A 105,497-nucleotide genomic window follows, 5' to 3' on the forward strand; every position below is an offset into this window, starting at 1 on the left:
ATTATTTCAAATTATTTTAAAATTTCCACTAATGAAAACATATTCCCTTTATAAGTAAATTTTTGTTATACTATACTCTATGGATAATGTCAAATATTTTTGTGAGGTGTTTTATGAAGAAAAACGTTTTTAAAGTTTTTTTATTTCAGTCTTTAGGACTGTTAGTTGGATCTATTTTTATGAGTGTGGGAATAAATATGTTTTTTAAACCCTATACAATTGCACCCGGAGGACTTAGCGGTCTTTCATTAGTATTAGGAAAACTTACAGGCCTTCCTATTCCTGTTGTAATGCTTGCTATAGGTATTCCTTTAGTAATATTTTCAATTAAGATATTAGGAATTAAAGATTCTATAAAAACACTTATTGGAATGACTGTATTTTCTATAATATTAGGTATTACATCATCTTTATCCAACTTTGACATAACAAAAGATGTCCTATTATGTTCTATATCAGGTGCCCTATGTCTTGGTGTCGGCCTTGGTATAGTCCTTAAAATGGATGCTTCTACAGGAGGAACAGATCTTATTGCACTTATGCTAAATAGAGCTTTTCCAAATATTCCTCTTGCAAAGTTTATGATTATATTAGATGGTATGGTTGTTATATCTGCTGGTTTTGCTAGTAAAAATTTAGAAACAGCTCTTTACTCAGGGGTAGCACTTTACATCGTAGTTAAAATAGTTGATGCTATTGTTTCTGGTCTTAACTACTCAAAAGCATTCATGATTATATCTAATCAGTCTGATATTTTAAGAGATGGAATAACTAAAGAACTTGATAGAGGTGTAACTTTCCTTCAAGGTAAAGGAGGCTATACTAATGAAGATAAAAATGTTTTATTAGTAGTTGTTTCTAAAAAACAAGAAGTTCATCTAAAAAAAGTAATAAAAAATATAGACCCATCAGCATTCATAATCGTTAGTGATGTTCATGAAGTATTAGGTGAAGGATTTAAATCAATAGCATAGTAACATTCTCCTCTTAAAATCATAATTTACTTATATATGATTTTAGGAGGATTTTTTATGTCTAATGCTAATTATGGAGACTTAATATGTTCAGATCATGGATTGTATAAGCATTTTGGCATATATATAAATGATGATTGCGTTATACATTATGATGGAAAAATCGATGACAAGTTTTTACGTAAAATGTGTATTAGAAAAACTACTATGGATAGATTTTTAGCCGGTAATGAAAGCTTTAAGGTTTGTAAGTTTAAAAATAATTTTACAGAACCTTTTGAAGTTGTAAAAAGAGCTAATTCACGTATTGGAGAACAAAATTTCAATATAATTTTTAATAACTGTGAGCATTTTGGTCATTGGTGCCAAACCGGAGTTAGCAAATCTAACCAAGTTGATTTTATAGTTTTAATTATAATTTTCATTATCTTATTAAATTACTCTTTATATCTATAAAGAGTTTTTTTATTAATAAATTTACTTATTTTTACTTTATTTATATAAATTGCAATTTATATTGCAGATAAAATAAACAGATATACAATATAATTAAAATAACTTTTTAAACTTAATTTTTTCAATATCACTTCAAATTTAATCTTAAAAATAACTTCTTAGATTGTCACCACTTAAACTTATTGTCGTTATCACAGAATTTTTCTTTTTATTTTATCTTTATAACTACGCACTGAAAAAATTCTTTGATATATATTAAGCATATTTAATTCAAAATAGTATGCAAAATAAAAATACCAAGGGGGTTGTGTTGTATTGGAGTTATTAACAAAAATTGTAGAATCTGTAAATGGTGTTTTGTGGGATAAGAATATTTTGCTATTCTTGCTTGTAGGAACAGGTGTATGGTACACATTCCAATTAAAATTCATTCAAATTAGAGGTTTTGGAGAAGGTTTTAGAAGAACTTTTGGTGGATTATTTAAAAAAGGTGAAAAAGCTGATAAAGATGGAATGTCTCAATTTCAATCATTAGCAACTGCAATAGCTGCTCAAGTAGGTACTGGTAACTTAGCAGGTGCCGCTACTGCAATAGCTGTTGGAGGTCCTGGTGCAATATTTTGGATGTGGGTTAGTGCATTTTTCGGTATGGCAACAATTTACGCTGAAGCAACAATGGCTCAAAAATATAAAAAAATAGGTGAAGACGGCACAGTAACAGGTGGACCAGTTTACTACATAGAAGCAGCATTCAAAGGCAAATTCGGTAAAGTCCTGGCTAGTTTTTTTGCTATATTTATTATATTAGCCTTAGGCTTTATGGGAAATGCAGTTCAATCTAATTCTATAGCAGATGCTTTTAAGACAGCATTTGGGATAAATCCGCTTATTATAGGTATTGTACTAGCTTTAATATCAATAGCAGTATTCTCTGGTGGAATAAGTAGAATAGCAAAGGTTACAGAAACAATAGTTCCAATTATGGCATTATTTTATATTATAGGAGCTTTAATTGTCATATTAGTTAATTTCAAAAATATTCCTTTAGCATTTGAAGAGATATTTGTAGGAGCTTTTGCACCTCAATCAATAGCAGGTGGTGTTATAGGAGCTACTATTCAAAAAGCTATGAGTAAAGGTGTAGCACGTGGATTATTCTCTAACGAAGCTGGTATGGGATCTACTCCTCATGCTCATGCAGTTGCAAAAGTTGACTATCCTTCAGAACAAGGATTTGTTGCTATGATGGGAGTATTTATAGATACTTTTGTTATATTAAACCTAACCGCTTTAGTTATAATTACAACACGCTCTGTTACTCCAGATGCTTCTCTTATAGGAACTGCTCTTACTCAAGCAGGATTTTCATCAGTGTTTGGTAAGTTTGGAGATATATTTATAGCTATTTGTATGTTCTTCTTCGCATTCTCTACTATAATCGGATGGTACTTCTTCGGAGAAGCTAATATCAAATATCTATTTGGTACAAAAGCAGTTAAAATTTATGGATTACTTGTAGCTGTTTGTGTATTACTTGGTACATTAGGTGAAGTATCAATAGTGTGGACAATGTCTGATATGTTCAATGGATTAATGGTTATTCCTAACTTAATTGGTTTATTAGCTCTTACTGGAGTTGTTAAGTCTGTTCATAGCGATTATATCCGTATAAATGGTGGAATTAGTAGTAAAAATAAAAAGAAAAAACCTACCGCATAGGTTTATATAATAAAAAGCACTCTATTTAAAGAGTGCTTTTTTTAATTCATTAACAAATATATACAAACTACCATAATATATAAGGACAACATATACGGGAGGTATATTATGAAATATTTTATTAGAGTAGAAAAAAATGTAAGGTTATTTGTTAATGGGTCATTCTATGGGTGGTTCAATATGCTCACGATACATGGCTAAATTTAATGGTTACGGAGTATCTAAACTCTGCTTGCTTAGTGCTGCCGTTCCTAGATGGACCAAATCTATTAGTTGGCCATATGGATATACTATAGATCAAGTAAACAGTATTATAGATAATTTTAAAAATGATAGCCCTCAGGCAATAAGAACTACATCTGAATCATTTTTCTATAAATTTACTAATCAAGGAATATTAGACTGGTTTTTTGACATGTGTTTAGAAGCTGCTGGGTGGTCTAGTATAAATTCACTATATGCACTTAGAGATGAAGAACTATTTAATGATTTATCTAAGATAAAAGTACCTACTCTAATATTTCATGGTGTACATGACACCGTGTGTCCATATTCTTTTGCTGAATATATGAGGGATACAATAGAAAATGCTACTCTAGTTTCTTTGGCTGATGGAGGTCATGGAGCTTTTTATGAATGCAAAGATGATATAAATAAATCTCTTGAAGCTTTTTTAAATATTGATTAATTTTAAATATAGACTGACTAATATTCCAATAAGAATAATTTACACTCACATGGAAATCATAATCATATACTAAATTTTAAAAGGAGAATAAGATTATGGTTTTTCCAACTTCATTTCCAAAGCAACATCAAGATTGCCAACCTGGGTTTGAGTATAAAATGGCACCAAGTCCTATATATGACAGTCCCTTATATAATAAACCAAACGATAGGTTAAAAGATAAAGTAGCTATTATTAGTGGTGGAGATAGCGGAATAGGAAGAGCTGTTTCTATTGCTTTTGCAAAATCAGGATGTGACATAAGTATAATATACTATAACGAAGATGATGATGCTATGTTCACAAAGAAAAAGGTTGAAGATGAGGGTCGAAAATGCCTTTTAATTAAAGGTGACATACAAGAAAGCAAGTTTTGTAAAGAAGCTGTAGATGCTACTTTAAAAGAATATAAAAAAATAAATATATTAATAAATAATTCAGCAGTACAATACACACAACAAAACTTAACTGACATAGATGATGAGCAATTTGATAAAACTTTTAAAACTAATGTCTATGGAGCATTTTATCTAACAAAAGCTGTACTGCCTCATTTACAATGTGGTGATAGTGTAATAAATACAACATCTGTAGTTGCATATCATGGACATGAAACACTATTAGACTACTCTATGACTAAAGGAGCATTAACAACATTCACTAGATCTTTATCTATGCAACTAGCAACAAAAGGAATACGAGTTAATGCAGTAGCTCCAGGACCTATATGGACTCCATTGATACCTTCAAGTTTTTCTGAACAAGAGGTTGCAAAATTCGGTAGTAATAACCCAATGAAAAGAGCTGGTCAACCACTAGAGTGTTCTGGTGCTTATGTATTTTTAGCCAGTGAAGACGCATCTTTTATAACTGGTCAAACTATACATGTAAACGGTGGAGAAATAGTAAATGGATAGTTGTAATAATTTTTAAATATAAAAAACACTCAATCTATAAATTATAGATTGAGTGTTTTTATTAATTTAAAATTAAATTATTTTTGCATCTCCGTACATTGCTTTTGTATTTCTTTATTATCTAAAAATTCATCAAGAATAGTTTTTCTATCTATTATTCTATTTGCAAGAGTTTATGTCATCTCTTGTTGATGATAGTTAAATATTAATACTCTGAGCATTTTCATACCTTTTTGTATATTAATCCATATATACTACTATATTTCCAATAAAAAATAAGTGCTATAGTCAGGTTATTATAGCACTTATTTTTTAGAATAAATTCTATATTTTATTTTAAATCTATTTATAGATATAATTCACATTGTATTAAAACGTTAAACGCATATCATACCATACTGCATCACCATGTGTTGATTCAGATATACCTTCATTTTTAAATCCAAATTTTTCATAATAATGAAGTAATTTATCTTTACATGTAAGCACTAATCCTTTACGACCTTGATTTTTAGCATCTGAAATAACCTTACTAATTATTTTTTCTGCACAACCTTGTCTACGATACTCTGGTATAGTATTTACACCAAAAATCATTTGCCACTGACCATTTTCATTGTGTAGGCTAGCATCCTCAAACATCTCATCTCGTAGAATTGATTCATCTGTAACCATACCATTTACAAATCCAATAACTTTATTATTATCTTCTAAAAGCCAAAAATGACTAGGATATACACTTAATCTTTTTCTGAAATCATTTTCTGAAGCTGCTTCTGCTTCAGGAAAGCATCTTGATTCAACCTCAGTGATTACTTGTAAATCTTCTATAGTTGCATTTCTTATATTCACTATTGTTGCCCCCTTTTATTTTTTATACCTAATTCTAAATTTTTATTTATAATCTAAACAATAATTTAGAATTAGTTTAACAACTAAATAATAATTCGTCAATGCATATTTTATTTAATCAATAATTCAGTATATTGATTCATAATTTTATAAAACTTATATAATGTACAATTAAATTACTTCTTTGCATCTCCGTACATTTCTTTTAATTGCTTTTGTATTTCTTTATTATCTAAATACTCATCAAGAGTAGTTTTTCTACACATTATTCCCTTAGAAGTTATAAATTCTAAGTGTAATATGCAAGAAATAAAGACCAGCAAAATTTGCTGGTCTTGTTTCACAGTACATAAATAATATAGATTAGACAAATCTTAATTATTTAATTACTATATAACCTTATGAGTATTTAATCGCTCCTAGTTACATGCTAAGAAGCTTTTCCTCTATATATTCCTTAAATGGTTTTCCTGCTATTGTTACTGGCCCTTCCCCAAATAAATCTACTGTAATATTAAAGAAATTGATTATTAATTTATTTTCATCAATATAATATTCATCCATATGTCCTGGAATAAATATTACCTCATATTCTTCCTTACTTAATTTATCTTCCATATCATCTAAGTTAAGCTGCTTTACTGGTGCTATCATCATATTTGTAAATTCCAAATCTTCAAGCATCCACATATGTTTGTTCCAGTATCTACTTTCCTTTTTTGTTGGTTTATTCAGAAGCTCTCTGTTTGAAATTGCAGAAAGTACCTTTCTTACAGATTCCTTTGTAAATTCTTCATCATATAGATATTTCATATCCGGTTGGTCCGATAGTCCTATAAAAAATGAATCTGCTATCTTTTCCTTTTGATGTACTGAATCCCAAATATAAAGCATCATTCTAAAATTTCACTTTTAATTACAATTTTAGCCAAGTTAAATCCCCCTTTTTCTTTAAATATATTTTTATCTGCGAACTACTCTCCACTTAAATTAACCTTCAGTTTCTATTCCCAGTAGCCCCCCTAATTGGCTTGTGAATATAAACAACTCTGGTTGAATATTTTACAGTTTTGAAAGTTCTACCATATTACCAGTATATCACAGAATCAAGAATATTACCTCTTTCTATAATTTCTTAACCCATATTATACCATAATTTTACATTAATTCTAAAAAAATACCTCCTATATTTGAAAAAGTAGAACATAGACGTTCTTCATATTATCGAATATAAAAGGTATTCCAAAATCTATATTATTAAGTTTTAATACTATCTAATAAGCATTAAGCGCCTTTAAATAATCATCAGCAATTATTTCTTTGCATCTCCGTACATTTCTTTTAATTGCTTTTGTATTTCTTTATTATCTAAATACTCATCAAGAGTAGTTTTTCTATCCATTATTCCGTTAGGAGTTATCTCTATTATTCTATTTGCAAGAGTTTGTATCATCTCTTGGTCATGAGAGTTAAATACTAATACTCCTGAGAACTTCTCTAAACCTTTATTTACAGAAGTTATACTCTCTAAGTCTAAGTGGTTAGTTGGATCATCTAATACTAAAACGTTAGCGTTTGATACCATTAACTTATATAGTACTCAACTTTAAATATTATATATTTAATATTCTATCTAACTTAAGCCTTTATGTTAGCCTAACTTATTATTATACATTTTCATTTTAATTTGTAACATTAAGTATTGTATTCACTTAATAATGCATCTATTGAACATATAAGTTCTTCACCTTTTTCTGTAATAGTATTCATATATTCTACAGTTATACATCCAAAGGATTTAAAAATATCAATTAAATTATAAAATCCTAGCAATTCATTTTTAAAATCTATATTATCCATATAACCTAACATATGTCTATACTGTTTCCAATAATCTTCTTTTAATAAATCCTTCATATTTTCTTTTTCCAAATCTAAACTTTCTTCTGTTTCATCCAAAGTTTTTTTCATAATATCTAATTTAGTTAAATTATCATATATCTCACTTTTTAAAGTTACAAGTACCATCTTTTCTTTTTTTGTTTCTTGTAAATCTATAATTTCTTTTTGATACTTCAGTTGTTTCTTTAATGAACTTGATGTAACTCCCCAAGTTATAATTCCTCCCATTATAGAACCTACTAATGCACCAGCAAGAGTTGATAGTAAAGTTGAATTTTCAACAGTATTCATTATATTTGTAATATCCATAATTTACCCACCTCAATTTAATTGCTAGTTTCTATTATAGATTGTATTAATGGTATCAATAGTTGCATACCTTTGTAACTTTTATCGCCCACCCAAGATAACACTTTTCTAGCCTTTTCTTTTTTATCAGTAGGTGCTGTTTCTTCATTATATATAATTTCTAGTTCCTTTATTTTCTCTAATAATTCATCTCTATCCTCTATATCTTTATCTTTTAAAAGTTGTTCTCTAGCATATTCAAACTTATTTTCTATATTGTTATCTATATCTACTGTTGTTGCAACTTCTTGCATTTGTGTTTGTGTCGCAAAAATATTTATTGCTTGTTTGCTATATGTAATCGTGTTTATATTTTCTTTAAGAAGCTCTATTTGTCTTTCTAATCCATTTATACTATTTTCATATATACTTATTCTTTCTTTATAATTTGCTATTTCTTTTCTATATTTTTCATCTTCTGCTCTATCTAGCATATAACGCCTATGCTTATCTAGTAATCTCATTATCATATACAGACTTTCTTCATCACATTTGTTGTATACGAAATTTGGAAACTCTATATCATCCCCATAATATCCAATCATTTCCATACAAGTATTGGCTATTTCATTCATATCATACCTATATATCAGTTCATCTTCATCCAAATCTCCATAATTACCGTCATATACATCCTTGCATTTTTTTATATCTTCTTCAATTTGTTCTATATAGTATTTCATAGTAGCCCCCTTATACTAATTAATATCCATATTATACCATTTAAATGCAAAATAAAAAAGAATACACTCGTAAGTGCATCCTTCTTCTAATAGATATGGTTTACTTCTCAATTTATTTTATTAGCCTCGTCCGTGAAGTTTCACCACCAATGCTATTGTAAGCTACTAAGGAAGGGACACAACTCACCCATCCTATTTTTCAGGAAGTTTCAAAAACGAAAAATTTAATTACTTAAATCAAAATCACTTCATAAAGAACTGATTTATATTAGGATAATATATTAAATGTTACAAGTTATTAACCTTATTTACATTTTTATTTTTTAAAATTAATTTGTATCCGTAGAAATGATTAACAAACCATTCCATAAACATTAATATTAGATGCACTCTCACCAAAGTTATAATTATTAGCGTTATATCCTTAACTGTCTAATTATAAATCTACTTACCTTTTCTTTTAGTTCTTATTTATTAATATCTATCTTTATTAAACTTTGCAAACTCTTTAATGTTAATAGCTTTTATGTTATCTAGTTTTGTACTATCACAAATATGATTATTAAAGATTTTAAGTGAATTGCTCTAACTCCTAATAGTTTCTTTACTACTATCTCTTCTGTCTATTTCAAGTAAAAATTCTTCAATCGCATCTTTCAATTGCATAAAAAAAGCACCTCCTGTGTTAGATAGTATTAAAAGTTAACATATAACTTTTAATACTATCTAATTACACATTAAGTGCCTTTAAATAATCATCAGCAATTATTTCTTTGCATCTCCGTACATTTCTTTTAATTGCTTTTGTATTTCTTTATTATCTAAATACTCATCAAGAGTAGTTTTTCTATCCATTATTCCGTTAGGAGTTATCTCTATTATTCTATTTGCAAGAGTTTGTATCATCTCTTGGTCATGAGAGTTAAATACTAATACTCCTGAGAACTTCTCTAAACCTTTATTTACAGAAGTTATACTCTCTAAGTCTAAGTGGTTAGTTGGATCATCTAATACTAAAACGTTAGCGTTTGATAACATTAACTTAGATAACATACATCTAACTTTTTCTCCTCCAGATAAAACTTGAGCTTCTTTTAAAGCTTCTTCTCCAGAGAATAACATTCTACCTAAGAATCCTCTTATGAAACTTTCACTCTTTTCTTCAGAGTATTGTCTTAACCAGTCAACTAATGAGTATTCTACACCATCAAAGTATTTATTGTGGTTTTTAGGAAGGTAACTTTGAGAAGTTGTTACTCCCCATTTGAAATCTCCACTATCAGCTGTATCTTCACCCATTATTATGTTGAATAATGTAGTTATAGCTATCTCATCTCCTAAGAATGCTACTTTATCTTCTCTATCTAATCTGAAAGATACGTTGTCTAATACTTTAACTCCATCTACAGTCTTAGTTAAGTTGTTTACTTCTAAAACTTCGTTTCCTATTTCTCTTTCAGGAGTAAATCCTACATAAGGATATCTTCTTCTTGATGGTTGTATATCTTCTACTTCTAATTTATCTAATTGTTTCTTTCTAGAAGTTGCTTGCTTAGCTTTAGAAGCATTTGAACTGAATCTTGCGATGAACTCTTTTAATTGAGCTATTTTTTCTTCAGCTTTTTTATTTTGATCTTTAGCTAATTGTAATGCTAATTGGCTTGACTCATACCAGAAGTCATAGTTACCAACATACATTTGTATTTTACCAAAGTCAACGTCAACTATGTTTGTACATATTTGGTTTAAGAAGTGTCTATCATGTGATACAACTATAACTATAGAATCTTCTAAATCCATTATAAAGTTATTTAACCAGTTTATTGATTGGAAGTCTAAGTGGTTTGTAGGTTCGTCCATTATTAGTATTTCTGGCTTACCAAATAAAGCTTGAGCTAATAATACCTTAACTTTATCTCCACCTGTTAATTCCTTCATTTGCTTGTAATGAACATCTTTAGTTATACCAAGACCCATTAATAATTTTTCTGCATTAGTTTCTGCATCCCATCCATCAAGTTCAGCAAACTCACCTTCAAGTTCAGCAGCTTTTATACCATCTTCTTCTGAGAAGTCTGCCTTCATGTATAATTCATCTTTTTCTTTCATTATTTCGTATAGTCTAGCATGTCCCATTATAACAACATCTAAAACTGTGTTTTCTTCGTATTTGAAGTGGTCCTGTCTAAGAACTGACATTCTTTCTTTTTCAGTTATAGATACATTTCCAGTATTTGCTTCTATATCACCAGCTAATATTTTAAGGAAAGTTGATTTTCCTGCACCATTAGCTCCTATTATCCCGTAACAATTTCCTTTAGTGAATTTTAAGTTAACATCTTTGAATAACTCTTTATCACCAAATCTAAGTCCTACATTAGTAACTTGTAACATTCGCATATTTCCTTTCTACTACTAAAATTTATAAAATTTTACAACTCTTCTAATGATATAACAAAATTGTAACTTAGTCAACTCTATAGAATCAATAAGTTTATTCTGTATAAGTTGAAATTACACAAAAAATATAGAAAGGTATCTATTTAAGATCCCTTTCTATGTTTTATATCTATTTAGCAAAGTTACAAGCAGGATATGTACATATATCGCAGCTCATGCAAAGACCTCCATGCCCATATCTTGCTATATCTTCTTTTGTTAATTTCTCATCTATTAAAATTCTCGGTAATACAACATCTAAAACAGTAGTTTTCGCATACATAGCGCACCCTGGTATACCAAGAATCGCTGTGTCTTTTTTATAACTTAATAAAAACATAGCCCCAGGAAGTATCGGTGAACCATATGTTACAATCTCAGCTCCAGACATTTTTATAGCTGCCGGAGTTAAGTCATCTGGGTCTACACTCATTCCCCCTGTGCAAAGTATAATATCTGCACCCTGGTTTAAAAAGTTATCTATTGCATCTTTAATCATTTCCGTGTTATCTGGACAAACTATCTGTCCTAATACTTCGCATCCATAAGAATCCATTTTATCTTTCATTATAGGTCCAAATTTATCTACAATTCTCTTATAATAAACTTCATTACCTGTAGTTACTATTCCTACTTTCTTATTCTTAAATGGAACAACTTTTATTAATTTATCGTCGCCTACAACAAGTTTAGCTTTTTCTAACTTCTCTTGTTCTACCATTAAAGGTATAACTCTTGTTCCTGCAACCTTAATCCCTTTGTGTACTTTGTAATTATTGTGTAAAGTTGACATCATTATATCATCAATACAGTTTAGCTTAAACAGTCTTTCAATATCTATTTTCAAAAGACCATCAACTGTAGATATAAAGTCTATTTTTCCTTCTTTGATTTCACTGAATTCTAAATTTTCGCCTGCAGTTAAATCTTTTAAGAATATAGCTCCATCATTTTCATGCACCATGCCTTCAACATTTTCAAATACATATAGATGATCTTTCCCCAATGATAAAAGTTTTTCTATGTCTTCTTCTTTTACTATATGTCCTTTTTTAAATGCTCTTCCCTTAAATTCACCTGGTATTATTTGTGTTATATCATGACATAACACATGTCCTATGGCATCAACTGTTTTTATTTGTTTCATATACCCTCCCCTAGTTGCCTTTTAAGTTTTTTAAGTTTTCATAATCTAATTTTGTATCCACATCTAAAAGTGTGTATTTACTTACATTTACATACTTTATTTTATCATATTCATTAATAACTTTTTTACCTTTTTCATCATTTTTTAAACTCAATAAATTATTCTTTAAACACGCTGGAAATATAACTGGGTTCCCAGTTTTATTATCATATCTTGGTATAACTATATATTCTTTTTTTCTTTCAAATTCATTAATAAGTTCTTTTAGATCATCATTGTTTATTAATGGCTGATCTCCTACAAAAAACATATATCCATCGTATTTACCACTATTTCTTATCCCTAACTTTATAGATTCACTTTGACCTATCTGCGCATTATCATTTAATACAAATTTAAATTGATATTTGTTTGCAATTTTTAAAACTTCTTCATACTGACTGACCACTATAACTTCTTTAAAGTCACATTTTTTTAAAGCTTCAAATGTATTTTCTATTATTGTCTTTCCATTGAAATCCATTAATAATTTATTTTCTCCCATTCGTCTTGAAAATCCAGAGGCCATTACTATAGCACTAATCATATTAACCTTCCTTATAGAAGTTTTTGATTAAACTTCCATATATTATTTTTATACTTTCATCTTCTTTCTTTATCATACTAATAAGCTTATCAGCTAATTTTTCCCTTTTTTCATTATCTACTTTATTTATAAATAATATTTTTTCTCCAATTGAATTTTTAAATAATCCATTTCTATTTAGAACTATGTTTTTAAGATTCTCTAAAGTAATTCTGCTTTCTACTTCTCCACAAATTTTTAAAAATTCATCTAATCTATGTATATATTTATTACTTATATACATATCGTATGCAGTTATATCTAAAACGCCAATATTTTTAGTTGTTTTAGGATGAACTAAAGGCTCATCATATCTCCATCCCTTTAACTTTTTTCTTTTGGATCCATCACCTTCAATCAAACTTATATCAAACTTATTTATAAATTCATCTAGTTTTTCATAGTTTAATCCAACTACTTTATTTTCTTCATTTATATATTTACCACAAAGAGTAATACCTTTATCCAAGATAAAGGTATTACTCTTATCAGTTAGTATAATATTGTTATAGTCACTTGATTTTGGAATATATATTTTTGTTGTCGTAGTTAGTAAAACACTATGTTCACTAGAGAGTTGTTTACTTAGATAAGTTATCAAAGATGTTTTGCCTCCAGCTCCAACAACTGTTATAACGTCATTTACCTTTATCTCTAGTAATTGTTCTAGCATACTTACCTCCAAATTTATATATTATCTACTGCATTTTTTAATCTTTCTAAAGCTTCTTTAACAGTAGATATCGGGCACCCTATATTCATTCTCATAAATCCACTGCCACCTTTTCCAAAAGCTGTTCCAGTACTTAGTGCTAATTTAGCTTTTTCAAGGAAAAATCTTTCTAATTCTTCATCCGATAATCCCAATTCTCTACAGTCTAACCAAGTTAAAAATGTTCCTTCTTGCTTTATTACTTTAATTTTAGGTACATTTTCATTTACAAATTTTAATACATAATTGTAGTTACTTTCTATATATTCAAGCAACTCTTCAAGCCATGTTTCTCCTTTGTTATATGCTGCAATTAAAGCCTCCGCACCTAAAACATTAGGAGTTGTGCTGAATAGTTCTTTATATCTGCTTCTTAATTTTTCATCAGTTATAATAGCATTTGAAACATACAACCCAGCTAAGTTAAACGTTTTACTAGGAGCTGTTAAAGTTACTATATTATCTTTATAATAAGGTGCTACTGTTGTCAATGAAGTATGTTTGTATCCTTTAAATACTAGATCTGAATGTATTTCATCACTTATTATAAAAACTTTATAACTTTCACATATTTCTACTATTCTTTCTAGTTCTTCTTTAGTCCATACTCTTCCGATTGGATTATGAGGATTGCATAATATAAGAACTTTAACGCCTGTAGATATTTTATTTTCAAACTCATCAAAATCTATTTCATATCTATTGTTTTTTATAAATAATTCACTTTGAACTACATCACATTTATTTTCATTTAACACTCTAAAAAATGAATGGTAAACAGGAGATTGAACTAATACCTTATCATTTTCTTTTATTAAAATTTTCAGTAAGAAGTTTATAGCAGTTACTACTCCTGGAGTATATACTACATCTTCCACATTTATATCTACATTATGTCTATTTCTCATCCATTTTACAACAGATTCATAATAACCATTAACTGTATCATATCCTAAATTTCCTGTAGATAGTTTATTTTGTAATGCTTTAGTTATTTCATCACAATTTTTAAAATCCATATCTGCAATCCACATAGGAATTATGTCATCTTCATTTGTATTGAAATTTTCTTTGTATTTATCATATTTAACAGCGTTTGTTCCAAGTCTATTTACTCCCTCATTAAAACTATCTCTATACATACTCATCCCTCCCTAAATTTTATTTTACATATTTTAAATTTTATATTAATCCTATAAGTTTTTCAAGTTTCATAAGAGTTTATATCTTATTTTATACTTAATTTAAAGCATTTTTTCTCTTTGAAAATTTATAGATTAAATAAATGTATAGTATATCAAAGAATTGAATTAAAGCTATTATAAATAATTCAGTAGTTATTGATGGTAACATATTAGTAAATTTTAAAATAGCAATAGTCAATGTTCCCATCCATTTAAATATAGCTATATAGATAGACTGTCCTGAAGTATTGCCTCTATTCAAAAGCATACTTACAAACAATATAGACATGATTAAGTTTTGTATATTTGCAATAAACCCTGATGTCTGAGTTATATCATTATTAAATAATATTGAAAAATCATTCACAGATAAAATCATAAATAATATCGAACAAGCTAAAATAAGTACAGTAAAAATATATAGTGATTTTTTACTTATAATACCTATATATTTCCTAGATTTATATCCATATTTGAAAAAAGTATATAATATTATTAAATCAAGTAAAACCAAGTTAAAAATATTATTTTGGCAAAAACTAAATCTCCTGGAGGATATATAAAGCTAAAAGTAAACTCCCAAGCTAAATTAAGACTTAGTGCAAATAAAGGCATTCCATAAGTTTTATCTTTAAAACTTTTATGTATTATCAAAATATAAGCTATACTCCAAAATACTCCACACAAAACTTGTAAACATAATTCAAATTTCAAATTTTCACCCCTATATTAAATCTATTAAATAAATTTGTATATATAACTATTACAATTACCTATAATTAATAAATTGTAAATCATTATAAAAATCAAAAAGGCCTATACATTTAGTATAGGCCTTTTTTTGCATTTATTTATTATCTATCTAATTTTAGGTAAGCTTCTAATCCTTCTTTTAATATCTTAGCTGCTTTTGATAAGTCTTCTTTATTTAATATATAAGCAAGTCTTATCTCGTCAACTCCAAGACCTTTAGTTTTATAGAATCCTTCAGCAGGACAAGGCATTACTGTCTCTCCATCGATTTCAAAATCGCTTAGCATCCATTTAACAAAATCATCAGCGCTCTTAACTGGTAACTTAGCTACTATATAGAATGCTCCTGTTGGCTTTTTACATATAACACCAGGAACCTTTACAAGTTCATTGTATAAAACATCTCTTCTTTCTCTATACTCTTCATTTACTTCTGTTAAGTAAGAATTTGGAGTTTTGTAAAGTTCTACTGCTCCAATTTGTTCTAATGTAGGAACTGATAATCTAGCTTGACAAAGCTTTAATATTTCACCCATAAATTCTTTGTTTTTAGAAGCTAAAGAACCTATTCTAGATCCACATGCACTATATCTTTTAGATACACTATCTACTATTATAACTCTATCTTCTACTTCTTTAACATTTCCTAAACTAGTGTAGTCTCCCTCATATACAAACTCTCTATAGACTTCATCTGCTATTATCCATAAATCATGTTCTCTAGCTATATCAGATATCATGTTTATTTCTTCTTTAGTGTAAACTACTCCACTTGGGTTTCCTGGGTTTGAGAATAATATAGCACGAGTGTTTCCATCTATCTTAGATACGATTTCCTCTTTAGAAGGTAAGTGGAATCCGTTTTCAGCAAAAGTAGTTATTGGCTTGATTTCAACTCCAACTGCATTTGCAAAACTATTATAGTTTGAATAGAATGGTTCAGGTACTAATATGTTCTCTCCTTCATTACATATAGTTAACATTGTAAAGAATAAAGCTTCACTACCACCGTTTAATATTAATATATCTTCTAAATCAAAGTTTATATCATATTCTCTGTAGTATTTTTGTATAGCTTCTCTAAGTTCATGTAAACCTTCTGATAAAGCATACTCTAAAACTTCTTCTTTGTTGTTAGCTATTGCTTCGAAAAAGTTTTCCGGAGTTTTAATATCTGGTTGCCCTATATTTAAATGATATACTTTTTTCCCTTGTTTTTTAGCTTGTGCTGCATAAGTTAATAGCTCCATTATAGTTGAAGCTTCTACTGATTTTATTCTTGAAGAAAATTTCATATTTTTGCCTCCTAATTGTCCCTTTAATTGTATTGATGTATGTGGTATACAATATTTCTTCTTTACCCATATTCTAACATATTAAAACAAATTAGTTAAACGTTTTTTTCAGATATTAAAAAGTTATTATTTTCTGTATTTTAAGTAAATTTCATAAACTATTGAAAATTACTCAATCTAAGTATATATTATTTACATAAGTTGTGAAAACAATTACATAAAATTTAATATTTAGGAGGGCATTTATGACAAACTTAGTTAATGCTAAATGGTTAAAAGAAAATTTAAATAATGAAAACCTAGTTATTGTCGATTGCAGATTTGACTTAATGGATAAAGAATATGGTAAAAAAGTTATGAAAAAATCATATAAAAGGTGCAGTTAGAATTGACCTAGAAACTGAATTATCTAGTAAAGTTCAAGAACACGGAGGTAGACATCCACTTCCTACTGTGGACGAATTAAAAAGTACTTTTGAAAACTTAGGCATAAATAATGATTCAGTAGTTGTTTGCTATGATGAAGGAGATTTAGCTGGGCCATCTAGACTATGGTGGACTTTAAAGTATCTAGGTCATGATAAGGTATATGTTTTAGACGGTGGAATAAATGCATTCATTGAAATTGGCGGAGATACTAATAATGAAGTTCCTACAGTTTCTAAAAATGGAGAGTTTGTAGTTGATATAAATGATTCAATGAGAGTTGATATGAACTATGTAAAAGAAAGATTGTATAAAGATGGCGTTGCTATAATAGACTCTAGAGAACATAAAAGATACTTAGGTGAATTTGAACCTGTAGATAGAAAAGCTGGTCATATTCCTAGTGCGATGAATTATTTCTGGATGGATATATTAGAAAAAAATGGTGATAGCGTAAATATAAAATCTGTAGAAGATTTAAAAAAACATTTTGAAAAGTTAAATAAATTTGACGAAGTAATAGTTTATTGCGGATCTGGTATAACTGCTTGTCCTAACAGTTTAGCACTTAGCGAAAGCGGAATAAAGCATAAAGTTTACTCTGGAAGTTTTAGTGATTGGGTAAGCTATGATGATAATGATGTAAATACTACAGTTCAATAATAAAAATAAAAAGGATGTTTCAATTTTTATTGAAATCATCCTTTTTATTTTTATTTATACATTTTTAACAAGTTCTCTTTGAGCTTCTTTTTTATCCATGTATTCATTTAATCTTTTTTCTGCTATAACTTTTATCTCATCAAAACTCATTTTATTTTCCTTATTTTTAACTATCTCCATCCCAATTTCAAGCAACTCTTTATCCGTAAATTTACTTTGTATGTACTCCTCTATTCTTGGTATATCTTTAGGCTCTATATCTTTGTATACTTGTGTCATAGCTATTAAGCTATTAACTAAATTAAAATCTGTTACTAAACTTAGTTTGCTTAAGTCTAAATTTTTCATACATATCCCCCATTTTCTTATTGATAATACTATTATAACACATCATTAACACAATTTTCTTAATATTGCATATTTTAATTATTTAGATTTAGATAAAAATTTTGTAGCAAAATCTACACAGTCTCTCTGAGGCATCAATTTACAATTTGCATTTCCTATTTTATAGTTTATAACCTTGTGATTATTTTCAAAAACTTCTCCAATATATCCAAAACAATCAGAATCTACTTCTAAATCTTCGAATTCTTTCCATACTCTCATTCCATTTTCTAGTATAGGCGCTCCTGATATGAATGTTTCTCTGCAATTACTTCTATACTCACTTAAATGAAATGATGTATTATTTTCATAAGGAACCCCTAAAAGTAGAATATATCCGTCTAAATCATAAACTCTAGCTAATGGTGATTCTTCTGATAGTCCATATTCTAAACTATGGTTATTTGTTATAAATTCTTTATCTTTTCCATAAGCACTAAATGATACTTGTGGATGATTACTTCTTGTTACCCCTTCATAACTTATAAAGGTTTGTGCTATTATTCCCATTCCTCTACATGGAGTTGTTAATTTGTTAAAAGCAGGCATTTCATTTTTTATTATTTCATGCCAACTTTCAGGAACAGGTGGATTACACCAATATATTGGGTCAGAATAGTCTCCAGTATGACTAGGCATAACTATATTGCCATTTTCTCCTACAGCCTCTAAAAGAGCGTCTATAACAGATATAGGGCCTCCACAAACCCATCCAATCGAACTTAGAGATGAGTGCACTATAATAGTCATCCCTTCTTTAACTCCCATAGCTTTTAGATCTTTAAGTAAACTTGTTTTTGTATTAATTTTTACACTTGATTTAATTATATTCTCTTCATTACTCATAATATCCCTCATTTAATTTTTCAATTTATTATAAATTCGATAAAAATAATTTCAAACCTTTTAATATATAGTTAATTTTATATAATCAATAAAAAATTCGCTTCGCTCATGTCGCCAACGACTTCGTCCGTTGCTCAAAATATCATTTTTTACTTTCACCAAAACATTTATATAGCTATGTTACATAAGTTATCCACAAAACTTAGTTAAGTAAAATTTCCTTAAGCGTAAAAAAGTTAGGATAATTATCCTAACTTTTATTTATTCATTTCCATAAATACCTTCTCAGGTGTTATAGGAAGCGTATTAACTCTAACTCCACAAGCATTATATACAGATTCTTGTATAGCTGGTAGAGGTGTGTTTATAACAACTTCTCCTACTGATTTCGCTCCAAATGGCCCTGTTGGTTCATTTGTCTCTACAAAATCTACAATGACATTTCCAACATCACATCTAGCAGGTATTTTGTATTGCATAAATGTATTTGTATCCATATGTCCGTCATCCGTATGTCTAACTTCTTCAAACATAGCCATTCCTATACCTTGAACTATACCACCTTCAACTTGTATCTTTGCTAAGTTTTTATTTATAACAGTTCCGCAATCCACAACAGCAACATAATCAACAACTTCATATTTACCTGTTTCTAAATCCATCTCTGTTTCAACAAACCCAGCTATAAATGGAGGAGGTGATACTTCACTACCATGAGATGCATAGCCTACTAACTGTTCTTTTTCTGGTCCAACTGTAAAGTCAACCGCTATATCAAATACTGATATTCTATTGTGCTCACTATATACATACTCACCGTCAAATTCAGTGTATTCTTTGTCTATTCCAAGTCTCTTAGCCCCTATATCTATTATCTTGTCACGAAGTATGTTGGAAGCTTTAACAACAGCCATTCCTGTGACATAAGTTGTAGATGATGCATAAGACCCCGGATCATATGGTACTACATCAGTATCAGCTGATATAACATTAATTTTATCCATTGTAGTTTCTAATATTTCACATGCCATTTGTGCTAAAATAGTGTCACTTCCAGTTCCCATATCTGTAGACCCTACCATTAATGTGTAATTGCCATCATCATTTAATTTTATTTCCACACTAGCTGTATCAATACCTGCTATACCTGATCCTTGCATAGTAAGTCCCATTCCAACACTTCTAACTTTTCCATTTTCTAATTTTTTCGAAGGATATTTTTCATCCCATTTTATAAGTTCTTTACCTTTATTTATACATTTTACTAAATCTACACTATTTAAAGTTTTATCATAAGCAAAGCTAGTTTCGCCTTCTTTTACTATATTTTTAAGTCTTATTTCTGTAGGATCCATATTTAATTTATGTGCTAACATGTTTATAGTTGACTCTACTGCAAAACACCCTTGTGTAGCCCCATACCCTCTAAGTGCTCCAGCTGGCATTTTATTTGTATATACTACATTTCCTTTGAACCTAGATGCTGTAAGCTTATTGTACATAGGCATAGTTTTTTCTCCTACTAGCCCAAAAGTTGTTGAAGCGTGTTCTCCGTATGCTCCCGTATCTGATAAAGCATCTATATCTATAACTTTTATTATTCCCTCTTTTGTTGCTCCAATTTTTACATCTAGCTTCATTGCATGTCTACTTGTAGAACAGTTAAATGTTTCTTTTCTATCATAAATTATTTTTGCAGGTTTTCCTGTTTTCAACGTTACAATTGCAGAGAATATTTCAACACAAGCAGTTTGTTTTCCTCCAAATCCTCCACCTATTCTAGGTTTTATAACTCTTATTTTACTTGAAGGTATATTCAATGCTCTTGATAAGTGTCTTCTTACATGAAACGGAATTTGTGTAGAACTTACTACAACTAATCTACCTGTATGGTCTAAGTAGTTGTATGCTCTATACGTTTCCATCATTGCATGAGCTTGAGCTTGTGTATAATATGTTTCTTCGATTACAACATCACACTTTTCAAGTTCTTCTTCTATATTTCCCTTTTCATACAAATGTTTTGATACTATATTTCTTTCTCTTTCCATACCTATGTCAAAATTGCAGTGTCTGTCTTCATCATGAACTAACATTTCATTATCAATCGCATCTTCCATGTCTATTATAGGCTTTAAAATTTCATATTCAACTTTTATCATTTTCATAGCTTTTAATGCAGTTTTTTCATCTATAGCTGCAATTATAGCTACTTCATCACCAACATATCTAACTGTATCTTCAAGTATCAATCTATCATATGGTGATGGTTCTGGGTATGATTGTCCAGCTAGTGTAAATCTATTGTTAGGTACATCTTTATAAGTTAATACACACTCTACACCATCAACCATTAAAGCCCTAGACGTATCAATATTTTTTATCTTTGCATAAGCATGAGGACTTCTTAAAATTTTAACAACTAGTGCATCTTTTGCTGCTAAATCATCAGTATATACAGGCTTACCTGTAGCTATAGACATTCCATCTATTTTATGTATTCCTTTTCCGACTATTTTCATCATTTATTTTACCCCCAGATAACTTTTGATTGCTCTTAATTGTCCCATGTATCCTGTGCATCTGCATAAATTACCAGTTAAATAGTGTATTATCTCCTCTTCTGTAGGATTACTTAATTCTTCCTTCATAGCTATAACTGTCATTATAAATCCAGGAGAGCAGAATCCACATTGTTCTGCACCTTCGCTAACTAATATTTTTGCAAATTCACTAGCTTCTTTTTCTAAGCCTTCTATAGTTATAATTTCTTTATTTAATGCTCTAACTGTTAAAGTTGCACACGATAATGTAGGTCTTTTATTTATCCATACAGAGCAAAGCCCGCAACATCCTGTGTCACATCCTCTTTTAACACTTAAATTTCCTAATTTTCTTAAGCTATCTACTAAATATTCTTCTGGCTCTATATCAACTTTTCTCTTTTTCCCATTTACATTAAGTTCTACTAACATTTTGTAACCTCCATGATTGCTCTTTTGACTAATACTTTACTTATTTGTTCTCTATATTCTTTAGATGCTCTCATATTTGTTCCAAATTCAATATCATTTTTTATTAAATCTATAGCTTTTTCTATATTTTCATCATTTAATTGATTATTAGATAAAAATTGACTAGCTTCTATAGCTACTTTTGCTCTTTGAGGTCTTGCGCCTATACATATCTTAAATTCATTATCTAATTTAGATACAGATACATTTAGTATTGGATAATCACTTTTAGCATTTCTCATAGACTTATAAACTGAATTTTTATTATTTTTATTTATATATATTTTAGTTAATATGTCTTTTTCATAATTCTTATTTAAAAACTCATCTAAGCTTAATCTTCCGCCTTTAAACGTATCCACCTCTGTATCTAAACAAAGAAGGGCTACTATTAAATCAGAAAATCCATATTTTGAAAATACGCTACCTCCAACTGTAACTACATTTCTAAATTGAACCCCTATTATATCTCTAACTGAATCAGTTAATATTTTAAAATTATTTTTTATAATATCGCTAGTTTCTAAGCTTCTTAAAGTCGTCATAGCTCCAATTTCTATAAAGTTATCATCTTCTTTTATATAATCTAAATCAAGGTTGGAAAGTTCAATTCCTGTACCTATTCTTTTTTCCCCATTCTTAGAAATGCTGTACCTCCAAGAATTTGATTATTTTTCCTCTTAGTCAATATTGAGTATGCTTCTTCTAATGTGTTTGGCTGTACTATATCAGTAAGTGTAAACATACTGTTCCTCCCTCTTTAATTATGCAAGTTATTTTATTAATCTATATAATTTTTTTAATTATATCACACTTTATTGTTTTACTTTTATTAAAATAATTTAATTATTCCTTAAATTTAGGTATAAAAATCCATTAAATTTTTATACCTAAATTAACCTAATAGTAAATTATATGTTATTCTTCTTCTAATAATCCTAATTTTCCAGCTATATATTTAGTTGTACTTCCCTGAATTATCAAAGTTATAAGTATTGTCATAAATACAATTGATGAAATAATTTCATAACCAGGTATTTTCATAGTTGTAATTATACCGCAAAGAGCAGCTGGAATTACTCCCGTTTCTCTTACCCACATCATAAAAAGAATTTCATTTCTAGACCATTTAGCTTTTTTATCACATATTGTGCATATAAGTACACTTATTGGTCTTGCTATAAAAATAAGTCCTACAACAACAAGTAATGACGGTAATAAATATTTCATTAAAACATGTAAATTAACTTGGCTTCCTAAAATTATAAATATCATCATTCTACATACTGTTCCTAAAGTTTCTACAACATTTAAATCAGTATCGTATGACCTTTGAGTTAACCAAATTTTAAAATTTTTCTTATTTCCATTTATAATTCCCACTATGAAACATGCCATATATCCACTCCCACCTAGTTTAGTAGCCAGTTCATACGAGATTATAACTGATAAAATAGATACTATAGGTGCAAAGTCCCTTAGCACACCATAAGGCTTATCACTTATTAATTTTAATAGCAAAATTCCAGTAATTAAGCCTACTGTAACTCCAAGAATAATCATTATGATTAAATTATAAATATTTTCTTCAAACGAAAATTTTCCTGATAAAATTATAGTAATTACTGCTGATGTTAAAATAGCTCCTGTTGCATCATTAAATGCGGACTCACTTATTACAGTTTGTTTTACCTTATCTTTAATCCTTACACTATTAAAAATCGGCACCAATGTTGCAGGATCTGTAGATGCTATTATAGCTCCTGCAAGTAATGCTGAAATTGAGCTTATTTCAAATGATAATCCAATTATTTCTTTCATTATAAATGCTGATATTAAAATACCTAGTGTTGATAATAGTAATACCGTAGCTTTAACATTTTTTAAAACTTTCAAACTTATTTCTTTTCCACCTAAGTACAGTATAAATGCTGATCCAAATGTTAAAATCAATTGATTTTCAATTTGATATGAACTTATATCAATAAACTTAAAAAATGATGGACCAATAATTATCCCAGCAATCAAAAATAATACAACATCAGGAATATTAATTTGCTCACTTAATTTGCTACATAATATCCCAGTTATAGCAACTATAGCAAATATTATTAGTAAATTATTACTAGCTATTGTTTGAATTGATGTTTCCATAAAAAACCTCCTAAAATTTATTTCTAATTAAATAATATGAAATAATTTTTAGGAGGTTCACTTGTTTTAATTTTACTAATCTTAAATTTATGAAGCTTGTGTACTTGAATTCCCAACTTCTATTTTATTGTTTACCTCTGATTCTTCTTTCGGCAATACCATATTTAAAAATATAGCTATTATAGCAACTACTATAAGTCCTGAATCTCCAAATATTAATTGTATAGGCTCTGGCATTTGAGATAAAACACCTGGAACTAATGTTAATCCTACTCCAAGCCCTAATGCAACTGCAACTATTGTACTATTTCTATTATTTAAAGGTTCTGATGTTATAAGTTTTATTCCACTTACTGCAATCATCGCAAACATCATTACACTAGCTCCTCCTAATACACTAGCTGGCATTAAAGATATTAATGCTCCAAATTTAGGGAAGATAGCTGCTAATATTAAAAAAACAGCCCCTATTCCAACTACGTTTCTATTTATGACTTTTGTCATCGCTATAAGACCTACATTTTGTCCAAATGAAGTAGTTGGCATGGAGTTAAATAAAGCTGCAATAACACTTCCAAATCCATCTGCCATAACTCCACCTGATATTTCCTCATCTGTAGCGTCACGCCCTACACCTGAATGTGTAATAGCTGTTATATCCCCAACAGTTTCAACTCCAGAAACTATAAACATACATACAAATGCAAATATTGCATCTATATGGAATTCAAATCCAAATTGTAATGGCATAGGAATAGAAATCAGTGCCATGTTTGAAATTTGAGAAAAATCTATTTTACCCATTGGTATAGCTACTATATATCCTACTATAAGTCCTATTAAAATCGAAGCTATACTAGTTATTCCTTTAGTGTATTGCTTACAAAATAAAACAGTTACTAATACTATACTTCCTAATAATAAATTTGATAGTGATCCAAAATCACTTGCCCCTATTCCACCTGCAAAATAGTTAATACCTGTCGGAAGTAATGAAATCCCAATTGCTAAAACTACAGTCCCTGTAACTACCGGAGGGAAAAACTTTCTTATTTTACTTATATATGTACCAAATACAATTTCAATTAAACTACCAGCTAAACATGCTCCTAAAACACCTTCATACCCATATTTAGCTCCTACTGCTGTTGCAACAGAAACAAACCCAAAGCTCGTTCCCATAACTATAGGTAATTTAGCTCCAAATGGTCCTATTTTATAACACTGAACTAATGTTACTAATCCAGACACTAACATTGCACATTGAACTAATATAGTTTTATCATCAAGGCTTAATCCTAATGCTCCTGAAATAATAATTAATGGAGTAACATTTCCTACAAACATTGCAAGTACATGTTGAAGTCCTAATGGTATGGCCTCTTTAAGTTTAGGTCTTCCATTTAACTGATAAATTACTGAATTTTTTTCATTCATAAAAATTTTCTCCCCCTTAATATTCGGTATATTATAATCCAAATCAGATTTAATATTCGTGTTTATATTTTGATTATATCAGATTCGAAAGTTTTATCAACCTAAAATCCGAATTTTTATTATTTTTTTTAAAAAAATAGTACGTATTTCTAACTATAAAATAATTATTATAATTTCTAGCATTAAAAGATAGTAATAAATAATAAAAAAGCTTATGTATTAAATACATAAGCTTTTTTATTATTTATTACTATCTTTATGATCCTTATCTTTTTCATGTTTTTCATCACTTGTATTGTTCTTACTTATTATGTCATTCATAGATAAACTTGTATTTAATATCTCTTTTGTGTATTGTAAAGCATTTTCATATTGTCCATTTTTAAATCTATTTTCAGTCATATGCTTCACTCCTTAAGATTATTTTAGCATGGAGGGAAAAAATTTTTATTTGCTAATCTATTCCCTAATATATCAGCTATTTTTTTATTGTGAGAAATTTCTTCAGCGATTTCCTCTTTGTTATTATTCTCTTTTAATAATTCTTTAATTTCTTTATTGTTATCTAAGTTATTTTTATCTTTACTAGTATTTTTTTGTTAGACATAATATTACCTTCCTTTTATATCGTTTAATACTAGAATGTCCATATAGCATTTATTTTAAACTTATAATTTTTTCTATAAAAAAAAGAAAAAAGAAAAGTATAAATACTTTTCTTTTTCAGTAAATTTAATATAAATCTTCTTTATCATCGTTTTTTGACTTTTTATCGTCATATAAATAGTAAATACCTAAAGTAATAATACAAATTACTAAACTCCACAATATAACTGATATAAACATCCATGTCACCTCTAATGTTGTGGTTCACTATTTATATATAATATTATTTTTTATGAATTAATGTTACTACTAGTTTCATTTTTTCTTATTTTTTTCATTTTATAATGGTATCTAATTGTAAAAATTCCACAAAATAATAATACAAAATAATATATAAATATTCCATATAAAAATACAGAATACCCTAATAATTCTTTAGGAATTACATCTTTAAATATAGTAAAAAATGCAATTTCATTAGCTCCTACATTTCCAGGTGTTGGAACAGGAGATACTGCCATGTATAAAAAAGCCTGTAACGTTAACATATGTGCATATGACTGAGAATTCAAACTTAATGATTTGTATATACAATAAGCTATACTAAAATACAAAGTCAATTGAACTATCGTAAAAAGTAAACATTTTATTAATGACTTTTTATCATTTAAAAATAACTTAATTGAATAATTATACTCATCAATAAATTCATTTACGCTTTCTTGTTTATCTTCTAGTTTTTTAAATATTTTTATCTTTTTTAGTATGTTTAGTGCTATGTTTATTATTTTCTTAGTTTTTTAGGACTATATATTATTAAAATACCAAAGCTCAATGCAAATATATTCATAATCATACCAGTTGCAACTAATATAACTATAGAGTTTAGCTCTCTTTCTAAGTAGATATAATGATTAAACAATAATATCCCACAATATAGTGTAACTACAGTTTGAAATATAACAGTCTTATTCGCTATAACTGCAGTAGCTTTACTTACAGGAACCTTAGATTTTGTCAAAGCATAAATTTGCATCGGTTGGCTTCCAGAAGCCAAAGGAGTTACCAAGTTATAATACAAACCCATTGTTCCTATGTTAAATCCTAAAGACTTAACTTTTGTTTTATGAATTGAATTTAATATTATATTCAAAATATGTGCTTCTAATATTATATACATTATTATGCATAAAAATCCTAATGCTATATATTTTAAATTTATAATTTTGATAATTTTAGATAAAACATTTATGTTTAGAGTCGTACACACTAAATATGTAGTCAGTATAATTAAAAATAATAAAAAGGTATATTGCAATATATCTTTTTGTCTTTTAGTTAATATGTCCATAATATTTCTCCTAATTGATTTTAGCCATCCTTTTATAAGTATACTATTTTTCATTTTTATTTCAATAGTTTTAACTTTTCACATAAAAATAAGAGTAGAATATCTACTCTTATTTTATTATCTATTTAATTTTTTCAGCAGGTTTATATTCTACACCTTTAGTGTCAACCCTTATACTTTCTATAACTATATTTTTCTTAGGCTTTTCCTTAGAATCTACAGGCACATTATTTATTTTATCTACAACATCCATTCCTTTTATTACTTTCCCAAAAGCTGCATACTGCTTGTCTAAGTTTTTTGCATCTTTTGTAACTATGAAAAATTGACTTCCAGCTGAATCTGGTTGTTGGCTTCTAGCCATAGATAGTACACCTTTTTCGTGTTTTATATCATTTTTAAATCCATTGTCATCAAATTCTCCTTTTATAGAGTATCCAGGTCCTCCTGTGCCACTACCTTCTGGATCTCCACCTTGTATAACAAAATCTTTTACTACTCTATGGAAAATAAGCCCATCATAAAACTTATTGTTAGCAAGTTCTATAAAGTTATTAACTGTATTCGGAGCTAAGTGTGGGTATAGTTCCGCTTCTATAGTTCCATAATCTTTAACTTTTATAGTTGCTATTGGTAGCTCTTTTGGTGGATCAATTGGTTTGTTTGTATATTCTTTTTCTGATTCACTTTTTTTAGAACATCCAATCATTAGTCCTAAAGATAATACTGATACTAATAATATTATTTTTCTAGTTAATTTTTTCATCTACATCCCCCTTTATATTTTTATTAAGCTCACTATATAATCAAACAATTTGTTTATAGGATTAAAAATAAAATCATATATATAATTTACAAAATCTCCTGACAATAAAATCATTATTAATATAGGACTTATTATTATTTCAAAATTAGAAAATAAGCTAATATTCCAATTTGGTATAAAATATATTACTATAACGATTAAATATATATGAAATACATATATATTCATAGTATTTTTACCATATTTACTATACCAAAATTTTCTATTTGGAACTACATTTATAATACCTATACTAAGTATTATAGATCCTAAATAAAGCAAGCTTCTTCCTATTAATCCTTGTACCATATTTAATTGATTGGTCTTATATGCATATGAGTTATATAAGAACTTATAACCTACTACATCATACTTAGATATGTATATAGCAATTAAAATAAAAACTATTACTATGAAATAACCAATTCCTTTACTCATATTGCTTATTTTATTAAGTTTCATTGAATCTGTATAGTATCCCATCAGAAAAAACGGTAAAAACGCTATAGTTCTAGATATAGATAAAAAATTTTGTCCCATGCTATCAATGCCAATTAACAATCCTAGCGCAAAACTTATAGGAATTATCCATTTTATTTTTGTTAAATATTTAATGGATATCCTCCAAAAAATAAACTCAATAAATACCATAATGTCCATCCAGGGTAAAATATAGAAAACATATTTTCACCTGTAACTATATAAGCTCCAATGTACCAAATTATATCAAAGAAAATATATGGTATTAAAAGTTTCTTAACCAAAATTAAATTTGATTTAACACCTTTTTTAGATAGATATCCAGATATAAATATAAATAAAGGCATATGAAATATATATATATACATATACATACTTTTTAATGTATCATCTTGATTTATATAATATTCTATTGTATGCCCGAACACAACTGCAAACATTAAAATAACTTTAAGATTATCAATTAAGTAATCTCTTTTTTCAATATTGCTATCTTTTCCCAATTTATGATCCTCTTTTCATTAGTTTAAGAAGTCTAAAATAACCTTTGAATCTTTTTTCCCATTTCCCCTTACTATATTCAGTATATTACTATGATACATATTATCTAAAATAATTAATTTTGCTAATTTTGATCTATTAATCTTATTCAATTTATCAACGAAACTCATCGAACATTCAGGATTTATCAATGAGTCTAACTTTCCATGTATACAAAGTACCGGTATATCTTCATTTCCTTTTATCAAGTTAATAGGGTTTACTTTATCTATATTTTGTCCCTTTGCATAATTTTTAATAATTGATTTTGCATATTTTCTAGTACAGGACCTAAAGTTTAGTACTCCAGATATAGATATGAATTTTTTAAATATATGTTTGTCTATTCCATACTTTTCATGGAAGTAATCATTGAAAACTAAGTTAGCCGCTAGTTCTCCTCCTGCTGAATATCCCATGACATAAACTTTATTCCTATCACCCATAACCTTTTCATTGCTTAGGAAATGTTTAAATCCATTAAAAATATCATCTATCTGAGTTGGATATGTAAATTTAGGAACAAGTCTATATGAAATTAATACTACATTAAATCCCTTTTTATTAAAATATTTACCTATATAAGAATATCGCTTTGGACTTCCATGCCACCAGCTTCCACCATGAACAAAAAATATTATTGGACTTTTGTCATCAAAATTAAAAAACTTATAATATTGTCTTTTATGATTTCCATAATTAGTATCATAACTTTGTATGTTAGAATCTTTAATATTTGCAGTCACAATGTTATATACCAAAGGAACTTTAAGCATGTTTTCTTTTAGTCTGTTTTTGTTCATGTAATTTCTCTCCTAATCTCTTTTATTTAGAAGTACCTCAATAAAAGCTTATTGAGGTACTTCTAATTATTTATTCATATATGTTATTATATCTAAAGATTGTATAATTTCAATATCTGGTACATCCCCAATTAAATAAATCGTGTAAATTTTATTGTTCTTTAATTCAATTTTTTTACTTATTCTTATTCTATCATAGTTTCCTTCCGATTCCACATTGCTTTCTTCTATAGCAAAATCATATACTCCTACAGGAACTTCTGCATAATTAGTTCTTTTGCCAAAAGGAATCTCATCTATCATTTTCACCCCGTTTACCGTTAAGTCTATCGGCTCCGTAGTAGGCGATAAATGTGCTATTCTAAACTTTGCACTGGAATCACAAATCTTTTCATTTGGATCTTCAAAAACTGCAAGTAGCATAAGCTTTGGCATTATACCGGTTATAACTAAAGTCCCTACATTCCCACCTGCTATAGTTAACTCTTGTTCTAGTATTAACTTTTCATCGTTTCCACATTCATATACTTTGACCGTATAATCCCCAGGAAATGTCGGTGTATATGGAACAAATTCTCTGTACCTAACATCAGAAAATACAAGTACGTCATTAATATATACATCAATTTTATCGCTATTTGCCGTAGCATTAAAAACTCTTATATATGATGCATCATTATTAACTCTTATTTTCATACATACCTCCCCCTTTAAGATAAAACATAATTTATTATATGTCTTTTATACGACATATGATACTTCAACAAATAGTGTTTATTTTTTATTACCTGGGTAATAAAACCATTGTAATCACTAGCGTCAAGGCGTTTTTTATCTTATTTTATCATATCGATGTAAGCTTTTATATTTCATTTTGTCATCTATTGTTATATTTACATTTAAAATAAAAATTCAGCATCACTCGTGTCGTCATTAAGTTTCCCATTTATATAAAAAATTTCTATTTCCCAATACAAAATCACTTTATTCTCATATATTTTATTGCTTATTGTATTTTTCTTGATATATCTTTTGTAAGCGTAAAAAAACTTCTACAAATTTATACTTTGTAGAAGTTTAATATATAATATATTAATTTTTCCTATTTAGCATCTTTATTTATTGATATTACTCTACTTTTTTTCTCACTGACTTTCGGTTTTTTCTCGCATTCTTTACAACCTCTCAGCTTTTTCATAAAGTTATCTAACATTTCAACTATATTGTATTTATTTGCTAGTTCAAAATTTTTGCAATATCTGGCTTTAAAGAATATTTCGTCTGGTATCCCAGTTTTATATATGTCACATATTGGTTTTCCATTTTTAAATTGTACAAAATTCTTACTTTTTAGAGTATGCTTGCACTTATGACATTTTCTAGTTTTTAATCTCCCCATATTCTCCCCCCTAAGCAAAGCTTTTCTTTTGCTTTATTTATATTTTACCATAAATTTCAAAATTTATATACTTCTGTAAGATATTTATTTAACATAATTTTAATCTTGCTATATTTATTAAGTTCAAACTAACAAAATACTTTTTTAATATTTATTGATTAGTTATTTTATTGTTCTGCTTTATCCAATTTATAGTATCGTTTATAACTTCATCTTTATTAATTTCATTTAGCATCTCATGTCTTCCCCCACTATACAATTTGAACTCAACATTTTCTATGCCCACTTTTTTATAATTTTCATACAACTTAATTATACCTTTCCCAAATTTGCCAACAGGGTCTTTATCTCCTGCAAATATATATATAGGCAATTTAGAATTTATTTTCCCCAAATTATTTATATTTCTAATTTCTTTAAATAACTTAAATAAATCATAAAAATATCCATTGCTAAAAACCACTCCACAATATTCATTTTCTATATATTTTTCAACTTCTTTAAAATCTCTGCTAAGCCAATCAAATTCTGATTTATTTGGTTTAAACTTTTTATTAAATCCTCCAAAAGCTAGTTTATCTATTAAACAAGCCTTTTTTTCTCTTCCTTGTATTTTACTCATAACTTCAGCAACTAAGAAACCTAAATCAACTTCTATTCCATACAATCCATTTGTTCCAGAAAGTATTACTCCGTCTATATCTTCACTATAATCGATTATATACTTTTGAGCTGCAAATGATCCCATGCTATGACTAAATAAAAATATAGGTAATCCATTATTTTCAGTTTTTATGATTTTGGTTAATTTATTTAAATCTTTTACTATACAATGTATGCCGTCCTTTTGTGCAAGTATACCTATTGTATTTATATTTTTTGCACTTTTACCATGTCCTCTATGATCATTTATATATACTATGTACCCATTATCGGTCAAGCAATTTGCAAATCTTTTATATCTGCTAGCTTCTTCTGCCATTCCATGGGAAATTTGAACAATTCCCTTTATATTTTCTTTTTCTATTGGCTCATATTTATATACATATATGTCAGTGTCTTCTTCCCCTTTAAATGTAAAATTACTTATTTTCATAAATCCCTCCACTATTACAATAATTTAAATTTATGTATATTAAAATTATTTTATTATATTATATCATTATGTGATCAATTATTTAAATATACTTGGCATAATAATGCATAATTGCAAAATAAAAGGAATATATATGTATATATTCCTTTTAAACAATACTTTATTTTATAAATCCATTCTTCCTTTGTAATCACCATTACCATTTTTTATATGGCTTTTTCTATTCATTGTTTTCTTACTATATTTAGCTTCACCTTCAGATGCAAGCTTTGCATTAACTTCTGTTGATTCACATCCATTTATGCCTAACTCTTGTGCAATCTCTTCTTTATTTTGTTTGTAAAGTTCAACTTTTGTTAAATTTTGTTTTTTATTATTAGTCATTTTCATACTCCTTTCTAAAATATACTCATCTTTATTGTGCTTATTTTCATAAATTAAATTCTAGTAAATCATTTACAAAAAATAAAGAGCATATGCTCTTTATTTTTAAAATCCAAACTGAAGTCCTATAACTAAAAATCCAATTCCAAGTATTGTAATTGTAACTAGTAAAGGAGCTATAAATTTAAGCCATTTATCCCAAGGAACTCTAGCTACAGCTAATGCTCCCATTAAAACTCCAGATGTAGGTGTGATCATATTCATAAATCCTGATCCAAATTGAAATGATGTTACTATTTGCTGTGCTGAAACTCCTACCAAATCGCCAAGTGGTGCAAGTACTGGTATTGTAAGTGATGCAAGTCCTGATGATGATGGTATTAATATAGTTAAAGCACTTTCAAGCAGGAATGTTAGAACTATAAATATCGACTTTGGAAGTCCATTTAATAAGTTTGCTGCTGAATTTAATATACTATCTATTATAAATCCATTTTGTGCAATTATTACTATTCCACGAGCCAAAGCTATGGCAAGCCCTGCTGTAATTAAATCTTTAGCTCCTTCTTCAAAAGCTTCTACAATTTCAGATTGTTTTAATCCTCCAAATATTCCTGACAATATTCCCATTGCGCAGAATATCATACAAATTTCTGGTATGTACCATCCTTTTGCAATTACTCCATAAACCATAGCTGCCATACCAACAGTAAATGTAACTAAAACAGCTAACTCTTTTTTAGTAAAAGGTTTTATAGATGATTGTCCCATTACAAAATGTTCTCTATTTTTTTATCTAATTCGTATACAATTGATTTTGCGGATTTTTTAACTTTATTGGCATGTAACATAACAAATGCAATAGATATCGCCATTATAATTACAAAAATTATACTTCTATATCCAATCCCTGAACCGGGTGCTATATTAGCTAAAGCTTGTGCTATGCCAGTTGAAAAAGGATTTATTGTTGATGCAGCAGTTCCTGCAGCTGCTCCAATAAATACCACTGACATTCCAGTTAGGGAATCATAACCCAAACTTACCATCATAGGAATAAATATAATGTAAAAAGGAAGTGCCTCTTCGTGCATTCCAAAGGTTGTACCTCCTAATCCAAATAAAATCATACATATTGGAATAATTAAAAACTCCAATCCTTTCATTTTAGAAATCGTATGCCCAATACCTGCCTCTATAGCCCCAGTTTTGTTTACTATTCCAAAGGCTCCTCCAACTAATATTACAAATCCTACAACTTCTGCAGCATCTATAAATCCATCTATTGGAGCTTTAAATATTTCTGGTATACCTTGTGGATTAGATTCTACTACTTTATATGTTCCTGGTACAACTACACTTCTCCCATCAACTTCAGTTCTATCAAACTGTCCACTTGGTATTATCCAAGTTAATCCAGCCATAACTATAATCAATGCAAAGATTATCGTAAAAGTATGAGGAATGCTAATCTTTTTCTTTTTTGTTTTTGTTGTTTTCTAAAATCTCTGATTTACTCATAATTCATCTCCCTATAATAACCCCTTTTTTCATTTTAGATTGATAAATTTGTGACAGTCCTTTATGTCAAATTCTATATTTATATAACTCTTTTCACTAAAATTATAGCATATCTTGGTAATTAACATTTGAATTTTTTAATTTTTTCTTAAATTTATAATTTTTAAACTCAATATATAAAAAAGCATAGGCTTAAGCCTATGCTTTTCATTTATTTTAATATTTCACTTAATGCTTTTGCTACACCATCTTCAGTGTTTTTGCAAGTTATAAAGTTTGCATTCTTTTTCACTATATCTTCCGCATTACCCATTGCAACACCCATACCAGCATATTTTATCATACTTAAATCGTTATGATTATCTCCAAAAGTTATTATTTCACTTTTATCTATATCTAAGTATTTACCTAAACTTTCTACAGCACTACCTTTATTAACGCCTTTTTTCATAATCTCAATATTATCAAAGAAAGATTTAGTCAATTCTATATCTTCTATAGTTTTCAATTCACATTCTACTTTAGATAGTAGTTCTAAGTTACTTTCTATAATTAAAAATTTCAAAATATTTTTCCCTAATATTTGTTCTTTTATATTTTCAGTTTCAATTATCTTTATATTTAAATCTTCTTGCATTTGATATTTTCTAAGCCATTCATTTATATATGTAGTAAATATAGTATCATCTGTAAAACACTGATAATATATATTATTTTTTTCTAAAACATCAATTATGTTGTTACATATATAATTTTCTATTTGGCTTTCATATATTATATTCCCATTTGACTCTTTAATTAAAGCTCCATTACAACATATTATAGGAGTTTTTATTCCTAACTCCCTAGCATACTTAATAGTTGATTCATAAATTCTCCCTGTTGCAATAGCTACATTAACCCCTTTATCAGCAGCAAATTTCAAAGCTTCTTTATTTTTCCGGCTGATTTCATGCTCTCCATTTAACAAGGTTCCATCCATATCTGTTACTATCAATTTATAATTCATATTTGCCTCCTTTAAATGCCTATTTAATTTCGATTATATTATATTCTAGTATATTAATACCATTTCCTTCTTATTTTTACACTTTTGAATCAGTTTTTGATAGTAACAATTTATTTAAACTACTTTTTTTATTCTATCAAGAGATTTTTTCTCTAGCATATTTCTCATTTTTTTCCTATCTTCTAAAAATCTATTATATATTTCATCTGAAATTTTAGTATTTCCATATACTCTCCAATACTTTGTCTTCTGAAGTTCATAATTACCATAACCCATAAATCCTACTACATCTTTTAGTGGATATCCTAAAATATGCCTATTTCATGTGGAAATTCATTTTCTTTTAGCTTATCTAATAAGCAATTTATATAATTATCTAGCGTATAGCAATTTGGATATCCTATAAACCTAAGAAAATTTACGCATTTTTTATTTTTTAAAGTTTCCGATAGAGCATCTTTATTTATGAATAGTATTTTTATTTCCCCATTATCCTTATAAACTATCTCATATTTTAATCTAGAACAGCTTTTGAAAAAGATTCTATTTCTTTTATTTTGTATTCTTTATTGTTGTCATTAAGTGAAATATTTAATATTTCACTAGGCTTTGATCCTAAGATTACAGGCCCTAAAAGTTCTAATATCCATTTTATGTATGATGAATCTATTCTATTTTTACATGAGTAATCACATTTTATATTCATATTAACCTCCATTTAATTGAAAATCATTATCGTATTTAAATTTTATCATAATTGATAATGATTTTCAATATCTTTTTAGTTATATATTAAATTTTATTGTTCTAATCCATTTAAATTTCATTTAATTAAATTATTTTACATTTTATATAAATTTATGTTAAAATTTACTTGTACGATATTTATACAATTAAAAGGGAGATGGATATATGAAAACTCAAAGATTAAACGCTGTTCTTGATCAAATGAAGAAAAATAGCATAGATCAAATGTTAATTAGTGATCCATATGCAATATTCTACTTAACAGGAAAAATGATACATCCGGGAGAAAGATTATTAGCATTATACATAAATGTTAATGGAAATAATAAAATGTTTATAAATGAATTATTCCCTGTGAATGAAGACTTAGGTGTTGAAATGATTTGGTTTAACGATACTCAAAATTCAGTTGAAATCGTTTCCAACAATATAGATAAAACTGGTACTATAGGTGTTGATAAAAACTGGCCTGCAAAATTCTTATTAGCTTTAATGGATTTATCTCCAGAATGTAAATTTGTGAATTCTTCTTATATAGTAGATACTTTAAGATCTTCTAAAGATGAAGAGGAAAAAGATTTAATGAGAAAAGCTTCTGCTTTAAACGATGAAGCTATGAAGAGATTAAAATCTACTATAAATGCAGATTTAACAGAAAAACAACTTGCTAACAAATTATCTGGAATATATGAAGATTTAGGTGCTGATGGTTTCTCATTCTCTCCTATAATAGGATTTGGACCAACTGGAGCAGATCCACACGGTACGCCTGGTGATAGAAAAGTTAAAGTTGGAGATGCTATAATACTTGACATAGGTTGTGTAAAAGATAACTACTGTTCAGATATGACTAGAACAGTATTCTATAAAGAAGCTCCTGAAAAAGCTAAAGAAGTATTTGAAATAGTTTTAGAAGCTAATAAAAGAGCTATAGCTTTAGTTAAGCCAGGTGTTAGATTCTGTGATATAGATGCAGCCGCTAGAGATTATATAACAGAAAAAGGATACGGAAAATACTTCACTCATAGAACTGGTCACTCTATAGGTCTTGAGTGCCATGATATGGGAGATGTTTCTTCTGTTAATACTGATTGTGTTCAAGAAGGTATGATATTCTCTGTTGAGCCAGGTATATACCTACCAGGTGAATTCGGAGTTAGAATAGAAGATCTAGTTCTAGTTACAAAAGATGGTCATGAAAACTTAAATAAACATGATAAAGAATTAGTTATAGTTGGATAAATTTTAAAGCATAGACAAACATTTTGTCTATGCTTTTTTATGTCTACATATTTATAATTTATACAAAAAAAAGATTATCTTAAATAATTTAAGATAATCTTTTTGATATATAATAATTTATTTAATTTTTAAGCAAGTTCAGTTGCATTCCCCATCGCTCTTGTAAGTATATCTTTTACATCTTGATGAGTTGCTTTTATTGGATTAGTTAACCCACAAGCATCTTTAAGTGCATTATCTGCTAAAATATCAAAGTCTTCTACTTTAACTCCTAGCTCTTTAAGGCCTGCTGGTATATCTATATCACTTGATAATTTTCTTATAGCTTCTATACAAGCTTTTGCTCCTTCTTCATCACTCATGTTTTTAGTTTCAACACCCATAAACTTAGCTACATCCTTTAACTTAGAACTGCAAACTGTAGAGTTAAATACTTGTACTTCTGGAAGTAATATAGCATTACATACTCCATGTGGTAAATCATAAAAGCCACCAAGTTGGTGTGCAATTGCATGTACATATCCAAGTGAAGCTGAGTTAAATGCCATTCCTGCTAAGTATTCAGCATAAGCCATCATATCTCTTGCTTCCATGTTATTTCCATCTTCTACTGCATCTCTTAAATGATTATTTATAAGTTCTATAGCTTTTTGAGCACAAGCATCAGTAACTGGTGTAGCTGCAGTTGATACATATGCCTCAACTGCATGAGTTAAAGCATCCATACCTGTTGCTGCTGTTAGTGATTTAGGCATACTGACCATTAACTCTGGATCATTTACTGCAAGTATTGGCGTAACATTTTTATCAACTATAGCCATTTTTACATGTCTTTCTTCATCTGTTATTATAGAGAATACTGTCATTTCAGAAGCTGTTCCTGCTGTTGTATTTATTGAAATTAAAGGTAATTGAGGTTTAGAAGATTTATTTATTCCTTCATAATCCTTTATATTTCCTCCATTTGTTGCAACTAATGCAATTCCCTTTGCACAGTCATGAGGAGAACCTCCGCCATAAGAAATTACAAAATCACAGTCATTTTCTTTTAATATTTGAACCCCATCCATAACACTTTTTACAGTTGGATTTGGTATAGATCCTGGATAAACTACATAATCTATATTATTTTCTTCTAAAAGATCTTTTACCCCTTTGAATTCTTCACTTTTAGAAGATCTTTTTCCACATACTATAAGGGCTTTTTTAAGTCCTCTTGAAGTTATCTCTTCTGCTATTTTCTTAACGCACCCTGGTCCCATTAAACTTATATTCGGCATAAAAAATGCATAACTCATGTCTTTTCCCCCTTGTTAAACGTTTTTTTAAGCGTTATTATTTGTTTTTTATTTAACACAATATAATTATATACCACATTTTTCCTTATGTATATAGTTTTTTTGTTTTTTATATGTAAATATCATGTTATTATAAAACCAATACTATATTATGAAATGTTTTTACATGTAATGACATCATTGGTCAATATTAAGGAGAAAGTGTAATGATTTTAATTTTAAAAAAGTATAAAATGAAAATTATAGAATATGTTAAATTTAATGCTATAGGTATATCAAATTTTATAATTTCTCAAATGATTTATATTAGTTTGTATTTATTTTTAGAAATTCACTATTTATTAGCATATTCTATAACTAGTTTAATAAGTGTATCTGCTTCATATTTTTTAAATTCAAAGTTTACATTTAAAGAATCTAATTATACAGCTAAAAAGTTTTTATTATCTTCTTTAGTTTACGTATTTGAATTTTTCTTGAATATGACAATAATAATCTTATTTGTAAACATACTTCATATTAATGAGATTATAGCACCTTTATTTGCTCCAGTTTTTTCTACTCCTCCTGTCTTTTTTATGATTAGAGCTGTAATAAAAAAGATATATATTAATAGTAATCTATTTAATATATATCTTTAATTTTTTAACCACCTATTTGATTCATATTTCTTTTTGTATCACTCTTTTTATTCTCTATTAATTTGTGTTTTTCTGGTTTTTCATATATATACTTCTCTATCAAATTAGTAAACTCATTCTCATTATTTAAATACTTATTAATATCTAACTCTTCACTTGAATGTAAACACAATTTTACTTTCCCATTAGAAGTCATTCTTATTCTGTTACATTCACTACAAAACGAGCAACTCATAGGTGTAATTATTCCTACTTTTCCTTTTGAATTTTCAAGTTTATAATAAGATGCAACACTTTTTTCTTTATTTTTTATAGACTTTAAGTTTTCTATTTTATTTAAAGCTTCTTTTAAATTGATATATCCATTTTTAAATATTTTTAAACCTTCTCCTATAGGCATCAATTCTATAAATCTAACATCTATGTTCTTATTTTTTGTTAAATTTATAAATTGATTTAGTTCATCATCATTTAATCCTTTTATTAAAACACAATTTATTTACTTTAATGCCTACTTCCAAACATTTATCTATTGATTTTAATACTTCTCTTAAATCTCCACCTCTAGTTATTTTTTATATTTATCTTCATCTAGGGAATCCAAACTTATATTAACTTTTTTAATCCATTTTCTTTTAAGTTATCTATTTGTTCATAAAGACCTATAGCATTTGTTGTTATACATATATCATCGATATTACAATTTTCTTTTGTATACTTTATAAGTTCTTTTAATTTATCATAGATAAGGGGTTCTCCACCTGTAAATCTTACCTTTTTTATTCCTAATTTTGAAATCCTTTAATTATAAATTTATAATTTTCAAAACTTAATATATCATTTATATTCTTATCAAATTCAATTTTTTCAGGCATACAATAAATACAACTTAAATTACATTTATCGGTTAAAGAAATTCTTAAGTAGTCTATTTTTCTGTTATATTTGTCTATCATTTGCACACTCCACAGCTTCACCTTTTAGTATATCTATCCCATGTCCTATGGTATCTATTACAAATTCGATGCTTTCTATTGCTCCTTTAGGACTTCCTGGTAAATTTATTATAACCGTATTTTGTCTTATCCCACTTACACCTCTACTAAGCATTGCTCTCTTAGTTATTTTACAAGATTCCATTCTTATGTATTCACTAATTCCCGGAATCTCCCTTTCAATAACTTCCTTTGTAGCTTCTGGAGTTACATCTCTTTTAGAAAATCCAGTACCTCCATTAGTTAATATCAAATCTACATCTAGATTACATAATTTTATAATTTCGTTTTTTAGTTTTTCTTTGTCATCAGGAATCATAGTGTAATATTTAACTTTATATTCTTCTTTGACATTTATAAAGTCAGCCAGTTTCTTTCCTGTTATATCTTTTCTTTTACCTATAGAACCTTTGTCACTTAAAGTTATTATCGCTACATTAAACATATATCCACCTCTTTAAATCTCTTATGTATATACATAATTCTACCATATATTTTTTATGTTAGATAGTAACCTCTTTTAATATCTTTAAGTTAAAACATCAGTTACATAAAATTTTATGTAACTGATGTTTTCTATCTACTAAAATATATATTTTTATTTGTGGCATCTAATTTGCAATTTACTCCTAAAGGTATACTTATCATTGGATTACAATGTCCTGATTGCAAGTTGTATATACAAGGTTTATTGTAATTTTTAACTCTATCTGATAGTAAATCATATAATTCATAATCATCAACTTTTTCTTTTTTGCAATCTTCAAAATCTCCAAATATAATACCTCTGCATTCTTTAAATTTACCTCCTAATTCTAATTGTGTAAGCATTCTATCTATTCTATAGATTTGTTCTCCAACTTCTTCTATAAACAAAATCTTATCTTTAGTATCAATCTCATATTTAGTTCCCATAGTACTTGCTATCAATGATAAATTACCACCTATTATTTTTCCTTCTGTAACTCCCTCTACTACAGTATATAATTCTTCTCCCATAGGATTTTCTATAGTTAAGTTATCTTTCATATTAATCATATTTTTAAAAGAATTGTAAGTAAAGTCATTCCAGTTTGGTGATGTTGATGCCATTATCCCATGATAAGTTACCAAATTACAATATTGATTAAAAGCTATATGAAGTGCAGTTATATCTGAGTACCCAATAAACACTTTTGGATTTGCCTTTATAATATCATAGTTTATTTTATCAAGTATTCTAGGTGTTCCATACCCACCCCTAAGACATAAAATTCCATCAACTTCTTTGTCTTTAAACATTGTTTCTATATCTTTAACTCTTGTATTATCATCACCTGCTAAATATCCTTTATAGCTTAGATAGCAAGTGTCTCCCATTTTTACTTTATATCCAAAACTTTCAATAGTTCTTTTTATTTTATCAATTTCAAAATTTAAAGAATCTTTGCTCTCAGGTTTATATGGACTTGATGGTGCTATTATTCCTATTGTATCACCCTTTTTTAACTGTTTTGGAAATATCATAATTAATCATCCCCCATTATATAATTTAAACTTTTTATTATTTTATTATTTTTTAAATAAACTTTATCAACTCTTCTTGATGTTAATACAAGTATTTCATTTCTATTTGTATCACATAAGTTTGCAATCTCTAAAATATTAGGACCATTTTTCCCATAAAAAATAACCTCTTTTTCATAATCATTTTCATTTATATCACTTATGTCTATAATCATTTGATCCATACAAATCTTGCCTATTATATTGCATTTTTTATTATTTACATATACATAACCTTTATTTGATAGGCATCTTGGTATTCCATCTGCATATCCACACGGTATAATACCTATATTCATATCCTTATTTGCTATGTATGAATAATCATAACTTATACCTTCTCCTTTAAGAAGTCTTTTCACTTGTATTATTTTTGATTTAAATGTAATAGCTTCACCCAAATTTAAATTTGACTTGCGACTATTGTATCCATATATACTAGATCCAACCCTAACCATATCTAAATGGAAACCCTCATAAGCTACCATACCTATACTGTCACATATATGCTTTATAGGTATATCTTTGTATTTTGATATCCCATATAATATATTTTTAAACTTATCGAATTGTTCATAGTCAGATTTTTCATCTTTAAGTGCTAAATGGGAGAAAATTCCTTCCACAAATATATGATCTAAATTTATAATATCTTTTATATCTTCAAGGGTAGATTCATTAATTTTAAATCCTAATCGATTAAATCCTGTATCTATTTTTATATGAATCTTGCCTTTAATATTTTTTGTCTTGCAAATACCATTAATTATATTAGCTTGCTTAGTTGAAAACACTGTAATTGTTATGTTTTTTTCAATAGCCAGCTCCAGGTAATCATCTGGAATATATCCCATTACTAAAATGGGTAAATCTATATTATTTTCTCTTAATTCAAAAGCTTCACTTATAGCTGCAACACATATATAATCTACATTTTCTTTATCTATATTTTTGCATAGTTGAACTGCTCCATGTCCATATGCATCTGCTTTAACTACTATAGCTAATTTTGTATTTTTTGAAATATATTTTTTTATCTCACATATATTTTTATTTATTATATCTAAATCAATCTCTAAATAAGTTTCTCTTGTTAAATTCATAAGTTTCCTCCATTAATATGCTTTTTATATGTATATTTTTAGATTTAAATAACTATATCTATTATATGAAATTTAAAATTATTAATAGACAGTCCTCTTAATAATTTTAATTTTAATAAAGATTAGGGGGAAATTTTATGAGAGTATATATAAGTGCTGATATAGAAGGTACGTGTGGAATTGTAAATTGGGAGGAAACTAACCTTAATTGCGCTCATTCAGAGTATCATAAAACTCAGATGACTAAAGAGGTTAAATCAGCTTGTGATGGAGCTAACACAAATAATTGTGATTTTATTTTAGTAAAAGATGCTCATGATAGCGCTCGAAATATTAATCCATCTTTACTTCCTACAAATGTAAGCTTAGTTAGAGGATGGACTAATGGTCCTCTTATTATGATGTCAGGTATTGATCCTACTTTTGATGCAACTCTTTTTATAGGATATCATAGTGGAGCTAGTCAAGATGGAAACCCACTTTCTCATACAATGAATAGTTCTAAATATGATTATGTAAAGATAAATGATGAAATCGCAACAGAATTTATGGTAAATGCATATACAAGTGCTTACTTTGATGTTCCTGTAGCATTTTTAAGTGGAGATGAACTTCTTTGTAAAAATGCTAAAAAACTAAATCCAAATATTGTAACAGTTCCTGTATCAAAAGGAATTGGAAATGCATCTATCTCTATACATCCAGATATAGCTTTAAAAAATATAAAAGATGGTGTTGAGCAAGCTCTATCAGGTGATCTTTCTAGACATATAATAAAACTCCCTGATTTATTTGACATAGAAATCAAATTTAAAAATCACTATGATGCTTATCAAGCTTCTTTCTATCCAAAATGTAAATTAATAAATACTCAAACAATATCTTTTTCAACAGATGATTATTATGAGTTTTTAAGAATGTTTTTATTTATTTAAAGAAAGTGCTAATGATAATTAAATTTAATTATCATTAGCACTTTTATATACACTGATTTTATCTATCAATTCTTTTATAGATTTTTTATCAGTTAAGTCTATTTTTTCTTCAAATCCCCTTAAAACAACTTTATCATCTTCTGTTAAATCTGATTTGGTCTTTTTGTCTATCATGCTTTTTAGTGCTTTCATCATAATTTTGTCTATGAAGCTTAGTGAACTATAATCTAAGCCTCCTTTAAAATTGTAAAATCCAACATTTTTTTCTTCTATATTTTTAAAATTATTTTTTATTAATGATTCTTTTCTATTTTCACTTATACTTTCCATTCCAACTGAAAAAATATAAATATTCTTATCTTTTATTTTATTATAGTTTTGGTCAATAAAGTTTAATCCATTTATTTTTCCCTTATATATGCCACCTCCAAATATTATAGTTTCATATTCGTCTAAATGTTTTGACCTTATATCTGAAATTTCATATAAATCTGCATCTAACTTCAAAGCAATCCATCCTGCATATTTTTTTGTACTACCATATTTAGTTTTATATATTACTGCAATTTTTTTACTCATATAAACACCTCATCTTACAGTTATTTCTTCTTATATATACTTATATGACTCATTTGTTCATTTTCCTTTAATTATTTTTCATACTCTTTTTTATCATCATCATCGTAATCATTCCAAAAGTCGCAACTGTTGCAACAATCATCCATCCTACAAATATATTGTATTTTTCTATCATATCACCCATAATCATAGGTCCTATTGCAAATCCGATCCCTGATATTAAAGGTAGTATCGAACTTATTCTTCCTCTATGTGATGCTGGAGTGTTATTCGCAATAAACGTTCCTTGATTTATAACTATTAAAATTTCTCCTATTGTCATTAAAAATACACCTATAAAAAATAAAACTACGGTATTTACTATTCCAAACATAAAAAATGCAATTGCATAAAATAACCCTCCAATAGACATAGCCTTTAGTACATTCATTTTTGTTGTTAAAGATGTAATTATAGGTGTAAATACTATAACTACTACTCCATTTATTCCACCTAGCAATCCATAAAGTTTTGCTCCGTTTGATCCAAATAAATCTTCTAACTGTATCGGTAATGCAAATCCCCACTGTGAATATGAAAAATAGTACATCAATACGCCTAGAGAAAAGAAAATTAGTGTAGGTCTTTGAATCAGAACCTTAAATGCAGAACCTTCTACCTTTTGTTCTAAATCGCTTAAAACCTGTTCGTTTTCATAGTTTTCATCATTTATTTTTCTTTCTTTTACAAATAGAATTATTAAGACTAGTGCTATTAAAGTTGTAATTCCATCTCCTATAAATATAAGTGGTAAGTAATTTTCATACAAAAGTCCACCTAATATAGGTCCTATGCAAAATCCTATATTGCTTCCCATGTATAAAAGAGAGTACGAAGCTTTTCTATTTTTATAGGTTGTTATATCTGCATTTAAAGCTTCAAATGCAGGTGATGAAATTGAATATAGACAAGATGACAAAATCATTATTTTTGCCATTGTTGTTGAAGGTTTCATAAATCCACAAGCTATAAGTGTTAAAGCTCCAAGAAACTGGCAAATAATTATAACTTTTCTTCTTCCTATCGTATCTGCTAATTTCCCTCCAAATATCATTGCAGGTGCTTGAAATGCAGATAGTGTAGTTATAAATATCCCTGCTTCAGATATCGATAATCCGATTTTTTGAGTTAAAATTAAAGCCATTAAAGGATGTACAAAAGCCCCAAGACTATTTACAATCCTACCAATAAACAAAACGTATACTTCTTTTGACAAGCCCTGGTATGTTTTTAATAAATTGTTAATTCCCATAGCATCCCTCCTCACAAATTGTTTATACTATATAATTATATTCCTTCTAGCTCCTCTAAAAGCACTTTTAAAGTAAATCCTCCTAATATATTTGTAATTTTCCAAATATTATAAAAACAAAATAAGTCATATTAAAATATTCAATCTATTTAATATGACTTATTTAATGTTTCATTCAGCTTCATTAAGCTCTAACGAATCTTCTGTTTTAAATAAAAACGACAATTTTATTTCTGCACAAATAATAGCCGTAAATATAAATAAACTTCCCAAAATCATTCTAAGAGTTATTATTTCCTTTGCTATTATTATAGAAAAAGCATCCCAAATATCGCTTCAGTGGATAATAATATTGCTGTTTTAGTTCCATCAACTTTAGTTTGGCATATAGTTTGCCCAAGAAAACATAACGTTGTATTAAACACACCTAAAAATAGTACAGATCCTATAGTTGAACTGTTTATAGCAGTACTTGATTCTCCTGCAAAAAACTGTAATGTCAACGATAGTAAAAATGCCGTTGCCATTTGTATGCATGTAAGTACAACAGGATCATGTTCTTTTGTAAATTCGCTAGTTAAAAATATATGCATAGCAAACCCCACTGCACATATTAATGTCAGACCATCTCCAAAACTTATACTAAAGTCTGACTCTAATGAGATTATTCCTATTCCTATAAGTGCAATTAAACTACTTATAATTCCTATTTTTTCTATCTTTCGTTTATATAAAATACACCCTACAAATGGTACTATTACAACATTTGCAGCTGTTAAAAATGCGCTTTTCGCTGAAGTTGTATATTTCAATCCGAACGTCTGAAAAGAAAATGCTATAAATAAAAATATACCAAGTAATACCCCTGAAATAATATCTTTTTTATTTGTATTTCTAAGTTTTTTAAAGAATATTACCCCTATTAAAAGTGCTCCTATAAAAAACCTACCTGTCATTAATTGAAATGGCGTAAGACCATTTTCCAACCCAAGCTGAGTTGCTACAAATCCACTTCCCCAAATCAGAGATACTAATAATAATCCAATTTCTCCACTATACTTTTTTATAAAAACCCCCTCCTTTTTTACCCACTCATATTATTATATTATTTATTTAGCACTTTTTCTATAATCTATAAAAACTTTATGTATAAATTTTCATAATTGTAAAAAATTTCGCCTATTTATATAATTAGATTAAAATTATTCATATTTTTGATGTGTGTAATATTTTAGAAAATATAAAACTTTCGACGTTTTTCACTATATATTTACACTTATTTCCTTTAGTGCTAAGATTTAATTATTAAATCAATTATTCTTAAGGAGATGTTAAAAATGACTGTTAAAAATGAAGTAAAACACATAGAAGACGAATTAAAAAAAGATGTAGAATGTTTAAAATCTATACATGAAGATAAAAAAGAACTTAGACATGAAAATCATGAAGAACATAAATTTACTAAAGAATTAAAGCATGAAATGAAAAAAGAAGAAAGAGAACTAGAAAGAGAAGAAAGTAAAATAATTAAAGAAGAAAACAAAGAAATAAAAAATAGATAAAGAAATAAAAAAGAATTAAAACAATTAAGAGAAATAGTTTAAAAGCGTACCTTACAAATAGTAAAGTACGCTTTTTTAAAAACTTGGACTATTTACATATCTATCCTATATATATTAATATTGAACTATTTATTTTAATATTAATATATATAGGGAGGATTTTCATGAGCATAACTTTCATCTTAATGACTTCTATTGCATTATCTATGGATGCATTTACTGTATCATTATCTAAGGGTATGTGTGTAAAAAAATTAGATTTTAAATTGGCTCTTAAAATTGGTTTTTCTTTTGGACTATTTCAAGCTTTAATGCCTCTTATTGGATGGAAAATTGGAATTGGATTTTCTGAATATATAAAGTCTATTGATCACGTAATAGCATTAGTGCTGTTGTGTTTTTTAGGATTGAATATGATTTTTTCAAATGATGATAATTCTAACTCCTCTAAGTTGAGTAATTTTAATATATTTATTTTAGCTATTGCTACTAGCATAGATGCTCTTGCCGTAGGCATTAGTTTTTCATTTTTAAATATTTCAATACTACCAATAATACTTTGTATCGGCACAATAACCTTCATACTTTGTTTTTTAGGTGTATTAATAGGAAATAAGGTTGGGTATTTTTTAGGAAGTTTCGCTAAATTTTTAGGTGGAATAATCCTTATTTTAATAGGTTTTAATATTTTTAATGAACATACTGGATTTTTAAATTATTTCTTTTAAGTACATAGTTTAAGGTGGCATCTAATATCTAAATGTCACCTTAATTCATATTCTCCTTGTTTAGTGAGCATATACTATCGTAGTAAATACCCTTTTTCTTCATAAGTTGGTCATGACTTCCACTTTCAGCTATTACTCCCTTATCTACTACCATTATATTATCACAGTATCTTATGGTGCTTAGTCTATGAGCTATTATTATGCTAGTTTTATCTTTCATCGCATGTTTTATAGCTTCTTGAATTTTTCTTTCTGTGTTAGTATCTATACTACTTGTCGCTTCATCTAAAATTAATATTGTAGACTCTTTAAGTATAGCTCTTGCTATGCTTATTAATTGCTTTTGTCCAATACTCAAACTATCTCCACCTTCTTCTATCAATGTGTCATAATTTTTTTTTAATTTCATTATGAAGCTATGTGCATTAGAAATCTTACATGCATTAATTACATCTTCCTTTGTAGCTTCTAATTGCGAATATTTTATATTGTCTAAAATCGTTCCATTGAATAAATATATATCTTGCAATACAATTGATAAAGAATTATTAAAGTATTCTTTATCATAGTCATTTATATCATATCCTCCTATTAAAATATCTCCTTTATCGTGTTCATATAATCTATTTATAAGATTTATAATAGTCGTTTTTCCACTTCCTGTTGTACCTATTATTGCATTGCTTGTTCCATCTTTAATTTTAAAACTCAAATCTTTTACTATATAATCACCTTTTCCATATTTGAACCATACATTTTTAAATTCTATATCTCCTTTTAACATATCTTTATTTTTAATACTTTTACTTAAATGCTTTTCTTTTACATTCTCGTCTAATATTTCAAAACTCTTTCACATCCAGCTATAGATATCTGGAAAGTATTAAATAAATTTGCAAGTTCATTCAAAGGTCTAGTGAATTGTTTAGTATAACTTAAAAATGTAGCTATAGTTCCTACAGTTATTATATTTTTTATAGAAAGATATGCCCCTGCTATTGAAATAAGTGTAAATGATATATTCGTAATAACATTCATCATAGGCATAAGAAGAGAACTATATACTTGAGCTTTTAAAGATTCTCTTAAAAGCCTATTATTTATTTTATTAAAGTTTTCTACTGAGTCATGTTCATAGTTAAAGGCTTTTATTACATTCATATTTTTTATGTTTTCTTCTATGTGTGAGTTTAATAGACCTAATTCTATTTGTTGTCTTTTGAAAAATGACTTGCTTTTTCTAGCAATAAATTTGCTTAGTACAACAACTAATGGCATAGTAATTATACTTAATATTGTCAATTGAGGGCTTAGTATAAACATCATAAATACAGTTCCAAATACGGTTATACTAGATGTAATTATCTGAGTTATTGAACTTGATATACCACTACTTATATTGTCTATATCATTAGTTATTCTACTCATTAAATCTCCATTTTTATGTTCATCAAAATATGAAATAGGTAACGTTTGTAATTTCGAGAAAATAGATAATCTTATATTTTTTATAACCCTTTGAGACATGTTTATTATTATAAATTCCTTAAATAAGCTTACTACTGAATCAATTAGATAAAAACTAACTAAAGCTCCCAAGGTTATTTTAAATATAGATTTACTAAATTCATTGGTATCTATTATATCTACACACTTTCCTATTAACAGTGGTATTAATATAACTATTAAACAATCTAAAAAAACTAAAATACTTATTAATATTAATGTTTTTTCTCATTTTTAAAATACTTTAAAAGCGTAAAAATTGTTTTTCTAGCATTCTTGGGTTTCTTCTTTGGTGTAAATCTGCTTTCAATCTTACTTTTCATCGATTATCCACCACCTTTATACATCTGGAGATATTTGAGAGCTATATATTTCTTTATATATTTCACATTGTCTTAATAGGTTGTTATGGCTATCAAACCCAACTATTTTACCATTTTCTAAAACTATTATTTTATCCATGTCTAATATAGAGTTGATTTTTTGAGAAACTACTATGTATGTAGTATCATCTATATATTGTTTTATATTATTTTTAATTTCATTTTCAGTTTTTATATCCATAGCACTAAATGAGTCATCTAAAATTAAAATTCTAGGATTTTTTATTAAAGCTCTTGCTATGCAGATTCTTTGCTTCTGACCTCCAGACAAATTAGATCCATTTTCACCAACCATTTCTTCATATCCACTTTCAAAGTTTTTTATGAATTCATCACAACCACATATTTTACATACATTTATAACTTCATCTAGTGAAACTTTCTTATTTCCCATTTTTATATTATTGATTATACTTTTATTAAACAAAGTACTTTTTGTGGAACTAATCCAATATAACTTCTTAAATTTTTACTTTCTAAATTATTTATATTATTTCCATCTATTTTTAAAGTTCCTTTATTTATCTGATAAAATTTCATTATCAAATTTATTAAAGTTGTTTTTCCGCTTCCTGTTGGACCAATTATTCCTATGTGTTCTCCTTTATTTATTTTAATACTTATATCATCTAATACTTTTTCATTGTCAATATATGAAAATCCACATTTTTAAATTCCAAACTACCATTATGCTTATTTTTATATTCCCACTCTTATCTATACTATTTTCAGTGTTCAAAACTTCTATAACTCTTTCGCTAGATGCTTTAGCTCTTATAAATACATTAAAGATATGTGCTATCATAAGCAGTGAAGTCAAAATCCTCCCTATATAATTTATGTACGCTACAATAACACCTACTTCAATTTCATTATTTAAAATTAGTTTTGATCCAAAGTATAATATAATAGCTATTATTATATTAGAAATTAGAGTTATAGTAGGCTTAAACACAGCACTAATTTTCATAGCTTTTTCTGTTACTTCTAATAAATTCGTATTTACATTTTCAAATTTTTCCTCTTCATATGCTTCTCTATTAAATAGTTTAACTATTCTTATATTACATAAATATTGTCTTAGATTTGAATTTAAATTATCTAAAGATATTTGAACTTTCTTAAAATAAGGCGTACCTATATTTAGATTTATAATAATTATTCCAAATATAATTATTATGCCAACTAATAAAACTATTGACAGTTTTAGATTTAACTTCATTGCTAATACAAAACTTCCTATGCAAAGTATAGGTGCTTTTATTATAATTCTCATTAACCCATTTACAAATTGTTGTATCTGATTAATGTCATTAGTGCTCCTAGTTATTAAAGACCCTTTACTTATTTTATCTATATTCTCAAATGAGTACGAATTTATATGAGCAAATACATCACTTCTTAAATCTCTAGCAAATTTTTGAGATACATTTGTTGAAATTATACTTCTTAAAATAGCAAAAACAGCACCTGCTATAGTTATTACTACCATTAAAATACCTTTATTTATTAGATAACTCATATCTTTGTTAGATATCCCAATATCTATAATATTTGCCAATATAGTGGGCTGCATTAAATCACAAACAGCTTCAAAACTAACTAACACTATACCTAAAGTAAATAAAACAAAATACTTCTTCATATAAACTACAAAGTACCTCACAGGTCCACCTCCCCAATATATTTATATGTACTTTATACTATCTATTATATCCATTTTATATTTTATAATAATAAAAAAGCTATCTCATAATTATGAGATAGCTCCTATTTTTTATTAGATAAAAAATATCCAATCCATATACCTAGTGCCAAGGTAATAAGTGTTGTAAAATTTATTCTCGTAAATAATACTCCAGCTAAAACTCCTATTGCTATTCCAACAACCATACAGTTATTTTTCATATATTTCCTCCATAATAAAATCTATACTATAGAATATGAATATATGCTTATAAATTAACCATTAATTTTTCTATATAAAATAAATTAATAATCCTACTATAATTGATGGAATTGTGGTTATTATAGTTGCCCATAAAGCAGACTTCTTATCCATAGCTAATAAAGGGAATAATGCATCTCCATCTTGAGATATACTATTTGCAACTAATGCTGCAAAAGGTAAGCTTCCTTTTAAGTAAAATGACATCACTACAATTTGAACTCCACACCCTGGTACAATTCCAAGTGCAGCTCCAGCAAATACACTTATAACTCCTGCTCCTAATATTAATTTTACTAGTGCTTCTTCTCCTCCAGCCATAAGTATAATTAAATCATATAATACATATGCTAAGAAAATCCAAACAATAACAAAGGATATTTCACTTACAGAATGTATTAAAGTTTCTTTTAATGACATAAGTTTATGTTCATTTTCTTCAAAGTTTTCATTTTCAATAACCTTTTTAGTCATTATCATATATATAAAAGATGCTACTATACCTAATATAGCTATTATTTCTTCAAACGAATGCATAGCTTCTATAAATCCAAACTCTAACCCTGAATGTGCTAGTATCATAAATACACATCCCGTTATAAGTAATAATAAATATATTTTATATCCTATCCCATGAACTATTTCATATGCTAGATGATAAAATTTGCTACTTTTTTGAATATCACATAAATTAGAAGTCGACGTTCTTGAATAATTATTAGATTTGTCTTTATTCAAATCAGACTTACATTTATGTAGTTCTAATCTTTCTTCTGTTTTAAAGTGATCAACTATGTATCCAGTTAAAATACCAACTAAAAAGCTTATAGCCGTTACTAAGATATATGCTTTAAAATCAGTTGTCATCATTAAAAAGGCACTATCTCCCATACTAGCAATCAAACTCGCTATTATCGTTCCAAAGGTTACCTTATTACTTATAAATAGCGGCATTAAAACTATACTTCCTCCACAACCAGGAAGCGCTCCTAACAAAGCTCCAAATAGTGGCTGTAATTTTTTATTTTTACTTATTATTTCTACGAAACTTCCGCTTGTTTTGTAGTTTATAAATCCAAAAATTAATATAGACATGCTGACTAGTGAACCCACATGTAAAAAGGTCTCTTCAGCACTACTTATCAGTATACTCATAAATCATCCTCCGAAATTTTTATATTTTAAATTATACTATTTTATTTTTCATTTGTAAATGATTATCCATATCATTTGTTTTTTTATCTATATTTAATTTATGTCCAATGCATTCCATATTAATCATATTTTTCTTTAATATTAACACTTGATGACCCTTTCATGGTATTTTTTTTGAAAAAATAAAAAAAGTAAAATAAGACAAGACTATTTTACTTTTTTATTTTTTTGATCTATTATTGTTTTAGTTGTATCTATATCTTTTGCTATACATCTTTGTGTATTTAATCTTTCTCCAACTAACATAGTAGACATTAATGTTTTTAATTCTTCTACTAATTTGTGGAATTCTTCTGTATTTTCTAAATCTTTCTCTTTGTCTATTATTGTTTCCGTAGTATCATTCCCTTTTACTACATCTAATTCTTCATTTAATTTTTCTTCATTTAACATAGTATTAACTAGACCCTTAGCTTCATCTGCTAGTTTTTCAATTTCTTCCATACTTATGTGTTCATCTTCTTTTTGATCTATTATTGTTTTAGTTGTGTCTATATCTTTCGCTATACATCTTTGTGTATTTAACCTTTCACTTACTAATAATTCTCCACCTACACCTTTTAAATTTTCAACTAAGTCAGTTAAAGATTTATGTAGTTTTCTCATTTCTTGTTCATCAAGTTCTCTTTTTTCTTCTTTTGATCTATTATTGTCTTAGTTGTATCTATATCTTTTGCTATACATCTTTGAGAGTTTAATCTTTCACTTACTAACATAGTATCCATTATACCTTTTAATTCATCCTTAAACTCTTTTAGTAATTCATTTATTTTTTTCATATTTACCACCCCTCAAAATATTTTTATATTATATATATTACCCTATTTTGCCATAATAAAACAAGATTTTATTTAAAATTTTACCATTTAAATTAATTGTCGATTGTTGTTATCTGTTTTTCGCTATTTTTATGTGTTTTACTATATTTTTTAAAACATTCTTTCATTAATTATGAGTTAAGGTCATATAATCTTCTCTAGGAGGTGCTTTGATTTGAACGTAAATCTAAATTTGTTATCTACATTATCTATAGCTATAGTATTTTTCATAATTGGTACTTTCTTAAAAGATAAAATTAAATTTTTCTCAAAATTTTGTATCCCATCACCAGTTATAGGTGGATTACTTTTCACACTTTTATCATTATTTTTAAGAATTTTCAATATTGTAAACATAAGTGTTTCTCAAAACTTTATATCTATATTTATGACTGCTTTTTTCACAATATTAGGACTTAATGCTAGTTTTAAACTTGTAAAAAAGGAGGAAGTTTACTATTTAAGTACTGGATTCTCTGTGGCTTTTTAGCACTTTCTCAAAATATAATAGCTGTTTTGATAGCTAAAATTACTAATATTCATCCATTAATAGCTCTTATGTGTGGAACTATATCAATGGAAGGCGGACATGGAAATGCAGCCGCATTTGGCAGTACTATAGAAAAATTAGGAATAAACGGTGCTGTTACCATAGGTCTTGCTTCTGCAACTTTAGGTATAATAATAGGGGGACTTTTAGGTGCTCCAGTGTCAAGATATTTAATTGAAAAGAACAATCTAAAACCTAAGTTTAATCCATATCCTAAGTTATATAATAAAAAATGTAATTTTTTAACTAAAAGCTTTTTAACTAGAAATTCTAAACCTAATATTTTTACCCCAATAAATTTTTTTGAACATACATTAGTTATTCTTCTATGCTTGAATTTTGGAGATTTAATCGCAAGGACAATATATTTAAAAACTTCCATCGTTATCCCAAGTGTGGTAGGTTGTATGATCGTTGCTTGTATATTTAGAAATTTTAATGATAAAGCCAAATTAATAGATTTAAATTTCTATATACTAGATTTCGCAAGTGATATAGCACTTTCAATGTTTTTAATAATAGCCCTTATGAGTATAAATCTATTAGATTTATCAACTATTGCAGGTCCTATGATTTTAATAATTTTTGCTCAAGTTATATTCATACTAATTTACTCAATCTTTGTATGTTTTAAAGTTTTAGGAAAAAATTTTGATGCAGCCGTAATGGTATCAGGTATTATAGGTCATGGAATAGGAAATACACCTAATGCATTAGCTAACATAAATTCTGTTACCCATAAGTATGGTCCATCTGAAAAAGCATCATTGATAGTTCCTTTAGTAGGAGCATTCTTGCTAGATACTTTTTCACTCCCATGCATAATAATTTTTATAAATCTTTTTAAATAACTTACATACTAATTCGTAACATTTGTTACAGATTTTTTTATTTGTTTAATATATAATAATCTACATAATTTATCACTTAGGAGGATTTTTTTATGTCTTGCGGATGTGCAAATACAAATAAGAATGACGGAAAGCAAGTTGTTGATTTAGTTAGAAGTAAAGGTAAGGCTGATTTTCCATTAAGAACACCACATAAAATCGTTTGTTCCAATTGTAAAAATACATTTATTATGAATACGCATGTTGACAAATGCGATCATTGCAACATGACTTATGGTGTTACGCCTTGTAGCTCTATGGAAAAAGAAAATATTAAGGTAGCTGGTATAAATTATTAAAACTCCCATTTAGGGAGTTTTATTTAAATTGGTCTTCATTTAAATTTTCATCTTCATTGTCAATTTTATTTATAAACTTATTCATTTCTTCATTTGATGAATGTTCTTCATTATCATAACTTAATCTATTACTATTAAATTCTTCTATTTTAGATTTTAATTCATAGTCTTCATTTTCTTCATATACATTTTCTAAGCCATAATCATAATCATAATCATCTTGCTTTGCCTTAACTTTTTTATATACCATTGTAGCACCAATAGTCGCGGCTCCTATTCCTAAAGCTGTAAGTGTAGTTATTTTGCAGCTTTGTTTCTTTTAGTTTTCTCTCCAATTCTTTTCTCTTCTTTTATATTTTATATATTTTTTAGCTAGCATATAAAAAACTCCCTTCATCTATTTTTTATAACTGTAATCAATATTAGTATTTGGAATTATTTTAAAAAAACACAATTAATTATTGTTATATTAGGAAATTTTATGCTATACATATTTTGTTAATTGCTTTAATATATTATTAGTAATACATTAAAACGTGAAGGAGGGTTTCATTTTGTTATTTTATAAAAAAGAAGTTCCTAAATACTTAATTTTAACTACAAACATACTTATATTATTATATACAATTTCTTTAATATACTTTATTTTCTTTGGACAATCATTTCAAATTGTACCCTGTTTTTGCTCTCTAATGATAACTTTATTTATAAAATTTGCAACCAAAAAATTTATTAATGTAATTTCTCCTATTTTAATTTTTCAATACTTATATTTACTTTATTTTCATCTTACTTGGGTTCTTGTTTCGATTTTTATGGAATAGTCAATCATTATGATGATATAATGCATTCTCTATCAGGTGTTTTAGCCGTTTTATTTGCATATGATGCATTGGTTCTGTTAAATTCTAATTCAAATACACTGATTGATAGAAAAGTTATCATTGTATTTACATTTTGTTTTAGCATGGCTATAGCTGGTTTATGGGAGATATCTGAATTTTTAATAGATAGCTTTTTGGGAACAAATATGCAAGTTGGTGGACTTGCAGATACTATGCACGATATGATAGACGCTTTTATTGCTTCAATTATAACTATACCTTTATACGAATCGTTTTATAAAAAATACAAATAAATAAAAATAAACCTCACAAATGTGAGGTTTATTTTTGTTTATTTATATTCTCCGTCTGAGTATTTCTTTAAAATATCTACAAATCCCATTATCTCTAAATTTGCATCAGTTCCATTCATTATTTGATTATAATACCAATTTGCAAATTCTGGATCTGCTAAAGTTTCATTTAATTTTACAAAATCTAAATTTCCATAGTTTTGATTATTCTCTTTCATTAGTAATCTCTCCTTAAAATAGTATTATTTAACTTATACATATATTTGTTATTCACATTTGTTTATTACTTTACAATATTCATCCTTTTTATTATTTACTTGTAAAAATTTTTTATAAATCTTTTTTATAAACTAATTACAATTCTATTTACTAATCAAAACAATTTTAATTAATTTTTATTTACAATAAAGGTTTTCATACTTATTTTGGGTACAACAAGTAACCCTGTTTCAATATTTTTACATTTTTTTAATTAAGTATATTTTCTCAGGAATTAATCTTTTTTGATATTTTCAAGTTTAATTATTTTATAATATTATATTTACGTATTTTATAGTATACTTTTTTATCTTCCATGGTAGAATATAATTGTATGAATGTACCCATTTTTACATTTTATTGCAATCTTATCTTGTTTTAATTAATATTTTTACTTATTATTGTAATTAGTTGTAGCTAAGTAATAAAAAAAGACCCTCGTGCCCTTAAAAAAGGGACGAAAGTCTTGTTATCCGCGTTGCCACCCTAGTTGTTTATATTAACAAAATATAAACCTCCTCAGTCCTGTAACGTAGGTTTACGACTAGTCTTACTATTATTTCCGACTAGTAGCTCCGGAATGGATTCAAAAACCATTGTAATGAGTTCTCACCAACCACTCACTCTCTGAATACAAACTTGCTTTTTACTATTTTCCTTCTTAGCTATATTCTATATTCTATTTATAAATATTATAGTATATATGCAATCAACTTTCAATACAAATTTTTTAATTTTTTTATTTTAATAATATTACTTCATTTAATTTTAAATTTACTTCAACAGTTGTATTGTCTTTTACGTCATCATAAATATATCCTATTACCTCTAATTTTTTTGCATCATTAGCATGTACGGAACTTAAACTTACATCTTGAGATTTTTTAATTACTTCATATGAATCCAAGTAAGTTACATTAGTGTACTCATTTTCATCATTTAACTCTGCAACTTCTAAAACTACACTTCCTATATCCTTATCTGAAATATTTTTTATTGTAATTTTAGAGCTATATCCACCATTAACTTCACTTACAAGTTCTGGTTTAGATATCCCCAATATATCATATTTTGAATCTTTTACAACTCTTTCCCTCGTAGTTGATATATCTAATTTATTAGTTTCTAAGTCTATACTTACAAGTTTATTGCCTAAGTTATATGAATATCCTGTAACTTTAACATCTTTAGCATATTTTTTATGTGCAGCTTGTATATATGCACTTTCATTTGGTTTTAATGTAATTTTACATAAAGCTTCTGTTTTTGCCAATGCAGTATTTTCTTTATCATACTCTCTGAATGTTAGTTCTATATTTCGAATGTTAAAGTCACTTGTATTTGTAACTTTAGTTTTTGTATCTATAATATTAAGTTCTTCACTATTTCCACTGTTATTTTCATTTATTATTTCTGTTTTACCTATTTTCAGTACTTTAGCATTTTTTCATTTATATCAATGTTTACACTCTCAGATTCTATTTTTTATTTATATTATTATCAGTAATACTTTCATTTGATGAGCACCCTGAAAGCATGCTAACTGTAACCATTAACATTGTACATATTATTGATGTCTTATTTATAATGTTGTTCATATATTAGCACCTCGGTTCTTCGTCTTTGTTATTATATTATACTATATATGAACTTAGTTCCATATTTTTTTTAAATTTTTTCATATTATTGTAACATTTTTCCAAATTCACACATATTTTATTCACCAACTCCAAAATCAGTATTATTATAAAGCACTTCTATTTTTCATTTTCATCTAAGAATTTATACTTTTCCTTAAACCAAGTAACTAATTCTTCATCTCTTTTTATACAAGAAGTGTTATTTATAAACACATTTATAGTAGCATGTTCAAAGTTATTCAAAACTATATCTATATCCCTATCTATCATTTCTTTAGTTTGACCTTTTATGCCTACCATCATACAAGGTGAATCAAAGTAAGCTTTTAGCTCATCTACAGTTTTAAACTTAGCATTTTTCTTTAAAAAGTTATTTCTAAAATCATAATCGAAACTTTCTACTCCAGTTTTAAATATTATAGGTATGTTAAAAAATCTTCTAATTTCGTCTAATCTATTTTTATAACACCAGTGACTTTCTAAAAATAACTTTTCTATATTTTTTTCGATTATAATACTTTTTATTCTATCTAAAGTATCTTTAGGAAGTTCAAAACAACTTCCTGAGTTTATAACTTCTAATACTTTATATTTTCCCGTAACATTTTCTAATACTTCAAAATTTAATCTATTCATATCTTCTTCATCATTGTCATTATCTAGAGTATAATCACAAAATGAACATTTACCCCATATACAAGGAAATCCTTTCAGAAGTACTATTTCACGTTTATTTTTATTATTGATTTCACTATATCTATCCATTGTTTATCTCCATATAACTATTTTTAAATTTTAATTTATTTATTATATTGTTTGGAACTAACGAAACTGCATATTTTACAATTACAACTGCTATAAATTTATCTGTATAGTCAGTTAGAACCTGTGTAAAAAATACGCCTACAATCTTATTAACTCCAAATACGGATAAAATTTGTACTATATATGATGATCCTGATGAAGTTACGCCTCCAAATACAAATGCTGCTATTATAGCACTTAATATAGAAGTTGGGATTGAAAAAGCCATTACTCCTATAAATATTTTACCACCTTTTAAAAAATCTTTTTCAAATATAATTCCAGCTATTAATCCCGTTGTTATCTGAACTGGCATAAAAAATAATGAATATATATCAAATGTCATTCCACTTACAAAGCTCCCTAAAATTCCTGTTAAAACAGCATATCTAGGCCCTAGTACACACGCTATAAATATAGTTCCAATCGAATCCAAGTATATAGGTAGTCTTAATGTCAGTGCTATAAACGCGCCAACTACATTTAATACAATACCTAAAGCTATTATTGTTACTTGGTATGTAGATAGAGTTTTTTCATTTAAATTAATCCCCCTATCAAATCAATTTTATCTATGTGTTTAGGAAATAGCCTTTTTAAAAACATACTCATGAATTTTTTCTCGTCAACCTCAGTAAGCACTACACTGTTATGATTTCTTTTATAAAAGTCAAATGAATCTACTATACTCTGCCCCATAGCTATTCCACTTTCAACAATTTCTGTATATGATTCAAATCCATCACACAAACTTCTATCTATAAAATACGCTACAGCTAATGGATCATTTATAACGCATCCTATTATCCCTTCTTGGTTCCAATGAAAATCAATATAAAACCTTGTTATTTGTGTTATATATTCAGATAAGTTTTTATCTAATCTATTTATAAATTCTATAATATTTGGTGTTAATACTATTTTTCTAGTTACATCTAGCCCTATCATGTGGATTTTTTTAGGTAAATTTTTGTAAACATATTCAGCTGCATGTGGATCAACCCAATAATTAAATTCTGCAACAGGCGAACAATTACCGTGTATTCTAAATGCACCACCCATAGATATAAATTCATCTAAGTTTTTAAAAAATATTTTCTTTCATAAGTGCTTTAGCAATGTTAGTTAATGGTCCAAGAGCTATTATAGATACATTTTTATTATTTTTTAGTGTTTCTATAATAAAGTCTACTCCCCCATATTTTATAAACTTATTAGGTACTTTCTCATAGAAATTTTCTCCAACACCATCTTCTCCATGTGTGTCTTGAGCTGTTACAAGTTCTCTTTTTATGGGATTTTCTTCTCCAACATATACATCTATGTTTTTATCAGAAAATCTATGAAGTGTATATAGAGCATTTTCAGCTCCAATCTTAGCAGGTACATTCCCGCTGCAAGTAGTTATTCCCAGTATTTCTAGTTCTGGTGAATTTATAGCTAATAATAAAGCTAATGAATCATCAATACCTGGGTCACAGTCAATTATTACTTTTCTTTTTTGCATAACAAATCCTCCTTAAAAAATTATTAATAAGGAGAACCTTACAACTTTTAATTTAAAGTCATAGCTAAGGATATGTCTTATATACTGCCACTATATAATTACCTTAGTTTTTTATACTTGGAGGTTCTCGAACAAGTCCTAGGTAGTCTTTTACTATCTAGAGTTTTCAATGCTTTTGCATCTGATTTTGAAGTTTTGTCTAGTTTTTTAAGTTAAATAAAACTAAACTGGTAAATTTTATTCTACAATAAATAATTAATTAATTCAACTTTTTAATGATTATCTTAATAAAAATATAATTAATATCCTGATAAAATTAAATTTTATTGCAAAATAAAAAGGAATCATATTAAACTTATGATTCCTTTTTTGTTTTTTGAACTTAAAAATATTTATATATTACTATTTATTTTTTACTTCATAAGTTGCAACTTTATAAGTTACAGGAGTTCCAGTCTGTTCATCATTATCATATTGAACAACTTCTACCTTATGTTTTCCTTCTTTCAATGAATTATCTTGTAATGTTATTGTAGTTTGAGTAATTTCTCCAAGTTGTTCTTTAGTATTAAGCATACCGTCTATATACACATACGATAATTTACTACCATCTAAATTTTCAGCAGATAAACCTATTTGATCTAATAGAGTATCTTGTCCTACAAATACAATGGGAGTATTTCTATTTTCTGTTGTTCCTCCTGGTGTAGATAAGACTACGCTACCATTACCTATTTCTTCATCTAAGCCACTTGGTATGTCTTTTTTAGAGCTCCCTTCCTCTTTAGTTGTATTTTCATTTGCTTTATTTGCTTTATTTGCTTCTTTTGAATTAGAACATCCTATCATTCCTAAAACTAACACACCTACTAAAACTAATCCTAATATTTTTTTACTCATATCAACCCTCCACTTTTATAAATCAGTAATAGTATATATCATTTGTATTGTTGTAATTTGTATTTTTTGTCATTTTAAAAATTTTATATTTTTATAATTATTATATGTAGAAAATAATTTGACTATTTTCTACATATAATAATTATAAAAAAGGTGATTCAATATGTATTTAAAGAAATTATCTATTTTGACTACTATAATCTTGTTTGTTTTTATGAGTAATGTAAATATATCCTACGCTATTAAAATCTCTCCATATGAGTCATCATTAACTTCGATTTCTAAGGACTTAGATTTTTTAGATAGCAATATGTATGTATTGGTAAATTCTATTTCTACAGAAAACTTTGATATAGACGGAGTTAGAAGACAAATTAGCTTTATCAACTCATTAATATATGATTTAACTGAACAATCTTATAATCTATCCTCAGAGCACGCTGATGTTGATGCTGCTTTACAAGCTATTTTAGGTTTTTATAAATTATCTATAATAGAAGCTAATAAATATATAGATTCCAAAGATTCAGATGATTTAATAAGTTCCATAAATGCTTTTTCAATGGGCTATACAGCTTCTATTAACTTGAGAAATATAATATTTAGGCAAGTAAATTAATTTTTTATAATAAAAAAGCTCCTTATTTAAGGAGCACTTTTAATTAATAATCTAAAATGTATATTTTTATTTTTATATTATTTATGTTATTGTATAAGTTTCTAAATACATCTTATTAATAAACTAATTATAAATATGATAAATGCAATTATTAATACTTTAGATTCTTTCTTCATATTTTTTAAATTAAATGCCAATTTAAAAAGAAACATTTTATAAAAATTTTTCTATTATTACTTTTAGAAGGTCTAAAATACTTGCTAATAGAATTAGTTGAGCTGTCGCCAACTGAATTATTTATTTTATTTTTGTTTCTTCTTATTATTAGGCATCCTTTCACACCCTTTTTAATATATATATTCATTGTATTTTTATTTATTCATAAAAATTTCCATATAAACACTATAATTTGTTAAGGTTTTACAGCATTATATTTTTTGATATTTACATATAATATTTAATAAATTTTATAGTTTATTTCCTAGATACTTTAATACTTTTACTACTACAAAAATATTTTAATATACATGCACTATAAAAAAGAGGTGGACATATGAACTTTAAAAAAATTAAAATTATAATAATCATGACTTTAACTATTTTAACTTGTAATTTAAATTTTGTTTCAGCATTTGAATGTTTAACACCTAGTTCTATCTCGCAAGACTTAATTAAAGATTTAGACTTAATAGATAATAATATGTATATGCTTATTAATACTATATTAAAAGATGAACTTAACGAAGATTCTGCAAAACAACAAATTAGAATTTTAGATTCATTAATTAAAAACTTAAATTCAAAATCATCTACAGTACCAACGAAAGATGATACAACCGTTCTAGCTATTAAGGCCATTTTAAGTTTTTATAAAGTATCTTTAATAAAATCTGAAGACTTCTTAAAAACTGAAAACCAAGATGATTTAGTAAATGCTGTAAGTGCTTTTTCAGTTGCTTATAATTCTTCTACTACTTTAAGAAAAATCATAAGTGATTCAAAGTAATCCCATATATTTTTATAAAAAAAGCACTTATTAAATTAAGTGCTTTTTTATTTTATTTACCTGCTATAGATAGAGATTTAACTACAACAGATGGTGATCCTATATTACTTAATGGAAATTTCAAATCATTTCCTATATTTTCAATATCTTTAATTAATTCAAAAAAGTTTCCTGCCACAGTTATTTGTTCTATAGGATACGATTTTTCTCCATTTGTTATATAATATCCTTTTGCAGCTAAAGAAAAATCTCCTGTAATTGAATTTGCCCCTGAGTGAAGACCTGCAAAGTCAGTTACTATTATACCCTCATTTACGTGTTTTACAAGTTCTTCGAAAGTTAAATTTCCTTTTCTATATAGAAATTTGTTGGGTCAACACTTACAACTGATGAGTACGATGACTTAAACCCATTTCCTGTAGTTTTTGTATTTGCTTTGTGTGCAGTTTTTAGGTTATGAAGTAAAGTTATTAGTTTTCCATCTTTAACTATATCTTTTTTATAGGTTGCAACTCCTTCATCATCAAATGGTGTTGATGATAATCCATTGTCTAATAATGGATTATCTACTATTGTAACAATATCAGAAGCTATATTACTACCTTCTTTATCTTTAAGTAATGACATTCCTCTTTGAGCACTTTCTGCACTAAATACATCACTAAATGTTTCAAGTAAAGATGACATAGCTTCATTATTTATTATAGTTTTATAGTTGCCTGATTCTATAGATTTAGCCCCAATTTTAGAAAATGCTTCATTTACTGCATCTGATGCAATTTTCTTAGTATCTATATCTTTTATATCTTCAACTAATTGATATCCCATTCCATCTTGTTTTTGATTTCTATCTTCTATAACCGGAATTACATATGCCATAAGTAAATTACTCTTGTTACTTAAATTAAGATTTTTTGTATTACTAATTAAGCTTCTTGATGAACTGTATGATACTTTGCATCCACTTAAATTAATAACCTTATCACTGTAATTTTTTGTTTGTCTCTCTAAATCTATAGCTATTTCAATCAATTCAGCAGGATCTATATTTTCTAGTTTTTCTGAATAAGTTTTAACCTCACTATAACTCTCATCACCTTTATATATAAACTGCACATCTGTATTTTCTATAGATACAGCTCCTTCTTTTGCCTTTTTCACTAACATATCTATGGCTTCTTCATCTAAAATTTCAGTATACGAATATCCCATTTTACCATTTATTAATCCTCTAAATGAAAGACCTATATACTTATCAATATTATATTTTTCTAATTCAAATTCATAAACAGATATACTTATATTTTCTCCATCAGAATAATAAACTTCGCAATCGGTAAAACCTTCTTGCTTAGCTCTTTCAAATAATTGATCTTTAAATATATTAAATTCCATAATTACTCCTCCGATCTTCCGCCTACAGTAATTTCTTTAACTCTTATCATAGGCTGACCCACATTTGTTGGTATACTACCTGAAGATGAACCACACATACCTTGAGCTTGCTTTAGGTTATCAGACACCATGTCTATATTCATAAGTACTTCACTACCTTTTCCAATTAAGCTTGCTCCTCTTACAGGTTCTTTAATCTCTCCATTTTTAACAAGGTAACCTTCAGCTACTGCAAAGTTAAACTCACCTGTTACTGGATTCACAGATCCTCCACCCATTTTTTTTGCATAAAGTCCATTATCAATTGATTTTATTATATCTGCTTCTTTATCTTCTCCAGCTGCTATGTATGTATTTGTCATTCTTGAAGTTGGTGCATACTTGTAACTTTGTCTTCTAGAACTTCCTGTAGCTTCCATATTCATTCTTCTTCCATTTAACTTATCTATCATATATGAATTTAAAATACCATTTTAATCAATGTATTTTTTTGAGTTAAATTTCCTTCATCATCTACATTGCTAGACCCCCAGTGGTTAGCTAATGTTCCATCGTCAATTGCTGTAACTTTTGAAGATGCAATCTGTTCACCTAACTTCCCAGAAAATACAGAGTTTCCTTTTGCTACTGATGTAGCTTCTAATGAGTGTCCGCATGCTTCGTGGAATATTACTCCCCCAAATCCATTATCTATTGCAACAGGCATTTTACCTGCAGGGCAGTTTTTGGCATGTAACATAGTATATGCTGTTCTAGCAGCTTCTTTACCATAATATTCGGGATCTACTTCTTCAAACATTTCAAATCCCATAGCCCTTCCAGGACCTTCAAATCCAGTTTGATTTTCGTTTCCTTTTGATGCAATAGCACTAATACCAAGTCTAGTTCTTATACGTCTATCCTCTACATATATTCCTTCAGTATTGGCTACTAGTACCTTTTGATCTTTATCTAAATAAGTTACATTTACTTGTGAAATATCTGTACTATAATCTTTTGCACTTTTATATGCTTCCTTCATTACTTTTATTTTATCTTTATAATCTATTAAATTTGGATATAATTTTATAGGATGCATATCTTTGTACTTTATACTATTATTTAATACTATAGTTTTTTCTTCATTTAAACTTCCTAGTGCTAGTGCTGCTTTATACGCTGTATCTAATAATGAAGAAATCGAATTGTCATTAGTGTATGCATAAACACTTTTCAATCCTTTAAAAATCCTAATTCCGATTCCATAACTTCTTCCACCTAGTGCATTTTCAACTTTGTTATCTATTATACCTATTGAATTACTTATCGTATCTTCTTCAAATATTTCTGCAAAATCTCCACCTGTTATCAAACACTTTGATAATACTTTAGAGGCTACTTCTTTTGAAATCATATTATTCCTCCCATTTTTTACTATTAAGTTAATAATATCATAGTTTGCACTCAATCTAAATCGCGTGGAAAAATTTTTATAAAAAAAGTTACTAGTAAACTCTAGTAACTTTTTTTATAAAATCCAGCTTCCTTTGCACTCATAACTTTATTACTCAAACATAATGGACATGCTATTTTATCTTCATACCCATTAACTTTATATATAGTCCCACAAACAGCACATCTAAATGTAAAATATAGTGCATCATCTTCTTCAATTTCTTCTTCTATAACTATTTTTATACAATTATTATAATAAATTTCCTTTGCAATTTTATACCTTGCATTGTTTAGTATATTTTCAAATTCATCTATCTTTAAATTCATTTTTTTAGCGCACAACTTAGGTTTCAAATCTTCTATATCTCTAAGTTTTATTGCTTCAATTTCCTTTTTGCTAAGCTTGAGATCTACAGTACAAATGTCTTTTTCGATTTCCATAATGATTTTCATCCCCTATAAAAATTTTAATTTAGCAAATATACTTTATAGTATGTATATTTTCATAATAGGGTGATTGATGTATGTTTACTCATTTGTAACTTTATTCTCATGGTTTATCAACCATTCTTTTTTTTCAAGTCCCCCTGCATACCCTACAAGTTTCTTATTAGATCCCACAACTCTATGACATGGTATAACTATACTTATCTTATTTTTATTATTAGCATTTCCCACAGCTCTACAAGCTTTGTCATTTCCTATTCTAGTTGCCATCTCTTTATAAGATATAGTTTCTCCATATGGTATTTTAGTAAGCTCGTTCCATACCTTATTTTGAAAATCCGTTCCATTTATTTTTATATTTAAATCAAATAGTTCTCTTGTTCCTTTAAAATATTCATCTAACTGATTCTTAACTTCTTTTATATAACTATGTTCATCACTTTGTTTCTTTTTCTCTTCATTAAAATCTAATGCTACTAAAGAACTTTCGTCAACTACTATTCTTAAAATTCCAATAGGTGATTTATAATATCCATAATATAATTTTTCCATATCAAAATACCTCGCTTTATAGTTTTTGTTAAAAACTTGGTGGTGTTACTGCAAATATAATTTTAGAAGTTTCTTCATAAATGTTTACCCATTTGTGTCTCATATGAGGAAGTATCTTTACACTATCCCCCTTATATAGAGTTATAATTTCCTTTTCTAAATGTAGATCTACTGTCCCATCTAAAACTACAGCAACCTCCTCTCCTACATGATCCATTAATTCTTCTGAAGTTTGTGTACTTGGAGTTAGATCCATAGACATAAGCTGTATATCTCCATTAGAGCTAGGAGATAGCATCTCATACATTAAGTTATTATTTTCTGGAAATGTAAGTTTTACCCTTTTATCCTTCCTTACTACTAATTGCTTGCTATTTTTATTTTCTTTAAAAAAGTTAAATAGAGGAACTTCTAATGCCTTTGCTATCATTTTTAAAGTATTTATAGATGGATTTGACAATCCTCTTTCTATCTGACTAAGCATTGACGGTGTTACTCCTGCAATCTGTGCAACCTCTTTTATAGTCATTTGCTTTTGATTTCTATATTCTATTATTTTTTCTCCTATGTTAACATCACTCATATATATTCTCCGTTTATTTATTATTTTAACTTTAGATTATAGTAATTATGTTTAAATTTCAAGATATATATTTCTTTTTATTTTTTGAAATTTTGTTTGACTTTATTATTATCCTTTGATATAAATTAAATATAAGTTAATTTTATTCAAATAAATTAAATTATATTTAATTTATATCAATTAAAGGAGATTTTAAATATGAAAATAAATGAATTATCTACACCAAACTTTATATTAAATTTAGATGCATTAGAAAATAATTTAAAAGTAGTTCAAGACCTTTGTAATAAAAATAATAAAGAGCTTTGGCCTATGACAAAAACTCATAAATCAACTAAGTTAGCTCAAATGCAAATAGATTTCGGTGCTAAAGGACTTTTAGTTGGTACAATTGATGAAGCAGAAGCTTTTGTAGAGTCAGGAATTAAAGCAATAACATTCCCTTATCCAATAGCAAACGTTTCTAACATTAAAAGAGCTATAGAACTATCTAAAAAAGCAAGAATAATACTTAGCTTTGATAATGTTGAGTCTGCTAAGTTATGGAACGATGAATTAGTCAAACAAGATATAAATATGGAATATTTCATATTAATAAATTCAGGACTTAATAGATTAGGTGTTACTCCTGAGTACTCACCTAATTTAGCTAAAGAATTATCTCAATTTAAAAACTTAAAATTGATAGGAATAAGTACACATCCTGGTCACGTTTATGCAGTAGCTTCTCCTGAAGAAGTTTCACCTATATCTAAGCAAGAAGTTGAGCGTATGAGTACAGCTAAGCAGCTTTTACAATCTAATGGCTTTGAAATAGATGTAGTTGCATCAGGAAGCACGCCTACATTCTTTGATGTAGTAAGTGATCCTAGTCTTGATGTTTTAAGACCTGGTAACTACCCATTCTATGATAATATACAATTATCATTAGATATATGTAAAGAAGATGATTGTTCTTTAACAGCCCTTGGAACTATAATATCTAGACCAAGTGAAGATTTATTCATAGTTGATGTGGGAAGTAAGTGTTTAGGACTTGATAAAGGAGCTCACGGAAGTGCCTTAATAACAGGATTTGGAAAAGTTAAAGGACATGATGAACTTAATATCATAGGTCTTTCAGAAGAAGTTGGAAAAATCCAAATAATAGGAGCCACTAAATTAAAGGTTGGAGATAAAATTCAAATAATACCTAACCATTCTTGTTCTTGTGCTAATATGACTAGCTATCTTGTTGGTTATAGAGGTGAAGACGTAGTAGAAATAATAAATATTGATATAAGAGGAAATTCTAAAAAGCCTATATTGTAATATAAATTATAGGTGACATCAAAATATGACAGATATTATATACTATCTGTCATATTTTTCTTTTTATATCTAGTTGTCAAATCTGCTTATTTCAAATAATCTCATATCTTCATCAACTTCATTTCTGTACAACTTACTAAGCATAATACCACCAAGAATAGCAAATAATATGCCATTTGCTCCATACCCTAAGCAGTACCATAAGTTTTTATGTTTAGGATCTGGACCTATAAATCCCAAATTATCTTTAGTACTAGCAAAACATCCACAATACTTATACTCAATTTCAATGTTTTTTACGTCTTTAAACATCGACTTAAGTCTTTGTTCTAGTATTTCATATTTTTCTTGTGCTAATTTATTGTCATCAATATATTTAAATTCTACATCTTCACCACCTATAATCATTCTATTATCTACAGTAGTTCTTAAATAATTGTAAGGATCACAATTATCCCTTATTAAAACATTATCTTTCCAACCCTGTATACTTTCAATTGGTTTGGTAGCTATATTAAAAGTATTGTATTTAGTCGCAAAATTTCTTTTGGTAAATAAAGTGGTGTTATATCCTGTAGCAGCAATTACTTTTTTTGCCTTAATTCTATATCCATAACAAGTTTCTATTTCTACTCCATCATTTGTATAATTTATAGTTTTTGCCTCCGTATTTTCATATATATTTAGCCTATTTTTTTGACTTACTTCAATTAATTGATGTGTAAATTTATATGGATCAATTTCAGCTCCTCCATTTTTTGATATTATTCCACCTTTAAGATCAAAGCTATATGGATTGTTACTTTTATCTATATACTCTACATTAAATCCATAGTCTTTTCTTTGTTTAAATTCATTTTCTATAGCTTTTACTTCACTTTGCTTAGATGTATATAATAAAGTATCTCTTTTTATATAATCACAAAAATTCCCATGTTCTTTTATAAAAATTTCTATTTCATCTAGTGCTTTTAATCCTAACTTATACGCTTTTATTGCATCCTTTAAACATAGAGCTTCTTTAAGTTCAGATAAATTATCATCAAGTTCATATTGTAATAAAGATGTTGTAACGCTTGTACTTAAATGCCCAATTCTTCCTTTTTCAATTAATGTAGTATTTATATTATTTTTAGTTAAATAATACGCACATATAGCTCCAGTTACTCCTCCACCAACTATTAATACATCTGTTTCTATATTTTTGTTAAATATTTATATTGTATATCTGTATTATTTATATTTGTAAAAATCGGACTTCCTTTTACATATTCTTGCATAATTTCACTCCTACTTTTTAATTATTATTTTAGTTTATCCTTAATCAATTTTAAAATTCCTAAAATAACTTTAAAAGTAGTCAAATCACATTTTATTTATTAATTCAAACTAAATACCTCTTATATTTAAAATGCATCTCTTTCCAGGAGTATTATAACATTGGTTGCAAGATACGCATTTTGCTTTTTTCGTTCGCCTCTTTCCCATTTACTTATTAAATCTGGTTCTGCAGTTAGTGGTCTAGATAGTGAAAAATATTGTGAATACCCTTTATTCAATATATCTTCCATTATATCTAAATTTCTATTTCCACCTATAAGTATCACCGGTATGTTTACTAACTCATATAGTTTTTTAGCATAATCTTTAAAGTAAGATTCTCTATCCTTTGAAACAACGATTTTTGTTCTTGCTGCACCTAAATTATTTTCTGTTACTTCCTTGATAGACTCGTTACCACCTGTTACTTCTATAGCATTAATTCCTAAATCAGCTAATTTTTTTGCTACATATAAACTATCCTCTTGTGTTAATCCACCCTCACTTACATAGTCAGCTGAATTTAACTTTATTAATATAGGGAAACTCTCACCTACTGCATATCTCATAGCCTTATAAATTTCAAAAACTATTCTTCCTCTATTTTCTATATTTCCTCCATACTCATCTTCTCTCTTATTATAGTATGGAGATAAAAATTGGCTTAGTAAATACCCGTGCCCGCAATGAATTTCAACTCCATCGAACCCTGATTCTTTTACCCTTTTAGCTGCATTTGCATATGAATTTATTAAATAATTTATTTCTTCTTTAGATATTTCTTTTGCCCATGTCCCAGTATTTTCATTTTTAATGGTTGAAGGTCCCCAAATAGTTCTTTCTCCAACATTAAAATTCGTCATAAATCCACCGTACACTATTTGCATTATTATATTAGATCCTAGATTATGAATTTTTTGTGTGAAATCTTTATACTCTGGTATAAATGAATCATCATATATACCCATCATTCCTGGATTTGGCTGTTCATACTCAGTAACAAATGCATATCCAGTTATTATAGTTCCTACACCTCCTTTTGCCAGTTCTTCATATATAGATATTAATTCAGGAGTTAGGTGACCTTTCTCATCTGCTAAATCTTCCCATAAAGCTCCCCTTAAAAATCTATTTTTCATTTCCATATTTAATATTTTAGTTTTATCAAAAAGCGCCTTCATTTCTTCCTCCTAAAATTTTATTTGTATTAATTTAATATGTAAATTATTATAGGCCGTTTACTTTTTTATAAAAGTACGCACTTTTTCGTAAGCATTAAAGTATATATGTTCTAAATAAAAAAGTACATCTATAATTTATAGATGTACTTTTTTATTTTATTAAGCTATAGCCTTTGTAATTTCAGGATTTTTAATCATAAATTTAACTAACATCGGTATAAAGACTATTTGTATTAACATACCTGGTATAGCCTGCCCTATATTGCCAAATACAAATAACATAGGATTTACTTGTGGAGCTATAGTCAATGAAACTAAATACGCTCCTAGTACTGCAAATAATCTACCACCTATCATAGCGGCTACCAGCGATATATATATTTTTTTAGTTTTATTAAATAAAAAACCAGTTATAATTCCATATGCAAAAAGTTCGAATGCCATTATAGGCATAACCGGTATTATAGGTGGCATCCCAGTCATGATACTACTTAATATAGGTGTAACTATTCCAACTATTCCTCCACAAACTGGCCCTAATAAAAAACCGGCAATTAATACTGGTATATGCATAGGTAAAAATATTTGACCACCTAAACTAATCGTATGAAACACCATAGGTAAAATTATTCCAAACGCAATAAAAAGCCCTGATAAAACTACATTTTTACTTTTCATTTTAAATCCCCCTAACATCTTTTTATAACTAAGTAATAAATCTCATTATCTTCAAAAGCATCTACTACTTTAAGTCCCACTTTTTCAAATAAATACCTCTGATTAGTAACTGGTATTAATCTATCTTCACTTACACACTCATTTTTTCCTTATGCATATTGTTTAAAAACGCTCTACTGTTTGAATGTGCTATTATAAGTTGTCCACTTTTTTCCAAATTTTTTTCAACTAGTTTTTAATAGTATTTGTTTTATCTTTTAAATGCGGAAACATAGAGTATAAAACAATACTATCATAAGTTTCATTTATTACATCTTTCTCTACATCTAGTAATTCAAAAGATACCTTTTCAATATTTCTAAATTTTTCTCTAGCTACGTTAAGCATTTCACTTGAAATATCTACACCCTTTATATATCCATTTGGGTTTAATGATTTTAAAAAAGGTATTAATACCCCTGTCCCTGTTCCTACATCCAATACTTTACTATTATCAGTTATATTTAATTTTGATAATAGTGTATTGATTTTTTCCTCATTCACTTCAATTATACTATCCCATTCTTTAGCTATTTGGTTAAAAAACTCTACTTGATTCATTTTATCCCCCTTTTAAAATACAAAAAAGCCATGAAGGCTAAAAGCCTTCATGACTTCATTTTCAAATGTTTATTTACTATAAGTATAGTGATTTTAATTTATGCTTGTCAATTTAAAAATCCAAAAAAATTTTATTTATCCAATATCATTAATTCCTTAGGAAATTTAGTTAGTATTTGAGGTCCTTCTTTTGTTACTAAAACAGTATCCTCAATTCTAATTCCTCCCCATCCTGGGAAATATACCCCAGGTTCCATAGTTACAACGCAGCCTGCTTTAAGAGTTTTTGTACCATAATTACCTAAGAAAGGTTCTTCATGTAATCCTCTTCCTATACCGTGTCCTAACCCTCTATAATAATATTGCTCATACTCCTTAACAACTTCTCTAATTTTAGCATCTGGAACTGTTGCATGAACACCATCTTTCATATTCTCTATTCCTACAAGTTGAGCCTCTTTTATTAACTCATATAATTCTATCTGCTTTTGATTTGCTTCTCCAACTATAAAAGTTCTTGTAGTATCAGATCTATATCCATTGTACATTGCCCCATAATCTATAAGCAATAAATCTCCTCTTTCAATCTTTTTATCACTTGGTTTTCCATGAAGTAGAGATGTTTTTGCTCCTGATATTAATATCGTGTCAAATCCCAAATTATGAGCTCCATTCATTTTCATAAAATATTCTAATTTAGCTGCTAATTCTCTTTCTGTAACTCCAACCTTTATATGTGGAATTAATTCTTCTAATGCTTTATCTGCTATTTCACAAGCTTTTTTTATATTATCTATTTCTTCTTGATTTTTAACATATCTTAATTCTTCTATAAGCCCATCTGAACACACTAAATTTATTTCACTTTTATCTAGCTGAGATTTAAAAGCTTCATATTTTTCAAATGTTAAACTAGATCCTTCAAACCCTAATGTTTTTATATTATTTTTTAAGCATATATCTTCAACTGCTTTACCTATGTTTCTGTCAAACAAATGCCAATTAACTAATTCAAACCCTTTGCAAAGACTTTCTGCCAACTCCATGTATCTAGTATCAGTTATCAAAAAATTTCCTTTTTTAGATATAATTGCAAATGCATCTTCATCATTATAATTTGATATGTAATTAACATTTTGATCATTAGTTAAATAAATTGCATCTAAATTTTTTTCCTCTAGTAATTTAACTAATTTTTCTATTTTATTCATATCGCAGTCCCCCTTTTTTAGCTATACTTAAATTGTATATTTTTTATGTGCTAATTGTCAATCTCATCGTGTAATGTTTTCATAAGAATGAAATATATTTGATTTTAGATATTAAATATGAATTTTCATAAATATGACGCATACTGAACATCTAAGTATCAATTTTAAACTTTATAAAATATTGTATTATCTCTTATCACATAAAAAATAATCTAATAAACATCCAATAACTATACCTAAACTATAGCTGATTAAGTCTTCAAATAAAAAACCATGTCCTAATACCAACCCTCCAAGAGTTGTAGCTCTTATATTGTTTATCCAATCAGCTTGGTATAATTGACTTATTTCTATCGAAAAAGAAAAAATTATAGCTAGTGTTAAAGTTTTTACTAATTTTAATTTTGGAATTAAAAATCTCAATCCAAAATATACCATCATAGCCCATAACATATCTCCTACAAAAGGGGCAATAGCTTTAGGAAAGATATTCATGTATTTTCTTGATAATAGACCTATAATCATTATAAACATCGTGACTCCTAAATACTTTATTCTTATTTTCATTTTGTTTTTCCTTTTCCTTACATCTAATTTTATTAATATTTACAAATCTATAATATTCTTAAATCGTATGTTTACTTTATCTTTCAATTTATACTCACTCTTCTCTATACCACTTAAATCAACTAATATCCTTTCATTATTTTTTCCTATAATGTATCTTGTATAAGATCCTATAAAAATTTCATTTTTTATTTCCCACTCACCGTTAATATCTTTATTTAATTCTATATCTTCTGGTCTAATTAACTTTTTAGAACCATTAATTTCAATAATATTTGACTTTCCTATAAATGAGGCTACATACTCATTTGTAGGATTTCTATATATTTCTCTAGGTGTACCTACCTGAATAATTTCCCCTCTATCCATAACAACAATTCTATCTGATATGCTTAAAGCTTCTTCTTGGTCATGAGTTACAAATATCATAGTTATGTTAAACATGTTTTGAATTTGTTTAATTTCTTCTCTCATTTTTATCCTCAATTTAGCATCCAAATTGCTAAATGGCTCATCTAATAATAAAAGTTTTGGTTTAGTTATCAATGCTCTAGCTAATGCCACTCTTTGCTGTTGTCCTCCACTAAGATCACCTACATGTTCATATTCATATCCTTTTAGACCTACAATATTTATATATTCTTTTGCAGCATTAAGTCTTTCTTTTTTCCTAAAATTTGTTGTGTATTTTAATCCATAACTTATATTTTCAATAACATTCATATGTGGAAATAATGCATAACTTTGAAATACCGTTGCTATTGGCCTTTTTTCTGGAGGTAGTAAAGTTATATCTGCATCTTCCAATATAATAGTTCCGTTATCTGGCTTTAAAAATCCTCCTATAATATTAAGTGTAGTCGTTTTTCCACAACCACTAGGCCCTAATAGAGTTACTAATTCACCTTTGTTTATTTGTAAATTTATATCAGTTACTCCGTTTTCTTTTGAAAATTCTTTTTTTATATTATTTAATTTTAAAAACACCTACTGTCCCTCCTATCAATTATCTATAGTTTTTATAGCTAAAATGTTTACTGTAAAAGTTATAATTATTATCAAACATGCTATAACAGATCCTACTCCATAGTTCCCATTTTTTATGGCATTAAACATTTCTACTGTAGCTACATTAGCTCCTGGCGATATTAGAAAAATTATAGCCCCTACAGTTGTCATTGTAGATGTAAAAGTATTTATAAAACTTGATAAGAATGCTGGTTTTAATAAAGGTATTATTATATCTTTTATTATCATTAGCTTAGGGGCCCCCAGATCCGTAGCCGCTTTTTCTATTTGTTTATCTATATTGGAAAAAAGCGCACTAGCTCCTTTACTTCCAACTGATATTTGTCTAAATGTACAATTTAAAACAACTATGGCCACAGTCCCAATTAATAATAAAGGTTTTTTATTAAAAGCAAGTATATATCCTATTCCAAAAAATGTTCCTGGTATTATATACGGTAAAGATGCTATAAATTCAATAAATCTCATTCCGTATATATTTCTTCTTTCAACGTAATAAGATAGTAAAATTCCTATTGAACTTGCTAAAAAACCTGCCACTAAGGAATATTTTATACTTCTCATAAATGAATCCAAATTTGTTAATTTAAATGTTTTTATATAATCTAATGTAAATGTTAAACTTCCTGAAGCCCTATTAGATATAGCTGATATAAATATAGTTATATATTGAATTAATATTATAGCTATAAACGCCCAAGTAATTATGCCTAAAATTAACTTTACAGGTTTGGATATATTAAAATCAATATGTTTACTTGTACTAGATTTTGTTCCTCCTGATAAACTACCTATTTTTTTCATACTTTTTCTATAAAAATAAAATGCTATTATTGCAGGTATTATTAAAACAACACTCATAGCTGCAGCTTTTGGCAAATTTGCTCTTCCAATTGCCGTTAAATAAGCTTCTGTAGCTAATACATTAAAATTACCCCCAATAATTATAGGGGTTCCAAAATCGGCAAGATTTTTAGTAAATATTATAAAAAGAGTTGCTAATATACCTGGTGTAGCTAATGGTAATATAACTCTTTTTATAGTTTCAAATGATGATGCTCCTAAATCTCTAGATGCTGAAATTAATCTGTTATCTATGTTTTTAAAAATTCCAACTAGCATTAGTGATGCAAATGATATTTCTCCTATTGACTGCATTAATACTATTCCTTGCCATCATATGGATTTATACTAAGGCCTAGTAAGTCATGTGTAATTATCCCTCTTCTGCCAAATAGCACTATAAATGCTAACGATCCAACAAACGGAGGCGATATCATAGTTAAAACTAAAGAGTAATTTATAAATTTAATATCTTTGTTATTACTAAATACTATGTAAATAGCAATTATACTTGCTATTATTATTGATGATATAGATGATAATGTAGATGTCCATACACTGTTTTTTATAAGTTGTATATTTATAGGATTAAATAAGGTTTTATATTCTTCTAATGAAATTTTCCCGTCTCCAATAAAGCTTGTAGAGATTACCGATATTACTGGATATAGTATAAATACTAATATGCTTAATATAATAGCTAATATTAGTATTTTTTCTATATAATCGCTTAAACGGATAGCTAAATTTTTAACTACCCGCTCATTTGATTTATTGTTTTGATGATTCATTTCCAAATTGTTCATTCCACTTACCTAGTATCTCATCTCTATTTAATCCTAACTTTTCAACATCTAACTTAACAAATCTATCTGTAGGAATTTTACCTACCCCTTCTGGTTCCTTTACATCTGGTCTAGTCATTATCCTTGGATCTTGTGTTTGTATAAACTCTTGTCCATCTTTAGATAAGGCCCAGTCAATAAATACTTTTGCACTTTCTGCATTTTCTGCATTTTTAAATATGGCTACAGGAGCTGGTACCCACGGTAATATATCTTCTGGATATACTATCGTTACAGGATATTGTTTTTGTGCTTCGAACGAATCTTTTGATACAGGTATTATTCCTACCCCAAATTCACCAGCTTGAACTTTATTTGCTGGTTCTGATCCTCTTTTGCAAAAAATGAAATATTTCTATTTAGATTTTCAAAATATTTCCATGCTTTATATTCTCCCCAAGTTTGTATTAATCCACTTACCATAGCATAATTTGTTCCAGATATAGAAGGGTCTGCTATCATAACTTCACTTTTTAATTTTTCATTTGTTAAATCATCCCAATTTCTAGGAATGTCTAGTCCCTTTTCTTTTATTATTTCATTATTTACCATAAATCCTACTGTAACTAAAGATACTCCAGTCCAATATCCTTCTTTATCTTTGTATTCTTTCGGTATATTTTTTGATTCTTTTGATATATAAGGTTGTAAAAGATCAGCTTCTTTTGCTGCTATAAAGCTATCAGCTCCTCCTCCAAACCATAAATCCGCTATGGGTTTTCCATTTTCCGCTTTTATTCTTGATAGTACTTCTCCTGAAGACATATCTATAAATTCTACTTTAACTCCAGTATCTTTAGTAAACTTTTTAAATATTTCTTCTTGTCCTCCATAAGCAGAGACTACTTTAAGAGTTTTTCCATCTGTCATACTATTACCTTTATTTTCTGATTTATTATTACTACATCCTACAACACCTATAGCTAAAGTTCCGACCAATAACGATGTCATCAATTTTTTAAACTTCATGTCTATCCCACTTTCTGTTATTTTATTTTAGGTTATAACTTTTGAGTATTATATATTTACTATTTAACTATTATATATTTTCCATCTTTATATATAGCCGGTTTACACTCATTGCTTTTTATCGCCTTAATAAGACCTTGAGTATCATATACCTCATATGGCAACAAAGTTGCAAATTTGCCTACTTTATGTAAATGATGAGCATCACTTGCACCTATAGCCTGAATATTTAACTCTTTAGATACATAAAAAGCTTTTTTATTATTTTCATCATCTGTATTTCCATTAAAAGCTTCTATTGCACTTAATCCTTTTACAATTTTTATTTTATCCTCTAACCCTCTATTGTTATTTCTGTATGGATGTGCACTTATACAAACTCCTCCTTCAGAAATCACTAATTCTACAAATTCTTGCGCACTCATTTTTACATTAGGTACCTCATCCAATCCAAATGCAACTATATCCCCATCATATGTTAGGTATTCCACTCCCACAAATACTGGATAATTTAATTCTTTCGATATCTCTATAGCTTTTTCTTCTATATAATTATTGTCATGATCAGTTATACAAACACCTTGTAATCCTTTTCTTTTTGCTTCTTCTATTATTTCCTTTAAAGTAATTTTACTATCTGCAGAGTAAGTACTTTCATGTATATGTAAATCTACTAGCATAATAAACATCTCCTTTTATAACCTAATCAAGAAGTAAATTAATAAAATGGATAGTCAATCTATAACCATCCCTTTTATTAAATTTACGGTTTTATTAGCTTATTTCCAAAATCTTCACTCCATTTATTTAAAATATGTTCTCTTTCAGTTCCTAGTTTTTGGATATCTAAATCTACAAGTTTGTCCAAAGGCATATTTTCAACAGATTTAACAGGCTTAATTTCTGGTCTAGACATGTATCTCGGATCTTTTTCTTGTATAAATGTTTGTCCTTTTTCAGATAACGACCAATCCACAAATGCTTTTGCTGCTTCGGTATTTTCTGCATTTTTAAATATAGCAACTGGAGCAGGTATCCACGGAATAACATCTTCTGGGTATATTGTACTTACAGGATACTGATCTTCCATAACAAAATATTCACCTGTCATAGGTATTACTCCAACTGCAAACTCCCCTGAGCATACTTTATTTGCAGGTTCAGAACCTCTTTTAGCTAAAAACGGTATATTCGAGTTAAGTTTATTAAAATAATTCCATGCTTTTTCTTCTCCCATATTTTGTATTAATCCATTTACCATAGCATAGTTAGTTCCTGAAATCGATGGGTCCGCCATCATAACTTCCCCTTTATATTTAGAATCTGCTAAGTCTGTCCATGTCTTTGGAGATTCTAATCCTTTTTCTTTTAATAAGTCATTATTTACCATGAACCCTACTGTAACTAGCGAAGTTCCTGTCCAATATCCTTCTTTATCTTTATATTTGTCTGGTATAGTTTTTGATTCTTCTGATATATATGGTTCTAATAAATCAGCTTCTTTTGCTGCTATAAAGCTATCAGCTCCCCCTCCAAACCATACATCTGCCATTGGTTTACCATTTCAGCTTTTATTCTAGATAAAACCTCTCCTGAAGACATATCTATAAATTCCACTTTAATTCCAGTATCTTCCGTAAATTTTCCAAATATATCTTCCTTAGCTCCATGTGCAGCTACAACTTTAAGAGTTGCACCCTCTAAATTATTTTTTTCATACTTAGATGAACTTCCTTTATTATTAGTGCAACCTACGACCCCTATTGTTAAAGTTGCAACTAATAATGATGTTACTAATTTTTTCAATTTCATTTTACTCCCACTTTCTCCATTTATTAAGCTCTCCACTTCATTCATTTTCGAGCTTTTTCCTCCTAAGTTTACATTATTATGAATTTTTCTTCAAATTCATAATTTCTATATATTACCATTCAGAAATAGATTTTATCTATACAACAAAAGCAGGGTTAAAATGACTTGCCCCTGCTTTTTATTAAATTGCCTATGAATTTATAATAAAACTTTTTCAAACTCTACCCTGTATGTTTGAAAATCTAGCTTTTCATGCAGTTTTATAGATGCTAAATTATTTATACCAGTTCCCGATCTTAAAACTTTCGCTCCATTTATTTTGCATTGTTCTTCTACATGCTTAATTAAAAAACTTGCGATACCTTTATTTTTATAACTATCAATAATTAAAATATCATTAATCTCTGCTATTGATATATCATAGTCTTTAATATCATAAAAGCTAACCCAACAGTATCCTATTTTCTTTACTCCGTCTTGAACTATTAACCCTAATGCTCTGCTTTCTTTCAAACTTTTTGTTAAAGCTTTTAAAAATTTACTTGGATTGTCTGTTGAAAACCACTTAGATTTATACCTATCATATCCACATTCAACAGTCCATTTACTTTCACATTTAAAGTTAATTTTACAATGACTTTCTAATATAAAATCTTTATCGCTTTCTAAATCTATATTTCTTATAGAATATTTCATTATTCATCCTCCCATACTGGATTTATCTGTTCGATGGTTTAAGCTTGTACCAATTTATAACTTTTTAAACTTTTATCTATTTAAATTCTATGTATCTTCATATCAAAAAAATACTATTTTATTGCTAAGGTATATAAATAAAAAAATAGAAGCATAATGCTCCTACTTTTTTTAAAGTTCATTTTTAAATTTTTTTTATTTTCCTGAGTTTAGTTAAATTAGTAAATACTATTTTACATCGTTGTTACTATATTTTATAACACTAAATCCAAGTAAAGCTAGTCCTAATAACATTATTGCAACCATGTATTGTTCTGAAAGTAAATAAAATAAAGTTAAAAAAGCAAAGAAATGTAGTAATAGTATAATTGCATTTTTTATTTCTTGCATTATTCTTCTCCTAATAATAAGTATATTTAATATTATCTATTCTAAATTTAGTATAATTGTGAAAAATTTTTTCTACATACTCTAAGTATATACCAAAACTTTTTTCTATAGGCTTATATTTTTATTAATTCCATTTCGTAGCATTCTTCTACTATAGATTCTTTTTTATTATTTAGAGCAAAGTACTCTAAACTTAAAATCGAGTTAAATATCATCATAACTATAAATCCATATAAAATTGGATTTAATTTATTACCTATTCCAATTGGAGACGACTTCATATATGCATAATTTGAATTTATTAAATTATTTATATTAAACATAGCTATATGATATAAGTTAGTTATAATAAACACTTTCTTAAAATCAATTTTACTCATCCCTACCTTTTTTACATTTAGTAAATATATAGACCCCCAAAGCAACAAAATATGTCCTATAAAATATGAAAATTGAGTCATATGAGGAAAAACAAATGGATCAAGCCCTGGAAATAATAGTGCTGAAATCGCTCCAAATACCCCCCAGTATGATCCCATTTTCATCATGAAATCTTTTTTAAATATCATACCAATGGAGATTAAAATTATAGCTATCCTACAATGAAACAGTGGCAACCCTTCCTGTACAAATGGTAATTGCCTTTAAGGTACCATAAATATAATGTTGTTTGTTGAATTAATAGCGCTATTCCTATAAATAATTCAAATAATCTATTTTCTCTTTTTTATTAATAATAATTACTATCCCTAGCAAAGTTATCCCCAACAATATTAAATGTATGACTCCAAAGTTAGAAAAGTTATTTCTTTCTATTGAAGTTCTAAAAAAATAATGAAATTTATTCATAAATGTCTCCTTAATCTAATTTTATCCCTTCAATATTATAAATACATAAAATACATTTATCAAATGTCAATTTTGTAAGAATTAAAAACTTTTTTGTTACATAATATATGTAATAATTTAACATCCTAATAATCTATATATAAACCTTAATATAAAAACACACTTACATTTTTAAAGCCTCTATTAAATAATAGAGGCTTTAGATTTATATATAAGTACATTTTTATTTTAGCTTAACTTTACTTTCATCCATTCTTTTCCTTCTACAAGTCTAGCAACCATCATAGAACATACTGTGTTACCCGTGGAGTTTAAAACAGTAGCTGGTGCATCTATTATAGTACTAATTACTGCTATTATAGGAAGAACCTCTGGAGAGAATCCATATACACTTAATATTAGCATTTCTCCCATCATACCTCCTCCTGGAATTGCACCCATAACTGCTCCAACTAAGAAAGATACTGAAACTATAGAAATTATTGCAGATATACTAGTTATATCCCTTCCAAATAGTCCAAATAAGAAAGTTATTTTTAAAACTCCGCCTATTACAGATCCATCTTTGTGTATGTTTGCACCTAGAGGTATTACAGTTTCTGCTATATCATTTGGTACTCCCATTTTTTACTAGCATCTAAATTAACCGGTATTGATGCTGCACTAGAGCAAGTTGCTAAAGCCGTAACTGTAGGTGCTATAGCATTTTTCCAAAACACTTCAACTCCTTGTTTTCCTCCAGCTATATAAGCATATAATGTAAATATACCTGCATAGCATATAGCTGCTAGAATTATATACAATACAAAGACTTTAGCATATCCTGATAGTATTTGTGGTCCTAATTCTCCTATTACAGTTGCAAAATAACATCCTAATCCTATAGGTGCTAACTTCATTATTAAGTTTACTAATTTCATCATAACTGCAGCACCTGCTTGAGTGAAGGTAGCTATAGGTTTTGCAATCTCTCCTGCCATAGCTGTTGCTATACCTACTAAAATTGAGAATATAATAAGTTGTAGCATATTTGCTTTTGATAGTAAATCTTTAAAGTCACTTACTGTAACTGTGTTTACAAGTTGCTGTAATAACCCAACTTTTTCTGTATCTACTTTTTCTACCGAACTTTGCATTAAATTTGCAAACATATCTGGATTTAATCCTTTTGTTGGATTGATAATTATAACTCCAATTATCCCTATAATAGATGATATTATAGCAGTCATTGCGAATACTAAAACTATATTTTTTAATATTTTTCCTAATCTTTTCATTTCTCCCATATTAGAAATTGCTGAAGTTACACTAAAAAATACTAATGGTACTAATGTCATGAATAATAAATTTAAAAATAAGTCTCCTACTGGCTTAAATATGTCTGCCTTAGCGCCCATTATAGCTCCGACGATTCCACCTAATATAATTGCTAAAATTAAGATTATTGATGATTTGTAATTCTTCCAAAATGACTTCATTATTTTCTCCTTTGTGTCTTATTTAATTTTTTACCTTTAGTCAGCGATTTCTAATCTTAAAAGATCTTCAAAGCTTTCTCTTTTGCATATTAATTTACTTTTGCCATCTTTAACAGATACTACTGCAGGCTTTATTATTTTATTGTAGTTTGATGACATTGAATATCCATACGCTCCAGTTGATGACATTATTAATATATCTCCACTTTCTATATCCATAACATCAACATCTGTTATTAGTATATCACCACTTTCGCAACATTTACCAGCTATTGTAACTTTATTATTTTTATCTATACCCATTTTGTTAGCAATTGAACATTCGTACCCTGCCTGATATAATGATGGTCTTATATTGTCTGTCATTCCACCATCAACACTTACATACGTTCTTACATCTTTTATATCCTTTATAGATCCCACTGTGTATATTGTGCTACCTCCATTTGCAACTATGGATCTTCCTGGCTCTATTATTAATATCGGAACACTTATGTTTATATCTTTACATACATCATCAACTTTTTTTATTATTTCACTACAAAATTCTTTTATTGTTTTAGGTTCATCACTCTCTGTATAATAAACACCTACACCTCCACCTAAGTCAACTTCCTCTATGTTTATGTCATGTTGTTGTTTTATTTCTTTTACTAGGTTCATCATTATTTCAACTTCATCTAAATATGGGGCTACGTCAAAAATTTGAGATCCTATATGTGCATGTAATCCTACTAGGTTTATATTTTCATATTTTTTAATATTTTCTAATGCATCTTGTAGATCTCCATTTGATAATGCAAATCCAAATTTCGAATCAATTTGTCCTGTTTTTATATAATCATGAGTATGAGCTTCTATCCCTGGTGTTATTCTAAAATATATAGATTGAATTTTATTTTTTTGTTCACAAATGCTTTGTAATAACTCCAGTTCATAGTAATTATCTACAACAAATCTTCCAACTCCAAGACTTACGCCCATTTCAATTTCATCTATTGTTTTATTATTTCCATGAAATAATACTTTTTCCATAGGAAAGCCTGATTTATAAACTGTGAAAAGTTCACCACCTGATACTACGTCAAGGTATAAGCCTTCTTCAGCTATTAATTTACACATATAAATTGGTAAAAATGCTTTACCTGCATATGCAACTCTGTTTTTATTTTCATTAACCTTGAAATGTTTTATATATTCTTTACAATTATTTCTGACTAATTCCTCATCAAATACATAAAGTGGTGTTTTATATTTATCTCTAAGTTCTTTACATCCAACTCCACCTATATATAATTCATTTCCTTTTACTGACATAGTACCTTGTAATTTCATATCTTAAGCCCTCCTATTTTTGTATGAATCATTTTTTATAAACAAAAATCCCCCTTAAGTTTCACTTAAGGGGGATTAAAATTTAGCTAAAAATATATAGCATCTATTCCTTAAATGTAGCTCAACACAATTTAATATTGTGACAGTTATGCATATATTATATACATCCCCAGGTACATAGCCTTAAAGCATCAGCTATATCCTTCGGCAATAATCCCTTTCCCAATAACTCTTCGTTGCTTAACTCATTATTGGTACTGATTATTATCGCGACCTCTACAATTCGTATTCAATTTATTTATATGTAATTTTACATACCTAATTTATAATTGTCAACAATTTTATTTTATTTAAATTTTAATTTGATGTAATATTGTTTCAAAATTAACTTTAATTAAATAAAAAACTCGTACTAGCATTATAAGTAATACGAGTACGAGTTTTTTATTTATTGGTGCGGATGAATGGAGTCAACCCCCACGCCAATGGCGCCAGGTCCTAGTCTGGTGCGTCCGCCAATTCCGCCACATTCGCTTGTCTACATCATTAATTGTATATATATTTCATTAATATATATACTGCTTTTAATATTATTCTGCAAATCTTTTAAATGTTACTTAACTTTATTAATTAAACTTTAAATTTTCAATTAAGAGTGCTTAATAATATTTAGAAAACTTACTATTTTTCTTTGTTTTAAAAGAAATTTGCTTTTTTTTAACACATTTAATTTTTTTCAACTATACTCTACTTATAGGTTTTAATATCTTTATTATACTAAGGGGGCGATATTAGTGCTTATTAAACAAGTAATAGCTATCAGTATATTTTTAGTGGTTATGTTAGCTATTATCTCAGAAAAAGTAAATAGAGCTATTGCAGCAATGGCCGGAGCTTTACTTATGATTATATTTAATATATTATCAGTGGAACAAAGTCTTAATCATATTGATTTTAATACAATTGGAGTTTTAATAGGTATGATGCTATTTGTTTCGGTTATTAAAAATTCAGGGGTGTTTGAATACATAGCTATTTTATCAGCTAAAAAATCAAAGGGAGATCCTTGGAAAATTATGCTATGTTTTATAATTTTAACCGCTATTTTATCAGCTGTTTTAGATAATGTTACTACCGTTTTATTGATAGGTCCAATGACCATAGTTATAACTCAAATACTAAATATAAATCCAACTCCATTTTTAGTAACTCAAATTCTAGCATCTAACATAGGAGGGACTGCAACTCTAATTGGTGACCCTCCTAATATAATGATAGGTAGCGCAGCAAACCTAAGTTTTTCAGACTTTATAATAAACTTAGGTCCTATAGTTATAATCATTCTATTTTTAACTATCTTATGTTTTAAATTTATGTTTAAAAAACAACTTTTTGTAGATGATAAATCAAAAGAAAAAATTTTAAGTTTAGATGAAAAAAAAGCAATTAAAGATAAACCACTTCTTATAAAAAGTATTATTATGATTATATTTATTTTACTTGGATTTGTGTTGCACAATGTTTTGAACCTTGAATCTAGTATAGTCGCTTTGACAGGAGCTACTATAATGATGTTTATAGGTAAGCAAGATGTTGATGAAATACTTTCTAGTATTGAATGGTCAACTATCGCATTTTTTGGAGGATTATTTGTAATAGTAGGAGGTCTTGTTGAGGTTGGAATAATAAATAGTATTGCTGAATATTTAATAAGTGCAACAAGTGGTCACTTAGTTGTAACAATGCTAGTTATACTTTGGTTATCGGCTATAATTTCATCATTCTTAGATAATATACCTTTTGTAGCTACATTAATTCCACTTATACTAACTATGCAAGGCCAAGGTATAGATGTAATGCCCATATGGTGGGCAACTTCTCTAGGAGCTTGTCTTGGTGGCAACGGTACATTAATAGGAGCTTCCGCTAATATAGTTCTCGCTAATGTAGGTCAAAAAAATGGATGCCCTATAAGTTTTAAAGACTATTTTAAAATAGGCTTTCCACTTATGATTTTTCAATAATAATCGCAACTATTTATTTACTAATCCGATTTTAAATAAACTTTAGGAGGAATACTAATGAATATTTTGGATAATGCTTATGGAGACACTATAGAAGCTCGACTTAGATATATCGGTGCAACAGATATAAAAAAAATTCACGGGATATTATATTTTATAGAGTTTGAAATTGATAATAATTTAAAAGTTTCATATACCTATAATATAAATTCTAAAAATAAATACTATCTCCAAAGAATAAAACCTTACCCAATTCCAGAAGGAGTTTTTGATAAAGAATATGAAATAGTTTCTTTTATAGAAAAAGATATTAAAAAATTTATGAATGCTAAAAAAAGTAATAATTTCGATCTATTTTTAAAAATTACAGATGAACTAAATACAATAAGTTTTGACATAGAAGAGCTTTTTTTAAATTACAATATAGATAAAATGGATCTAGATAAGTTAAAATGTGAACTTGATAATATATTAAATTTATTTAAAAAATCCAAAAATAGATCTCCTAAAATAGATATTTTAGATAAATAAAATTCATATAAAAAGGCAGATTAAAGTTAACTTTAATCTGCCTTTTTTATTTTATTAATTATGTTTAGTTTGAAATATCTTTAATTTTCAATTGATTTATTATATTAATAGTAAAGCAAATAATTATAGATATAAATAACCTTATAGGCATAAATACCGACATTGATATTAATATTGATTTAATTAAGTTAATATTACAAGTTATATATGAAAATTAAATAATCTAAATAAAAGACAACTACATAAATGTAGTTGTCTTTTATCTTAAGAAAAATAAACTTCTATATTGCTTAAAAACTCATCTTTATCGGCTTCACTGTTATTCGCTAAGTTATTATTAATCCATTTAATATTTTCAATCCCACAAATGTTTAATGTAGATTTAATTATTGTATTTTCTATAGGATTTCCTAATTCATTTTTGATATATTGTGTATCACTTTCAGATGTAGTTATAAGTATACCTTTTTTTATGTGGCTCAATTTACCCTTAGGTCTATTATTTTTTTCTTCAAAAGCAAACTCTTTTATAAATACTTTGTCAAAAAAACCTTTAAGCATTGCAGGTACATTATTCCACCATATAGGGAATATAAGCACTATTTCATCACTTTCTTTTAAAATATTTTGATACTTTTTAACTAAATTATCATCAGATTCACCTTTTGTATACAATTTAACTTCCTCTGATGTCATTACAGGATTAAATTCGTCTTGATATAGGTCAATTATACTATAATTTTTACCGCATTTTTCAATGCCTTTAATTACATTATCCATTATATTTTGATTGAATGAATTCTTATTTGGATTAGAAATTATTATTGTAGTATTCATTTTTTAATTCCTTTCTTCTTTTGGCTAGTTTTTATATTATTATTTATAAGTTTTTATATTTATATTCGTATTATAAAATTTCTGCTAAATTGTTTTTTGTCATATATAAATCTCGTTTTTATGAATAAAATATCCGATAATCCATCGTATACAAACGTCTAATCCCATTGCTATCCATACACACTCAATATCTAAATTTGTAAAATATACAATTATAACCGTAATCGGAACTCTTATTCCCCATAACATCCCCCAAATAATAAATATAAAATTTAATTATTAAAAAAATAAATATACCAAAAATAAATTAACACATAATATTTACGTATTAATTGTTTTTGATATATTTTAAAACTCAACTATGGTTATTTTCTTTAATACCTCTTCTATATCTTCTATAATTCATCATGTCTATAGCAACAAAGCTAGCTCCTACTCCTATCATTATTGCTCCTGGTATATTACCTGTTATAACTCCTACTAAAACTCCTATTAGTGCTCCTGTTGTTATATATATAGCAATTTTAGCAAATTTATTAAACTTTAAAGGTATATAAACTGCCATTCTAGTGTATAAGAAAGCTCCTACTATTAAACCTACCACTGATAATATTATGGTTTCTTGCATATTTCCTAAAGTCAGTCCTAGTCCTAATCCTATTAGAATACATCCAAGGGTTACCATCACAACTCTCCTTTTCCTTTTTTTATATTATATTCTTGTACATTTCAAAAGTTGCTAAATTTCAATATATAATTTATGCAAGTATTTTACATTCGTATTTGGTATGATATACTATTTCTTATGATAATTTAGTTTCAAAAGGAGGTTTTTTATGTCATTTTTAATTTTAATAATAGGATTTGCACTTCTTATAAAAGGAGCTGACATATTTGTAGAAGGTGCATCTTCTATAGCTAAGAGGTTTAATGTGCCTCCTATGCTTATAGGTCTTACTATTGTTGCAATGGGGACAAGTGCTCCTGAGGCTGCCGTAAGTATATCATCTTCTCTTGCAGGTCAAAATGATATGAGTATAGCTAATGTGGTCGGATCTAACTTTTTTAATATACTTATTGTGTTAGGTGTATCTGCTATAATTGCAAAGTTACCTGTTGAAAAAATACAATAAAAAAGACACCCCTTTTTTAGTATTTATAAGTGCATTACTTATTATTTTTGGTTTTAATTTTAAGATAAGTAGATTTGATGGTTTAGTTTTATTGTTATTATTTGTATTTTTCTTAGTAAATATGATTAAATCAAATCTAGGTCAACAAAACTCGGATATGTCAGCTGGTGAAAGCGCTATAGCTATAGAAGCTGTAGAGGCCACTGAATCTGAAGTTTCATCTTTGCCTAAAACTATAGTAATTTGTTTGATAGGTATTGTTGGTATAGTATGGGGTGGTGATTTAGTAGTAGATTCTGCAACTAAAATTGCAACTGCTTTTGGTATGAGTTCAAACTTAGTTGGTCTTACTATTGTTGCTATGGGTACATCTTTGCCAGAATTTGTAACATCTGTTATAGCTGTTAGAAAAGGTGAAACAGAAATTGCAATAGGAAATGTAATAGGGTCTAATATATTTAATATTTTATTAGTCTTAGGTCTAGCAGCTTTAATTCATCCTATGACTATTAGTATGTTTGCTTTAATTGATACTATATTCATGACTTTAATAACAGCGTTGCTTTATATATTTATGAAGAAAAACAATTGTTTAAATAAGGTACATGGTTTTATATTTATTGCTATATATGTAGCTTATATGGCTTATACTATAATCCGTTAAAAAAATAAAAAAGAATGCAAATTACATTGCATTCTTTTTTATTTCTCTAAGTTTTTAACACTTTTTGTTTTTAACTTTTCTATTATTCTAAAACTTAAAGGATATTTAAATTCTTTATGCCTGTAATATTGTATAATTGCTATTATAAATATAATTAAATAAATAATAGACATTGCAGGTATTAAATAAGCAGCTTTTTTTACTATACATACTAATAATAAAATTGCAAATTCATATATTACAAATGATATATAAAAATCAATAAGTTTTAATCCGTTCTTTTTTATGAATTTAGATTCTTTTCCATATATCTTCCATGCAGCATATGCTATTATAACCCCAATTATATTAAGCATCATAACAGCTGCTGTCATTACCATCATAGTAATACTTTCATTTTTTGTAGATCTTTGATTTTCTGTCATAATACATTTCCTTTCATTAATAATTTCTATATTATATTTTGAACCATTTATCAAAAATCGTCAACTTTTTATTAAAATTCTATATTCATTTACTATTTTAAATTATTTAGATATAATTCTTATAGGTGAAGTTTACATATTGGAGGTATATTATGGCAATAGAAATGAACATAAAAGAATTATATGAGGTTGGAGAAAGCTTTGAAAGCTGCGTTGGAAAAGGATCAAAATCTGAAAGATCTAGGATTCCTAAAAATACATCAAGAATCAACTTGAACGAAGATATCATAAATAAAATAGCTAGCTATCCAAACAAAGTTAATATACTTGTTTCAGGGGAAATATGGTGTCCTGATTTTCAACTTAATGTATCAGTTTTAAAAAAGTTTATTGATATTAATGATAATTTCGATATATCTGTTATAACTATGGCTAGAGGTAAAAAATTTATGAGTGAAGCCTTAAATATAGAAAAAGAAAACTTTAAAGGTCCCACAATTGCATTTTTGAATGAAGATTTTAATGTTATAGGAGTATTTGAGGAACGACCTCAAGAAGTAAAAATTGTTGATGCCTTTGAAGAAATAAAAATTGATTACTATAAAGGTAAGTATTTATTAGATACTGTTAATGACTACTTAAATATCTTAAATATAAAATAAAAAACTACTAGATAGAAAATTCTATCTAGTAGTTTTTATTTTATATTTAAACAGCATTCTTTGCATTTTCATAAATCCCAACATCTTCATATTTTTCATTTTTTTGAATTTTTGATTTATTTTTTTGAAGTATTTTTCTTGCAATTACAAGTACTATTGCTTCAGATACAAGTGTTGTAAACCATATACCTGTACCTCCAAATATAGACGTCATCAGTATTAAGCTTAAAGTTATTACTACTAATCCTCGTCCTAATGATATTACACTTGCATGTACCGCTTTTCCTGTTGAAACACAAAAACCTGATATTATTACATTATATCCCATAATTAAATATGCTACTGAAGATATTCTTAAAGTTTTTACAGTATAATTAAATAGTATTATATCTGATTTATCAATAAATATAGATACTATTTGATTTGCAAATATTAAAACTAATAAAAATGCTATTACTGAAGCTTTTGTTATGTAGCTTAAGCTCATTTTTAAAAGACTCAGTACGGATTTATTATCTTCCATACCATAATAGTAACTACATATTGGTTGTAATCCTTGAGATATTCCTAGCATAGTTGTAAGAACTAAAGTTGTTACATAACAAATTACACTATAACTAACTAAAGCATTTTCACCTATTAACATTAATATGCTTTGATTAAATAGTAATATAACCACTGCTAAGCTTGCCTCTGTCATAGAATCTGGAATACCTATTAAAACAATTCTTTTTATAAAGCTAAAATCAAATTTAAATTTACAAAATCTTAGTTTTCCTCTTCTTCTTAAAAAATGAGTTAAGAAAAATGTCACTGAAAATACTCTAGCAATTCCAGTTGCCAAAGCTGCACCTTCAACTCCCCATCCCCATTTAAGTACAAATATATAATCTAAAACTATATTAGTTATTGCTGAAATTATAACTCCTATTGTAGATAGATGAGGATATCCATCACACTTTATAAGTAACTCAAGTCCATAAGAAACTAAGTAAAAAGTAACAAATAATATAATATTCCCTAAATATCCTTTAACTAAAGGTAATGTACTTTCTGTTGCTCCTAAAAATATAGATATTTTTTCTAAGTTACCTAAGCTAAATACAATAATAAATATAGATATAATAGCTAGTACTACAGTATTAAGTGTAAAGTATTCACTTGCTTTTTTATCATCACCTTTACCAAGGGTCATTGATACAACAGTTGATGCTCCAGTTGATAATAAAACTGACACAGCAAATAAAGTATTTATAAATGGTGTTGATATATTAACAGCTGCCAAGGCTTCACTTCCAACCCCTTTGCTGACAAAAGCTCCATCTACCATAGAATATAGTGAAAATACCCACATAGATGCTACTGATGGTATTACATATTGTTTAAATTGAGTTTTTAAATCTTTTACGTTTTTCATAATTATTACCTCCCTCCACCTAATTGAATATAAACTATGGTATAATACTCAAGTCAACAATTTTATTTCAAAATGGGGTGATTTTTTGAAAAGAAAATATTATAAAACTGGAGAATTATCAAAAATCTATAATTTAGGTAGAGATTCCCTTAAATATTATGAAAAGTTAGGTCTATTAAATCCAGGTAGGGATACAAATTCTTACAGAATGTACACTATAAAAGATATATGCAATTTAAATTTAATAAAAGAACTTAGAAGCCTTGATTTTTCTATGCAAAGAATAAAAGAATACTTAGAAAATAGAAATGTTAAAACTACTAAAAAAATGTTACAAGAAGAGATAAAACTTATAGATCAAAAGCTAGACGAGCTGACTATGCACAAAGAAAGCTTAAATAAAAGGCTAAGCTCTATTGATAATACACTAGACCATACAAATTTTAATAGAATTGAACTTTTATACATGAATAAAAGAAAAGCACTTACAGTTAATTCAAATGTTAGCTTTGATGAAAATGTAGATTACTTAATTCAAAGGTTAAATGAAAAATTTGATGATAAGTTCTACGTATTAGGGAATAGCAATTTTGGCTCAGTATTTGATACAAAAAGTGTTTCAAATGGAATTTTTAATAATTATAAATCTATATTTTGCTTACTTGATGATAATGCTACCAACTTCAATTTTACAATAGAAGAAGGTTATTATGTAACTTATACATATAAAGGCGATTATAAAAAAACAGCAAAAATAATCCCTATGTTGTTTAAATTTATAGAATTTAATAACTACACAGTTCTTGGAGATCCTATAGAAATTTATAAAATAGATATTTATGAAACTTCTCTAGAAGATGAGTACGTTACTCAAGTTCAAATTCCAGTTCAATTAGTAAGTGATTTATATGAATTTTAAAAAAGGGTATATTATCTATACCCTTTTTTGTTACGGAATTAAAGTATCAATTCCATTTATATATTCTTCATCTTCTATTGAAGAAATAGAGCTTAAGTTTATATTAACTCCATCTTTAAGGTTTACTAATTTACAAGGAAGTAGTCTATTGCTATCAAGTTTATCACTTAAAAACTTTTCTATAAATTCAGTAGTGTTTGAATAATCAGCTTCATATTCACTTCCATCTTTCATCATAATCTTTATCATAAGTTGCCTCCATAACCAATTTGAAACTTACGCTATTTCTTGTACTCTTATTTCTACATTGTCATCATTTCCATCTATAAGTATATGACATCCATTATAAACTTTACCAGCTATCATCATTTTAGCTATTTTTGTTTCTAATACATTTCCAATATATCTCTTAAGTGGTCTAGCTCCATAAATAGGATCATAACCTTCTTTTATCAATACATCTTTAGCACTATCAGTTATACTTAAAGTTATATGCTTATCAACTAATCGTCTTCTTAAATCATCTAAGAATATGTCTATAATTCTTCTAATGCCTTCTTTATCAAGAGGTTTAAACATTATGATATCATCAACTCTATTTAAAAACTCAGGTTTAAATCTTCTCTTCATTTCATTCATTACCATTTCTTTAGTAGACTCTTTTATTTCACCTGAATCTTCTAATAAATATGAACTACCTATATTTGAAGTCATTATTATTATTGTATTTTTAAAATCAACTGTTTTACCTTTATTGTCAGTAAGTCTTCCATCATCTAATATTTGAAGGAATAAGTTAAATACATCTTCATGCGCTTTCTCTATTTCATCAAATAGTAATACTGAATATGGATTTCTTCTTAAAGCTTCTGTTAATTGTCCTCCTTCTTCGTATCCTACATATCCTGGAGGCGGTCCTATAAGTCTTGATACTGCATGTTTTTCCATATATTCTGACATATCAATTCTAATTATATTTTCTTCACTATCAAATAAATTTCTAGCTAAAGTTTTTGCAAGTTCTGTTTTACCAACACCTGTAGGTCCTAAGAATATAAATGATCCTATTGGTTTATTTTCATCTTTAAGTCCTGCTCTGTGACGAATAACAGCATTACTTACAGCCGTTACAGCTTCATCTTGTCCTATAACACGAGTTTTTAACTCTTCTTCTAATCTTAGTAATTTTTCTTTTTCGCTTTCAACTAACTTAGTTATAGGTATATTTGTCCATTTAGAGATTACTTCTGCAATTTCTTCTTCTGTAACCTCTTCTTTTAATAAAGATGTTTGATTGTCATCTTCCATTTTTTCTTCTGCTTCTTTAATTTCGTTTTCAAGTTTTGGAATTATACCATATTTAAGCTCTGCAGCTTTATTTAAATCATATTCTCTCTCATATCTTTCTACATCTCCTCTAGCCTCATCAAGTTTAGCCTTAAGGTTTCTAACATTCATTATATGTGACTTTTCTTTTTCATATATAGCTGTTAAATCATCATTTTTAGACTTAAGTTCAGCTAATTCATCTTGAAGTTTTTCAAGTCTTCTTTTACTTGCTTCATCCTCTTCTTTAAGAAGTGCTTCTCTTTCAGTCTCTAATGTAAATATTTTTCTTCTAACTATATCTAACTCAGTTGGTAGTGAGTCAATTTCACTACGAATCATAGCACTTGCTTCGTCTATTAAGTCTATGGCTTTATCTGGTAAATATCTATCTTGTATATATCTATCTGATAATTTTGCTGCTGCAACTATTGCAGAGTCATGGATTCTAATACCATGGTGAATTTCAAATTTTTCTTTTAATCCACGAAGTATAGAAATTGTATCACCTACACTAGGTTCATCCGCTATAACTGGTTGGAATCTTCTCTCTAATGCTTTATCTTTTTCTATATACTGTCTATATTCATCAAAAGTAGTAGCACCTATACAATTTAGTTCTCCACGAGCTAACATTGGTTTTATTAAGTTTCCTGCATCCATAGCCCCGTCTGTTTTTCCTGCTCCTACTATTGTGTGTATCTCATCTATAAATAAAATTATTTTTCCTTCAGCGCCTTGAACTTCTTTAAGCACTGCTTTTAATCTTTCTTCAAATTCACCTCTATATTTAGCACCTGCTATTAATGATCCCATATCAAGCGCAAATATAATTTTATCTTTAAGTCCCTCAGGTACATCTCCTCTGACTATTCTTTCTGCTAAGCCTTCTACTATAGCAGTTTTACCTACACCTGGCTCACCTATTAAAACAGGATTGTTTTTTGTTCTTCTTGAAAGAATTCTTATAACTCTTCTTATCTCTTCATCACGACCTATAACTGGGTCTAATTTATTTTTTTAGCTAAATTTATTAAGTTTGTACCATATCTAGCTAATGCGTCATATGTACCCTCTGGATCTTGGGTTTCTACTCTTTGATTTCCTCTAACTTTTGATAATACTTCTAAAAAGCTGTTTTTATTTATATTGTATTGTTTAAATATTTTACCTATATTTGAACGTGATTCTAATTCAATTATAGCTAAAAATAAATGTTCAACACTTATATACAAATCATTGAATTCTTTTGAAATTTCTTCTGATTTTATTAATACTTCATTTAACTTTCTTGTAGCTACTACACCTTGTGAACTAGCTGCCTCACCTTGAACTTGAGGTAGTTTTAAAAGTTCAGTTTTTACACTTGCTTTTAGGCCTTCTACAGATATACCCATTTTCTCTATTATTCTAGGTATTAATCCATCTTCTTGGTCTATTAATGAATAAAGTAAATGTATTGTATCTACTTGTTGGTTATGATTTTTAACAGCTTCACTAAAAGCATCATTAAGCTTTTTTGGACTCTTTGTGTCATTTTATCTGCTTCCATAAAAAACTCCTCCAAACTTTTAAATTTAATTTACTATAACTTATACCACTATAAATTTATAGTAAACATTTACCATTAATTTAAATATATTCTTATTTTTCTTTAATTTTTTAAAATTAAAAATATTTTTATAGTTCATGTGTTTCTATTATTATTAGCTTTAATTTGCTCTATAATTCACATTAAAATTATTACAGCTTTTATTCAAATAAAAAAGTGGATAAATCTTAAAAGATTATCCACTATTATGCATATATATCAGAAAACTCAACTTCAATTTTTTGCACGAAATTTGCTTTTAGATTACAGTCATCTATTAGTTCTAATTTGTGGCTGTATAAATTACATGGCATATTTATTATAAACTCACTACCTTGCCCTAGTTCACTCTCAACATCTATATTCCCACCATGTAACTCAACTAAAGACTTAACTAAAGACAGCCCTATCCCACTTCCAACTTTAGTATCTATACTTTCATGCTTAACTTGTTTAAATCTATCAAATACTTTGTATAAGTCTTTTTTAGGTATTCCGATTCCTTCATCTTTAACCCTTAATTGGATCTTATCTTTAAGGTCTTTTATAGTTACTTGTATTGTTTTCCCTTTCCTATTAAACTTAAATGCATTTGATAATAAATTTAAAACTATCCTCTCCATTTTGTCTAAATCAAATCCTATAACTTTTTCTTCCACATCTGTATCAAATATTATATCCATTTCATTTTGATTTGCAAAATCGCTTACAGAATCACAAATACTCTCAACAAAATTAACTATGTCATAATTTTTAGGGTTAAATTCTACATCTTCATAAGTTAACTTAGTTGAGTCAATTAAATTGTCTACTAGTTTCAATAGTCTATATCCATTTTGTTTTATTATATTTAAATACTTATCGTCTCTATCATTTGTTTTGTTATTTATTATATCATATCGGTAATTTAACATTTGAACTGAACTAAATATTAAGTTTAATGGTGTTCTTAATTCATGCGCTGTATTGGCTAATGCTTCTGAACGTGCTCTTTCTAATGCTTCTTCATGCTCTTTTCTCTCTGTTATATCCCTTGCTATTCCTATGATTCCAATTACCTCTCCACAATCTGATATTATAGGTGTTTTTATGATTTCTAAATAAATTTTCTTTCCATTTTTTAATATAACTTTTTCATAATACATTTTAGTAGATCTAGTGTCTATAACCTCTAAATCATTCTCTCTATAACTTTCAAAATTTTGACTAATCACAGGTAAATCCTTATAACTTTTACCTATTATGTCATTTCTATCTAATTCTACTAGCTTGGTTGCATAGCTTTTATTGCAACCTACTATATTCCCCTCTATGTCTTTATAAAATATATAATCTGGGATCGTGTCTATTAGTAATTGTACGGTTCTTAAATGCTGTATCTCTTTATTTTCTACAAGCCATAATACATATTTACTTTCTTTTACATATGATATCTCTACTTTATACCACCCATCTAAATAAGAAATATATGAATCTTCATCTAATTTACCTTCTTTTAGATTTTTATCTAAAATAGAAGGTATAATATCATTTATACTTTTTTCTTTGATATATTCTTCATCCAGATTCACAAGCTCACAAAGTTTATCATTAAAGTCTTCTATTATAAAGTCTGTAAAAATTTCTTCTTCATTTTTTATAGCTTGTCCATATATACATGGCAATGGACATACTTTTAAAATTTCACTACAAAGTTTAAAGTTTAGCATTCCCCCACCCCTAACAAAATTACTCTATATAGATTATAACAAACTTGTTTCTATATTTCATTATTAAATTGTTAATATTGTTTATATTTTGTTAATAAGTCTGTGGATTATTTTAAAAATATGTTTTTTTTATAATTGTAATTTAATATTTATTTTATTTTTTACACTTAAAAACATTTTCCTATAATATTTTTCACTATAATTGTAAGAAATTAACTACTAATCCTTTATTTTTTCTCAATTTGAATTAAAATTATTAATAATAGTAATTATATAATAATAATAATACAAATTTAATAGATAAGAGGTACGAATATGTCAAATGAAAATAAGTCATCAAACTTTATAAGAAACATAATAGTTAATGATTTAGAATCTAAAAAACATGATACTATCATAACTCGTTTCCCACCTGAGCCAAATGGATATTTACATATTGGTCATGCTAAATCTATATGTTTAAACTTTGGTTTAGCTAAGGAGTTTAATGGAAATGTAAATTTAAGATTCGATGATACAAATCCAGTAAAAGAAGATGTAGAGTATGTAAACTCTATAAAAGAAGATGTTCAGTGGTTAGGCTTTAATTGGACTAACTTATACTTTGCTTCAAATTATTTTGAGCAAATGTATGAAAGAGCTGTTCTTCTTATAAAAAAAGGTAAAGCTTATGTATGCGACTTAAACGCAGAGCAAATGAGAGAGTATAGAGGTTCTTTAACAGAACCAGGAAAAGAAAGTCCTTATAGAAATAGATCTATAGAGGAAAATCTTGAATTATTTGAAAAAATGAAAAACGGAGAATTTGGAGATGGAGAAAAAGTTTTAAGAGCTAAAATAGATATGACTTCTCCTAACATCAATTTAAGAGACCCTGCTATATACAGAATATCTCATTCTCATCACCACAATACTGGTGATAAATGGTGTATATATCCAATGTATGCTTTCGCTCATCCATTAGAAGATGCTATAGAGGGTATAACTCATTCTCTATGTTCGTTAGAATTTGAAGATCAAAGACCACTTTATGATTGGGTTGTAGCTGAGTGTGAAATGCCAGAAGTTCCTCGCCAAATAGAATTTGCTAGACTTAATCTTACAAATACTGTTATGAGTAAAAGAAAACTTAAACAACTTGTTGATGAAGGTGTAACTGATGGTTGGGATGATCCTCGTATGCCTACTATAGCTGGTCTTAGAAGAAGAGGTTACACTCCAGAAGCTATTAGAAACTTCTGTAATGAAATAGGTGTAGCTAAAGCAGATTCTACAGTAGATAGCCAAATGTTAGACTACTTTGTAAGAGAAGACTTACAACCTAAAGCACCTCTTGCTATGGGTGTTTTAAAGCCTTTAAAACTAGTTATAACTAACTATCCAGAAGGTCAAGTTGAAATGCTTGAAATAGAAAACAATGCTAAAGATGAAACTAAGGGTAAAAGATTAGTTCCATTCTCTAGAGAAATATATATAGAACAAGACGACTTTATGATTGAACCAGTTAAAAAATACTTTAGATTATTCCCTGGTAATGAAGTTAGATTAAAGGGAGCTTACTTTGTTAAGTGTAATGACTTCATAACTGATGAAAATGGAAATGTAACTGAAATCCACTGTACATATGATCCAGAAACTAAGAGTGGTTCTGGATTTACTGGTCGTAAAGTTAAAGCTACTATACACTGGGTGGATGCAAATAGTGCTGTTCCTTGTGAATTTAGATTATTTGAGCCATTAATCCTAGATGATGCTCCTGAAAATGAAGGTAAGCACTTCTTAGAGCAAATAAACCCTAATTCTCTTGAGATAGTTCAAGGTTTTGCTGAAAAAACTGCTATAGAAAATGCTAAGCCTCAAGATAAGTTCCAATTTGTAAGACATGGATTCTTCAATGTAGATTCTAAATATACTACTGATAAAAAGCTAGTATTTAATAGAGTAGTTCCATTAAAGAGTTCATTTAAACCGAATAAATAATATAACTAAAAAGCTGAGTTAAAATACTTTTTATTAAGTATTTCACTCAGCTCTTTTTATAATAATATATGTATAGTAATTTATATTTCTATAGTTGTTTCATCTATAAATTTAATATTTCCATCTAAATCCCTTATATCATTTACTAGCTTTTTTAATGCTAGATCTTTCTTTTTAGCTTCTATCATAACATCAAAATCTCTGTCTACTTCATCTTTAGCTAGGTATATAAAATTCAAAAAATCTTTTGCATTTATGAAATCTGCATGTTTTCTATCTTTTCAAATTCTCTCGGACTTGAAAAATGTATTTTAGGTGGTAAAATTTCATTATTCCAAGTATTAAAAATATCTTTTAATATATACTTAATTTCATCTCCGTTATTTTTACAAATGTGATGGTGAATATCAAGAACCATAGGTAATTTTGTTTCTTTGCATATATTTAAAACATCTTGTGCTGTAAATATTTTATCGTCATTTTCTAATATTAATCTACTTACAACTTCATTTGGAAAATATTTTAGGTTATTTATAAACCTTTCTATGCTTTCTTCTTTTCCGCCTTGAGAACTCCCGATATGTATAACCATTTTTCCTTCTTTATAATTTATATCTTCAAATATCTGACTTTGAAATTTCAAACTTTTGATAGTATTTTCCACAACATTTTCTTTTATGCTATTGATTACATTAAACTGATCTGGATGAGAATCTATTCTCAGATTATTTTTCTGATTATATTCCCTATATATTCAAAATCTTTTTTAAAATATTTCCTATAATCAAATGTTACGTCTGGATGAGTTCCAAGCGGTATTAAATTTGAAGTTATCCTATAAAAATGTATTTGATTTTCTATATTATAATTTAATATTTTTTCTAAGTCATATATATTTGATCTAGTTACTTCCTTTAGCTTATTTAGCTTGTCTGCCTCTGTATTGATCTTAGAATATCTAGAATATGTTACAGTGCTTGAAGAGGTCACTTTGGGCAAATTTAAAGCTATAGCTACATATCCAAGTCTAACTTTCATATAATTTCTCCTTTAATCTGTATAATATAAAATTAGTTTTTTCTTTATATTATATAATATTCTACAAATTAATAAAAATATTAAATAAAAAAGTGAACTCTAATACTAGAGTTCACTTTTTATTATAATAAATATTTATTTACTATAGTGTCTAATTCGTCTTCATTTTTTTCTATAAATTCATAAAATTCTAAGTTAGATTTAGCTATAGCTTCTGATATATCGAATAATAAGTTTGGAACTTCTCTTCTTAATACATCTCCGTATATTTTTCCTAATCTAGTTTCCTCAAAAGTAGCACATCCACCTATATGAAGTTCATAAGCATCTTCTGTCTTATCTCCAACTCTTTTCTTTTTACCAGCAAAACCAATAGGTGCAACTTGGTGAGTTGAACAAGAGTTAGGACATCCTGATATATGAATTCTTGGTAAAGTGTCACTATTATAATTTTTTCTTCTAAAGTTTTGATTATTTCCTCTAAAGTTTCTTGACTTTCAGCTATACCCATTTGGCAAATAGGAACACCTATACAAGCTGTACTTTGTTGTATTTTATATTTACCTGTTATATCCTTAGTTAAATCTAAAACTTTTTTAGCCTCTTTTCCATTTAAATTTCTTATATAAAGACCTTCACTCATAGCTAATCTTATTTCAATATCATCCATATCATTTACAGTCTCTATTATTTTGTCTAAGTCAGAAACTTTTAATTGACCATTTACAGGGTGTACATAAACAGCGTATAGTCCATCTTGTCTTTGAGAAACTAAACGATCATCTTTGACATCTATAGAAAGTCCTTTTTTATCATATACTTTTTGAGTTACATTTAAATCTAAATTACATTTTTCTTTTGCTTCTTTTAAATGTTTTTTATAGCATTCTAATAAAGCATCTTTACCCATTTCCATAAGCATGTATCTTGTACGAGCTTTGTTTTTATTTTCATAATTACCTTTTTCTATAAATAAATTAGTCATAGCTTCTACATGATATAATACATCCTTCGGCTCTACTAGTTCATCGTATTCACAACCTTTTATAGGATTTTTACCCATTCCTCCAGCTATGTATACCTTGAAGTATTCTTTTTCATCTTTTTTAACTGCCATAAATCCTAAATCATTTATTGTAGCTTTTGATTCATCTTTAGGTGAACTTGAAAAAGATACTTTTAACTTTCTAGGTAGTTTGTAAGTAGTTATTTTACTCATAAAGTGCTCATTAACTTTTGTTGCATAAGGTGTTACATCAAAGATATCTTCTGGGTCTACTCCTGATAAAGGTGAGATAGCAACGTTTCTTGGGAAGTTACCTCCACCACCTCTTGTGTACATATCTTTATGTATACCTTCTTCCATGATATCACAAACTTCATCTATTGTTAGTCCATGAAGTTGTATTGCTTGACGAGTTGTAAGGTGTAATTGTTCTAAATTATATTTATGAGCAAAATATTGCACTAATTTTAATTGCTCAAGATTTAATATACCTGAAGCCACTCTAAGTCTTATCATAAAGTGTTCTCCATCACGGTGCGCATAAACACCCATTCCACCAGATGTATGTTTAAAGTCCATTTTTGACATTTCTTTGTCTAAGAACTTATGTCCTTTTGCTCTGAATTCTGGTATTTCATCTAATAATATTTGTTTATAACTTTCCATATTTGACTCCTTTATAATGACTTTTTATCGCCTTTTATCTAACATATTTATTTTACGACATTTTTCCTTAAATTAGAAATTGATTCTTCCTATTATAATCATTAATATTTTCAATGGTTTATAAATTTATACACTAATTTAAAAAAGAGACACCTAGTAAGATGCCTCTTTTAAATTTATTTTTTATAAACGCCCCAAAAATTTTTATAGTCTCATTCGTTGGTGGTTTTGTAAAACTAGATACAATAATAAATGATAATAATGAAATTATAAGAGGTAAAACTATAGTATGCATACCTAATGGTTTTACCCATATATAACTAAATAGGATATAAGTACCTATACCTGTTATTATAGATGCTAATGCTCCACTTGAATTTGCCTTCTTCCAATATAATCCCAATACAATAGGCCATAAAAATGTAGCTATTATACCTGCATTTGCATATAAATTTAGCCATACTATTAAATCTGGAGGATTTATTGCGACTATGTAAATTATTATACCTAATGTAGATGTTACTAATACACTTATAGTTCCAGTTTTTTTAGCGTCTTTTTTTATCTTAGGGTTTATATAATTAGTATATATATCATTGACTATAGCTCCTGATGCTACTAATAATTGTGAATCAACCGTAGACATTATCGATGCTAATGGACCTGCCAGTAAAATTCCCGCAATTACTGGCGGAAATAATTGAGTTGTTATAGTAGGAATTACTAAATCTCCAGACTCAATTCCAAATACAAGAATACTTGAAAATGCTCCAACTAAATGCATCCCTAATAATAAAATCATAGATACGATTGTCCCATACTTTATTCCATCATGTAAACTCTTTGTGTCTTTATAACTCATAGCTCTTTGGGATACTGAAGGGATTCCTACTACTGCAAAACCAACCAGTATCCAAAATGACGTTACCCATGCTATACTCATATTCCCCGGAGTAACTCCAAATGGAGTTATAAGTCCTTCATTTACACTTTGCATATTACTTACTATATTAGATATTCCTCCTCCTGCTATAACAGTACCTACAAATATAGCTATAGTAGCTACTGTCATTATAACGCCTTGAATTGTATCAGAGATAGTTACCGCTCTAAACCCTCCTACTACAGTATGTACTATAACTGTTAAGCCAAAAGCTGTAAGTGCAACTTTGTAATCTAATCCAACTGCACCTTGCAAAAGTCTAGCTGCACCAACCCACTGAGCTGCCATTGCAGCTATAAAAAATACTACTATAGATAAAGATGTAAGTATTACTACCGCATCAGATTTATATCTTGCTCTTAAAAAATCAGTAATCGTGACTGCATTTATCTTTCTAGCTATTATCGCAAACTTTTTTCCAAGTACTGCTAATGTAAAATATCCAGTTGGCATTTGCGCCATAGATAAAAATACCCATCCTAATCCTTGGGTATACGCTGTTCCTGGCCCTCCTATAAAACTTCCTGCACTCAAATATGTTGTAACTAGTGTCATAGCTAGAACAAAACCTCCTAAGTCCCGTCCTCCGGTCATGTATTCATCCATGAATCCTTTTTCGCCATTATGTTTATTTTTAGCCCTATTTACGAATTTCATAGAGTAAAATCCTACTATAAATATAACTATAAAATATATAAAAATAGGCAATAGTACTTGATAATTTATGTCTTTCATTACTTATATTCCTTTCTATACTCTTCTAACTCATCTCCACTTAACGCATCTAAAGACATGTTCTTAAAAAATTTATTTATCATAATTACAGTTAATACTGAAAATAATATTCCTCCAGCTATACAACTCATAAAGAACCAAGTTGGAAATCCAAGTATATATGTGTATTCTTTAACTGGTTTAGATCCTAATCCATATCCAAACCCAAACCACCATACTAAGTTTACAATTCCTAATGCTAATCCCATTAAAGCTTCCTTGTTGCACTGTTTATATCTAGGATCTTCTTCAAAGTCAAAATTTTCTTTATTTTATTCATATGAAAACAATCTCCTTATCATTGTTATTTAATTAATATATCCAAAATAAACTTTTATTATTGTTATATGTTTTTTAGTATACAATGTACATAAAAATATACAGTATAAAAGAAATCTGTCTATAAAATATAAAAATTTCAATATACTTATAACAAAAATATAAAAATAACTTACAAACTATAAGTTTTCAAGTTATTTTTTCACTTTTTTAGCAAGTAGCTCCTCCAACTACATGAAGTTCTGCT

At 27.6% G+C, this 105,497-nt stretch carries 114 protein-coding genes, 12 pseudogenes, 2 riboswitches and 1 other annotated feature; of the genes and pseudogenes, 25 read left to right on the forward strand and 101 right to left on the reverse strand.

Annotated features, from left to right (window positions below; genetic code table 11):
- The first annotated feature begins 113 nt into the window (after positions 1–113).
- From LEQ07_RS06065 to LEQ07_RS06085, 5 genes are all read left to right on the forward strand, one after another.
- Entirely contained in the window at positions 114–974 is an 861-nt protein-coding gene (locus LEQ07_RS06065; RefSeq protein WP_263329915.1) for a YitT family protein, read from the forward strand.
- A gap of 57 nt (positions 975–1,031) precedes the next feature.
- The gene (locus tag LEQ07_RS06070; RefSeq protein ID WP_263329916.1) at positions 1,032–1,430 is read left to right on the forward strand and encodes a lecithin retinol acyltransferase family protein; all 399 of its coding nucleotides are present in this window, start codon (positions 1,032–1,034) and stop codon (positions 1,428–1,430) included.
- Between the two features lie 315 nt (positions 1,431–1,745).
- Complete coding sequence (locus LEQ07_RS06075; protein ID WP_046824308.1) at positions 1,746–3,149, forward strand: alanine/glycine:cation symporter family protein; 1,404 nt, start codon at positions 1,746–1,748, stop codon at positions 3,147–3,149.
- A 154-nt stretch (positions 3,150–3,303) separates the two neighbouring features.
- Positions 3,304–3,837: an alpha/beta fold hydrolase gene (locus tag LEQ07_RS06080; protein ID WP_263329917.1), complete on the forward strand. Its 534-nt coding sequence runs from the start codon at positions 3,304–3,306 to the stop codon at positions 3,835–3,837.
- Between the two features lie 95 nt (positions 3,838–3,932).
- On the forward strand, positions 3,933–4,793 hold the full coding sequence (locus LEQ07_RS06085; protein ID WP_263329918.1) for an SDR family oxidoreductase: 861 nt from the start codon (positions 3,933–3,935) through the stop codon (positions 4,791–4,793).
- Between the two features lie 369 nt (positions 4,794–5,162).
- Here LEQ07_RS06085 and LEQ07_RS06090 read toward each other — a convergent pair whose 3' ends face one another.
- The 12 genes and pseudogenes from LEQ07_RS06090 to LEQ07_RS06150 form a co-directional block, all read right to left on the reverse strand.
- Complete coding sequence (locus LEQ07_RS06090) at positions 5,163–5,645, reverse strand: GNAT family N-acetyltransferase (protein ID WP_046824306.1); 483 nt, start codon at positions 5,643–5,645, stop codon at positions 5,163–5,165.
- A 423-nt stretch (positions 5,646–6,068) separates the two neighbouring features.
- Positions 6,069–6,542 carry a TDE2712 family protein gene (locus tag LEQ07_RS06095; RefSeq protein WP_046824310.1) on the reverse strand — a complete coding sequence of 158 codons (474 nt, stop codon included), beginning with the start codon at positions 6,540–6,542 and terminating at the stop codon, positions 6,069–6,071.
- 415 nt (positions 6,543–6,957) lie between these two features.
- A pseudogene (locus LEQ07_RS06100) lies at positions 6,958–7,245 on the reverse strand (ABC transporter ATP-binding protein); the annotation flags it as partial.
- A 95-nt stretch (positions 7,246–7,340) separates the two neighbouring features.
- Positions 7,341–7,856 carry a hypothetical protein gene (locus LEQ07_RS06105; protein ID WP_263329919.1) on the reverse strand — a complete coding sequence of 172 codons (516 nt, stop codon included), beginning with the start codon at positions 7,854–7,856 and terminating at the stop codon, positions 7,341–7,343.
- Positions 7,857–7,873: 17 nt separating this feature from the next.
- A complete protein-coding gene (locus LEQ07_RS06110) occupies positions 7,874–8,578 on the reverse strand; it encodes a hypothetical protein (protein WP_263329920.1) in 705 nt (234 codons plus the stop codon).
- A gap of 765 nt (positions 8,579–9,343) precedes the next feature.
- Entirely contained in the window at positions 9,344–10,972 is a 1,629-nt protein-coding gene (locus LEQ07_RS06115) for an ABC-F family ATP-binding cassette domain-containing protein (RefSeq protein WP_046824299.1), read from the reverse strand.
- Positions 10,973–11,147: 175 nt separating this feature from the next.
- Positions 11,148–12,164 (reverse strand): molybdopterin-binding protein, encoded by a 1,017-nt coding sequence (locus tag LEQ07_RS06120; protein WP_263329921.1) that lies wholly within the window; start codon positions 12,162–12,164, stop codon positions 11,148–11,150.
- Positions 12,165–12,174: 10 nt separating this feature from the next.
- On the reverse strand, positions 12,175–12,750 hold the full coding sequence (gene mocA / locus LEQ07_RS06125) for a molybdenum cofactor cytidylyltransferase (protein ID WP_263329922.1): 576 nt from the start codon (positions 12,748–12,750) through the stop codon (positions 12,175–12,177).
- A 1-nt stretch (position 12,751) separates the two neighbouring features.
- Positions 12,752–13,462 carry a selenium cofactor biosynthesis protein YqeC gene (yqeC, locus tag LEQ07_RS06130; protein ID WP_046824296.1) on the reverse strand — a complete coding sequence of 237 codons (711 nt, stop codon included), beginning with the start codon at positions 13,460–13,462 and terminating at the stop codon, positions 12,752–12,754.
- A gap of 14 nt (positions 13,463–13,476) precedes the next feature.
- Positions 13,477–14,643, reverse strand: coding sequence for a MalY/PatB family protein (locus tag LEQ07_RS06135; protein WP_046824295.1), 1,167 nt, complete (start codon positions 14,641–14,643; stop codon positions 13,477–13,479).
- A gap of 97 nt (positions 14,644–14,740) precedes the next feature.
- Positions 14,741–15,399: pseudogene (locus LEQ07_RS22895) on the reverse strand (transmembrane-type terpene cyclase).
- Between the two features lie 140 nt (positions 15,400–15,539).
- Positions 15,540–16,733, reverse strand: coding sequence for a pyridoxal phosphate-dependent aminotransferase (locus LEQ07_RS06150; protein WP_046824046.1), 1,194 nt, complete (start codon positions 16,731–16,733; stop codon positions 15,540–15,542).
- A 245-nt stretch (positions 16,734–16,978) separates the two neighbouring features.
- Between LEQ07_RS06150 and LEQ07_RS06155 the strand changes: the two genes are divergently transcribed.
- Positions 16,979–17,119 (forward strand): hypothetical protein, encoded by a 141-nt coding sequence (locus tag LEQ07_RS06155; RefSeq protein ID WP_263329925.1) that lies wholly within the window; start codon positions 16,979–16,981, stop codon positions 17,117–17,119.
- A 1-nt stretch (position 17,120) separates the two neighbouring features.
- Complete coding sequence (locus LEQ07_RS06160) at positions 17,121–17,822, forward strand: sulfurtransferase (RefSeq protein ID WP_263329991.1); 702 nt, start codon at positions 17,121–17,123, stop codon at positions 17,820–17,822.
- Positions 17,823–17,876: 54 nt separating this feature from the next.
- Here LEQ07_RS06160 and LEQ07_RS06165 read toward each other — a convergent pair whose 3' ends face one another.
- The 24 genes and pseudogenes from LEQ07_RS06165 to LEQ07_RS06280 all read right to left on the reverse strand — a co-directional run bounded on the left by LEQ07_RS06165 (position 17,877) and on the right by LEQ07_RS06280 (position 36,360).
- The gene (locus LEQ07_RS06165) at positions 17,877–18,170 is read right to left on the reverse strand and encodes a hypothetical protein (protein ID WP_046823121.1); all 294 of its coding nucleotides are present in this window, start codon (positions 18,168–18,170) and stop codon (positions 17,877–17,879) included.
- Positions 18,171–18,248: 78 nt separating this feature from the next.
- Positions 18,249–19,055, reverse strand: a complete 807-nt coding sequence (locus tag LEQ07_RS06170) for an aminoglycoside N(3)-acetyltransferase (RefSeq protein ID WP_263329926.1) — start codon at positions 19,053–19,055, stop codon at positions 18,249–18,251.
- Between the two features lie 257 nt (positions 19,056–19,312).
- Positions 19,313–21,577, reverse strand: coding sequence for a xanthine dehydrogenase family protein molybdopterin-binding subunit (locus LEQ07_RS06175; RefSeq protein WP_263329992.1), 2,265 nt, complete (start codon positions 21,575–21,577; stop codon positions 19,313–19,315).
- Between the two features lie 3 nt (positions 21,578–21,580).
- The gene (locus LEQ07_RS06180; RefSeq protein ID WP_263329927.1) at positions 21,581–22,030 is read right to left on the reverse strand and encodes a (2Fe-2S)-binding protein; all 450 of its coding nucleotides are present in this window, start codon (positions 22,028–22,030) and stop codon (positions 21,581–21,583) included.
- Positions 22,024–22,716: an FAD binding domain-containing protein gene (locus LEQ07_RS06185; RefSeq protein ID WP_332842967.1), complete on the reverse strand. Its 693-nt coding sequence runs from the start codon at positions 22,714–22,716 to the stop codon at positions 22,024–22,026. The genes LEQ07_RS06180 and LEQ07_RS06185 overlap by 7 nt, the downstream gene beginning before the upstream one ends.
- The gene (locus LEQ07_RS20870) at positions 22,689–22,814 is read right to left on the reverse strand and encodes a hypothetical protein (RefSeq protein ID WP_332842407.1); all 126 of its coding nucleotides are present in this window, start codon (positions 22,812–22,814) and stop codon (positions 22,689–22,691) included. The genes LEQ07_RS06185 and LEQ07_RS20870 overlap by 28 nt, the downstream gene beginning before the upstream one ends.
- A gap of 173 nt (positions 22,815–22,987) precedes the next feature.
- Positions 22,988–24,223: a cation:proton antiporter gene (locus LEQ07_RS06190; protein WP_046823415.1), complete on the reverse strand. Its 1,236-nt coding sequence runs from the start codon at positions 24,221–24,223 to the stop codon at positions 22,988–22,990.
- 87 nt (positions 24,224–24,310) lie between these two features.
- A complete protein-coding gene (locus tag LEQ07_RS06195; RefSeq protein WP_263329928.1) occupies positions 24,311–25,660 on the reverse strand; it encodes a uracil-xanthine permease family protein in 1,350 nt (449 codons plus the stop codon).
- Between the two features lie 240 nt (positions 25,661–25,900).
- Complete coding sequence (locus LEQ07_RS06200; protein WP_161794391.1) at positions 25,901–26,062, reverse strand: hypothetical protein; 162 nt, start codon at positions 26,060–26,062, stop codon at positions 25,901–25,903.
- A gap of 494 nt (positions 26,063–26,556) precedes the next feature.
- Positions 26,557–27,054: a lysylphosphatidylglycerol synthase transmembrane domain-containing protein gene (locus LEQ07_RS06205; protein WP_317852028.1), complete on the reverse strand. Its 498-nt coding sequence runs from the start codon at positions 27,052–27,054 to the stop codon at positions 26,557–26,559.
- Complete coding sequence (locus LEQ07_RS06210; RefSeq protein WP_263329929.1) at positions 27,051–27,617, reverse strand: lysylphosphatidylglycerol synthase transmembrane domain-containing protein; 567 nt, start codon at positions 27,615–27,617, stop codon at positions 27,051–27,053. The genes LEQ07_RS06205 and LEQ07_RS06210 overlap by 4 nt, the downstream gene beginning before the upstream one ends.
- Before the next feature lie 121 nt (positions 27,618–27,738).
- Positions 27,739–28,383, reverse strand: a complete 645-nt coding sequence (locus LEQ07_RS06215) for a peptidylprolyl isomerase (protein ID WP_046823419.1) — start codon at positions 28,381–28,383, stop codon at positions 27,739–27,741.
- Positions 28,384–28,395: 12 nt separating this feature from the next.
- Entirely contained in the window at positions 28,396–28,962 is a 567-nt protein-coding gene (locus tag LEQ07_RS06220) for a hypothetical protein (protein ID WP_263329930.1), read from the reverse strand.
- Between the two features lie 62 nt (positions 28,963–29,024).
- Positions 29,025–29,405, reverse strand: a complete 381-nt coding sequence (locus tag LEQ07_RS06225; RefSeq protein ID WP_263329931.1) for an acyltransferase family protein — start codon at positions 29,403–29,405, stop codon at positions 29,025–29,027.
- A gap of 18 nt (positions 29,406–29,423) precedes the next feature.
- The gene (locus tag LEQ07_RS06230; protein WP_263329932.1) at positions 29,424–30,245 is read right to left on the reverse strand and encodes an alpha/beta hydrolase; all 822 of its coding nucleotides are present in this window, start codon (positions 30,243–30,245) and stop codon (positions 29,424–29,426) included.
- Positions 30,246–30,311: 66 nt separating this feature from the next.
- Entirely contained in the window at positions 30,312–30,941 is a 630-nt protein-coding gene (locus LEQ07_RS06235; RefSeq protein ID WP_263329933.1) for a DUF4397 domain-containing protein, read from the reverse strand.
- A 406-nt stretch (positions 30,942–31,347) separates the two neighbouring features.
- On the reverse strand, positions 31,348–31,644 hold the full coding sequence (locus tag LEQ07_RS06240) for a hypothetical protein (RefSeq protein WP_046823423.1): 297 nt from the start codon (positions 31,642–31,644) through the stop codon (positions 31,348–31,350).
- A 151-nt stretch (positions 31,645–31,795) separates the two neighbouring features.
- Complete coding sequence (locus LEQ07_RS06245) at positions 31,796–32,740, reverse strand: alpha/beta hydrolase (RefSeq protein WP_263329934.1); 945 nt, start codon at positions 32,738–32,740, stop codon at positions 31,796–31,798.
- A gap of 165 nt (positions 32,741–32,905) precedes the next feature.
- Positions 32,906–33,124: a hypothetical protein gene (locus tag LEQ07_RS06250; protein WP_046823425.1), complete on the reverse strand. Its 219-nt coding sequence runs from the start codon at positions 33,122–33,124 to the stop codon at positions 32,906–32,908.
- 105 nt (positions 33,125–33,229) lie between these two features.
- Entirely contained in the window at positions 33,230–33,895 is a 666-nt protein-coding gene (locus LEQ07_RS06255) for a hypothetical protein (RefSeq protein ID WP_263329935.1), read from the reverse strand.
- Positions 33,895–34,548 (reverse strand): hypothetical protein, encoded by a 654-nt coding sequence (locus LEQ07_RS06260; protein WP_263329936.1) that lies wholly within the window; start codon positions 34,546–34,548, stop codon positions 33,895–33,897. Before LEQ07_RS06260 ends, LEQ07_RS06255 begins: the two co-directional genes overlap by 1 nt.
- A gap of 308 nt (positions 34,549–34,856) precedes the next feature.
- Entirely contained in the window at positions 34,857–35,654 is a 798-nt protein-coding gene (locus LEQ07_RS06265; protein ID WP_263329937.1) for a Cof-type HAD-IIB family hydrolase, read from the reverse strand.
- Positions 35,655–35,768: 114 nt separating this feature from the next.
- Positions 35,769–36,217 (reverse strand): annotated as a pseudogene (locus LEQ07_RS22900) (DUF3793 family protein).
- Positions 36,169–36,360 (reverse strand): hypothetical protein, encoded by a 192-nt coding sequence (locus LEQ07_RS06280; protein ID WP_263329939.1) that lies wholly within the window; start codon positions 36,358–36,360, stop codon positions 36,169–36,171. Before LEQ07_RS06280 ends, LEQ07_RS22900 begins: the two are co-directional and overlap by 49 nt.
- A gap of 206 nt (positions 36,361–36,566) precedes the next feature.
- Between LEQ07_RS06280 and LEQ07_RS06285 the strand changes: the two genes are divergently transcribed.
- Positions 36,567–37,643 (forward strand): M24 family metallopeptidase, encoded by a 1,077-nt coding sequence (locus tag LEQ07_RS06285; protein WP_263329940.1) that lies wholly within the window; start codon positions 36,567–36,569, stop codon positions 37,641–37,643.
- A 128-nt stretch (positions 37,644–37,771) separates the two neighbouring features.
- Here the strand turns inward: LEQ07_RS06285 and yiaY are convergent, their stop codons facing one another.
- The gene (gene yiaY / locus LEQ07_RS06290; protein WP_046823430.1) at positions 37,772–38,941 is read right to left on the reverse strand and encodes an L-threonine dehydrogenase; all 1,170 of its coding nucleotides are present in this window, start codon (positions 38,939–38,941) and stop codon (positions 37,772–37,774) included.
- Positions 38,942–39,147: 206 nt separating this feature from the next.
- Between yiaY and LEQ07_RS06295 the strand changes: the two genes are divergently transcribed.
- Positions 39,148–39,582, forward strand: coding sequence for a GtrA family protein (locus tag LEQ07_RS06295; protein ID WP_263329941.1), 435 nt, complete (start codon positions 39,148–39,150; stop codon positions 39,580–39,582).
- 4 nt (positions 39,583–39,586) lie between these two features.
- Here the strand turns inward: LEQ07_RS06295 and LEQ07_RS06300 are convergent, their stop codons facing one another.
- From LEQ07_RS06300 to alr, 6 genes are all read right to left on the reverse strand, one after another.
- Positions 39,587–39,982, reverse strand: coding sequence for a hypothetical protein (locus tag LEQ07_RS06300; RefSeq protein WP_263329996.1), 396 nt, complete (start codon positions 39,980–39,982; stop codon positions 39,587–39,589).
- A 206-nt stretch (positions 39,983–40,188) separates the two neighbouring features.
- Positions 40,189–40,380 carry a radical SAM protein gene (locus LEQ07_RS22420; RefSeq protein WP_317852030.1) on the reverse strand — a complete coding sequence of 64 codons (192 nt, stop codon included), beginning with the start codon at positions 40,378–40,380 and terminating at the stop codon, positions 40,189–40,191.
- The gene (locus LEQ07_RS06310; RefSeq protein WP_263329942.1) at positions 40,368–40,538 is read right to left on the reverse strand and encodes a hypothetical protein; all 171 of its coding nucleotides are present in this window, start codon (positions 40,536–40,538) and stop codon (positions 40,368–40,370) included. Before LEQ07_RS06310 ends, LEQ07_RS22420 begins: the two co-directional genes overlap by 13 nt.
- Entirely contained in the window at positions 40,522–41,022 is a 501-nt protein-coding gene (locus LEQ07_RS06315) for a MogA/MoaB family molybdenum cofactor biosynthesis protein (RefSeq protein ID WP_263329944.1), read from the reverse strand. Before LEQ07_RS06315 ends, LEQ07_RS06310 begins: the two co-directional genes overlap by 17 nt.
- A 131-nt stretch (positions 41,023–41,153) precedes the next feature.
- Positions 41,154–42,083, reverse strand: coding sequence for a S66 peptidase family protein (locus LEQ07_RS06320; RefSeq protein ID WP_263329945.1), 930 nt, complete (start codon positions 42,081–42,083; stop codon positions 41,154–41,156).
- A gap of 2 nt (positions 42,084–42,085) precedes the next feature.
- Positions 42,086–43,225, reverse strand: coding sequence for an alanine racemase (gene alr, locus LEQ07_RS06325; RefSeq protein ID WP_263329946.1), 1,140 nt, complete (start codon positions 43,223–43,225; stop codon positions 42,086–42,088).
- Positions 43,226–43,362: 137 nt separating this feature from the next.
- Here alr and LEQ07_RS06330 point away from each other — a divergent pair, with 137 nt between their 5' ends.
- On the forward strand, positions 43,363–44,160 hold the full coding sequence (locus LEQ07_RS06330) for a M55 family metallopeptidase (RefSeq protein WP_046823441.1): 798 nt from the start codon (positions 43,363–43,365) through the stop codon (positions 44,158–44,160).
- A 24-nt stretch (positions 44,161–44,184) separates the two neighbouring features.
- On the opposite strand, the gene LEQ07_RS06335 is transcribed toward LEQ07_RS06330, so the two are convergent.
- The 3 genes from LEQ07_RS06335 to LEQ07_RS06345 all read right to left on the reverse strand — a co-directional run bounded on the left by LEQ07_RS06335 (position 44,185) and on the right by LEQ07_RS06345 (position 47,097).
- Complete coding sequence (locus tag LEQ07_RS06335) at positions 44,185–44,739, reverse strand: flavodoxin domain-containing protein (RefSeq protein WP_046823442.1); 555 nt, start codon at positions 44,737–44,739, stop codon at positions 44,185–44,187.
- 67 nt (positions 44,740–44,806) lie between these two features.
- Entirely contained in the window at positions 44,807–46,030 is a 1,224-nt protein-coding gene (locus tag LEQ07_RS06340; protein ID WP_263329947.1) for an MDR family MFS transporter, read from the reverse strand.
- Between the two features lie 308 nt (positions 46,031–46,338).
- Entirely contained in the window at positions 46,339–47,097 is a 759-nt protein-coding gene (locus LEQ07_RS06345; RefSeq protein ID WP_317852031.1) for a DMT family transporter, read from the reverse strand.
- A 270-nt stretch (positions 47,098–47,367) separates the two neighbouring features.
- Here LEQ07_RS06345 and LEQ07_RS06350 point away from each other — a divergent pair, with 270 nt between their 5' ends.
- Together LEQ07_RS06350 and LEQ07_RS06355 are read left to right on the forward strand one after the other, a co-directional pair.
- Positions 47,368–47,592, forward strand: a complete 225-nt coding sequence (locus tag LEQ07_RS06350; protein ID WP_263329948.1) for a hypothetical protein — start codon at positions 47,368–47,370, stop codon at positions 47,590–47,592.
- A 164-nt stretch (positions 47,593–47,756) separates the two neighbouring features.
- Entirely contained in the window at positions 47,757–48,320 is a 564-nt protein-coding gene (locus LEQ07_RS06355; RefSeq protein WP_263329949.1) for a manganese efflux pump MntP, read from the forward strand.
- Between the two features lie 40 nt (positions 48,321–48,360).
- On the opposite strand, the gene LEQ07_RS06360 is transcribed toward LEQ07_RS06355, so the two are convergent.
- The 9 genes from LEQ07_RS06360 to LEQ07_RS06400 all read right to left on the reverse strand — a co-directional run bounded on the left by LEQ07_RS06360 (position 48,361) and on the right by LEQ07_RS06400 (position 54,151).
- The gene (locus LEQ07_RS06360; protein WP_263329950.1) at positions 48,361–49,104 is read right to left on the reverse strand and encodes an ABC transporter ATP-binding protein; all 744 of its coding nucleotides are present in this window, start codon (positions 49,102–49,104) and stop codon (positions 48,361–48,363) included.
- 50 nt (positions 49,105–49,154) lie between these two features.
- Positions 49,155–50,042 carry an ABC transporter permease gene (locus LEQ07_RS06365; RefSeq protein WP_317852032.1) on the reverse strand — a complete coding sequence of 296 codons (888 nt, stop codon included), beginning with the start codon at positions 50,040–50,042 and terminating at the stop codon, positions 49,155–49,157.
- A 123-nt stretch (positions 50,043–50,165) separates the two neighbouring features.
- Positions 50,166–50,603 carry an ATP-binding cassette domain-containing protein gene (locus tag LEQ07_RS06370; protein ID WP_263329951.1) on the reverse strand — a complete coding sequence of 146 codons (438 nt, stop codon included), beginning with the start codon at positions 50,601–50,603 and terminating at the stop codon, positions 50,166–50,168.
- Between the two features lie 14 nt (positions 50,604–50,617).
- A complete protein-coding gene (locus tag LEQ07_RS06375) occupies positions 50,618–50,860 on the reverse strand; it encodes an ATP-binding cassette domain-containing protein (RefSeq protein WP_317852033.1) in 243 nt (80 codons plus the stop codon).
- Complete coding sequence (locus LEQ07_RS06380; protein ID WP_263329952.1) at positions 50,856–51,875, reverse strand: ABC transporter permease; 1,020 nt, start codon at positions 51,873–51,875, stop codon at positions 50,856–50,858. Before LEQ07_RS06380 ends, LEQ07_RS06375 begins: the two co-directional genes overlap by 5 nt.
- A 104-nt stretch (positions 51,876–51,979) precedes the next feature.
- The gene (locus LEQ07_RS06385) at positions 51,980–52,117 is read right to left on the reverse strand and encodes a hypothetical protein (protein WP_161794392.1); all 138 of its coding nucleotides are present in this window, start codon (positions 52,115–52,117) and stop codon (positions 51,980–51,982) included.
- Positions 52,118–52,187: 70 nt separating this feature from the next.
- Positions 52,188–53,312: a putative manganese transporter gene (locus tag LEQ07_RS06390; RefSeq protein WP_263329953.1), complete on the reverse strand. Its 1,125-nt coding sequence runs from the start codon at positions 53,310–53,312 to the stop codon at positions 52,188–52,190.
- 207 nt (positions 53,313–53,519) lie between these two features.
- Positions 53,520–53,978: a hypothetical protein gene (locus tag LEQ07_RS06395; RefSeq protein WP_263329954.1), complete on the reverse strand. Its 459-nt coding sequence runs from the start codon at positions 53,976–53,978 to the stop codon at positions 53,520–53,522.
- Complete coding sequence (locus tag LEQ07_RS06400; RefSeq protein WP_263329955.1) at positions 53,975–54,151, reverse strand: hypothetical protein; 177 nt, start codon at positions 54,149–54,151, stop codon at positions 53,975–53,977. The genes LEQ07_RS06395 and LEQ07_RS06400 overlap by 4 nt, the downstream gene beginning before the upstream one ends.
- Before the next feature lie 232 nt (positions 54,152–54,383).
- Between LEQ07_RS06400 and LEQ07_RS06405 the strand changes: the two are divergent.
- Positions 54,384–55,591: pseudogene (locus tag LEQ07_RS06405) on the forward strand (sodium/glutamate symporter).
- A 92-nt stretch (positions 55,592–55,683) separates the two neighbouring features.
- Complete coding sequence (locus tag LEQ07_RS06410) at positions 55,684–55,929, forward strand: hypothetical protein (RefSeq protein WP_263329956.1); 246 nt, start codon at positions 55,684–55,686, stop codon at positions 55,927–55,929.
- A 19-nt stretch (positions 55,930–55,948) separates the two neighbouring features.
- Here the strand turns inward: LEQ07_RS06410 and LEQ07_RS06415 are convergent, their stop codons facing one another.
- Positions 55,949–56,179: a hypothetical protein gene (locus LEQ07_RS06415; RefSeq protein WP_263329958.1), complete on the reverse strand. Its 231-nt coding sequence runs from the start codon at positions 56,177–56,179 to the stop codon at positions 55,949–55,951.
- A 543-nt stretch (positions 56,180–56,722) separates the two neighbouring features.
- Here LEQ07_RS06415 and LEQ07_RS06420 point away from each other — a divergent pair.
- Positions 56,723–57,067, forward strand: coding sequence for a DUF2238 domain-containing protein (locus LEQ07_RS06420; RefSeq protein WP_263329959.1), 345 nt, complete (start codon positions 56,723–56,725; stop codon positions 57,065–57,067).
- A gap of 38 nt (positions 57,068–57,105) precedes the next feature.
- Here LEQ07_RS06420 and LEQ07_RS06425 read toward each other — a convergent pair whose 3' ends face one another.
- The 7 genes from LEQ07_RS06425 to LEQ07_RS06450 all read right to left on the reverse strand — a co-directional run bounded on the left by LEQ07_RS06425 (position 57,106) and on the right by LEQ07_RS06450 (position 62,176).
- The gene (locus LEQ07_RS06425) at positions 57,106–57,285 is read right to left on the reverse strand and encodes a hypothetical protein (protein ID WP_046823454.1); all 180 of its coding nucleotides are present in this window, start codon (positions 57,283–57,285) and stop codon (positions 57,106–57,108) included.
- A 490-nt stretch (positions 57,286–57,775) separates the two neighbouring features.
- Positions 57,776–57,997 (reverse strand) — a binding site (T-box leader).
- 67 nt (positions 57,998–58,064) lie between these two features.
- Complete coding sequence (locus LEQ07_RS06430; RefSeq protein ID WP_317852034.1) at positions 58,065–58,757, reverse strand: FxLYD domain-containing protein; 693 nt, start codon at positions 58,755–58,757, stop codon at positions 58,065–58,067.
- A gap of 325 nt (positions 58,758–59,082) precedes the next feature.
- A complete protein-coding gene (locus LEQ07_RS06435; protein WP_332842958.1) occupies positions 59,083–59,730 on the reverse strand; it encodes a hypothetical protein in 648 nt (215 codons plus the stop codon).
- Positions 59,723–60,205, reverse strand: coding sequence for an ECF transporter S component (locus tag LEQ07_RS06440; RefSeq protein WP_263329960.1), 483 nt, complete (start codon positions 60,203–60,205; stop codon positions 59,723–59,725). The genes LEQ07_RS06435 and LEQ07_RS06440 overlap by 8 nt, the downstream gene beginning before the upstream one ends.
- Before the next feature lie 104 nt (positions 60,206–60,309).
- The gene (locus LEQ07_RS20875) at positions 60,310–60,831 is read right to left on the reverse strand and encodes a nucleoside hydrolase (protein ID WP_332842959.1); all 522 of its coding nucleotides are present in this window, start codon (positions 60,829–60,831) and stop codon (positions 60,310–60,312) included.
- 22 nt (positions 60,832–60,853) lie between these two features.
- On the reverse strand, positions 60,854–61,276 hold the full coding sequence (locus LEQ07_RS20880) for a nucleoside hydrolase (RefSeq protein WP_332842960.1): 423 nt from the start codon (positions 61,274–61,276) through the stop codon (positions 60,854–60,856).
- A gap of 97 nt (positions 61,277–61,373) precedes the next feature.
- Positions 61,374–61,418, reverse strand: a riboswitch (PreQ1 riboswitch).
- Between the two features lie 260 nt (positions 61,419–61,678).
- Entirely contained in the window at positions 61,679–62,176 is a 498-nt protein-coding gene (locus LEQ07_RS06450; protein ID WP_263329961.1) for a hypothetical protein, read from the reverse strand.
- A 163-nt stretch (positions 62,177–62,339) separates the two neighbouring features.
- Here LEQ07_RS06450 and LEQ07_RS06455 point away from each other — a divergent pair, with 163 nt between their 5' ends.
- Both LEQ07_RS06455 and LEQ07_RS06460 read left to right on the forward strand, forming a co-directional pair.
- A complete protein-coding gene (locus LEQ07_RS06455) occupies positions 62,340–62,795 on the forward strand; it encodes a hypothetical protein (protein WP_263329962.1) in 456 nt (151 codons plus the stop codon).
- Positions 62,796–63,348: 553 nt separating this feature from the next.
- Positions 63,349–63,801 carry a hypothetical protein gene (locus LEQ07_RS06460; RefSeq protein WP_046821905.1) on the forward strand — a complete coding sequence of 151 codons (453 nt, stop codon included), beginning with the start codon at positions 63,349–63,351 and terminating at the stop codon, positions 63,799–63,801.
- Between the two features lie 52 nt (positions 63,802–63,853).
- Here LEQ07_RS06460 and LEQ07_RS06465 read toward each other — a convergent pair.
- The 5 genes and pseudogenes from LEQ07_RS06465 to LEQ07_RS06485 form a co-directional block, all read right to left on the reverse strand.
- Positions 63,854–65,196, reverse strand: a pseudogene (locus tag LEQ07_RS06465) (TldD/PmbA family protein).
- Between the two features lie 2 nt (positions 65,197–65,198).
- Positions 65,199–66,589 (reverse strand): annotated as a pseudogene (locus LEQ07_RS06470) (TldD/PmbA family protein).
- 101 nt (positions 66,590–66,690) lie between these two features.
- Positions 66,691–67,071, reverse strand: a complete 381-nt coding sequence (locus LEQ07_RS06475) for a DUF134 domain-containing protein (RefSeq protein ID WP_046822227.1) — start codon at positions 67,069–67,071, stop codon at positions 66,691–66,693.
- Positions 67,072–67,158: 87 nt separating this feature from the next.
- Positions 67,159–67,629: a methylated-DNA--[protein]-cysteine S-methyltransferase gene (locus tag LEQ07_RS06480; RefSeq protein WP_046822228.1), complete on the reverse strand. Its 471-nt coding sequence runs from the start codon at positions 67,627–67,629 to the stop codon at positions 67,159–67,161.
- A 28-nt stretch (positions 67,630–67,657) separates the two neighbouring features.
- On the reverse strand, positions 67,658–68,212 hold the full coding sequence (locus LEQ07_RS06485) for a helix-turn-helix domain-containing protein (protein ID WP_046822229.1): 555 nt from the start codon (positions 68,210–68,212) through the stop codon (positions 67,658–67,660).
- A gap of 198 nt (positions 68,213–68,410) precedes the next feature.
- Here LEQ07_RS06485 and LEQ07_RS06490 point away from each other — a divergent pair, with 198 nt between their 5' ends.
- On the forward strand, positions 68,411–69,523 hold the full coding sequence (locus LEQ07_RS06490) for an alanine racemase (protein WP_263329963.1): 1,113 nt from the start codon (positions 68,411–68,413) through the stop codon (positions 69,521–69,523).
- A 69-nt stretch (positions 69,524–69,592) separates the two neighbouring features.
- Here the strand turns inward: LEQ07_RS06490 and LEQ07_RS06495 are convergent, their stop codons facing one another.
- From LEQ07_RS06495 to lysA, 20 genes and pseudogenes are all read right to left on the reverse strand, one after another.
- The gene (locus LEQ07_RS06495; protein ID WP_332842972.1) at positions 69,593–70,738 is read right to left on the reverse strand and encodes an NAD(P)/FAD-dependent oxidoreductase; all 1,146 of its coding nucleotides are present in this window, start codon (positions 70,736–70,738) and stop codon (positions 69,593–69,595) included.
- A 191-nt stretch (positions 70,739–70,929) separates the two neighbouring features.
- Positions 70,930–72,024 carry an NADH:flavin oxidoreductase gene (locus tag LEQ07_RS06500; RefSeq protein ID WP_263329964.1) on the reverse strand — a complete coding sequence of 365 codons (1,095 nt, stop codon included), beginning with the start codon at positions 72,022–72,024 and terminating at the stop codon, positions 70,930–70,932.
- A 159-nt stretch (positions 72,025–72,183) separates the two neighbouring features.
- Positions 72,184–72,702: an ECF transporter S component gene (locus LEQ07_RS06505; protein WP_263329965.1), complete on the reverse strand. Its 519-nt coding sequence runs from the start codon at positions 72,700–72,702 to the stop codon at positions 72,184–72,186.
- Between the two features lie 228 nt (positions 72,703–72,930).
- Positions 72,931–73,302: a class I SAM-dependent methyltransferase gene (locus tag LEQ07_RS06510; protein WP_263329966.1), complete on the reverse strand. Its 372-nt coding sequence runs from the start codon at positions 73,300–73,302 to the stop codon at positions 72,931–72,933.
- A gap of 131 nt (positions 73,303–73,433) precedes the next feature.
- On the reverse strand, positions 73,434–74,513 hold the full coding sequence (locus LEQ07_RS06515) for a M24 family metallopeptidase (RefSeq protein WP_263329967.1): 1,080 nt from the start codon (positions 74,511–74,513) through the stop codon (positions 73,434–73,436).
- Between the two features lie 186 nt (positions 74,514–74,699).
- Positions 74,700–75,080 carry a ribosomal maturation YjgA family protein gene (locus tag LEQ07_RS06520; RefSeq protein ID WP_332840878.1) on the reverse strand — a complete coding sequence of 127 codons (381 nt, stop codon included), beginning with the start codon at positions 75,078–75,080 and terminating at the stop codon, positions 74,700–74,702.
- 39 nt (positions 75,081–75,119) lie between these two features.
- On the reverse strand, positions 75,120–76,067 hold the full coding sequence (locus LEQ07_RS06525; protein ID WP_263329968.1) for an ABC transporter ATP-binding protein: 948 nt from the start codon (positions 76,065–76,067) through the stop codon (positions 75,120–75,122).
- Positions 76,068–76,082: 15 nt separating this feature from the next.
- Positions 76,083–77,267, reverse strand: coding sequence for an ABC transporter permease (locus LEQ07_RS06530; protein ID WP_263329969.1), 1,185 nt, complete (start codon positions 77,265–77,267; stop codon positions 76,083–76,085).
- A gap of 5 nt (positions 77,268–77,272) precedes the next feature.
- Positions 77,273–77,758, reverse strand: coding sequence for a hypothetical protein (locus tag LEQ07_RS06535; protein ID WP_263329970.1), 486 nt, complete (start codon positions 77,756–77,758; stop codon positions 77,273–77,275).
- The gene (locus LEQ07_RS06540) at positions 77,724–77,876 is read right to left on the reverse strand and encodes a hypothetical protein (protein WP_263329971.1); all 153 of its coding nucleotides are present in this window, start codon (positions 77,874–77,876) and stop codon (positions 77,724–77,726) included. The genes LEQ07_RS06535 and LEQ07_RS06540 overlap by 35 nt, the downstream gene beginning before the upstream one ends.
- Positions 77,877–77,942: 66 nt before the next feature.
- Positions 77,943–78,143: pseudogene (locus LEQ07_RS22905) on the reverse strand (hypothetical protein); the annotation flags it as partial.
- Complete coding sequence (locus LEQ07_RS06550; RefSeq protein ID WP_263329973.1) at positions 78,083–78,766, reverse strand: extracellular solute-binding protein; 684 nt, start codon at positions 78,764–78,766, stop codon at positions 78,083–78,085. The gene LEQ07_RS06550 and the pseudogene LEQ07_RS22905, both read right to left, overlap by 61 nt.
- A 59-nt stretch (positions 78,767–78,825) precedes the next feature.
- Positions 78,826–79,446 carry a PHP domain-containing protein gene (locus LEQ07_RS06555; protein ID WP_046823475.1) on the reverse strand — a complete coding sequence of 207 codons (621 nt, stop codon included), beginning with the start codon at positions 79,444–79,446 and terminating at the stop codon, positions 78,826–78,828.
- 83 nt (positions 79,447–79,529) lie between these two features.
- Positions 79,530–80,318 (reverse strand): ABC transporter substrate-binding protein, encoded by a 789-nt coding sequence (locus LEQ07_RS06560; protein ID WP_263329974.1) that lies wholly within the window; start codon positions 80,316–80,318, stop codon positions 79,530–79,532.
- Entirely contained in the window at positions 80,276–80,623 is a 348-nt protein-coding gene (locus LEQ07_RS06565) for a hypothetical protein (protein WP_263329975.1), read from the reverse strand. Before LEQ07_RS06565 ends, LEQ07_RS06560 begins: the two co-directional genes overlap by 43 nt.
- Before the next feature lie 153 nt (positions 80,624–80,776).
- A complete protein-coding gene (locus tag LEQ07_RS06570) occupies positions 80,777–81,274 on the reverse strand; it encodes a GNAT family N-acetyltransferase (protein ID WP_046823474.1) in 498 nt (165 codons plus the stop codon).
- Between the two features lie 228 nt (positions 81,275–81,502).
- Positions 81,503–81,664, reverse strand: a complete 162-nt coding sequence (locus LEQ07_RS06575; RefSeq protein WP_021431375.1) for a hypothetical protein — start codon at positions 81,662–81,664, stop codon at positions 81,503–81,505.
- A gap of 113 nt (positions 81,665–81,777) precedes the next feature.
- The gene (locus tag LEQ07_RS06580; RefSeq protein ID WP_263329976.1) at positions 81,778–82,281 is read right to left on the reverse strand and encodes a YwaF family protein; all 504 of its coding nucleotides are present in this window, start codon (positions 82,279–82,281) and stop codon (positions 81,778–81,780) included.
- A 460-nt stretch (positions 82,282–82,741) separates the two neighbouring features.
- A pseudogene (locus LEQ07_RS06585) lies at positions 82,742–83,991 on the reverse strand (dicarboxylate/amino acid:cation symporter).
- Between the two features lie 36 nt (positions 83,992–84,027).
- Positions 84,028–85,326 carry a diaminopimelate decarboxylase gene (gene lysA / locus LEQ07_RS06590; protein WP_263329977.1) on the reverse strand — a complete coding sequence of 433 codons (1,299 nt, stop codon included), beginning with the start codon at positions 85,324–85,326 and terminating at the stop codon, positions 84,028–84,030.
- 109 nt (positions 85,327–85,435) lie between these two features.
- A riboswitch (Lysine riboswitch) is annotated at positions 85,436–85,613 on the reverse strand.
- 552 nt (positions 85,614–86,165) lie between these two features.
- Here lysA and LEQ07_RS06595 point away from each other — a divergent pair.
- Both LEQ07_RS06595 and LEQ07_RS06600 read left to right on the forward strand, forming a co-directional pair.
- Positions 86,166–87,385 (forward strand): annotated as a pseudogene (locus LEQ07_RS06595) (ArsB/NhaD family transporter).
- Between the two features lie 22 nt (positions 87,386–87,407).
- Entirely contained in the window at positions 87,408–87,881 is a 474-nt protein-coding gene (locus LEQ07_RS06600; protein WP_046823470.1) for a hypothetical protein, read from the forward strand.
- 264 nt (positions 87,882–88,145) lie between these two features.
- Here LEQ07_RS06600 and LEQ07_RS06605 read toward each other — a convergent pair whose 3' ends face one another.
- From LEQ07_RS06605 to LEQ07_RS06615, 3 genes are all read right to left on the reverse strand, one after another.
- Positions 88,146–88,718 (reverse strand): NAD(P)H-dependent oxidoreductase, encoded by a 573-nt coding sequence (locus LEQ07_RS06605; protein WP_046823469.1) that lies wholly within the window; start codon positions 88,716–88,718, stop codon positions 88,146–88,148.
- 99 nt (positions 88,719–88,817) lie between these two features.
- Positions 88,818–88,967, reverse strand: a complete 150-nt coding sequence (locus LEQ07_RS06610; protein WP_263329979.1) for a hypothetical protein — start codon at positions 88,965–88,967, stop codon at positions 88,818–88,820.
- 106 nt (positions 88,968–89,073) lie between these two features.
- Positions 89,074–89,403, reverse strand: coding sequence for a hypothetical protein (locus LEQ07_RS06615; RefSeq protein ID WP_046822563.1), 330 nt, complete (start codon positions 89,401–89,403; stop codon positions 89,074–89,076).
- A gap of 151 nt (positions 89,404–89,554) precedes the next feature.
- Between LEQ07_RS06615 and LEQ07_RS20070 the strand changes: the two genes are divergently transcribed.
- Positions 89,555–89,851 (forward strand): sodium:calcium antiporter, encoded by a 297-nt coding sequence (locus LEQ07_RS20070; protein WP_317852026.1) that lies wholly within the window; start codon positions 89,555–89,557, stop codon positions 89,849–89,851.
- 91 nt (positions 89,852–89,942) lie between these two features.
- Positions 89,943–90,515, forward strand: coding sequence for a sodium:calcium antiporter (locus LEQ07_RS20075; protein WP_317852027.1), 573 nt, complete (start codon positions 89,943–89,945; stop codon positions 90,513–90,515).
- Positions 90,516–90,553: 38 nt separating this feature from the next.
- Here LEQ07_RS20075 and LEQ07_RS06625 read toward each other — a convergent pair whose 3' ends face one another.
- Positions 90,554–90,940 carry a DUF4870 domain-containing protein gene (locus LEQ07_RS06625; protein ID WP_263329982.1) on the reverse strand — a complete coding sequence of 129 codons (387 nt, stop codon included), beginning with the start codon at positions 90,938–90,940 and terminating at the stop codon, positions 90,554–90,556.
- A gap of 152 nt (positions 90,941–91,092) precedes the next feature.
- Between LEQ07_RS06625 and LEQ07_RS06630 the strand changes: the two genes are divergently transcribed.
- The gene (locus LEQ07_RS06630; RefSeq protein WP_263329983.1) at positions 91,093–91,602 is read left to right on the forward strand and encodes a thioredoxin family protein; all 510 of its coding nucleotides are present in this window, start codon (positions 91,093–91,095) and stop codon (positions 91,600–91,602) included.
- 46 nt (positions 91,603–91,648) lie between these two features.
- Here the strand turns inward: LEQ07_RS06630 and LEQ07_RS06635 are convergent, their stop codons facing one another.
- Entirely contained in the window at positions 91,649–93,019 is a 1,371-nt protein-coding gene (locus tag LEQ07_RS06635; RefSeq protein WP_046824078.1) for an MATE family efflux transporter, read from the reverse strand.
- Positions 93,020–93,104: 85 nt separating this feature from the next.
- Between LEQ07_RS06635 and LEQ07_RS06640 the strand changes: the two genes are divergently transcribed.
- Positions 93,105–93,938: a MerR family transcriptional regulator gene (locus LEQ07_RS06640; RefSeq protein ID WP_046824077.1), complete on the forward strand. Its 834-nt coding sequence runs from the start codon at positions 93,105–93,107 to the stop codon at positions 93,936–93,938.
- Positions 93,939–93,968: 30 nt separating this feature from the next.
- Here the strand turns inward: LEQ07_RS06640 and LEQ07_RS06645 are convergent, their stop codons facing one another.
- The 3 genes and pseudogenes from LEQ07_RS06645 to LEQ07_RS06655 all read right to left on the reverse strand — a co-directional run bounded on the left by LEQ07_RS06645 (position 93,969) and on the right by LEQ07_RS06655 (position 98,564).
- Complete coding sequence (locus LEQ07_RS06645) at positions 93,969–94,187, reverse strand: hypothetical protein (RefSeq protein ID WP_263329987.1); 219 nt, start codon at positions 94,185–94,187, stop codon at positions 93,969–93,971.
- Between the two features lie 27 nt (positions 94,188–94,214).
- Positions 94,215–96,816 (reverse strand): annotated as a pseudogene (gene clpB, locus LEQ07_RS06650) (ATP-dependent chaperone ClpB).
- Positions 96,817–97,061: 245 nt separating this feature from the next.
- Positions 97,062–98,564: a PAS domain-containing sensor histidine kinase gene (locus LEQ07_RS06655; protein WP_052951923.1), complete on the reverse strand. Its 1,503-nt coding sequence runs from the start codon at positions 98,562–98,564 to the stop codon at positions 97,062–97,064.
- Between the two features lie 315 nt (positions 98,565–98,879).
- Between LEQ07_RS06655 and LEQ07_RS06660 the strand changes: the two genes are divergently transcribed.
- The gene (locus LEQ07_RS06660; RefSeq protein WP_046822160.1) at positions 98,880–100,544 is read left to right on the forward strand and encodes a glutamine--tRNA ligase/YqeY domain fusion protein; all 1,665 of its coding nucleotides are present in this window, start codon (positions 98,880–98,882) and stop codon (positions 100,542–100,544) included.
- 80 nt (positions 100,545–100,624) lie between these two features.
- Here the strand turns inward: LEQ07_RS06660 and LEQ07_RS20905 are convergent, their stop codons facing one another.
- The 5 genes and pseudogenes from LEQ07_RS20905 to LEQ07_RS06680 form a co-directional block, all read right to left on the reverse strand.
- Entirely contained in the window at positions 100,625–100,783 is a 159-nt protein-coding gene (locus tag LEQ07_RS20905; protein WP_332842965.1) for a hypothetical protein, read from the reverse strand.
- 14 nt (positions 100,784–100,797) lie between these two features.
- Positions 100,798–101,582 (reverse strand): annotated as a pseudogene (gene uvsE / locus LEQ07_RS22910) (UV DNA damage repair endonuclease UvsE).
- Positions 101,583–101,889: 307 nt separating this feature from the next.
- Complete coding sequence (locus LEQ07_RS06670) at positions 101,890–103,254, reverse strand: nitrite/sulfite reductase (RefSeq protein WP_332842966.1); 1,365 nt, start codon at positions 103,252–103,254, stop codon at positions 101,890–101,892.
- A 133-nt stretch (positions 103,255–103,387) separates the two neighbouring features.
- Complete coding sequence (panF, locus tag LEQ07_RS06675; RefSeq protein ID WP_263329989.1) at positions 103,388–104,932, reverse strand: sodium/pantothenate symporter; 1,545 nt, start codon at positions 104,930–104,932, stop codon at positions 103,388–103,390.
- Positions 104,932–105,189 (reverse strand): annotated as a pseudogene (locus LEQ07_RS06680) (YhdT family protein); the annotation flags it as partial. The gene panF and the pseudogene LEQ07_RS06680, both read right to left, overlap by 1 nt.
- Positions 105,190–105,497: the final 308 nt, after the last annotated feature.

This window comes from Paraclostridium sp. AKS73 (assembly GCF_025671395.1).
GTDB lineage: Bacteria > Bacillota > Clostridia > Peptostreptococcales > Peptostreptococcaceae > Paraclostridium > Paraclostridium benzoelyticum.

Bases quoted from the DNA above. Each gene is read 5' to 3' on its own strand.
- LEQ07_RS06085 (WP_263329918.1), top strand. From the start codon at position 3,933: ATGGTTTTTCCAACTTCATTTCCAAAGCAACATCAAGATTGCCAACCT.
- LEQ07_RS06450 (WP_263329961.1), bottom strand. From the start codon at position 62,176: ATGAGTAAAAAAATATTAGGATTAGTTTTAGTAGGTGTGTTAGTTTTA.
- LEQ07_RS06600 (WP_046823470.1), top strand. From the start codon at position 87,408: ATGAATATTTTGGATAATGCTTATGGAGACACTATAGAAGCTCGACTT.
- LEQ07_RS06340 (WP_263329947.1), bottom strand. From the start codon at position 46,030: ATGGGAATTAACAATTTATTAAAAACATACCAGGGCTTGTCAAAAGAA.
- LEQ07_RS06550 (WP_263329973.1), bottom strand. From the start codon at position 78,766: ATGAAGTTTAAAAAATTGATGACATCGTTATTGGTCGGAACTTTAGCT.
- alr (WP_263329946.1), bottom strand. From the start codon at position 43,225: ATGAATTTAACAAGAGAAACTTATTTAGAGATTGATTTAGATATAATA.
- LEQ07_RS06555 (WP_046823475.1), bottom strand. From the start codon at position 79,446: ATGCTAGTAGATTTACATATACATGAAAGTACTTACTCTGCAGATAGT.
- LEQ07_RS06135 (WP_046824295.1), bottom strand. From the start codon at position 14,643: ATGTATAGAGATAGTTTTAATGAGGGAGTAAATAGACTTGGAACAAAC.
- LEQ07_RS06410 (WP_263329956.1), top strand. From the start codon at position 55,684: ATGTCTTGCGGATGTGCAAATACAAATAAGAATGACGGAAAGCAAGTT.
- LEQ07_RS06510 (WP_263329966.1), bottom strand. From the start codon at position 73,302: ATGAATCAAGTAGAGTTTTTTAACCAAATAGCTAAAGAATGGGATAGT.
- LEQ07_RS06115 (WP_046824299.1), bottom strand. From the start codon at position 10,972: ATGTTACAAGTTACTAATGTAGGACTTAGATTTGGTGATAAAGAGTTA.
- LEQ07_RS06670 (WP_332842966.1), bottom strand. From the start codon at position 103,254: ATGGAAAGTTATAAACAAATATTATTAGATGAAATACCAGAATTCAGA.
- LEQ07_RS06245 (WP_263329934.1), bottom strand. From the start codon at position 32,740: ATGAAAATAAGTAATTTTACATTTAAAGGGGAAGAAGACACTGACATA.
- LEQ07_RS20070 (WP_317852026.1), top strand. From the start codon at position 89,555: ATGTCATTTTTAATTTTAATAATAGGATTTGCACTTCTTATAAAAGGA.
- LEQ07_RS06230 (WP_263329932.1), bottom strand. From the start codon at position 30,245: ATGAACAAAAACAGACTAAAAGAAAACATGCTTAAAGTTCCTTTGGTA.
- LEQ07_RS06330 (WP_046823441.1), top strand. From the start codon at position 43,363: ATGAGAGTATATATAAGTGCTGATATAGAAGGTACGTGTGGAATTGTA.
- LEQ07_RS06435 (WP_332842958.1), bottom strand. From the start codon at position 59,730: ATGGATAGATATAGTGAAATCAATAATAAAAATAAACGTGAAATAGTA.
- LEQ07_RS06520 (WP_332840878.1), bottom strand. From the start codon at position 75,080: ATGAAAATAAGAATAAAGTATTTAGGAGTCACGATGTTTATAATGATT.
- LEQ07_RS06605 (WP_046823469.1), bottom strand. From the start codon at position 88,718: ATGAATACTACAATAATAATTTCTAATCCAAATAAGAATTCATTCAAT.
- LEQ07_RS06485 (WP_046822229.1), bottom strand. From the start codon at position 68,212: ATGAGTGATGTTAACATAGGAGAAAAAATAATAGAATATAGAAATCAA.
- LEQ07_RS20880 (WP_332842960.1), bottom strand. From the start codon at position 61,276: ATGCAAAAAAGAAAAGTAATAATTGACTGTGACCCAGGTATTGATGAT.
- LEQ07_RS06315 (WP_263329944.1), bottom strand. From the start codon at position 41,022: ATGTTTAATGTAGCGATAATAACTTTAAGTGACAAAGGTTCTATAGGT.
- LEQ07_RS06480 (WP_046822228.1), bottom strand. From the start codon at position 67,629: ATGGAAAAATTATATTATGGATATTATAAATCACCTATTGGAATTTTA.
- LEQ07_RS06370 (WP_263329951.1), bottom strand. From the start codon at position 50,603: ATGGGAAATAAGAAAGTTTCACTAGATGAAGTTATAAATGTATGTAAA.
- LEQ07_RS06280 (WP_263329939.1), bottom strand. From the start codon at position 36,360: ATGAATATAAAATGTGATTACTCATGTAAAAATAGAATAGATTCATCA.
- LEQ07_RS06155 (WP_263329925.1), top strand. From the start codon at position 16,979: ATGACAAACTTAGTTAATGCTAAATGGTTAAAAGAAAATTTAAATAAT.
- LEQ07_RS06110 (WP_263329920.1), bottom strand. From the start codon at position 8,578: ATGAAATACTATATAGAACAAATTGAAGAAGATATAAAAAAATGCAAG.
- LEQ07_RS06175 (WP_263329992.1), bottom strand. From the start codon at position 21,577: ATGAAAATAGTCGGAAAAGGAATACATAAAATAGATGGAATGTCTATA.
- LEQ07_RS06150 (WP_046824046.1), bottom strand. From the start codon at position 16,733: ATGAAATTTTCTTCAAGAATAAAATCAGTAGAAGCTTCAACTATAATG.
- LEQ07_RS06615 (WP_046822563.1), bottom strand. From the start codon at position 89,403: ATGGTAACCCTTGGATGTATTCTAATAGGATTAGGACTAGGACTGACT.
- panF (WP_263329989.1), bottom strand. From the start codon at position 104,932: ATGAAAGACATAAATTATCAAGTACTATTGCCTATTTTTATATATTTT.
- LEQ07_RS06180 (WP_263329927.1), bottom strand. From the start codon at position 22,030: ATGTTAGTAGAACTTAATGTAAATGGGAAAAAGAGAAAAGTTGATATA.
- LEQ07_RS06300 (WP_263329996.1), bottom strand. From the start codon at position 39,982: ATGCCTATAGGAGAAGGTTTAAAAATATTTAAAAATGGATATATCAAT.
- LEQ07_RS06575 (WP_021431375.1), bottom strand. From the start codon at position 81,664: ATGCAAGAAATAAAAAATGCAATTATACTATTACTACATTTCTTTGCT.
- LEQ07_RS06080 (WP_263329917.1), top strand. From the start codon at position 3,304: ATGGGTCATTCTATGGGTGGTTCAATATGCTCACGATACATGGCTAAA.
- LEQ07_RS06095 (WP_046824310.1), bottom strand. From the start codon at position 6,542: ATGATGCTTTATATTTGGGATTCAGTACATCAAAAGGAAAAGATAGCA.
- LEQ07_RS06625 (WP_263329982.1), bottom strand. From the start codon at position 90,940: ATGACAGAAAATCAAAGATCTACAAAAAATGAAAGTATTACTATGATG.
- LEQ07_RS06490 (WP_263329963.1), top strand. From the start codon at position 68,411: ATGAAAATAAATGAATTATCTACACCAAACTTTATATTAAATTTAGAT.
- LEQ07_RS06645 (WP_263329987.1), bottom strand. From the start codon at position 94,187: ATGATAAAGATTATGATGAAAGATGGAAGTGAATATGAAGCTGATTAT.
- LEQ07_RS20870 (WP_332842407.1), bottom strand. From the start codon at position 22,814: ATGTTTACACTTACTGATATAGTACAGCCAAACACATTAGAAGAAGCA.
- LEQ07_RS06250 (WP_046823425.1), bottom strand. From the start codon at position 33,124: ATGACTAATAATAAAAAACAAAATTTAACAAAAGTTGAACTTTACAAA.
- LEQ07_RS06385 (WP_161794392.1), bottom strand. From the start codon at position 52,117: ATGAAAAATAACTGTATGGTTGTTGGAATAGCAATAGGAGTTTTAGCT.
- LEQ07_RS06355 (WP_263329949.1), top strand. From the start codon at position 47,757: ATGAGCATAACTTTCATCTTAATGACTTCTATTGCATTATCTATGGAT.
- LEQ07_RS06515 (WP_263329967.1), bottom strand. From the start codon at position 74,513: ATGAATAAAATAGAAAAATTAGTTAAATTACTAGAGGAAAAAAATTTA.
- LEQ07_RS06265 (WP_263329937.1), bottom strand. From the start codon at position 35,654: ATGAATTATAAATTGATAGTAACAGATATGGATGGAACCTTGTTAAAT.
- LEQ07_RS06165 (WP_046823121.1), bottom strand. From the start codon at position 18,170: ATGAAAAATTTAGACTTAAGCAAACTAAGTTTAGTAACAGATTTTAAT.
- LEQ07_RS06215 (WP_046823419.1), bottom strand. From the start codon at position 28,383: ATGAAAAAATTAACTAGAAAAATAATATTATTAGTATCAGTATTATCT.
- LEQ07_RS06560 (WP_263329974.1), bottom strand. From the start codon at position 80,318: ATGGCAGATGTATGGTTTGGAGGGGGAGCTGATAGCTTTATAGCAGCA.
- LEQ07_RS06390 (WP_263329953.1), bottom strand. From the start codon at position 53,312: ATGAGTATACTGATAAGTAGTGCTGAAGAGACCTTTTTACATGTGGGT.
- LEQ07_RS06610 (WP_263329979.1), bottom strand. From the start codon at position 88,967: ATGTTATGGGGAATAAGAGTTCCGATTACGGTTATAATTGTATATTTT.
- LEQ07_RS06220 (WP_263329930.1), bottom strand. From the start codon at position 28,962: ATGGGACAAAATTTTTTATCTATATCTAGAACTATAGCGTTTTTACCG.
- LEQ07_RS06395 (WP_263329954.1), bottom strand. From the start codon at position 53,978: ATGAGAAAACTACATAAATCTTTAACTGACTTAGTTGAAAATTTAAAA.
- LEQ07_RS06070 (WP_263329916.1), top strand. From the start codon at position 1,032: ATGTCTAATGCTAATTATGGAGACTTAATATGTTCAGATCATGGATTG.
- LEQ07_RS06530 (WP_263329969.1), bottom strand. From the start codon at position 77,267: ATGCAGTCAATAGGAGAAATATCATTTGCATCACTAATGCTAGTTGGA.
- mocA (WP_263329922.1), bottom strand. From the start codon at position 12,750: ATGATTAGTGCTATAGTAATGGCCTCTGGATTTTCAAGACGAATGGGA.
- LEQ07_RS06635 (WP_046824078.1), bottom strand. From the start codon at position 93,019: ATGAAAAACGTAAAAGATTTAAAAACTCAATTTAAACAATATGTAATA.
- LEQ07_RS06190 (WP_046823415.1), bottom strand. From the start codon at position 24,223: ATGGAAACATCAATTCAAACAATAGCTAGTAATAATTTACTAATAATA.
- LEQ07_RS06505 (WP_263329965.1), bottom strand. From the start codon at position 72,702: ATGAAAAGTAAAAATGTAGTTTTATCAGGGCTTTTTATTGCGTTTGGA.
- LEQ07_RS06565 (WP_263329975.1), bottom strand. From the start codon at position 80,623: ATGAATGAAGTGGAGAGCTTAATAAATGGAGAAAGTGGGAGTAAAATG.
- LEQ07_RS06400 (WP_263329955.1), bottom strand. From the start codon at position 54,151: ATGAAAAAAATAAATGAATTACTAAAAGAGTTTAAGGATGAATTAAAA.
- LEQ07_RS20875 (WP_332842959.1), bottom strand. From the start codon at position 60,831: ATGGGTGGTGCATTTAGAATACACGGTAATTGTTCGCCTGTTGCAGAA.
- LEQ07_RS06210 (WP_263329929.1), bottom strand. From the start codon at position 27,617: ATGGACATATTAACTAAAAGACAAAAAGATATATTGCAATATACCTTT.
- LEQ07_RS06535 (WP_263329970.1), bottom strand. From the start codon at position 77,758: ATGAACAATTTGGAAATGAATCATCAAAACAATAAATCAAATGAGCGG.
- LEQ07_RS06310 (WP_263329942.1), bottom strand. From the start codon at position 40,538: ATGATAGACAAATATAACAGAAAAATAGACTACTTAAGAATTTCTTTA.
- LEQ07_RS06295 (WP_263329941.1), top strand. From the start codon at position 39,148: ATGATTTTAATTTTAAAAAAGTATAAAATGAAAATTATAGAATATGTT.
- LEQ07_RS06285 (WP_263329940.1), top strand. From the start codon at position 36,567: ATGAAAACTCAAAGATTAAACGCTGTTCTTGATCAAATGAAGAAAAAT.
- LEQ07_RS06120 (WP_263329921.1), bottom strand. From the start codon at position 12,164: ATGAAACAAATAAAAACAGTTGATGCCATAGGACATGTGTTATGTCAT.
- LEQ07_RS06105 (WP_263329919.1), bottom strand. From the start codon at position 7,856: ATGGATATTACAAATATAATGAATACTGTTGAAAATTCAACTTTACTA.
- LEQ07_RS06195 (WP_263329928.1), bottom strand. From the start codon at position 25,660: ATGAATGAAAAAAATTCAGTAATTTATCAGTTAAATGGAAGACCTAAA.
- LEQ07_RS06255 (WP_263329935.1), bottom strand. From the start codon at position 33,895: ATGGGACAATCATCTATAAAACCTTTTACTAAAAAAGAGTTAGCTGTT.
- LEQ07_RS06425 (WP_046823454.1), bottom strand. From the start codon at position 57,285: ATGAAAGAGAATAATCAAAACTATGGAAATTTAGATTTTGTAAAATTA.
- LEQ07_RS06540 (WP_263329971.1), bottom strand. From the start codon at position 77,876: ATGACTAGACCAGATGTAAAGGAACCAGAAGGGGTAGGTAAAATTCCT.
- LEQ07_RS06170 (WP_263329926.1), bottom strand. From the start codon at position 19,055: ATGAGTAATGAAGAGAATATAATTAAATCAAGTGTAAAAATTAATACA.
- LEQ07_RS06065 (WP_263329915.1), top strand. From the start codon at position 114: ATGAAGAAAAACGTTTTTAAAGTTTTTTTATTTCAGTCTTTAGGACTG.
- LEQ07_RS06455 (WP_263329962.1), top strand. From the start codon at position 62,340: ATGTATTTAAAGAAATTATCTATTTTGACTACTATAATCTTGTTTGTT.
- LEQ07_RS06235 (WP_263329933.1), bottom strand. From the start codon at position 30,941: ATGAAAATAAGAGTTAATAATGATGCATCATATATAAGAGTTTTTAAT.
- LEQ07_RS06500 (WP_263329964.1), bottom strand. From the start codon at position 72,024: ATGAAGGCGCTTTTTGATAAAACTAAAATATTAAATATGGAAATGAAA.
- yqeC (WP_046824296.1), bottom strand. From the start codon at position 13,462: ATGCTAGAACAATTACTAGAGATAAAGGTAAATGACGTTATAACAGTT.
- LEQ07_RS06240 (WP_046823423.1), bottom strand. From the start codon at position 31,644: ATGGGGAGATTAAAAACTAGAAAATGTCATAAGTGCAAGCATACTCTA.
- LEQ07_RS06570 (WP_046823474.1), bottom strand. From the start codon at position 81,274: ATGAAATATTCTATAAGAAATATAGATTTAGAAAGCGATAAAGATTTT.
- LEQ07_RS06655 (WP_052951923.1), bottom strand. From the start codon at position 98,564: ATGCTAAACTTTAAACTTTGTAGTGAAATTTTAAAAGTATGTCCATTG.
- LEQ07_RS06320 (WP_263329945.1), bottom strand. From the start codon at position 42,083: ATGATATTTCCAAAACAGTTAAAAAAGGGTGATACAATAGGAATAATA.
- LEQ07_RS06335 (WP_046823442.1), bottom strand. From the start codon at position 44,739: ATGAGTAAAAAAATTGCAGTAATATATAAAACTAAATATGGTAGTACA.
- LEQ07_RS06200 (WP_161794391.1), bottom strand. From the start codon at position 26,062: ATGACTGAAAATAGATTTAAAAATGGACAATATGAAAATGCTTTACAA.
- LEQ07_RS06415 (WP_263329958.1), bottom strand. From the start codon at position 56,179: ATGGTATATAAAAAAGTTAAGGCAAAGCAAGATGATTATGATTATGAT.
- yiaY (WP_046823430.1), bottom strand. From the start codon at position 38,941: ATGAGTTATGCATTTTTTATGCCGAATATAAGTTTAATGGGACCAGGG.
- LEQ07_RS06350 (WP_263329948.1), top strand. From the start codon at position 47,368: ATGACTGTTAAAAATGAAGTAAAACACATAGAAGACGAATTAAAAAAA.
- LEQ07_RS06660 (WP_046822160.1), top strand. From the start codon at position 98,880: ATGTCAAATGAAAATAAGTCATCAAACTTTATAAGAAACATAATAGTT.
- LEQ07_RS06630 (WP_263329983.1), top strand. From the start codon at position 91,093: ATGGCAATAGAAATGAACATAAAAGAATTATATGAGGTTGGAGAAAGC.
- LEQ07_RS06460 (WP_046821905.1), top strand. From the start codon at position 63,349: ATGAACTTTAAAAAAATTAAAATTATAATAATCATGACTTTAACTATT.
- LEQ07_RS06475 (WP_046822227.1), bottom strand. From the start codon at position 67,071: ATGGAAATCGAAAAAGACATTTGTACTGTAGATCTCAAGCTTAGCAAA.
- lysA (WP_263329977.1), bottom strand. From the start codon at position 85,326: ATGAAATTACAAGGTACTATGTCAGTAAAAGGAAATGAATTATATATA.
- LEQ07_RS06260 (WP_263329936.1), bottom strand. From the start codon at position 34,548: ATGGCTGGATTAACTTGGATAATACCAAGTGGACAGTTTGATAGAACT.
- LEQ07_RS06360 (WP_263329950.1), bottom strand. From the start codon at position 49,104: ATGTTAAAAGGAGATATAGAATTTAAAAATGTATGGTTCAAATATGGA.